Annotated in this window: 102 protein-coding genes, 4 tRNA genes and 3 pseudogenes (2 of these 109 only partly in view); 49 read left to right on the top strand and 60 right to left on the bottom strand. The window is 69.5% G+C overall.

Annotation, left to right across the window (positions count from 1 at the left end; translation table 11 throughout):
- The 5 genes in view from BLW76_RS09995 to BLW76_RS10015 are tightly spaced (each overlapping or abutting the next) and all read right to left on the bottom strand, a layout consistent with a single transcriptional unit that may run on beyond the window.
- Positions 1–841 carry the 5' portion of a cytochrome P450 family protein gene (locus BLW76_RS09995; RefSeq protein WP_091305636.1) on the bottom strand. The gene continues 395 nt to the left of window position 1, outside the view, so the window shows 841 of its 1,236 coding nt (coding positions 1–841); it begins with the start codon at positions 839–841; its stop codon lies off the left edge, out of view.
- Entirely contained in the window at positions 838–1,446 is a 609-nt protein-coding gene (locus tag BLW76_RS10000; RefSeq protein ID WP_425266000.1) for a GTP-binding protein, read from the bottom strand. Before BLW76_RS10000 ends, BLW76_RS09995 begins: the two co-directional genes overlap by 4 nt.
- On the bottom strand, positions 1,424–1,777 hold the full coding sequence (locus BLW76_RS50765; protein WP_091305639.1) for a DUF742 domain-containing protein: 354 nt from the start codon (positions 1,775–1,777) through the stop codon (positions 1,424–1,426). Before BLW76_RS50765 ends, BLW76_RS10000 begins: the two co-directional genes overlap by 23 nt.
- The gene (locus BLW76_RS10010; protein WP_091305641.1) at positions 1,777–2,163 is read right to left on the bottom strand and encodes a roadblock/LC7 domain-containing protein; all 387 of its coding nucleotides are present in this window, start codon (positions 2,161–2,163) and stop codon (positions 1,777–1,779) included. Before BLW76_RS10010 ends, BLW76_RS50765 begins: the two co-directional genes overlap by 1 nt.
- On the bottom strand, positions 2,160–3,500 hold the full coding sequence (locus BLW76_RS10015; protein ID WP_091305643.1) for an ATP-binding protein: 1,341 nt from the start codon (positions 3,498–3,500) through the stop codon (positions 2,160–2,162). Before BLW76_RS10015 ends, BLW76_RS10010 begins: the two co-directional genes overlap by 4 nt.
- Before the next feature lie 1,534 nt (positions 3,501–5,034).
- Between BLW76_RS10015 and BLW76_RS10020 the strand changes: the two genes are divergently transcribed.
- Complete coding sequence (locus BLW76_RS10020) at positions 5,035–6,528, top strand: cytochrome P450 family protein (protein ID WP_167384542.1); 1,494 nt, start codon at positions 5,035–5,037, stop codon at positions 6,526–6,528.
- 29 nt (positions 6,529–6,557) lie between these two features.
- On the opposite strand, the gene BLW76_RS10025 is transcribed toward BLW76_RS10020, so the two are convergent.
- Entirely contained in the window at positions 6,558–8,969 is a 2,412-nt protein-coding gene (locus BLW76_RS10025; protein WP_091305646.1) for a helix-turn-helix transcriptional regulator, read from the bottom strand.
- Between the two features lie 904 nt (positions 8,970–9,873).
- Between BLW76_RS10025 and BLW76_RS10030 the strand changes: the two genes are divergently transcribed.
- The 3 genes from BLW76_RS10030 (at position 9,874) to BLW76_RS10040 (ending at position 12,952) form a co-directional block, all read left to right on the top strand.
- On the top strand, positions 9,874–11,001 hold the full coding sequence (locus BLW76_RS10030; RefSeq protein WP_143060592.1) for a hypothetical protein: 1,128 nt from the start codon (positions 9,874–9,876) through the stop codon (positions 10,999–11,001).
- 4 nt (positions 11,002–11,005) lie between these two features.
- Positions 11,006–11,947, top strand: coding sequence for an inositol monophosphatase family protein (locus BLW76_RS10035; RefSeq protein ID WP_091305649.1), 942 nt, complete (start codon positions 11,006–11,008; stop codon positions 11,945–11,947).
- Between the two features lie 282 nt (positions 11,948–12,229).
- On the top strand, positions 12,230–12,952 hold the full coding sequence (locus BLW76_RS10040) for a phosphotransferase (RefSeq protein ID WP_244170111.1): 723 nt from the start codon (positions 12,230–12,232) through the stop codon (positions 12,950–12,952).
- Here BLW76_RS10040 and BLW76_RS10045 read toward each other — a convergent pair.
- From BLW76_RS10045 to BLW76_RS10050, 3 genes are all read right to left on the bottom strand, one after another.
- Complete coding sequence (locus BLW76_RS10045; protein WP_091305651.1) at positions 12,949–14,190, bottom strand: JmjC domain-containing protein; 1,242 nt, start codon at positions 14,188–14,190, stop codon at positions 12,949–12,951. The genes BLW76_RS10040 and BLW76_RS10045 overlap by 4 nt on opposite strands.
- 77 nt (positions 14,191–14,267) lie before the next feature.
- Positions 14,268–14,417, bottom strand: a complete 150-nt coding sequence (locus tag BLW76_RS48405; RefSeq protein ID WP_167384543.1) for a hypothetical protein — start codon at positions 14,415–14,417, stop codon at positions 14,268–14,270.
- Between the two features lie 758 nt (positions 14,418–15,175).
- Positions 15,176–15,796, bottom strand: coding sequence for a bifunctional DNA primase/polymerase (locus tag BLW76_RS10050; protein WP_091305653.1), 621 nt, complete (start codon positions 15,794–15,796; stop codon positions 15,176–15,178).
- Positions 15,797–16,459: 663 nt separating this feature from the next.
- Here BLW76_RS10050 and BLW76_RS10055 point away from each other — a divergent pair.
- The 13 genes and pseudogenes from BLW76_RS10055 (at position 16,460) to BLW76_RS47675 (ending at position 31,372) form a co-directional block, all read left to right on the top strand.
- The gene (locus tag BLW76_RS10055) at positions 16,460–17,779 is read left to right on the top strand and encodes an NsdA family TPR-like regulatory protein (RefSeq protein WP_091305655.1); all 1,320 of its coding nucleotides are present in this window, start codon (positions 16,460–16,462) and stop codon (positions 17,777–17,779) included.
- Positions 17,776–18,342: a GNAT family N-acetyltransferase gene (locus BLW76_RS10060; RefSeq protein WP_244170112.1), complete on the top strand. Its 567-nt coding sequence runs from the start codon at positions 17,776–17,778 to the stop codon at positions 18,340–18,342. The genes BLW76_RS10055 and BLW76_RS10060 overlap by 4 nt, the downstream gene beginning before the upstream one ends.
- Before the next feature lie 624 nt (positions 18,343–18,966).
- Positions 18,967–20,082: an archaeosine biosynthesis radical SAM protein RaSEA gene (locus tag BLW76_RS10065; RefSeq protein ID WP_091305658.1), complete on the top strand. Its 1,116-nt coding sequence runs from the start codon at positions 18,967–18,969 to the stop codon at positions 20,080–20,082.
- The gene (locus tag BLW76_RS10070) at positions 20,075–21,385 is read left to right on the top strand and encodes a cytochrome P450 (RefSeq protein WP_143060593.1); all 1,311 of its coding nucleotides are present in this window, start codon (positions 20,075–20,077) and stop codon (positions 21,383–21,385) included. Before BLW76_RS10065 ends, BLW76_RS10070 begins: the two co-directional genes overlap by 8 nt.
- Positions 21,382–22,665 (top strand): PLP-dependent aminotransferase family protein, encoded by a 1,284-nt coding sequence (locus tag BLW76_RS10075; protein ID WP_167384544.1) that lies wholly within the window; start codon positions 21,382–21,384, stop codon positions 22,663–22,665. Before BLW76_RS10070 ends, BLW76_RS10075 begins: the two co-directional genes overlap by 4 nt.
- A gap of 50 nt (positions 22,666–22,715) precedes the next feature.
- Positions 22,716–23,837 carry a glycosyltransferase family 9 protein gene (locus BLW76_RS10080; protein WP_143060594.1) on the top strand — a complete coding sequence of 374 codons (1,122 nt, stop codon included), beginning with the start codon at positions 22,716–22,718 and terminating at the stop codon, positions 23,835–23,837.
- A gap of 64 nt (positions 23,838–23,901) precedes the next feature.
- Positions 23,902–25,623 (top strand): carbamoyltransferase family protein, encoded by a 1,722-nt coding sequence (locus tag BLW76_RS10085; protein WP_244170127.1) that lies wholly within the window; start codon positions 23,902–23,904, stop codon positions 25,621–25,623.
- Between the two features lie 89 nt (positions 25,624–25,712).
- Positions 25,713–27,089, top strand: a complete 1,377-nt coding sequence (locus BLW76_RS10090; RefSeq protein ID WP_091305663.1) for a GDSL-type esterase/lipase family protein — start codon at positions 25,713–25,715, stop codon at positions 27,087–27,089.
- Between the two features lie 93 nt (positions 27,090–27,182).
- A pseudogene (locus BLW76_RS49105) lies at positions 27,183–27,743 on the top strand (D-sedoheptulose-7-phosphate isomerase); the annotation flags it as partial.
- Positions 27,744–27,782: 39 nt separating this feature from the next.
- Positions 27,783–29,135: pseudogene (rfaE2, locus tag BLW76_RS10095) on the top strand (D-glycero-beta-D-manno-heptose 1-phosphate adenylyltransferase); the annotation flags it as partial.
- Between the two features lie 14 nt (positions 29,136–29,149).
- The gene (locus BLW76_RS10100) at positions 29,150–30,109 is read left to right on the top strand and encodes an NAD-dependent epimerase/dehydratase family protein (RefSeq protein ID WP_167384546.1); all 960 of its coding nucleotides are present in this window, start codon (positions 29,150–29,152) and stop codon (positions 30,107–30,109) included.
- Complete coding sequence (locus BLW76_RS10105; protein ID WP_091305666.1) at positions 30,106–30,774, top strand: D-glycero-alpha-D-manno-heptose-1,7-bisphosphate 7-phosphatase; 669 nt, start codon at positions 30,106–30,108, stop codon at positions 30,772–30,774. The genes BLW76_RS10100 and BLW76_RS10105 overlap by 4 nt, the downstream gene beginning before the upstream one ends.
- A gap of 397 nt (positions 30,775–31,171) precedes the next feature.
- Positions 31,172–31,372, top strand: a complete 201-nt coding sequence (locus BLW76_RS47675) for a hypothetical protein (protein ID WP_143060595.1) — start codon at positions 31,172–31,174, stop codon at positions 31,370–31,372.
- A 244-nt stretch (positions 31,373–31,616) separates the two neighbouring features.
- Here BLW76_RS47675 and BLW76_RS10110 read toward each other — a convergent pair whose 3' ends face one another.
- Positions 31,617–32,465, bottom strand: coding sequence for an SAM-dependent methyltransferase (locus BLW76_RS10110; protein WP_167384547.1), 849 nt, complete (start codon positions 32,463–32,465; stop codon positions 31,617–31,619).
- Between the two features lie 192 nt (positions 32,466–32,657).
- Here BLW76_RS10110 and BLW76_RS10115 point away from each other — a divergent pair, with 192 nt between their 5' ends.
- The 3 genes from BLW76_RS10115 to BLW76_RS10125 all read left to right on the top strand — a co-directional run bounded on the left by BLW76_RS10115 (position 32,658) and on the right by BLW76_RS10125 (position 34,899).
- A complete protein-coding gene (locus BLW76_RS10115) occupies positions 32,658–33,806 on the top strand; it encodes a hypothetical protein (protein WP_091305668.1) in 1,149 nt (382 codons plus the stop codon).
- A gap of 98 nt (positions 33,807–33,904) precedes the next feature.
- Complete coding sequence (locus BLW76_RS10120; protein ID WP_091305670.1) at positions 33,905–34,591, top strand: cysteine hydrolase family protein; 687 nt, start codon at positions 33,905–33,907, stop codon at positions 34,589–34,591.
- Positions 34,592–34,806: 215 nt separating this feature from the next.
- Positions 34,807–34,899, top strand: a tRNA-Lys gene (locus tag BLW76_RS10125).
- A gap of 487 nt (positions 34,900–35,386) precedes the next feature.
- On the opposite strand, the gene BLW76_RS10130 is transcribed toward BLW76_RS10125, so the two are convergent.
- The 5 genes from BLW76_RS10130 to BLW76_RS10150 all read right to left on the bottom strand — a co-directional run bounded on the left by BLW76_RS10130 (position 35,387) and on the right by BLW76_RS10150 (position 38,575).
- Positions 35,387–35,749 (bottom strand): tyrosine-type recombinase/integrase, encoded by a 363-nt coding sequence (locus BLW76_RS10130; protein ID WP_208613262.1) that lies wholly within the window; start codon positions 35,747–35,749, stop codon positions 35,387–35,389.
- 284 nt (positions 35,750–36,033) lie between these two features.
- Complete coding sequence (locus BLW76_RS10135) at positions 36,034–36,450, bottom strand: hypothetical protein (protein ID WP_091305671.1); 417 nt, start codon at positions 36,448–36,450, stop codon at positions 36,034–36,036.
- Between the two features lie 3 nt (positions 36,451–36,453).
- Positions 36,454–37,671, bottom strand: coding sequence for a WXG100 family type VII secretion target (locus tag BLW76_RS10140; protein WP_091305673.1), 1,218 nt, complete (start codon positions 37,669–37,671; stop codon positions 36,454–36,456).
- Complete coding sequence (locus BLW76_RS10145; RefSeq protein WP_244170113.1) at positions 37,671–37,994, bottom strand: hypothetical protein; 324 nt, start codon at positions 37,992–37,994, stop codon at positions 37,671–37,673. Before BLW76_RS10145 ends, BLW76_RS10140 begins: the two co-directional genes overlap by 1 nt.
- Positions 37,991–38,575: a hypothetical protein gene (locus BLW76_RS10150; protein ID WP_143060596.1), complete on the bottom strand. Its 585-nt coding sequence runs from the start codon at positions 38,573–38,575 to the stop codon at positions 37,991–37,993. The genes BLW76_RS10145 and BLW76_RS10150 overlap by 4 nt, the downstream gene beginning before the upstream one ends.
- A gap of 444 nt (positions 38,576–39,019) precedes the next feature.
- Between BLW76_RS10150 and BLW76_RS10155 the strand changes: the two genes are divergently transcribed.
- Positions 39,020–39,952 carry a hypothetical protein gene (locus BLW76_RS10155; protein ID WP_208613252.1) on the top strand — a complete coding sequence of 311 codons (933 nt, stop codon included), beginning with the start codon at positions 39,020–39,022 and terminating at the stop codon, positions 39,950–39,952.
- A gap of 3 nt (positions 39,953–39,955) precedes the next feature.
- On the opposite strand, the gene BLW76_RS47680 is transcribed toward BLW76_RS10155, so the two are convergent.
- The 5 genes from BLW76_RS47680 to BLW76_RS10180 form a co-directional block, all read right to left on the bottom strand.
- Positions 39,956–41,410 (bottom strand): hypothetical protein, encoded by a 1,455-nt coding sequence (locus BLW76_RS47680; protein WP_143060597.1) that lies wholly within the window; start codon positions 41,408–41,410, stop codon positions 39,956–39,958.
- 76 nt (positions 41,411–41,486) lie between these two features.
- Complete coding sequence (locus tag BLW76_RS10165; RefSeq protein WP_143060598.1) at positions 41,487–42,494, bottom strand: Wadjet anti-phage system protein JetD domain-containing protein; 1,008 nt, start codon at positions 42,492–42,494, stop codon at positions 41,487–41,489.
- A 54-nt stretch (positions 42,495–42,548) separates the two neighbouring features.
- Positions 42,549–46,985, bottom strand: a complete 4,437-nt coding sequence (locus tag BLW76_RS10170) for a coiled-coil domain-containing protein (RefSeq protein WP_143060599.1) — start codon at positions 46,983–46,985, stop codon at positions 42,549–42,551.
- Positions 46,978–47,730 carry a hypothetical protein gene (locus BLW76_RS10175; RefSeq protein ID WP_091305927.1) on the bottom strand — a complete coding sequence of 251 codons (753 nt, stop codon included), beginning with the start codon at positions 47,728–47,730 and terminating at the stop codon, positions 46,978–46,980. The genes BLW76_RS10170 and BLW76_RS10175 overlap by 8 nt, the downstream gene beginning before the upstream one ends.
- Before the next feature lie 50 nt (positions 47,731–47,780).
- Positions 47,781–49,298, bottom strand: coding sequence for a hypothetical protein (locus tag BLW76_RS10180; RefSeq protein ID WP_244170114.1), 1,518 nt, complete (start codon positions 49,296–49,298; stop codon positions 47,781–47,783).
- 172 nt (positions 49,299–49,470) lie between these two features.
- Here BLW76_RS10180 and BLW76_RS10185 point away from each other — a divergent pair, with 172 nt between their 5' ends.
- A complete protein-coding gene (locus BLW76_RS10185; protein ID WP_143060600.1) occupies positions 49,471–50,979 on the top strand; it encodes a hypothetical protein in 1,509 nt (502 codons plus the stop codon).
- A 645-nt stretch (positions 50,980–51,624) separates the two neighbouring features.
- Here BLW76_RS10185 and BLW76_RS50410 read toward each other — a convergent pair.
- Both BLW76_RS50410 and BLW76_RS10195 read right to left on the bottom strand, forming a co-directional pair.
- A complete protein-coding gene (locus tag BLW76_RS50410; RefSeq protein ID WP_091305685.1) occupies positions 51,625–53,736 on the bottom strand; it encodes an ArnT family glycosyltransferase in 2,112 nt (703 codons plus the stop codon).
- Positions 53,733–54,980, bottom strand: a complete 1,248-nt coding sequence (locus BLW76_RS10195; protein ID WP_091305686.1) for a bifunctional glycosyltransferase family 2/GtrA family protein — start codon at positions 54,978–54,980, stop codon at positions 53,733–53,735. The genes BLW76_RS50410 and BLW76_RS10195 overlap by 4 nt, the downstream gene beginning before the upstream one ends.
- Positions 54,981–55,168: 188 nt before the next feature.
- On the opposite strand from BLW76_RS10195, the gene BLW76_RS10200 reads away from it, so the two are divergent.
- Positions 55,169–55,846 carry a response regulator transcription factor gene (locus BLW76_RS10200; protein WP_091305688.1) on the top strand — a complete coding sequence of 226 codons (678 nt, stop codon included), beginning with the start codon at positions 55,169–55,171 and terminating at the stop codon, positions 55,844–55,846.
- Positions 55,847–55,854: 8 nt separating this feature from the next.
- Complete coding sequence (locus BLW76_RS10205; RefSeq protein ID WP_091305690.1) at positions 55,855–57,195, top strand: sensor histidine kinase; 1,341 nt, start codon at positions 55,855–55,857, stop codon at positions 57,193–57,195.
- 15 nt (positions 57,196–57,210) lie between these two features.
- Here the strand turns inward: BLW76_RS10205 and BLW76_RS10210 are convergent, their stop codons facing one another.
- Positions 57,211–58,035 carry a serine hydrolase gene (locus tag BLW76_RS10210; RefSeq protein ID WP_244170115.1) on the bottom strand — a complete coding sequence of 275 codons (825 nt, stop codon included), beginning with the start codon at positions 58,033–58,035 and terminating at the stop codon, positions 57,211–57,213.
- A 114-nt stretch (positions 58,036–58,149) separates the two neighbouring features.
- Positions 58,150–59,517, bottom strand: a complete 1,368-nt coding sequence (locus BLW76_RS10215) for an XrtP-associated glycosyltransferase (protein ID WP_244170116.1) — start codon at positions 59,515–59,517, stop codon at positions 58,150–58,152.
- A gap of 264 nt (positions 59,518–59,781) precedes the next feature.
- Between BLW76_RS10215 and BLW76_RS10220 the strand changes: the two genes are divergently transcribed.
- The 4 genes from BLW76_RS10220 (at position 59,782) to BLW76_RS10235 (ending at position 65,509) form a co-directional block, all read left to right on the top strand.
- Positions 59,782–60,000, top strand: coding sequence for a peptidase (locus BLW76_RS10220; RefSeq protein ID WP_341866473.1), 219 nt, complete (start codon positions 59,782–59,784; stop codon positions 59,998–60,000).
- 31 nt (positions 60,001–60,031) lie between these two features.
- Complete coding sequence (locus BLW76_RS10225) at positions 60,032–63,547, top strand: beta strand repeat-containing protein (RefSeq protein WP_091305694.1); 3,516 nt, start codon at positions 60,032–60,034, stop codon at positions 63,545–63,547.
- A 69-nt stretch (positions 63,548–63,616) separates the two neighbouring features.
- Positions 63,617–64,120 (top strand): SixA phosphatase family protein, encoded by a 504-nt coding sequence (locus tag BLW76_RS10230; RefSeq protein WP_091305696.1) that lies wholly within the window; start codon positions 63,617–63,619, stop codon positions 64,118–64,120.
- A gap of 87 nt (positions 64,121–64,207) precedes the next feature.
- Positions 64,208–65,509 carry an alginate lyase family protein gene (locus BLW76_RS10235; RefSeq protein WP_091305697.1) on the top strand — a complete coding sequence of 434 codons (1,302 nt, stop codon included), beginning with the start codon at positions 64,208–64,210 and terminating at the stop codon, positions 65,507–65,509.
- 49 nt (positions 65,510–65,558) lie between these two features.
- Here BLW76_RS10235 and BLW76_RS10240 read toward each other — a convergent pair whose 3' ends face one another.
- Positions 65,559–66,275, bottom strand: coding sequence for a S1 family peptidase (locus tag BLW76_RS10240; RefSeq protein ID WP_091305698.1), 717 nt, complete (start codon positions 66,273–66,275; stop codon positions 65,559–65,561).
- 263 nt (positions 66,276–66,538) lie between these two features.
- Between BLW76_RS10240 and BLW76_RS10245 the strand changes: the two genes are divergently transcribed.
- Positions 66,539–68,434 carry an ArnT family glycosyltransferase gene (locus BLW76_RS10245; RefSeq protein WP_091305699.1) on the top strand — a complete coding sequence of 632 codons (1,896 nt, stop codon included), beginning with the start codon at positions 66,539–66,541 and terminating at the stop codon, positions 68,432–68,434.
- Here BLW76_RS10245 and BLW76_RS10250 read toward each other — a convergent pair.
- Positions 68,431–68,808: a hypothetical protein gene (locus BLW76_RS10250; RefSeq protein WP_091305700.1), complete on the bottom strand. Its 378-nt coding sequence runs from the start codon at positions 68,806–68,808 to the stop codon at positions 68,431–68,433. The two genes, BLW76_RS10245 and BLW76_RS10250, sit on opposite strands and share 4 nt — an antisense overlap.
- A gap of 22 nt (positions 68,809–68,830) precedes the next feature.
- Positions 68,831–69,196 carry a hypothetical protein gene (locus BLW76_RS10255; protein WP_091305932.1) on the bottom strand — a complete coding sequence of 122 codons (366 nt, stop codon included), beginning with the start codon at positions 69,194–69,196 and terminating at the stop codon, positions 68,831–68,833.
- Positions 69,197–69,630: 434 nt separating this feature from the next.
- Here BLW76_RS10255 and lanKC point away from each other — a divergent pair, with 434 nt between their 5' ends.
- Positions 69,631–72,195 (top strand): class III lanthionine synthetase LanKC, encoded by a 2,565-nt coding sequence (lanKC, locus tag BLW76_RS10260; protein WP_091305701.1) that lies wholly within the window; start codon positions 69,631–69,633, stop codon positions 72,193–72,195.
- Between the two features lie 624 nt (positions 72,196–72,819).
- Here lanKC and BLW76_RS10265 read toward each other — a convergent pair.
- Both BLW76_RS10265 and BLW76_RS10270 read right to left on the bottom strand, forming a co-directional pair.
- The gene (locus BLW76_RS10265; protein ID WP_091305702.1) at positions 72,820–73,233 is read right to left on the bottom strand and encodes an acyl-CoA thioesterase; all 414 of its coding nucleotides are present in this window, start codon (positions 73,231–73,233) and stop codon (positions 72,820–72,822) included.
- Complete coding sequence (locus BLW76_RS10270; RefSeq protein WP_091305703.1) at positions 73,227–74,507, bottom strand: hydroxyacid-oxoacid transhydrogenase; 1,281 nt, start codon at positions 74,505–74,507, stop codon at positions 73,227–73,229. The genes BLW76_RS10265 and BLW76_RS10270 overlap by 7 nt, the downstream gene beginning before the upstream one ends.
- A gap of 134 nt (positions 74,508–74,641) precedes the next feature.
- Here BLW76_RS10270 and BLW76_RS10275 point away from each other — a divergent pair, with 134 nt between their 5' ends.
- From BLW76_RS10275 to BLW76_RS10320, 11 genes are all read left to right on the top strand, one after another.
- Positions 74,642–76,300, top strand: a complete 1,659-nt coding sequence (locus tag BLW76_RS10275; protein ID WP_091305704.1) for a thiamine pyrophosphate-binding protein — start codon at positions 74,642–74,644, stop codon at positions 76,298–76,300.
- Between the two features lie 213 nt (positions 76,301–76,513).
- Positions 76,514–76,684: a hypothetical protein gene (locus BLW76_RS48410; protein ID WP_167384549.1), complete on the top strand. Its 171-nt coding sequence runs from the start codon at positions 76,514–76,516 to the stop codon at positions 76,682–76,684.
- Positions 76,685–76,890: 206 nt separating this feature from the next.
- Positions 76,891–77,094, top strand: coding sequence for a cold-shock protein (locus BLW76_RS10280; RefSeq protein ID WP_004563013.1), 204 nt, complete (start codon positions 76,891–76,893; stop codon positions 77,092–77,094).
- A gap of 64 nt (positions 77,095–77,158) precedes the next feature.
- Complete coding sequence (locus BLW76_RS10285; protein ID WP_091305705.1) at positions 77,159–77,383, top strand: heavy-metal-associated domain-containing protein; 225 nt, start codon at positions 77,159–77,161, stop codon at positions 77,381–77,383.
- Positions 77,384–77,583: 200 nt separating this feature from the next.
- Positions 77,584–78,618 carry an ATP-NAD kinase family protein gene (locus BLW76_RS10290; protein WP_091305706.1) on the top strand — a complete coding sequence of 345 codons (1,035 nt, stop codon included), beginning with the start codon at positions 77,584–77,586 and terminating at the stop codon, positions 78,616–78,618.
- Positions 78,615–79,349, top strand: coding sequence for a thiamine pyrophosphate-dependent enzyme (locus tag BLW76_RS10295; protein WP_091305707.1), 735 nt, complete (start codon positions 78,615–78,617; stop codon positions 79,347–79,349). The genes BLW76_RS10290 and BLW76_RS10295 overlap by 4 nt, the downstream gene beginning before the upstream one ends.
- A gap of 86 nt (positions 79,350–79,435) precedes the next feature.
- Positions 79,436–80,698: a helix-turn-helix domain-containing protein gene (locus BLW76_RS10300; protein ID WP_091305708.1), complete on the top strand. Its 1,263-nt coding sequence runs from the start codon at positions 79,436–79,438 to the stop codon at positions 80,696–80,698.
- Between the two features lie 27 nt (positions 80,699–80,725).
- Positions 80,726–81,847 (top strand): sensor histidine kinase, encoded by a 1,122-nt coding sequence (locus tag BLW76_RS10305; protein ID WP_091305709.1) that lies wholly within the window; start codon positions 80,726–80,728, stop codon positions 81,845–81,847.
- 171 nt (positions 81,848–82,018) lie between these two features.
- Positions 82,019–83,437 (top strand): type 2 periplasmic-binding domain-containing protein, encoded by a 1,419-nt coding sequence (locus tag BLW76_RS10310; RefSeq protein ID WP_091305710.1) that lies wholly within the window; start codon positions 82,019–82,021, stop codon positions 83,435–83,437.
- The gene (locus BLW76_RS10315) at positions 83,434–84,408 is read left to right on the top strand and encodes a glutamate ABC transporter substrate-binding protein (protein ID WP_244170118.1); all 975 of its coding nucleotides are present in this window, start codon (positions 83,434–83,436) and stop codon (positions 84,406–84,408) included. Before BLW76_RS10310 ends, BLW76_RS10315 begins: the two co-directional genes overlap by 4 nt.
- Positions 84,409–84,463: 55 nt before the next feature.
- Positions 84,464–87,106, top strand: a complete 2,643-nt coding sequence (locus BLW76_RS10320) for a serine/threonine-protein kinase (protein WP_091305711.1) — start codon at positions 84,464–84,466, stop codon at positions 87,104–87,106.
- Positions 87,107–87,132: 26 nt separating this feature from the next.
- Here the strand turns inward: BLW76_RS10320 and BLW76_RS10325 are convergent, their stop codons facing one another.
- Positions 87,133–87,726, bottom strand: coding sequence for a PaaI family thioesterase (locus BLW76_RS10325; protein ID WP_091305712.1), 594 nt, complete (start codon positions 87,724–87,726; stop codon positions 87,133–87,135).
- Between the two features lie 237 nt (positions 87,727–87,963).
- Here BLW76_RS10325 and BLW76_RS10330 point away from each other — a divergent pair, with 237 nt between their 5' ends.
- Positions 87,964–89,298: an MFS transporter gene (locus BLW76_RS10330; RefSeq protein WP_091305713.1), complete on the top strand. Its 1,335-nt coding sequence runs from the start codon at positions 87,964–87,966 to the stop codon at positions 89,296–89,298.
- Between the two features lie 69 nt (positions 89,299–89,367).
- Here BLW76_RS10330 and BLW76_RS10335 read toward each other — a convergent pair whose 3' ends face one another.
- The 4 genes from BLW76_RS10335 to BLW76_RS10350 form a co-directional block, all read right to left on the bottom strand.
- The gene (locus tag BLW76_RS10335) at positions 89,368–89,856 is read right to left on the bottom strand and encodes a hypothetical protein (protein ID WP_143060601.1); all 489 of its coding nucleotides are present in this window, start codon (positions 89,854–89,856) and stop codon (positions 89,368–89,370) included.
- Positions 89,857–89,861: 5 nt separating this feature from the next.
- Entirely contained in the window at positions 89,862–90,416 is a 555-nt protein-coding gene (locus BLW76_RS10340) for a SigE family RNA polymerase sigma factor (RefSeq protein ID WP_091305715.1), read from the bottom strand.
- 4 nt (positions 90,417–90,420) lie between these two features.
- A complete protein-coding gene (locus BLW76_RS10345) occupies positions 90,421–90,738 on the bottom strand; it encodes a hypothetical protein (RefSeq protein WP_091305716.1) in 318 nt (105 codons plus the stop codon).
- Positions 90,739–90,894: 156 nt separating this feature from the next.
- The gene (locus tag BLW76_RS10350; RefSeq protein ID WP_091305717.1) at positions 90,895–92,106 is read right to left on the bottom strand and encodes a L,D-transpeptidase; all 1,212 of its coding nucleotides are present in this window, start codon (positions 92,104–92,106) and stop codon (positions 90,895–90,897) included.
- A 456-nt stretch (positions 92,107–92,562) separates the two neighbouring features.
- On the opposite strand from BLW76_RS10350, the gene BLW76_RS10355 reads away from it, so the two are divergent.
- Positions 92,563–92,766, top strand: a complete 204-nt coding sequence (locus BLW76_RS10355) for a cold-shock protein (protein ID WP_003097368.1) — start codon at positions 92,563–92,565, stop codon at positions 92,764–92,766.
- 107 nt (positions 92,767–92,873) lie between these two features.
- Here the strand turns inward: BLW76_RS10355 and BLW76_RS10360 are convergent, their stop codons facing one another.
- On the bottom strand, positions 92,874–93,308 hold the full coding sequence (locus BLW76_RS10360) for a hypothetical protein (protein ID WP_167384550.1): 435 nt from the start codon (positions 93,306–93,308) through the stop codon (positions 92,874–92,876).
- 704 nt (positions 93,309–94,012) lie between these two features.
- On the opposite strand from BLW76_RS10360, the gene BLW76_RS10370 reads away from it, so the two are divergent.
- The 5 genes from BLW76_RS10370 (at position 94,013) to BLW76_RS10390 (ending at position 95,586) form a co-directional block, all read left to right on the top strand.
- Positions 94,013–94,267 carry a hypothetical protein gene (locus tag BLW76_RS10370; protein ID WP_003097372.1) on the top strand — a complete coding sequence of 85 codons (255 nt, stop codon included), beginning with the start codon at positions 94,013–94,015 and terminating at the stop codon, positions 94,265–94,267.
- Positions 94,268–94,418: 151 nt separating this feature from the next.
- Positions 94,419–95,213 carry an SCO6745 family protein gene (locus BLW76_RS10375; RefSeq protein WP_091305719.1) on the top strand — a complete coding sequence of 265 codons (795 nt, stop codon included), beginning with the start codon at positions 94,419–94,421 and terminating at the stop codon, positions 95,211–95,213.
- A 99-nt stretch (positions 95,214–95,312) separates the two neighbouring features.
- Positions 95,313–95,385: transfer RNA gene (locus BLW76_RS10380), tRNA-Glu, on the top strand.
- Between the two features lie 22 nt (positions 95,386–95,407).
- A tRNA-Asp gene (locus tag BLW76_RS10385) sits at positions 95,408–95,481 on the top strand.
- A 31-nt stretch (positions 95,482–95,512) separates the two neighbouring features.
- Positions 95,513–95,586 (top strand) — tRNA-Phe (locus tag BLW76_RS10390).
- A gap of 89 nt (positions 95,587–95,675) precedes the next feature.
- Here BLW76_RS10390 and BLW76_RS10395 read toward each other — a convergent pair.
- The 4 genes from BLW76_RS10395 to BLW76_RS10410 all read right to left on the bottom strand — a co-directional run bounded on the left by BLW76_RS10395 (position 95,676) and on the right by BLW76_RS10410 (position 100,951).
- Entirely contained in the window at positions 95,676–97,028 is a 1,353-nt protein-coding gene (locus BLW76_RS10395) for a tyrosine-type recombinase/integrase (protein ID WP_091305720.1), read from the bottom strand.
- A 14-nt stretch (positions 97,029–97,042) separates the two neighbouring features.
- Positions 97,043–97,345: an excisionase family DNA-binding protein gene (locus BLW76_RS10400; RefSeq protein WP_091305721.1), complete on the bottom strand. Its 303-nt coding sequence runs from the start codon at positions 97,343–97,345 to the stop codon at positions 97,043–97,045.
- Between the two features lie 393 nt (positions 97,346–97,738).
- Entirely contained in the window at positions 97,739–99,316 is a 1,578-nt protein-coding gene (locus BLW76_RS10405) for a hypothetical protein (protein ID WP_091305723.1), read from the bottom strand.
- A 39-nt stretch (positions 99,317–99,355) separates the two neighbouring features.
- Positions 99,356–100,951 carry a DNA cytosine methyltransferase gene (locus BLW76_RS10410; RefSeq protein ID WP_091305724.1) on the bottom strand — a complete coding sequence of 532 codons (1,596 nt, stop codon included), beginning with the start codon at positions 100,949–100,951 and terminating at the stop codon, positions 99,356–99,358.
- A gap of 17 nt (positions 100,952–100,968) precedes the next feature.
- Here BLW76_RS10410 and BLW76_RS50770 point away from each other — a divergent pair.
- Positions 100,969–101,217 (top strand): annotated as a pseudogene (locus BLW76_RS50770) (hypothetical protein); the annotation flags it as partial.
- Here BLW76_RS50770 and BLW76_RS10420 read toward each other — a convergent pair.
- The 21 genes from BLW76_RS10420 to BLW76_RS10510 form a co-directional block, all read right to left on the bottom strand.
- Positions 101,199–101,564: a hypothetical protein gene (locus BLW76_RS10420; RefSeq protein ID WP_091305728.1), complete on the bottom strand. Its 366-nt coding sequence runs from the start codon at positions 101,562–101,564 to the stop codon at positions 101,199–101,201. The pseudogene BLW76_RS50770 and the gene BLW76_RS10420 sit on opposite strands and share 19 nt — an antisense overlap.
- A gap of 81 nt (positions 101,565–101,645) precedes the next feature.
- Complete coding sequence (locus BLW76_RS10425; protein ID WP_091305729.1) at positions 101,646–102,428, bottom strand: hypothetical protein; 783 nt, start codon at positions 102,426–102,428, stop codon at positions 101,646–101,648.
- Complete coding sequence (locus tag BLW76_RS10430) at positions 102,428–102,718, bottom strand: hypothetical protein (RefSeq protein WP_091305731.1); 291 nt, start codon at positions 102,716–102,718, stop codon at positions 102,428–102,430. The genes BLW76_RS10425 and BLW76_RS10430 overlap by 1 nt, the downstream gene beginning before the upstream one ends.
- Complete coding sequence (locus BLW76_RS10435) at positions 102,718–103,251, bottom strand: AAA family ATPase (RefSeq protein WP_091305732.1); 534 nt, start codon at positions 103,249–103,251, stop codon at positions 102,718–102,720. Before BLW76_RS10435 ends, BLW76_RS10430 begins: the two co-directional genes overlap by 1 nt.
- On the bottom strand, positions 103,248–104,009 hold the full coding sequence (locus BLW76_RS10440) for a hypothetical protein (RefSeq protein ID WP_091305734.1): 762 nt from the start codon (positions 104,007–104,009) through the stop codon (positions 103,248–103,250). Before BLW76_RS10440 ends, BLW76_RS10435 begins: the two co-directional genes overlap by 4 nt.
- 40 nt (positions 104,010–104,049) lie before the next feature.
- On the bottom strand, positions 104,050–104,982 hold the full coding sequence (locus BLW76_RS10445) for a bifunctional DNA primase/polymerase (RefSeq protein ID WP_091305736.1): 933 nt from the start codon (positions 104,980–104,982) through the stop codon (positions 104,050–104,052).
- A complete protein-coding gene (locus BLW76_RS10450; RefSeq protein WP_091305737.1) occupies positions 104,979–105,278 on the bottom strand; it encodes a hypothetical protein in 300 nt (99 codons plus the stop codon). The genes BLW76_RS10445 and BLW76_RS10450 overlap by 4 nt, the downstream gene beginning before the upstream one ends.
- 16 nt (positions 105,279–105,294) lie before the next feature.
- Entirely contained in the window at positions 105,295–105,924 is a 630-nt protein-coding gene (locus BLW76_RS10455) for a hypothetical protein (protein WP_091305739.1), read from the bottom strand.
- Between the two features lie 97 nt (positions 105,925–106,021).
- Positions 106,022–106,396, bottom strand: a complete 375-nt coding sequence (locus BLW76_RS10460; protein ID WP_091305740.1) for a hypothetical protein — start codon at positions 106,394–106,396, stop codon at positions 106,022–106,024.
- Positions 106,397–106,531: 135 nt separating this feature from the next.
- Entirely contained in the window at positions 106,532–107,017 is a 486-nt protein-coding gene (locus BLW76_RS10465) for a hypothetical protein (RefSeq protein ID WP_091305742.1), read from the bottom strand.
- 242 nt (positions 107,018–107,259) lie between these two features.
- The gene (locus BLW76_RS48420; protein WP_091305743.1) at positions 107,260–109,500 is read right to left on the bottom strand and encodes an FtsK/SpoIIIE domain-containing protein; all 2,241 of its coding nucleotides are present in this window, start codon (positions 109,498–109,500) and stop codon (positions 107,260–107,262) included.
- A gap of 108 nt (positions 109,501–109,608) precedes the next feature.
- Complete coding sequence (locus BLW76_RS10475) at positions 109,609–110,805, bottom strand: conjugal transfer protein TraI (protein ID WP_244170119.1); 1,197 nt, start codon at positions 110,803–110,805, stop codon at positions 109,609–109,611.
- Positions 110,802–111,134 (bottom strand): conjugal transfer protein TraH, encoded by a 333-nt coding sequence (locus BLW76_RS10480; RefSeq protein ID WP_091305745.1) that lies wholly within the window; start codon positions 111,132–111,134, stop codon positions 110,802–110,804. Before BLW76_RS10480 ends, BLW76_RS10475 begins: the two co-directional genes overlap by 4 nt.
- Positions 111,127–111,444 carry a hypothetical protein gene (locus BLW76_RS10485; RefSeq protein WP_091305747.1) on the bottom strand — a complete coding sequence of 106 codons (318 nt, stop codon included), beginning with the start codon at positions 111,442–111,444 and terminating at the stop codon, positions 111,127–111,129. The genes BLW76_RS10480 and BLW76_RS10485 overlap by 8 nt, the downstream gene beginning before the upstream one ends.
- Positions 111,444–111,677, bottom strand: a complete 234-nt coding sequence (locus tag BLW76_RS10490) for a hypothetical protein (protein WP_091305748.1) — start codon at positions 111,675–111,677, stop codon at positions 111,444–111,446. The genes BLW76_RS10485 and BLW76_RS10490 overlap by 1 nt, the downstream gene beginning before the upstream one ends.
- Entirely contained in the window at positions 111,674–111,847 is a 174-nt protein-coding gene (locus BLW76_RS48425; RefSeq protein WP_167384551.1) for a hypothetical protein, read from the bottom strand. Before BLW76_RS48425 ends, BLW76_RS10490 begins: the two co-directional genes overlap by 4 nt.
- 2 nt (positions 111,848–111,849) lie before the next feature.
- A complete protein-coding gene (locus tag BLW76_RS10495; protein WP_143060603.1) occupies positions 111,850–112,251 on the bottom strand; it encodes a hypothetical protein in 402 nt (133 codons plus the stop codon).
- 22 nt (positions 112,252–112,273) lie between these two features.
- The gene (locus tag BLW76_RS48430) at positions 112,274–112,450 is read right to left on the bottom strand and encodes a hypothetical protein (RefSeq protein ID WP_167384552.1); all 177 of its coding nucleotides are present in this window, start codon (positions 112,448–112,450) and stop codon (positions 112,274–112,276) included.
- Between the two features lie 105 nt (positions 112,451–112,555).
- Entirely contained in the window at positions 112,556–113,464 is a 909-nt protein-coding gene (locus tag BLW76_RS10500; RefSeq protein WP_091305751.1) for a DUF4097 family beta strand repeat-containing protein, read from the bottom strand.
- A 73-nt stretch (positions 113,465–113,537) separates the two neighbouring features.
- Positions 113,538–113,933 carry an SsgA family sporulation/cell division regulator gene (locus BLW76_RS10505; protein WP_167384480.1) on the bottom strand — a complete coding sequence of 132 codons (396 nt, stop codon included), beginning with the start codon at positions 113,931–113,933 and terminating at the stop codon, positions 113,538–113,540.
- Positions 113,930–114,184, bottom strand: partial view of an NUDIX domain-containing protein gene (locus BLW76_RS10510; protein WP_091305754.1) — the final stretch only. It continues 282 nt past the right edge of the window; the window shows 255 of its 537 coding nt (coding positions 283–537); its start codon lies off the right edge, out of view; the stop codon is at positions 113,930–113,932. Before BLW76_RS10510 ends, BLW76_RS10505 begins: the two co-directional genes overlap by 4 nt.

Genomic DNA, 114,184 nt, shown 5'->3' on the forward strand with positions numbered 1-114,184 from the left:
CGATGCCGAGGTGCCCGCCGCGCACCCTTGCCTCGAAGCGCGGGTCGGTGAGCATGATCCGCAGCGTTTGCGCGATCCACACCTGCAGGGTCTCCCAGCCCGCGCCCAGCATCAGCAACATCGACGCCAGGACTTCACCGTCGTCGCGATGGCCGGGATGGTTCAGGAAGGCGGTGGTGAGGTCCTCCGCCGGTGCCGTGCGGTGCTCGCTGATGACGCCGGCGACGATGGTTTCCATCTCGCCGAAACGTTCCGCGGAGTCCTCGCCGGAGCCGAACAGGCCGATCACGCAAGCCTGGAGCCGGTCACCGAGCTCCGGAGCGATGCCGAACAGCCCGGCGACGGTCAGCATCGGAACCTGGGCCGCGTACAGCGCGACCAGGTCGATAGGCCCCTCGTCGGGCATCCGCTCGATCAGCCGGGCGCACGTCTCGCGGATGACCTGCGCCATGTGCTGCTCGCGGAGCCCGGCGAGGCCGGCGACGAGCGGAGCCCGCAGCCGGCGGTGCTTGTCGCCGTCGGAGAAGTAGGCGTTGTCGCGGGGGAACATGATCGGGGCCAGCCCCGACTCCGGGCCGATGTGGCCGTCAGCGATCAGCCGCCAGTTGCTCGAGTTGCGGGAGTAATGCAGCTCGTCGCGAACCACGGAACGGATCTCGCGGTAACCCATCACCAGCCACACCGGGATCCCGGGGCCGAGTTCCACCGGCGCGACCGGGCCCCAGGTCTCCCACAGCCGCCGGTAGGCGGCCTGCGGGTCGAGGCAGGTCGTGGTCGCCGACAGCGAGGTCAAACCGGACAGCCCTTCGAGGTAGCAGCCGGTCTTGGGCACGGGCGTCATGGTCGGGCCTCCGCGGAGTCGAGACAGGTCAGGGCATGGCTGACCAGGGTGATCAGGGCGTCGACCGAGGAACGCTTATCGCGGGCATCGCAGTGCAGCACGACCGCCTCGGGCAGGGCGAGCGCCTGGCGCACCTCGTCGTCGGCATAGCGCGGGGTACCGGGGAAGTCGTTGATGGCAACGACGAACGGAATCCGGCCGGTGCCGAGCTGGTCCAAGACAGCGAAGGCGGCATCGAGGCGGCGCAGGTCGACCAGAACCAGCGCCCCGACGGCGCCCTTTTCCAGGCCCTCCCACAAGGACCAGAACCGCTGCTGACCTGGCATGCCGAACAGGTACAGCGCGATGGTGTCGAGGCTGATCCGGCCGAAGTCCAGCGCGACGGTCGTGGTGGTTTTGCCCTCGACGCCGTCGAGGGAGTCGACGCCGACGCTGGCGACGGTCATCGGTTCTTCGGTGCGCAGCGGTTCGATCTCGCTGACCGTGCCGATCAGGGTGGTCTTGCCGACGCCGAACGGGCCGACTACCAGTATCTTCGCCGGCTCGGTTACGGCGTCGGACACCGGGCTGACGCCGGCGCTGTCATAGCCTACGGAGTCCGGCAAGGAGCTTCTCCAATGTTTCCAGTCTATTGTGGTCCGGTGTTTCGTCTCCAACCATGACGAGCAAGCCGACGTCGATCAGGTCCGACGCCAAGATCCGCACCACACTCATCGGCCACCCGAGGTGAGCGGAAGCCTCGACCAGACTGAGTCGCTGTCGGCACAGCCCGAGCAATTCCCGCTTTTGCACGGTCGTTGTGTCGGGCACGGGGCGGTGGGCCATTGTGGTCAGAAGGGTTTCCGGCCGCAGGGTGGCTTTGGGGCGCGTGCGGCCGCCGGTGAGCACCCAGGTCGGGACCGGACCGGGCCGGAACCCGTGGTCGGTCGGGGACATCAGGTGCGGGCGGACGTGCTCAACGTGGACTCGCCGACCTGTTTGATCCGCTCGGCCATGGCATGGGCGAGCAGGCCGGGGTTGACGTTCTCGTCGGTCACCACGGCCAAGCACGTCCCTTCGCCGGCGCGCCGCACGAACAGAAATCCGTCCGACCACTGGGAGAAGTTCTGCTGGAACGCGCCCTCGAAACCAGCCGGCCCTTTCACGGCACTCGCGCTGGCGAGAACGGCCGCGCACGCCGCGGCAAGCAGGTCAGCTCTGTCCTTGTCGAGCTCGTCGGGCTTCTTCAGGACGAGACCGTCGGTGGAGACCACAAGGCAGAATCGGACGCTTTCGATCCGTTGTAGTTGTCCCAGCATCCATGGGTCCTGAGTGGAGGTCATCGTGATTCCTCCCCTTCGGTCGCAGCAGCGGGCGTGTCGTTGGCCGGTGCGGGCGGTGAAACGGGGAGTGAGCCCTCCACGAACGTGGTCATGAAGTCGCGTTCCTTGTCCGGATCGGGTGCAGGTGCGGGGGGCGGGGCAGACGTCCGCCGGGGGGTGAGGGGGTCATCCTGCTTGGGGACCCGGATCGGCAGGCCGTGGGCAGTGCGTCCGCCGGGGGGTTCGGCGGGAGTGAATGCGGGCCCTGGGTCGTGGTGCTTCCCAAGCGCGGCTTGCTGTGGCGGTGTCGTGCGGGCCGGCTGTCGTGGTGCCGGCGCCACCGCGACATCCGCAGGTGGGGAAACGGGCACGAGCAGGTGCTGCGGCACCGTTGTCACCGCGCGGACACCGCCGTTGGCCGCGCGGTCGAGGTGCACCAGGAACCCGCAGTCCTGGGCGTATTTGCCCACGACGGCAAGGCCGGTCTCGGGCGATTCGCCGAGCTCGTGCAACCCCACGGGCACCCGGCCGGACACGCGGTCCTGTGCCCACTGCAGCCGGTCGTCCAGGCCGTGCCCGTCGTCGTGGACGGTGATCGCCCATCCGGGGTCGACCTTGTCGAAGGTGACGGTGACCGGTGTGCTGTCCGGCGCGGACCGGGTGGCGTTTTCCAGCAGCTCAGCAACCAAATGGATCAATTGCAAGGCGAGAGTGCTGACCACCGCGACGTCCGGATTGCTTGTCACCAGGACGCGTGGGTAGTCGACGATCTGTGAGGCGGCGTGCTGGACGACCTTGGCCAGCGGCTGCGGCTCCTGAAACTGCCGGAGAGGCTTTCGGCCGGCAAGCACGACCACCGATTGCGCTGCCCGTGCTTGCATGGCAGCGAGATGGCTGATGCCGTAGTAGTCCTGAAGCGAATCCGGGTCGTCGGGATACCGTTTCAAGGTCTGGCGGGCCCGGTATTCCATCTCGTTTGCGGTGGTCTGCCAGCGCTGCGCGAGCGATACCAGGACGCTGACGAGGGCTGCCTGGCGATCCTGCATGTCGGCAGCGAGTCGCGACACCGCAGCAACAGCAGTGTCGACGACTTCGTCGCCGGTTGCCTCTGGCCACGGGGCCGGCTGCTCGCCGCGGGTGAGCGCGCCGAGCTGGTCGACGATCGTGTTCAGCGCCAGGTTGCGGTTGTGGACCATCTGCTCGAGTTTGCGCAGCAGCGCATCCCGTTCCTGGTCGTGTGTTCCTCGCCGATCCCTCTCAGCGCTGGCCCGCCGGGCAGCGGCTGCCAGATGATCGGCCACGCTGGCCAAAGCGGTGAGGCCGGCCGTCCGGAGCCGGGTGGATGTGTGGTGAGTCATGGATGACCTAGTTCCGTGTGTCCGTGGAGAGAACGGATGGCTGGAGTACGCCTGACGACGTTGTTGGCCGAGCGGCGGGGGCGTGCCGAAGCGGCACTACTACTCGAGGACTGCCTGATCGGGCCGTACCCACCGTGAGCCAGACGGAGTCGGGTACGGAGTCGGGTATCGACGCACCGTGCCGCAGGCGGCGGCATCGCAGACCGACGTGACACCGGCGGCATGCAGCGTTGCCGCGAGCCCGCACGGGCAGGCGGGTCCGAGGATGACCGCGTAGGCGGTGCCGGGATCGTGTCGCGCCGATTGGATCGCATCGCATGCGGAGTGTCGTCGCGGAAGCCGGGTCGGTAACGCAGAGGCCGCGAGCGCCGCCTCCAGCCGCGACATCGTCGCCGTGGGCGCGGATAGCCGACCTCGGATGTGGTGCACGACGGGCTCCTGGCAGGACGGTGGAGACCGACTGGCCGGCAGAAGGTGACCGTGAGGGCCGGGCCCGATGGGCGGTCGGATCCGAGGCATCGCCGCAGAGGTGTCTGTCGACGCGGTAGCGACACGTGCTCGAACGGCGGCCACCTGAGTAGGAGAGGTGGGGCGGCACAGCCGGACGGCGATTGCCGCGGGCTGTCGGGGGATGGGGTGCCGCCCCACCTTCCAGTCCGGCTGGGGGGAAACCGGACACTGAGGAGGCCTGGCCGGTTGGACGGGTGGCCACGGCCGCCGGTCGCGTAAGCGCGGTCTCTGCGTCGGGCATCTCGAGGACCTCCGCGTCGGCGCCAGTGGGCGCGATGCCGACTTTCGGTCGGCGTCGCTGCGGTGAGCGCCGGCCCTGGCCGCCACCTGGTCGCAGCCACGCGCTGTACGTTGCGTTGGCTGCAATCGCGGGGCTGGCCGGGGTCGTGGGCGGATGTCATGACGTCCTTTGTCGAGGAAGCTGATTCCGAGGTCGGCTGGATCACGAGGTCTGGGGGCGGTGCTGGGGAACGACAGGGGTGGCTCGGTAGGCACGGCGGTGCGCAGCGCCGTCACCGCCCGATGGTCGGGCGTTGCAGTCCGCGGTCAACGTCGCCTTCGTGCAGGGGCTCGCGGTGTTTCCCGGCCCGGGTGGCTCACGGACTGTGCGCCGGGAAGATCCGTTCCGGATCTGAAACCCCCGTCATCTCAGTAATTGGGTTCGCCCCGGGTCCCATCGACGTAGACGACAATAGAGCAGGGGATTGCCTTGTCAACCCGGTGAACCCCATTTGCGGCCGCTATTTTCGCAGTTCCCGCGAACGGGCTATGCGGTTTCACATATGGCGACGCCTGGGAACCGCGTAGCCGCACGCCTGCCATCGCGTAGTTGTCGTCGTTCTCAATCTGCGGCGCCGAGCTCACCCATCCGACATCCCCGGAAGGAGACCCTCGGGCGGGGCTCCGAAGACGGGTTCTGGCCACCGCTACGTGGCCTCGTAACCACGGCTATGCGGTGCCGGGGCGACGGGTATGCGGTCTGAGCGGCCATGTTTATGCGGTTTTCCCAATGGTGTCTGCGGCCATGATCACCGATTCTGAACATGGCACGCATCGAACGGGTGCCGGCAGCGAAAGGTGCACCGTACCGGCACCGGATCCACCGTGGATCTGTCGCAACGATCGCCAAGAGGTGTACCCGCTGCCGCTATCCAACCGGGAAGTGGCCCGAGAACCTCACGTGCTGGCGATAACGGGCAACGCGCGGTCGCCAGCGGCGGGGTTTCTGGCGCTGGTTCCGACGCGCTCACGGGATGCGGCCGCAACCCGCGCCAGGGCAGGCGTCACGGACAAGAAAGGCACCGCGATGACGATGGACCTCGCAATTTTCGGCCGCGACTGGTGGAACCATGCGCACGAGATAGCGGCCGCCCGGCGGGAACAAGGTGCCGTTCATCGCGCGACTATTCCGCGGGGCGAACAGGAGATCCCGGTCTGGGTCATCGTGCGCTACGAGGAGGCCCAGGCGGCGCTGGCCGATCCTCGGTTGTCGAAGGATGTCGACGGGCTGACGAAGATCCTGGACAAGCACCTCACCGTGGACGGCGAGAAACCCAACCTCAGCAGCATGTTCTCCCCGCACATGATCTTCTCGGATCCCCCGCGGCACACCCGCCTGCGCCGCTTGCTCATGAAGCACTTCACCCGACCCCGGGTGGAGGCCCTGAAGCCGCGGATCGAGCAGATGACCGCCGAGCTGCTGAACGACCTTCCCCTGGGGCGTGAGGTCGACCTGATTGCGGAAGTGGCGTTCCCGTTGCCGCTGTACGCGATCTGCGAGCTGATCGGTGTCCCGGCGAAGAAGCGTGGGGTGTTGCGTGCGTGGACGTATGCCCTGATGGAGGACCTGCCCGAGCGGGCCGATACCGCCTCGAAGAAGATGCAGGCGTACCTTCTCGAGCTGATCGAGACGGCGCGTGCCAACCCGGGTGAGGACCTTCTCTCGGCCTTGGTCCAGGAGGCCGAGGACGAGGATCGCCTCAGCCTGCCGGAGCTGCTGGGCACCCTGTTCCTGCTGTTCGTCGCCGGGCACGAGACGACAACCGCGCTCATCGGCAACGCCGTCGCTTGCCTGCTGGCCGACGACGGGCGACTGTGGCGTGAGCTGGGGCAGCGACCGGAGTTGCTGCCCGGCGCGGTGAAGGAGATTTCGCGGTACGACGCCGCCGTCGCCACTGCGACACATCGGTTCACCGAAGACGAGGTCACCATCGACGGGACGACGATCCCCGCCGGCGAGATCGTGCTCATCTCCCTCCTGAGCGCCAACCGCGACGATCGCCAGTTCGACCGCGCTGACCAGCTGGACATCCAGCGAAAAGAGTCCAATCTGGCATTCGGCTACGGCATCCACTACTGCCTGGGCGCGCAGCTGGGACTCATGGAAACCGAGAGCCTCGTGGGCGCGTTGACCCGACGGTTCCCGGACGCTCGTTTGGTCGACGGGGCGCAGCTGCGGCGGCGGCAACCGGCGATGATCCCCAACAGCTGGCGCGACCTGCCGGTAATCCTGGGCTAGCGAGGTGTTGTCGACGGCGGGTGCGAACATCACGGCGGCTCGGGTTTCGTCTGCGCCGTATTCGGGGCGACCGTGGTGTGGTACCAGGCTGCGATCCCGGCCCGGTTTTTCGTGCCCAGCTTGTGGTTGAGCTTCGTGACGTGCACCCCCACGGTCCCCGGGGTGATCGACAGATGGCTGGCTATTGCCTTGTTCGTCCAGGCTCGGGCGATCAAGCTGGCGACCTCGAACTCGCGACGGGAAAGCCCATCCGGCGGAGTCTCCGGCTCCGGTGCCACCAGCGGGCCCAACGCCAGAGCGTGCATGTCCTTCTTGGACAGGTCCTGCCCGTCCGCGACGTGCTTGGTCCACACGTCGTCGCCGAGCGCTTGCCGTCCTGCGGCCTCAGCCAGCCGCTGCAGCCGCAGGAACGGCCCCTGCTCGAGCACGGTGGCCTGGGTCGCCTGTTGCCGTGCCTGTGCACCACCCAGTACTTGCGCGGCCGTCTTGTACTCGCCGAGCTGCGCGGCGATCAGCGCGATCAGCCACAGACCCACCACCGGCCCCCACGCGTCACCGATGTCGCGCTGGATGCGCAACGCCTGCTGGGCCAAGCCGGCGGCCTGTCGTGGGGTGCCGTCGAGCAGCTTGACCAGCGCGCGGCACCACAGGGCCCAGGAGATGGACCACGGGGCGTCGGCCGCCTCGGCGTCCGCCAGCAGGGTCACGCTTTCAGCCCTGGCGACATCGAGGCAGCGCAGCGACGCCGCCGACATCGTGAGGAACAGGCGCGCCATCCACTCATCCGGCTTCGCACCTGCAGCCTGGCATGCTTGCGCTGCCTTGCGAAACGAGGTCAGCGCCGCCCGTGCCCGTTTCGGGTCCTGCTCGACGAGCCACAACCAGGTTCCGCGGGCAGTGTCCAGCGGCCCAAAAGCGTCGGCGATGCCAAGCGCGGTGGCTGCCGCCTCGGCCTGCTGCAGCAGAGGGCGAGCACGGGCAGGGTTGCCCTGGATCAGCGCGATCCACGCTGCCAGTGACAGCGCCGCCACCCGGTTCATGCTCGGAGCGCCGGGGTGCGTGGCCAGCCCTGCGTCGAGCATGCGGAGGTTTTCGTTGAGCCGGCCGCCGAAGATGAACGCGCAGGTCTGGCTCACATGGATCGCCAGCTCCAGCCCGCGCGTTTCGGTCTGCGCGGTGGCCAGGAGCCGTTGCTGGCTGGCGATCAGGTCTGGCCGGAACTCGTTCAGCCGGAGCATCCAGTCGATCTGGTTCGGGCCGAGCCATTCTCGGCTGCCGCACGCCGCCAGCTCGTCAAAGTAGGCGGTGTGGGCCTGGCGCAGTCGGTGGCCATCGCCGGATGCCAACACCAGCTGGCCGTACTGCCGGATCGTCTCCAGCATGCGGTAGCGCGGCCGGTCCTGACGCTCTACACCCTTGAGCACGTTCTTACTCACCAAGTTGATGAGCAGAGACTGAACCTCGGCCTCAGCGATGCCATGATGGTGGCAGATCGCGTGGACGGCTTCGAGGTCGAAGCCGCCTTCGAACACGCTGGCCAGCTCCCACAGCCTCCGCTCAGGCTCGGGCAACCGTGTATAAGACCAGCTCACCATCGCCTGCAGCGTGTGGTGCTTGCCCTGACGGGATGCCGCGCGGTCCAGCAGCGACAACAGGTCAGGGTGCTTGCTGAGGGCCCAGACCGTCATGGCGTTGCCCGCCAGCGGCACCGCAGCCAGTTCGATGCCGAGAGGGATGCCGTCGAGCCGCCGGCACAGTTGCGCTGCGGCGGTATAGTCGCGTTGACGGATCGTGACACCCAGCTCGGCTGCCCGGTCGATCAGCAGCTGCAGCGCCTCGTGCACACCATCGTCGCCGTCGGCGCAGTCGCATCGGTCCTCGTCACCGACGCACAACGGCGGAACCGGCAGCAGCCGCTCACCCCGTACACCCAGCCGCTCCCGACTGGTCGCCATCACCTGGAGCCCAGGGGCGTCCCGCAGCAGCGTGTTCAGCAGCGTCGGTACCGGACCGTGTCCGGGGATGTCGCCGACCAGATGCTCACAGTTGTCCAACATCAACAGCAGCTGCCGGTCCTGAAGGTAGCTACAGAGCCTGTCCAGACCCGGCGTCGACGCGCTGTCCTGGATATTGAGCGCGTCAGCGATGGCGGCATACAGCCGGTCGCCGCCCTCGCGCAGCTCGGCCACGACGACGCCGTCCCGGTATCCGCGCGATGCAGTCAACTCGTGGGCAAGGCGGAGCAGGAGCCGGGTCTTGCCGACTCCGCCAAAGCCGGTCAACGTCACCAGCCGGGTTCCGTCGCTGTTCAGCAGTTCCCTGCAGCGGTTGAGCAACCCGCCGCGGCCGATGAAAGAATCCAGTTCCGCCGGCACCGTCGACACGGATCGATCTAGCGCGCCCCGGCTGTCGACGTGGCGATCATCGTCACCGGCAGCCATTGTGCCCCTCCCGCACGGCCTTGGTCGTCAACCGCGTTCCCCTGGGGGTAGGCCTGGGCGGTCGTCGTCCCCGCCGCCCACGCCAGGCCGGGGCGGCCGACACGATGCTGCGCCGACGCCGGCCCCGCCTCGCGCCTGTGCAGCCACGCCGATGCCGTCGGGGCTGCGTGGCGGCGGTCCGCGGTGTGATCGGCCGGACGCCGATGTTGATCATTGCGGGTCCGCCGTGTCACAGACGCGGGTCTCTTGTGGCCCGGGGGATGCAATTGCGCAGGGTACGCACGGCATTCCCGTTCCGACAGCGACGAGGTCGGATTGGCGTGGCCAGATGGTCATCCCGCACAACGTCACGAGGTGATCAGGCATCGTCCCCGTGTCAGGTACTAGGACCAGATGGACGACACGATCGGTTTCACCGGCGATCCGTCCATTCGGCAGTTCGACGCCGCGCCGTAGCCGGGCGGCGACGACACTGGGCTCCCGGTGCATCGCTGGCGAGGTGGTCTCGGTGAACCCGATCGCAGAAGCCGCGGACCGTGAACCGTGGACGAAACGTGGCGTGTTTGATGTAAGTCCGTGATCACTCGGTCCGGTTGTTCTGGGTGGACGACTTTGAGGGAAAGCCGTCATGGAGACTTCCATTGGTCGCTTGCCGCCTACGTTCAGTCGCTGAGAGCGGGCCCAAGCCCTTACATGCTCATCCATCGTTGATCATGCTGGGTAAACGGTCGCATGGGTCGGGACTTTCGCGCACCTGCGCGGCGGGCCGGTTTCCCTCGGATCCCTGCGTGGCGTTGACCTGGGGTTTCGTGGAAGTTGCCCATCGCAATGGGCACCAGTAGTGTGGACGCTGGCGGTCCGGGAGTGGCGAGCCGCAAAACGGGGCGACGGGGGGTGCGAAAACGTGGCTGGAAACCAGAGCGGATCTCCTCAAGCGCGCGGGCGCGAACTTGCGAAGCAGGGCAGGGAGCTGTTCGTCTCCTGTGGATCTGTCAAAGCCGCAGCCCGCGAACTGATGAACCGTCATCGGGATCTTCCCAGCATCCAGGCGTTCCGGTATTCGGCTGGGCTCTCGCAAGATCAAGCAGCCATCCGCTACAACGAGGTGGCCGGCAATCAGACGACGCTGGGTGGAACCACGATCAACGCGTGGGAAAGTTGGGCGCGAACGCGCGGAACCCCTGGAGCTGGCTCTCCGCCATCATTTGCGAGCTTGCTCATCCTGGCAAAAGCGTACGGACTCGGACCGCATGGCACGGCTAGCGAGTACATTTTCGCGGGCGACCTTGTTCAGGAGGCGTACGAGAAGCTGGCCCCCGAAGATCAGTTGGCACTGAAGGCCGCAGGCGACCACCCGCCCGCCGCCGCTGCTAGCGACTCGCTTCAGGTTCGCAACGCCGTGGTCGGCGGCCCCCAAGCGACCGATAATGCTGTCGGGCAAGACTTCACCCTAGTCGTGCCGACGATCGATCATGGAAACCCGGCCATCTGTGTGTTCTCGCTGCCCAACCCCAATCCAGGCCAGCTGCTCGACCTGACCTGGAACACCTTCGGGTTCGGCATCCAGCGGCTGATGCGACAGATCAAGAGCCTCGGGCGACGGCTCGACGCGGACATCTGCGTCGGAATCAACGAGGCGGGTTTGGTCATGGCGACCTTCCTGGCGTCCGCCCAATTCAATCGCTGCGCCATCGGGTACCTCAGGTGCAACCGCGTTCGGAACGAGATCACCTTTGCGGCCGAGTCCCACTACCCGGAATCGGTGGAGGCTCCGGTGATCGTGATCTGTGACTTCGAGGTCAAGCATGCTGACGTCGTTGGACTCGTGGCGCGGGAACTGCGGGAGCGATACCCGGGAGCAGAGTTGTACTTCGCGGTGTTCGGCGCCATGACCAAGGGTAATTCGTTGGAGGTCCAAAGCTTCGATGAGCTCACAGGCGCAACAATCATGCAGGCAGCCAGGTTTGAGGCGGTGTTCATCGCCGCGACGATGAGCCCACCGGGCATCGAGCCGCCTTTGGAGCTTCGCTGAGCAGATGGGAAAGACAGTGGTGGAGAAGGTCAGTGGCATCCCCGATCTTGCCGGCAGGATCGCCGAGATGGTACGCGGCGTGATGCTGGAGTTGCGTCCGAGACTAGTCGAGGCGGCGCTAACCGGCCGACGCGGCGAAAGCGAGAACCCGCGACACGAAGACAACTTCCTGTCTGAGCACGACCTGTGGATGCATCGTCGCTACCGCGAACTGCTCGCCCCGGTTCTCGGGGCATTCGTCTACGCTTCCGAAGAGGCGGAACCAGAGATCGTCGGTGATGATCCCGACCCGGACCTCTGCGTTCTGGTCGACCCCTTGGACACCAGTGAACTTGCCGTCCGCGGGTTGCTCGGCTACACGCATGTCATGGTTTACTCCCGCGCCGCTGCTCGGCCGGTTGTCGCGGTGGTCGGCGACATCTTCCATCACCTCCAGCTCTACGTCGGCGCGCGTGACGAGCACGGCATCGACCGCGCCTTCGTCGTCACAGCCGACTCTCAGACGTACGAACTGCGACAGCACACAAGCAAGCGACTCTCCGAGTCACTGGTCACCAACTTTCTGATGCGCCCCGGCGAACGGTTCCTCCCGCTCGCCCGGAAGTCGAAGCTTCTCGCAGCGCTCGACACGCCAGGCGATGACGGCAAGCGCAGGGGACGGATTGGAGTGGACTTCGGCTCCGTCAGCCTCTGCCATGTTGCGGCGGGTATGACGGAAGCGACCGCCGAGTTCGCCAAGGGTTTCGCAGTCTGGGACCTCGCCCCTGGCCATTACATCCTCCACGCGTCCGGCGGCGCCGTGCTCGACCTCGCGGGGAAGCCCGTACCGCTCGACTACCACTTCGGCTCGATTGCCGAGATCACCGAGGCCATGGGCCGTAGACAGCGTTTCGTTGCTGCCGGGACAGCCGGCCTCGCTGTCGAGATTGTTGAGAGTCTCCACTAGACACCTGCGCCACGGCATCGTTTGATAGCAGGCTTCGGCGGTGGTCGATGTCTACCAGTATCGAACCGGAGAAGTAGTGATGCTTACCTAACAAGTGCTGACCAACGCGGATCGTGGATGATGGGAAAAGATTGCCGACGTCGAAGGGGCCTCGTCGTGTCCGCTGCTCAGCCGTCCAGTGCCACTCCCGTAGCTGTACTCGACGTACGCGAGCATGACCATGAAGACGTCCTCAGCCGTGTAGAGCAGGTCTTCGGACTTCGCCTCGATAGGTCGTCAGTGGTGTTCGGTGAGTCCGGCGCAACCGAGGGCTTCCGGACGAGCAACGGGACGTGGGCCCGGATCGAGCGGCGGAACCGCTGGAAGATCAACAGTGCGGTGTGGGTCGGGCTGGAGGCGGCCGCGACCATCAAGAACGTCCGGAAGCCGGAGTGGTTTCAGGCCACAGCCTGGATCGACGAGGCCCGCGAAGTCGCCTGGCGTGCTGACGAGGTCGAGCTGATCTCTGCTCCGATCGTGGGCGATCTCGCGACGATGGCGACGCTGCCCGACGCCTGGTGGACCGCCGTGCGGGAGTCGCTGGCTGCTCTTGGTGCTCACCAGACCGAGCGCGTGGGAATGACACAGGCGCACCTGACGAAGCGAATCGGCGAGATCTTCCCGGGGGTCGACACCACCGTCGATGAGTGGCGGACGGCCCACGCTGATGTGCACCCGGGCAACCTCTCGGTCGAGGGGCACTTGATCGACTGGGAAGACTGGGGCGCAGCTCCGCGCGGACTCGACGCTGCGACGTTGTGGCAGTCAGCCCTGCCGGACCCCGCGGTGGCGGCACGCGTTCAGCGCGAGTTCGCCGCCGACCTGCAGACGCGGTCTGGCAGGCTGTCTCAGCTGCTGGTCTGCGCGAACGCGATCCGCATCGCCGCCCGTCGCGGGCAGCCGACTCCGCTATCGGAGCCTGCGAAGGCGGCGGCGGAACTGCTGCTCGCGGAACTGGGCTCTTAGAACGTGCCCAGGTAGGTCCGCAACCCGGGGGACGAGCTGGTGTCGACCAGCCCGACAAAGCCAACGGCCAGCTCTTCGGTCAGTTCTGTGCACAGGCCCTCATCCACCAACGTCTTGGCGAGCGCTTCGGCATCGACGCCGGTCACCAGGGAGACGTGCTCGATGTTCGCCGGGTTACCTGACAGCAGAAGGCGGAGGGCGGGTTCAGCTCGCGCGGCGAACGTGATCACCTTGCTCACGGCTGTGACGTCCACCGTGTCGCCGTACTCCTCGAAACGAGGAGGGAAGTCCGTCACGCACACGACGTCGGTCAGCGGACCGAAGACACCGGACGTGCTCACGTGTCTACGCGACGGCCGTTCCCGCTCACGAGCTGCGAAGTACGTCTCCGGCGGATAGTCGGCTGCGAGAGCTGACGCCGCGGCGAGCAGGTACTCGGCGTCCACGGCTTGCTCGGCCGCTGTTCCCCAGCGATCCAGGTCGATGCGGAACCTCTCCTGCTGGCGCGACCGGTCGGCAACCCAGCTGAACCAGTCGACCCCCGTTCGTTTCACGAACCCGAACGTGGCGTGGAGGCTGTAGCCGTCCCCGCTGTCGACGCGCGTGGCCTGGTGCCAGTAGCCACGGGGAATGTGCATGACGTCGCCGGCCTTCATGGTGCCGGACCACACGACGTCGGCCGGAGGCTCGTCGTTCCGCTCCGCATCGCGGTACATCGGTGCGGTGCGCGAGGTTCCGCGCACCTCCCATGACTTTTCGCCGCCGAGCTGAACGATGATGACGTCGTGGTCGTCCCAATGCAGGTTGAACCCGGCGGCGTCGTTCGTGGTCAGGTACGTGTTCACCTGGACGAGCTCCCGTGACCACCACTGCAATGCCTGGCACGTGATCTCCATGGCGGGGTCGAACGTGTCCAGCGTGTCGAGCACGATCGTGCAGCCGGACTCGATGAACTGGCCAAGGCGGTCCATTCGCGCCATCGACAGGCTCTGCCCTCGACGAGTTACGGCGTTGGCCAGGTACGCGTCCGGGTGCATCTCGTCTCCGCCTCGGAAGCACCGGAACTGCGGTGAGGAGAGTGAGCGTCGCATGATCACGTCCAGCAGGCGCGTGGGTGTCAGCAACCTGGTGCAGAGTGCTGGCATCGCCATGCTGCCCCGAGCGAATCGCTGGCCGAGGTGCTGCGGGCCATCCCATCCGAGCGCCTTCTCGATTTCTTCGACCAGATAGTGGTCCATAAGTACCCTCTCTCTTGTGAACGGTGGCGGACCAGCAGGTCAATCGCTGGTCCGCCACCGCAGTTCGCCGTGCCAGGTCACTCCGGAATGTTCAGTCCGTCGCCACCCGCATCGCCGTGGCCGTCGCCGCCGCCCGACGTCGACGGGTCGCCGTGGGAGAGATCGAGCCGGTCACGCACCCCGGACAGATCTCGGACGCCAACCACGAGTTTGTCCTTCTCGTCCAACTGTTTCTCCCTTCGTTTCCTGGATTTTCCAGGCTGTGATGGCCGGGAGCAGTGACACCCTCAGGCGCTGCTCCGGGCTCATGGCGGCTGGGGAAACCCAGTCACCGTTGGTTCTGGAGTTCCGTGAGGCCGCGGTGGGACGGGGTAGGGATTCTCTTGGCGGAGGCGAAGGGTTGAGAATTGTCGCGTATCCTGACCTGCCGGCCAAAATCGGGACCATCCTGAACACTGGAAATCGCCTGGACCTTCAGTGTAGCGAGAGCGCCAGACTTCGCGAGGCGTGAGGAAAACGATTAGCAGTTGACACAAATCTGGCTTTCTTCGTCATTAACCTGGCTGCGCCCGGCATCGGCGAATGGAGGTCACCGACCGGCTGGCGCGAGCAGCTGTATGCCGCTGGATATCGCCCTGCGCTTCGGATCGAGTTCGTTGTCCGCGTCGAACAGGCTCTACGACGTGGCAGTTAGCTGCCAAGCCAGCAGCTTGCGTGGTTCCCCTTCCGATCGACTGGTTGTGGCTTGGGTTTGGGGGCCCCTTCAGGCAGTGACGGCCGGGGAATCGGTTGCGTATCTTCATCCTTGGGCCATGCCGGGAAACACTTTGGACAACGCGAACTCTTCGACGAATATGCGTCGAGTATGCAGACTATCCCGCATTGGGAGACGCCGAACGTCAGTCCGCTTGCGCGAAGTTGCTTCGCTTCGTCGCCGAGCCGGTGTTGAATGTCGTTGTGCAGCACGGCACGCCATGTCCGAGCATCAGGCCCGTCCGACTGGTTCGCCATCTCGGCGTCCCGGATTTGTCGTGCGCGCATGCGTGCCGGCCCGCATGAACTCGATCAACGCCGCTTGAATGCGAACGGCGTCACCGAGTCGGCCCTTCGTTGCCGTTGGCGATATCCACCAAGACACGACACCTGGTTTGACCCGGCTCGGAGGCAACGGCGTCAGCCCTCCAGGCCGGAGTAGCTCGACGCCATGGACCTTGGTCAACTCTGGCGCGAGCGCCGCACCGCGCTCGATGAAGAACCGGACACCGTCAGCAGCAAGAGCAACGGGGCCGACGGGAAGCGACATCAATCCGGTGATCTGTGATGCCGCAGGGGTCGGAACGCGGAGGACGTCAAACAGCTCGCCGACGGCCGTCAAGATGATGCGGGGGTACAGTGCCCACCACTCGGCGATCACGGTTAGGTCCGTCGTGGCCTGCTCGTCGTCAGCGGTCGGCTCGCAACACCCCAGCGGCTCGACGGTGACGGGGTGCCAGCTTGCCAGCCCGTCGCACACTGGGCCAGGCAGCACCGGCCAGCCGAGCTCGGCGTAGGCGACGGCGGCGTCGAGGAGCGACTCCGTTCGATGTCGTGAAGCAGCGATCGGCATGGCGAGATTCCCTCTCGATGGTTTGAGTGCTGGTCCGCGCAGCCCGAGGGGTGGCGTCGCCGCGCGACCGCGCGGACCAGCAGCGCAGGCGTACCGGGTAGTTCAGCCCGGTTCGCGCGACCTGCGCTTCTTTCTGTGTCCTGCGATGTCCGGCGCAGGACGCCCAGATGACCGTCGTGTCGATCGCACGAGCTAGCCGGTTGGGCACCTGGTGGCAGGGGCGACGTCGGGCGAACTACCCCGACCACCAGGTTGACCGGGTGCTGAGGCCGCGAGCCAACGCCCACGCCTGGCGCGGCCCCGTACCAGGGATAGGGCCACCGCTCGCATCGCCCGGGCTCGTCTCGCAGCGCCTCGGCGGGCCGACCACCTGGCTGCCGCTGACAAGGAGGCGATGGCGACGAGCAACAACACCAAGGCGGCCGCTACCGAGAGTGGAATCGCGATCAGCACCATCACCATGACCTGGCCCGCTTCCTGGGTTCGCCTGTTCGTGCTCGTCACACAGCGTGCTGGACAACTTTAGGTTCGCGTGGCCTCCGCTGACATCGGAACGTCGTGGCCGCTGACTTCCTCTGCCTTCTTCTGCCATCTGGCGATCAAGCTCGCCGACGCGGTGGTAGCGCCCTAACCTGGGACTTGTCCATGGTGACGGGAGAGACGATGGTCGAGGACGAGCTGCCGCGTACGCGGCTTGCGCAGCTGATGAAGCAGCAGCACATGACCGTCCAAGACCTGCGTGACCGCTATCGGGAGATCACTGGCACCGAGCTATCGGAACGGCAGGCGTACCGCTGGCTCGGCGGCGACATGAAGGGGCAGCCGTACCCGCATTCGCAGGCCGCTCTTGAACAGATGTTCTGCGAGTCGGCGGCTCGTTTGCTGGGCCCGCCGCATGGAAGCGGGCTTGTGCTTCAGGCACACCCGAACGACGTAATCGCCCCGCCGCACGATCCCGCGCGGCAGGACTGGCAACGGCAGGTCCTCGCCACGAGCGCCCAGCGGGCGCGCGAGTTCCTGAGCAGGACGGAGGTCCCCAACGTGGGTGCAGAAACACTCGACCAACTGACCGACGACGTTCGCGGGCTGACCGTCGACTACCAGCAGAAGCCGCTGGAAACCCTGCTCGGGAAGATGAGCGCGACACAGAGTGAGATCTTCAGTCTCCTCGACGGTCGCCAGCGTCCAAGCCAGACCCTGGACCTGTTCCTGCTGGCAGGGGTGGCGTCTGGGCTCATGGCTCGCGCCGCCCACGACCTCAACTCGCCGCAAGAAGCGATGACCCACGCCCGCGCGGCATTTACCGCCGCCGACAACGCCGGCCATGACGGCCTGAAGGCCTGGGCGAAGGGACTGCAGTCGCTGATCGCGTACTGGGCAGGCCGCTACGACGACTCCGTTCGATACGCCGGCGAGGGCTCGCAGTTCGCGCAACGCAGCCGCAACACCTCAGCGGTCTGGCTGGCAGCCGGCGAGGCGCGAACCCTAGCGGCGCTCGGCCGCTACGAAGAGGCTCGGGACGCCGTCAATCGAGCGACCGAAGCCCGGGACCAGGTCCGGCGCGACGATCTTGACGAGCTCGGCGGCTTCTGCACCTTCAACCGGCCACGTCAGCTGTACTACGCCGCGGAGGCACTGGCATGGGCCGGGCCCGACTACGCCGACCAGACCGAACAGTTCGCCCTGGAAGCCACTGCGGCGTACGAGGCCGCTCCTGCCTCGGAGCGGGCGTTTGGCGACGAAGCAGGTACGCGGTGCGCGCTGGCCATAGCGCGTATCACCAGTGGCGAGTTCGAAGGTGCAGCGGACGCGATGGCCGGCGTTCTCGCGCTGCCCGTAGCCCAGCGCACACACGGCGTCGTCACAGCCGTCGAGCACGTCGAGAACCGACTCGCCACCCTCGACGCGGACGGGCGCGCGATCGACGAACTCGGCGACTCGATGCGTTCATTCGCGTCTCAGCGACTGGCGCTGCCGCAGTGACAACCACCGAGCCGACAGCACCCGATGGCGACGTCCTCCTGATGGGGCGACGGACGCGACTACGCGAATTCCGCCATACGGACGGCGCCGCAGCGTTTTCGATCGTCGGAGACGACCGGGTCACCAAGTTCCTGTCGTTCGACAGTCGCAGCCCAGCCGCTGCACAAGAGATGATCGACGGGGCCCTTCAACGAGCCAAGTCTCAGCCTCGCAACGAGTTTTACCTGGCAATCACCCAGATGGATGACGACGCCTTGATCGGGACCTGTCGCCTGGCGCTGACCGGGGTGAAAGCCGCAAAGCTCGGCTACGCGGTAGCTGCAGACCACTGGGGCCATGGCTTCGCCACTGACGCGGTCAGCACCATGATGGACTTCGCGTTCGGCTCACTCGATCTCCACCGTGTTACCGCGGCGATCGGCCCGGACAACCTCGCCTCGCAAGCCGTAGTCGAGCACTTGGGTTTCACGCGCGAGGGCGTCCTGCGCGATCACGTATTCACCAACGGCGCATGGCGCGATTCGGTGCTCTACTCGGTGCTCCGCGACGAGTGGCCAGCATGACTACGAGTAGCTCAGCCCGCACGGGTAGACCGGCAGGTGAGCAGGTTGCCGGGGCCCCGGAATATCACCGGATCAAGGAACGGCGCCGGGATCATGTGATGGCCATTGATTCAGCGAGGCGGTTGTTCGCGCTGTTTCTCGGCCAGATCGGCTACAACGAGTGCAGGCGCTCTCAGCCCGCGGTTAGGCCGACGGTGTGGTTGGCTGCAGCAATGGTTGGATCTTGTTGACAGGCGAGGTTTCCGCAGGACAGGGTTACTGGGTGAGACTGAACGGTATCGAATTCCTGCGGTCTGACGTGGAGCAATTCTGTTGGAAGTTGACAGACCAACCGCCGACGGTGTCGGCGGTGACCCTAGACCGCCCAGATCCGACGATCGTGGCGTTGCGCGAAAATGGCCACGATCGTCGTAATTTGGCGAGCGTATTCTTCCAGCGAGATTCGACCCGACAGTGGTGTTGCTCCGTACGTGAGGACCGGCCGCGCGGATGACGGCAAATGCGTGCCCGGTGATCGCTGTATCGGCATTGGCGATCTATCTCCTGCAAGAAGATCAAGTGCGGTCTACACCGGAGGCGCGATCAACGCCCTAGCCGAACGGGACAACGATAGAGGGGGCTTTCATGACTGAGCACGCGTCCGACTCTTCGATGTCGGCGAAGGATCTGCGGCGCCGCATCGGTGAGCTGTCGCTGCGGCTGCGCACCCCAGACACGCAGGCGAAGCCCGCAGAGCCGCGATTCATCGATTTCGATGTGATTCGGCTGCCAAGCGGGACCCTGGCGGGTCGCAAGAAGGTGATCATCATGTCCGGTGGATGCTCCGTGCCGACGTGCACGATGTGCCCCTTCACCAACGAGAACAACTACGGCATCGATGGTGGGACGTCGCGGGAGAGCCTGCTGGAGCAGGTACGGCGAACGCTCGTACGAACAGCGGACGAGCCCGAATATGAGGTGCTGTCCCTCTACAACGACGGCAGTTTCTTCGCGCCGCGCGAGATACCCCGGGACGTGCAGGTAGAGATCGCCCGGGTGGTCGCCGCGGCCGGAGTCCGGCGTCTGGTCGTGGAATCGCTGCCGCAGTTCGTGACCGAGCCGGTGCTGCGCCCCTTCGTGGAGGCGCTGGGCACGGTGCAGCTTGAGATAGGTATCGGGTTGCAGTCCGCGGACGTGCTGGTGCGGGAGACGCTGGTGAACACGCGGATCTCCCAGGTCTCGTTCGAGCGTGCGCTGAAGGTGATGGCTGACTTGGAAGTAGATGCGAAGATCTATCTGATGGTCAAGCCGCCGTTTCTGACCGACGGTGAGGCGGTAGCCGATGTCGTGCGGTCGGTCGACTACCTGACCGGGCTCGGCGTGCAGGGAATGACGCTGTGTCCGACACGGGTGTCCCGGAACACGGTGGCGTGGGAACTGTGGCAGGCCGGCCAGTACACACCCCCGAACCTGTGGACGGTGGTGGAGGCTATCCGCCGCGTCCATGAGCGACTCGCGGTGCGGGTGGCGTGCGTGAATCTGCGGGGGACCGATTTCGAGTCGATATTCCCGGACGCGTGCCCGAAGTGTGCAGACCGGGTGGTGGACGCGCTGATGCGGTTCGGGGAGACCGGTAATCCGGGAGACCTACCCAGGGATTGTGCTTGCCGGCCGCCGCTTCAGGTGGCGGAGCTCAATCATGCGGTCATCACCGCGCGCGCGGCGCAGCAACTGAACATCCTGGAGCGGGCGGGTGTCTGAACGGATCGTGGCACCTGCGATGGGCGGGCCACCGCCGCGGTACCCGTCGCGGGGCTTCGACAAGGACCCGTTGGGCGTCATCGACCAGGGGCTCCGTCTGTGCGGGCCGATATTCCGGATGACGGTCGACGGAGCCGAGACAGTGCTCGTGGGCACCTCGGCCGGACTGGGAGAGCTGTTCGCGGCCGAACGTGGCCGCTTGGCGGTGCTGAACACCGCACTCGTTCATGACCTGTTTGGCCGGGCGGTGTTCAACCTCGCCGATGACGGCCACGCCGAAGCTCGGCGCCGGCTGCGTACTGCCCTCTCCGGCCGGGCCTTGTCCGGCTACGTTGTGCCTTTGCTGGAGGTCAGCGCACCGGTGTCGATCCGGTGGGCGGAGCAGGGCGTCGTGGATCTGTGCGCGGCGGCGCGTGAAATCACCCTCGCCATGAGCACCCGAGTACTCCTGGGCATACGTCCCGATGAGGTCGACGCGGATGAGTTCGCCACGGACTTCGGGCGGTTCGTCGCGGCCACCGAGGTGCGGCCTGGACGGTGCCGGTTCGCGGCGGCCCGATACTGGGCTGGGCGCAGGGCTCGGCGGCGGCTGCATGCTCTGTTCGCCCGCCGCCCGGTCTCCGCCTTGGCGGGCGTGGACCCGGGCTCGGCGCTGCCGCGTTTGTCTTCCGCGTTCGAGAACGCGCCGACGGAGGCAGGTTTGCTGACCGACCATCTGCTGGCGCTGCTGATCGCGGCACGGGAGACGACGGCGAGCCTGATCACCTGGTGCCTGATCGAACTAGCTCGTCACAGTGAGCACGCCGAGCGTGCGGTCCCGGAGGCGCACGCCGCAGTGACGGAGCCGAGGTTGCTGGTGCGGCGAGACGCCCTGCCAACCCTGCGGGCTGTGCTCGCCGAGACCCAGCGCCTGCATTCGCCGAACCTGCTGTCGATGCGGGAGGCAGTGTGCCCGATCGAGTTGGGCGGCTATCACGTCCCGACCGGGATGCGGGTGGCCTACACCCCGTCGGCAGGGCACTTCGATCCCGAGGTGTTCCCTCAACCGCACGCGTTCCGGCCCGACCGGTTCCTGGCCGGGCCAGTTCCTGCGGTGCGGCTGTGGGCGTTCGGCGGCGGGGCGCACGCCTGCCTGGGCCGGCCGCTCGCCGAACTCATGACCGTGACCGCGCTGGCATGCGCCCTGCACCAGGGCTTCCCGCGGCTGCCTGGAGGTCCTCCCGGCCAGCTGCGCTACCGGCCCGCCAAGATCCCCTTCGCCCCCGTGCCGTTCGTCCTCGAGCGTCAGGAATCCGCTCTATGACCCGCATACCGCCCGATGTGCTCGCCATTCTGCGGCAGGTGGCCGCCCACCATGAGACCGGTCGGCAGCGACTGCACCTGGTGCCGAGTGAGAACAGGCTGTCGCTCGCCGCCCGCGTGCCACACCTGATGGAGGCTGCCATCCGGTACGCCTTTCCCGGCCCCGAGGGCGGCGGGGAGAACTGGGCGTGGCCGGGTCGGCAGGACCTGGTCGATATCGAGCGGGCTGTGGCCGTCCGGCTCGGCGCCCAGGTGGGTGCTCGGCACGTGAACCTTAAGCCCGTGTCCGGGGTGTCGGCGCTGACGGTGGCGCTCTCAGCCTTGGCTCACCCCGGGGATGCGGCGTTCAATCTGGCGGAGCGGGACGGCGGACACGGCTCGACTCGCTCCATCGGCACCCGCCTGGGGCTCGTGATGAAGGACCTGCCGGTCGCCCCGGCCACCTGCATGCTCGACCTCGATGCCCTCGCGCAGCAGCTCGGCGGCGGCCCCGGACCACCGCTGGTGTACCTCGACGCGTTCATGTGCCTGTTCCCCCTGGACCTTGCCGGCCTGCGGGACGTGGTCGGCCCCGACACGGTGATCCACTACGACGCCTCCCACACCCTGGGCCTCATCGCGGGCGGCGCCTGGCAGAACCCGCTCGCCGAGGGCGCCGACAGCCTTGGCGGTTCCACCCACAAGACCTACCCCGGCCCGCACAAGGGGATCTTGGCCACCAACGACGCGGAACTGGCTGCCCGATTGAATGAGCACGCGTCCCACTTCGTCTCTCATCACCATCCCGCGGACGTTGTCGCCCTGGCTGTGGCCGCCACTGAGATGGACGCGCGTGGCGCCCGGTACGCGCACACCACGGTCGCCAACGCGCGCTGCCTCGGCACGGCTCTGGCCGAGCGCGGGTTCACGGTGTGCGGCGAGAAGGCCGGATTCACAGACTGCCATCAACTGTGGATCGACATCGCGCCGCTGATGGACGCCGAGCAGGCGTCCCAGCGACTGGTCCACGCTGGCATTGTGGTCAACGCGATCCCCCTGCCGCACGTCGCTGCGCCCGCGGGGCTGCGCTTGGGCCTGCAGGAGGTGTCCTGGGCGGGGATGGGCGCAGCCGAGATGGACGAGTTGGCCGACATTTTCACCGCGGTGCTGCGCGACGGCCAGGACTCGCACGCCGTCGCGGCACGGACCCAGGCGCTGGTGGAGGCGTACCGCCCAGTCGATGAGGAGGAGCAGGTCCTGCGTGTGGCGCTGGCCGCCGCCGGAGTAGGGGGCGTGGTGTGATCCCGAAGCGAATACCGGCAAGGGGCCTCTTTCTCGGCCCCGTGCACACGATGAACACGTTCGTGATCCGCCCGGACTGCCGGGACTTCGTGGGCGGGATGCCCTGTCGGCACTCGCGGCCGTGCCACGGCTGCCCGCACCACGACCCCGTGAACTACCGGGTGCTGATCGTGATGCTCGGCCTGCTCGGGGACATGCTCATCGCCTCCCCACTGCCCGCCCGGATTCGTGCCGAGCGACCCGGAGCACACATCACCTGGCTCGTAGACGAGGCGTGTGCCCCGATCCTGCGGATGAACCCCTACGTCGACGAGGTTCTCATCCACGACTGGGAGGCCGCCGCCCAGCTGCCGTCCCGCCGCTTCGACGCCGTCTACTCCTTCGAACGGACCCCGTCCGCCGCAGCGCTGGTCGACCGCATCGACGCCGGGCACAAGGCCGGGCTCGCCTTCGGCGGCCCCCAGCATTCCCTCTATCCGATGGGAGAAGCCGCCGTCCAGTTCTTCCGGCAAAACACCTGGAACGACTACCGCACCATTACCAATACCCAGACGTGGACAGAGCTGTACTTCGCCGTCGCCGGATACGAGTACGCGGGCGAGCCGTACGTCCTGCACGTGCCGGAAGCCGCCCAGCGGCGCGCGGAAGGGCTGCTCGGGGAGCGGACCGGCCCGCGGATCTGCCTGAACCTCGGCGGGTCGCTGCCCACGAAGCTGTGGCCCGAGCGGTACTGGGCCGAACTCGCCAACGCCCTGCTCGACCAGGACGCGCAATTGGCCCTCCTCGGAGGTCCCACCGACCGGGACGCGTGCGAGGCTCTGGTGCGGCACCTGCGGATGCGGGGCGCCGACGAGACGCGTGTGGCGTACGCCCCGCTCAGCCTGGAGGAATCCGCGGCGCTGCCGGGCCTTGTCGACACGGTGGTGACCGGCGACTCCTTCGGCTTCCACCTCGCCCTCGCACACGAGAAGCCGACCGTGTTGCTGCTCGGGCCGAGCAACGGCGCCGAGGTGATCCCCAAGCATGTCGAGCACGTGACCGCGTTGCGGTCCACGTTGCCGTGCTCGCCATGCGCCCACCAGGTCGCCTGCGGCGGAGTCGGCGGCTGCATGGACACCATCGACCCCTCGGCCGTCATCAAGGCGACCCTCGACCACCTGACCACAGCCTGAATCCCGCCACCACCCCGCGCGGCGGTGGCCATCGCGAGAAGGACGGAGCACACCGTTGGGAATCGTGCTGGGCTTGGGCGGCCCCTACTATCACGATGCTTCCGCCTGCGTGGTCATCGACGGCCGTATCGTCGCCTTCGCCGAGGAGGAACGATTCTCCCGCCGCAAGCACCACAAGGACTCCCGGTCCTGTGCGGTCGCCACGGCGTACTGCCTCGCAGAAGCCGGCATCAGCCTGGCCGACGTGGACGAGATTGCCATCGCCTTCAACCCCGCCTGGCCCGAGCCCAGCGACACCTGCACGGACGCCGAACTCATCGCCGAGCTCCTCGACCCCACCCTGTTCGACCACCACCTGCCCAAACAACTGACCGTCATCGAGCACCACCTCGCGCACGCCGCCTCCGCGTTCCACCCCTCCGGATTCGACGAGGCCGCCGTGCTGGTCGTCGACGGCTCCGGCGACGGCATCTCCACCACCCTCGCCCACGGCACCACCAGCGGCCTCAAGATCCTGCGGCAGCGGCCGTTCTCCCAGAGCCTCGGCTGGTTCTACGAGACCGTTGCCGAGCACCTCGGGCTCGGCAACTGGACCAGCTCCGGCAAGCTGATGGGACTGGCCGGATACGGCAACCCCGACCGGTACACGCTGGACTTCCTCACCCCCAGCCCCGGCGGCTACCACCTCGACCTGTCTCGCTGGGGCATCCGCCCCGACGAGCAGGTCGACGACCAATACACGGATCTGCGCTACTACCGACGCCTGAAGGCCGCCTACACCGCCGCCTACACCGACCTCGGCATCGCGCCCCACCGCCGCGCCCGCACCTACAACCCGACCAGCGGTCGTGCCGTGCCCGACACTAGTTTCCATCCCGAGCACGCCGATCTCGCCGCCGCCGCGCAGCACCTGCTGGAACAGTGTCTGATCGAACTGGCTCGCGAAGCCCTCGCTACGACCGGTGCCACCCGCCTGTGCGTGGCCGGCGGTGTCGGTCTGAACTGCTCGGCCAACGGCCGCCTCGCCGCCCTCCGTGGTGTGGACGAGCTGTTCGTCCAGCCCGCCGCCGGGGACGCCGGCTGCGCCATCGGCGCGGCACTCGAGGTCGCGCTGCGCCGCGGCGACCTGGCGCTGCCCGGCCACGTAATGACCACCGCCGCCCTCGGCCCCGCCTTCAAAGAGGCTGCCATCCAGGCGGCACTGACCGACTTCGGCATGGCCTTCCACGACCACGGCGACGACCTGCCCGCCGTGGTCGCCGAGCACCTGGCGCTCGGCCACACCGTCGCCTGGTTTCAGGGCCGTATGGAAGCTGGCCCCCGCGCCCTCGGACAACGCAGCATCCTCGCCGACGCTCACCGCACCTCGGCTCGTGACCACATCAACCGCCACGTCAAACACCGCGAGGAGTGGCGACCACTAGCCCCCGTCCTGCTGGAGGAAGCCGCACCCACTCTGATCGGCACCAGCACGCCGCATCCGTTCATGATCGTCGCCCGTCCGGCCACCGATGCCGCCCGGGAACTGATCCCCGCCACTGTGCACACCGACGGCACACTGCGCCCGCAGACCGTCACTCGCGACGGCACCGACCCCTACGCACGAATGCTGGCGTCCTTCGCCGAGCAGACCGGCCGCCCGCCCGCGTTACTGAACACTTCCTTCAACCACGAGGCCGAGCCCATCGTATGCACGCCGCGCGATGCAGTCGCCACTTTCGCCGCGACACGCCTGGACGCGCTTGCCATCGGGTCGTTTCTCGTCCGCAAGGACCGGGGGAGCTGACCGTCCGAACCTGCCCGCTCACGACCGGTACCGTTATGGGCCAGCCCAGACCGTCATCCGCATCCACCGAACAAGGACCTCAACTCACGATGACCAGCACCGAACCCGACCTGTCCGTCGCCCACCGGCTACGCGCCGAACATGGTCCTGCGCTCACCCTCGGGTCCGACTGCGACCTGCCCGACGACCTCGTCGTTGAGATCGACGCCGGCGCCCACCTGACGATCGGCAACCAGGTCTCCATCCGTCGTGGGTGCACCATCCAGGTCCATCGCGGCGCCACGGTCGCCATCGGAAACGACGTCGCCATCGGAGAGAACAGCTTCATCTCCGCCATGGCCGGCATCCGACTGGGCGACGGGGCTGCCCTGTCGAACATGGTCGACTTGCACGACCACAACCACCGCGTGCGATCCGCAGACAACGTGCCTACTGGGCAGCTCGTGCCGTGGGCATCGGGGTTCGAGGCCGCGCCGATCATCATCGAGCCCGGCGCGATCCTCTCCAACAAGGTCACGGTCACCGGCGGCATACGGATCGGGGCGAACGCCCTGGTCGGAGCGAACGCGGTTGTCACTCGCAGCATCCCCCCCAACACCGTCGCCGCTGGCGTCCCAGCCGGCGTCCGCCGCAGCTTCGACGGCGCTCCCGTGGCGGGCGAAGACCGCCGCACGCTGACCGTCGGGTTCTTCGGCACGAGCATCATGGAGCACCTCGAAGCGTTCAACGCGCAGATGACCACCCAGGCCGATCTGCCCGAGATCGGCTCCAAGGTCACCATCGAGGGCTGGCACCAGCGTGGGTGGGTACACCGGCTAGCGCTGTCGCTGCGCGCCGCCCGACCGCACATGAGCTTCGACATCCGCAACCACGGCGAAGGCGGCGCCACCAGCCGGGACGTTGCCTCCCTAGTGGAAGCCGACCGGGCGACCAACGGCCTCGACTACGATCTAGTGTTTCTCGGCTGCGGCATCAACGACGTCTGGCGACGCTTCCAGAACCGAATGTCCGAAGCGGTCGACCTCGACGAATACACCCGGCACCTGAACACCATGCTGGAGCAGCTTCGCGACTACTCCCGCCAGGTCGTCGTCGTCAACGAGACTCCCTTTGGACCCATCGACGCCCCCGAGATCGTGGCGGCGATGAACGCCGAGCTTGCCCGCTACAACACGGCCGCTCAGCGGGCCGCCGCCGCGCACGGCGCGCTGTTCCTGGACGTGTGGACTCCGTTCACCGCGGCCGCGCGCCAGCTGCCAGCCGGTAACGAGGCCGGCGCGGTGTGGAGCGACGGCGTTCACCTTTCGGAGCTCGGCGACACCGTCCTGCTCCAGCAGGCCGAGCATCTCCTCACTGAACACCGGGTCATCGACAACCTCCAGGATTACCCTCTCCTGGAGCGTGACCGCGCCCTCACCGCATACGGTCCGCTGTTCGCACGGTTCCGGCCCGCGAACGACGCCTGACATCGCAGGGTGCCGGCGTTGGTCGGCCATCGTCGGCACCCGGCCATCGTGACGACCAAGTCTGCCCTGCTGCTTCGAGGGGAGTCGACCATGATGACGTCGGGCCGCGCGCATGTACAAGCGCTCGCCGCTGCGTTACCCCTGCTCGACACCGACCGTCTTCAGTCATGGGGACGCGTCCTCGCTGACCGGCTGCCCGCGGGCGGGCGGCTGCTGGTCGCGGGCAACGGCGGCAGCGCAGCCGAGGCCCAGCACCTCACCTCCGAACTGGTGGGCCGCTTTCGTACCGAGCGGGCGCCCCTGTCCGCCATAGCGCTGCACGCGGACTCCTCCTCGGTGACCGCCATCGCCAACGACTACGGCGCCCAGGAAGTCTTCGCCCGGCAGGTGAGCGCGCACGGCCGGCCCGGTGACGTCCTGCTACTCCTGTCGGCCTCCGGCTCCAGTCCCAATGTGCTCGCCGCCGCCCGCACCGGCCGGGAACGCGCCCTGGACGTCTGGGCTCTGACAGGCCCTGCGCCCAACCCGCTGGCCGAGGCCAGCGACCAGGCGGTGTGTGTGGACGCCGAGCAGGTCGCGACAATCCAGGAATGCCACCTGGTCGCCGTGCACGTACTCTGCGCGGCCCTCGACACCTCCCTCGCCACGCCGTCCGAGGAGAGGGAGGCGGAGGGCGGGCGGCGGCTGGTGGTGGTCGGGGACGTGCTGCTGGACCGCGACATCCTCGGCACCGTCGACCGACTTTCCCCCGAGGCCCCGGTGCCGGTTGTCAGTGACACCCACGCTGTCGACCGGCCGGGCGGCGCCGGACTTGCTGCCGTCCTGGCCGCCCGCGAACCAGGTTGGCGGATCACCCTGGTGAGCGGTATCGGCCAGGACGCTCCCGGTCGGCGGGTCCGCGAACTGCTTTACCAGGCCGGAGTCGAGGTCATCGACCTCGCCACCGACGGCCCCACCCCGGTCAAGACCCGCGTCCGAACCGCCGACAGTACCCTGCTCCGCTACGACACCGCGCAAGCCCCGCTGCGCCTCGGCCCGCTCCCGGACGAAGCCCGCTCCCGGCTGGCCGAAGCTGCGGCCGTGGTGGTGTGCGACTACGGCCGCGGCATCACCGCCCACGACGAACTAAGGCGGGCGCTGACCGACGCGGCCCGCCATCGCCCGCTGGTGTGGGATCCACACCCCAAGGGCACCGCGCCGGTACCGGGGACAGCCCTGGCCGTCCCGAACGCGGATGAGACCCTGGCGCTGACCGGCATCGCCGAGCCCCGAGACCTGGCCGGAGATACAGCCCGCGCCACACGGCTGCTCGCCGAGTGGCCGGTCAAGCAGGTCGCCATCACTCGAGGCCGCGTCGGTGCGGTCCTGGTCGCCGACCCCAATGCCCATCCTCTGGTCATCCCTGCCCGGCCGGCCGCTGGAGACAGCTGCGGGGCCGGTGACCAGTTCGCCGTCACAGCAGCCGTAATGCTCGGTGCCGGACGGTTGCCGTCCCACGCCGCCGCAGCAGCCGTCGAAGCCGCGACCGGTTACGTCCACGCGGGCGGCCCCGCCAGCCTCCACGCCCCGCGGGCCGCCGAGATATCCGGCCCACTGGAACTGGCTGCGCGGGTACGGGCTCGCGGCGGAAAGGTCGTCGGCGCCGGCGGCTGTTTCGACCTCCTCCACGCCGGACACCTCGCCCTCCTCGCCCAGGCGCGCCGCCTCGGTGACGTCCTCGTGGTGTGCATCAACAGCGACGCCTCAGTCCGTCGACTCAAAGGAACCGACCGACCGGTCGTCGGGGAACGCGAGCGCGCTGCGCTCTTGGAGGCGCTGGAGTGCGTGGATGGTGTGCTCGTCTTCGACGAGGACACCCCTGAGCGGGCGCTGTCCGAGCTCCGCCCCGATATCTGGGTCAAAGGCGGGGACTACGGAGGTCAGCGGATCCCGGAAGCTGACTTGATCGAAAGCTGGGGCGGCAAGGTCGTCATCGTGCCCTACCTTGACGGCCACTCCACCACCTCCCGCATCTCGAGGCTTGCCCAGGCGACAGGCGCGCGATGAGCCCACACGGCGAGGTGCTGATCACCGGCGCGGCCGGGTTCATCGGCCGGCACACCACCAAGTCGTTCCACCGCGCCGGATACCGGGTCACCGCCAACGACCTGCGCCCGGCACCCGATCACCTCGCCCACGCTGCCCGCTGGCAGCGCGGCAACTTCGCCGCTTCAACCCTCCTAGCCGAGATCGCGGCGGGCCGCTACCAGACCGTCGTCCACCAGGCCGGCATCAGCAACACCCGAGCCCCGGCAGGACCCGAGCTCGAGGAGACCAACACAATCGGCGTGCTCCGGCTGGCCGACGCTTGCCGAACCGGCGGCACCCGGCTGATTTATGCCTCCTCACACGCCGTCTACGGCACCCTTCACGATCGCGAGCCGATCGCCGAAGACGCGGACACCGACTCCGTCCGCTGCTCCGGCCCGCTGAACCCGTACGCAGCCTCCAAGCTTGCCCTCGACGAAGAAATGCGTGCTCGCCACGACACAGGGTTCGACTGGGTGGGGCTGCGCTACACCAACGTCTTCGGCCCTGATGAGACCGACAAGGGCCCGATGGCCTCGATCATCTCCCAGCTCCTGCGCTCGGCCGCTCGCACAGGTCAAGTTCGTCTCTTCGACGACTCCTTGACCGCCGCCCGCGACTACATTCCCGTCGAAACTGTCACCGCCACGATCGTCCAGCTCGCTGAGCAGCCGGTGCCCGCCGCCGTCTACAACCTCGGCTCCGGCTTTGCCGTGTCCTTCGCGGACGTCGCGTCATGGTGTGCCCGCTTGTACCGCCAGGCGACCGGGACGCTATCGCTACAGGTGCAACTGGTGCCGAACGCGGTCACAACCGCCTACCAGTACTTCACTTGTGCGGACATGACCGCACTCGACAAGGCTTTGCCTGACCGGCCGACCGTCTCAGCCCTGTCCATCGAAGCTCGTGCGGCCGAACTGTTTGAGACTTTTCTCAGCTGCGAGTCGGGATGACCGCAGCCGCAGCCGACGCCGGCCCGCTGCGGCGGGCATTGTTCCTCGACCGCGATGGCACGCTTACTGAGCCCCGTCACTACCCAACCCGACCTGATGAGCTGGTCCTTCAGCCGGGAATCGCACCGCCGCTGCGCGCGCTTCGAGAGGCGGGCTTCGCCCTGGTTGTCGTCACCAACCAAAGTGGACTGGCTCGAGGGCTGTTCCAACAGGCCGACTTGAACCTGATGCATCAGGAGCTCCGACGGCTCCTCGCTGACCATGGGGTTCAACTCGACGGAGTCTACGTTTGCCCCCATCACCCGGACGGCACCATGCCACCCTTCGGCGTGATCTGCAAATGCCGCAAGCCCGCGCCCGGGATGCTCCGCCAGGCCGCGCAGGACCTCGATCTTGACCTCTCCGAGTCATGGACGATCGGCGACTCCGCGTGTGACATCGGCGCCGGCCGCCGAGCCGGAACCCAGACTGTGCTCGTCAGCCCACAGCCGTTGGCCGCTGTAGCACCGGACGTGCATCGGGTGACTACCGCCGACGCGCTGTATTACGTCCTAGCCACCTCCGGCCCGGTTCGGAGCCGGTCATGTGTCGGGCACTCAATGGTCACCGGTAGGTCCACGGCGACCAAGCCCCTCGATACGTTTCTCATCATGCGCAGGCCATAGGCGTCACGGATAGAACGCTTGAGGCCCAAGTCGCGATGTCGGAAGAGACGGGCAGGGTTACAGCTGGGCAGCTGGCCACCGCTGCCGCGGTCGGCATCATGCTCGGCCAGCGAGGCCGTGGCGCTCCCGTCGCCGTCCTGCGCGGCGTCTCCTACGGTGCCGGGCGACGAGGGCGTAGCCGCAGTGCTTCACCACCGGCCGTGACAACGGCCCGCCGACGCCGCCCAGCATGCCGATCTGAGGGCTGCGCGTGACCGCGCAGACCTGGCGCGGGGTCGGCGCGCGTGCGCACCACGGCAGGTGGCGATTAAGATCGGCATGCCAGGGAGGGCCTGCACGCATACTGACGACTCAGTTCTGTGCTGGCACGAACACGACTGTCGCACGGGGAGTCGCGATGGGCACGGTCCTGCATGTCATGCGGTATTCCGACCGGATCGGTCAGCGCAGCGTGCCCTCAGCACCAGCTGGTTTCGCGCGCCGCCGGCGGCGTGGCGTCGTTCGTGTTGCCCAGGTGCGGTACTGGATGCGACTGAGGTTGCCGCTGGTGTTCGGGGCCAGGCCGGCGACGAGCGAGGCCAGCCGCGGCGACGGCTGAACCGGTCAGGCTGGCTCACGCCGAGCGTCGGGCTGCAGTGCACCGGATAACCCGCCGCGTCCCGGCGCCGGAGATTCACGACGACGAAGGTCCTGGCCGAAGAATCCCCTGCGGTACAAGGGAACCCAGCATTCTTCCCTGGCTTCTTGCGACGGTAGGCAGTCGGGGTCGTTCGCGCGGCGACGCGTCCGTGGTCAGTATGTCGTCGGCGACCACCGGTGCGGTGGCTGGCGCCGTGTTTCGGTCAGGGTTTCCGCCCGACTCCGGCCAGCATCACGGCCTCGCTGGGGTCCGCGAAATTGATGACGGGTGTGTCGGGGCCGCTGTCCTCGGGGTGCCAGGACGCCGTCCACGTGACGCCGGGCTCCAGTAGCGCGAAGTCGCCGAACAGCGCGCCGAACTCCGCTTTCGATCGCAGCACGTGTTTGCTGACGTCGTTGTCGTACATCTGGATGATCGCGTGCAGTTGGGCGGCGATGTCCTCGGGCAGTCCCTCGTGGGTGATCTGGGACAGCACCAGATACGAGCGTGCCGGCAGCAGGTTCCGGTATTGCGCGATGGCTTCCGGGCCCGCGTCCCGGCCGTCGGGGCCGGTCTGCTGGATGTGCGGCACCGCGGTGACCAGCAGGGCCAGCGGTTCGTCGAGGTTGACCACGCCGGTCTCCGCGACAGCGGCCCAGAGTCCGTCGGGATCACGGAGATCACCGTGGATCACCGCGTGGCGGGTGGGATCGCCGTGCTGTTCGAGCAGGATCCGGGAGTGCGCGACCGCGACGGGTTCGTGGTCGATGTAGACAACGCGGGAGTCAGGGGCGACCTCGTCGGCGATCTGGTGCACGTTGCCCATCGTGGGAACCCCGGAGCCGATGTCGACGAACTGTCGCACGCCGCGGGCCACCAGGTGCCGCACAGCGCGATGCAGGAAGGCGCGGTTGGCTCTGGCGCAGTACATTCCGGCGGGAAACGTTGTGAGGACCTTCTTGCCGAACTCGCGATCGATGGCCCAGTTGGCTGTTCCGCCGAGGTACCAGTCGTAGACCCGAGCCACGCTGGGATGCTCCAGGTCCACCCCCGGCAAGGCTTCTTCCGCCATGCTTCCTCCCGACCGAATCGACCCGATCATATCCATGTCGGCGATCGCGCCGAATTGCCGCGGCGCTGACGTGCACGTCGGGCTCGACTGGCTTGGCGCCCCTGGGAATTGCACGTCCGTGGCGGGTAGTCCGGCCGATTCGGAACGGCGACGGCGGTACGGTGGCCGCTGGCACAAGGCGGGAGAAGCTGGATGACCCACTACGCCGTCGAACTCGACCGGGGCGCGCTGCTGGCCGCATGGCCCACTGGCCGCGGGGAACTCGCCACCACGGTGGCCGAACTGCCCACCCGCGATCCGGATGCGACCGGTGATCTGCTGGACCTGGCATCAGCATTGACGTGGCTGTCGGATGTGCTGTGGCGCTGCTACACCCATCCAGCCAGCTCGGCCCTCAGCGTCGAACCCAACTCCGAGGGCTGGCGCCGGCAGCAGAACCGCGATGCCTTCCCGGAGGTCGTGCCCGCAGTCGTCGATCCCGAGCTGCCGGATGAGCAGGGCCTGCTGGTCGAGTCGTACAACCCGGTAGTTGAAGCCGCGCACCAGGTCGGCCGCGCCCTACACGCCGTGGGCGATCCCGGCCTGACTGAGCGCGTGGCCAGTGACGTCGGGATCGAGCTGGCCGCGGTCGAGGACGCCGAACGGGGCGAACTGACCGCACGGGCAAGGCAAGCCGTCGCGCTCAGCCGCGACGACGTATCCCCGGTCCAAGTCGAGGCGGCCAACCAGCTGCTGCACGACACGCTGCTCGAGCCAAGCGAGGAGCTGATCGACTCCATCGAACCGACAGCCGCGGCCGTGGCAGCAGCGCACTGGCTGCATGCCGCCGCCACCGTCGCCGCCGAAGCCGCCGACATCGAGATCACGCAGGTCGTCCAGTACGCCGACGACATCGAAGCCCTCAACTTCCTGGTTCCTACCCTCGTCCTCACCCACCTGCAGACCGGCACACCACCGCGAGCGGTAGTCATCAGCATGGTTCGCGAGGCTGCCCTGGTCGCCGATGGCCGCATCCCCGACGTCGAGGCCCTGGCCGCCCGGGTCACCGCAGCCCGGGAACTCGTCGCCCGGCACGAGGCCACCGATCCCGAACTGCACGCCAGGCTCGCGATGCTCGGCCTGTGCGACCTGAACCCCGCCAGCCCCGCACCAGACCTTCTCGAGGACCTACTCGACGCGATCCGCGGCTGCTACCTCGTCTACGCCGAATGCGCCGACCTGGACGACGATGTCGCGCCCGAAGACGAAGCCGCAAGCGACGCGGTCACCGAACGGGTCACTGCCGGATTCCTCACGACCGTGCGCGCAGAAGCCGCCCAGCGTCGCGACCGCCTGATTTGACCCTCGTTCCCGGGTTCGTCGGTCTGGTGTACACCGCCGTACCGGAGCGGACGCCGCCCGCCGTGACACCGTGGGAAGCAACAGAGAAGAGGCTGTGGATGAGCGACACGGCGTTGCTGATGATCGATATGCAGAACTCCTACCTCGCCGACGACGGGGTTCGAGACGCGCTCGGCTGGCCGCCGATCTGGCGGCTGGCCGAGACCATCACTGCCTGCGCCGAACTGCTGGCCGCTGCGCGGGAGCGGCAGGCGCCGGTGATCTACTCCCGGTCGGTGGGCAGCGCCGCCGGACCGCTCGGGGACAACCCGCGCTTCGCCCGGCTCATGCAACACCGAGCCGGCCGCCTTCCCCAGGTCTCGGCAGAACAGCAGGAGTGGAAACGGCAGATCATCGACGCCGTCGCTCCGGAGCCCGGGGACGTGGTGCTGGACAAGACCCAGGCCAGCTTCTTCGACTACACCGAACTCGAACCACTGTTGCGCAACCTGGCCGTGTCGCGGTTGATCGTGGCGGGCCTGCAAACCAACGTGTGCGTCGAAGCCACCGTCCGTGCCGGGCTCGCCCACAACTTCGAGGTCGCCGTCCCCGACGACGCCGTCTCCACCGACGGACCCGACCTCCACCACGCCGCCCTCGACTCCATGCGCGTGCTCTACACCGAAATCGCACCCTGGCGAGAACTCCTCGCCCCCGACGCACCCTGGGACCGTGCGTTCACCACGCCCGACTACGGCCGCAACCCCCACTACTGGACCGAAACCCCCTCGAACACCGAGCGATGAGCTTCCACTGTCGGTGGACCATCTCGCGACCAGCACATCCCCACGGCCGTACGGCCTTCCGGCCCGCAGCGGAGCGGTGGCCGAGTGGTCCACACTGGACCCGGATTGCGGTCCACTGCGTCTCCGATGGGGCTCCGTTGCTGGCGTAGTGCCCGACACTGTGCGACACTTGATGACACCGAAACTTGGTGAAGATGTCGGCTGACCTGCATCTACTGGCAGAGAGTGGCACTCGGTGACACTCGCCGACATTATTGGGCGGCGGACTTTTAATCCGTAGGTTCTGGGTTCGAGCCCCAGGCGGCCCACTACGATCATGCGTCTGACCTGCAGAAACGTTCGATTTGGCGATCTTTCTGCAGGTCGTGGCGATCTGTGTGGCCCGTCGTGTGTCCACGGCCGTACGCTCCGGCGAACGGGTTGGCCTGTGCGTGCACGTCGGCACCGGATGTTCGATCTGGCGGCGGCGGTCGTTTTTGTTGCTGCTGCGGGGAAATCGTCTTTGTGGCGATGGGCGGTCGGCGCCCCTCTGGGTGTGGTTCCGCGTCTGTGTTCGTCAGGCGTGGTGTGTCCGTGGGTGTGGCCGGCGGTGCCGGAGCGGTTCGGCGTAGCGCGCGTAACGGAGACGCATCGGAGCCCTCTGTTGCCGGGTCGTCACCATTGTGCGGCCGTGTTTCCCCAGGTCAGGGCCGATATTTGGTGCTCAGCGAAGGCGGCGAACCTGCGGATTTGACGTCCGAGGGTCAGGTTCTATGGCAGTTGTCGACATGTGACGGCACTGTGCGGCACCGCCCGCTATGCGTCGGCAGTGGAGCGGGAGCCGGGCCCGGTGCGTACGGCCGGGCGGTGCGGCGAACAGGGAGGCGCTGATCTTCTCGGCGGCCTGGTGGCGGGTGCCGGGTAGAGGGAGATGTAGTAGTCGGCGGTGAAGGACATGGAGGCGTGTCCGAGCATGTCCTGGACGCTTTTGAGGTCGTTGCCGGCGGCCAGGGGCAGTGAGGCTGCGCCGTGTCGGAGGTCGTGTAGCCGGATCGTGGCAGGGTCGTGCGTTCGACCAGCAGGTTCTCGAACTCGTGGGTGAACGAGGCGAGGCTGTTCGCGGCGTGAGTGCCGAGGTCGGCGAGGAAGTTGCCGGCGGCAGGAAGCGCTGGCCCCCAGTCACCGAGCGTTTCCGGCAGAGCGCTGACCTTTCGGCGGTGCGCAGGGTCTTGAGCGCGATCTCCACCATGTCACTCAGCCGGACCACGATCTCGGTGCGGTGGCGTTCGATGTGCCAGATCGTCGGTGAGGCTGCGCAGCCGCGGCTTGAGCGCGCGCTCCCATCCCTGCGCGTCCCTGGGGCGGACCTGGAGCCGTGCGTTGGCACTGCGTGCCATGTTCGCTCGGTGCCGGTCGCACTGCAAAGCGAACACGCGAAACAGCTGGAGAGCCGATGGGCTCGATCAGGCGGTCGTGTTGCCGTGCGGGTCCGATGGGTTCGTGGCTTCGGAGGTAAGGGTGAAGTTCGGCGCCGCGCTCGAGTAGATCCGGACGTGGCCCCAGTCGCCGGCGATTTCGTAGTGGTTGTCGTGACGCTGGAGGCTGTCGATGTTGCCGAGGTCTTCTTCGCCGGTGGCGTCACGGGAGGTTGGGGACGACCGCGTGACCCATTCGATCTTCGTCGCCTCGGCGATAGTCAGCACGGCGTCCGCGTAGCAATGTGCTTCATCCGGTCGTGGCGCGTGGTAGCGCGGGTGTGACGAGGTCAGTACGGCCTCGAGCCGGAAGGTCAGCGAGGTGGGTGTCTCGTCGATGGCGAGGACGAAGCTGTCTTCGAGGTAGACGTTGGCGAGGTCGGGGAAGTCGGTGTAGTTCGTCATGTGCTAGTGGTCCCAGGTGATCGGTGTGTGGTTTCCCAGGCTTTTCCTGGTGACCGGGTTGCCCTGCGGGTCGATGCGGACCCCGTCTTCGTTGCGCAGTTCGACGTGCGGGTTTTCGCTGCCTGGGGCGCGGCCGCTGCCTTCCTTGAGGGTCATTCGGATGATGCCGTTGTCGTCGACGTACTTCGGCGGGCCGTTCGGGGTCTGCTGTTTCGTCCATCCCTTGGACTCGGCGTAGCGGGCCAGATCGGATGCCTTCGGCGGTGTGCCCTGGTCGAAGTACTCGTGCAGGGCCGCCTTCACGGGCGGTAGTTTCGGCGCGGCCGGGTCGGGTTTCTCTCCTGCGCGGGTGCCTTTGAGCAGCTTGCCGGCTGCGCCGCCGATGAGCAGGCCGCCCACGATTTGGCCGGTGGCTCGGCCCGGGTGATCTGCCCAGTCGTCCCAGGCGATGAGGTTCTTGCCGAAGTCCACGGGGTGGGTGATGTTGTGCCACGCGGCCGAGGCGATGTCGGTCAGTCCCTCGTGGTCGGGGTTGCCTGGGTCGCCGATGGCGTAGACGAGGTTCCACATGCCTTCGCCGAACCCCTTGAATGCGTTCCAGGCGCCTTCGCCGAAGTCGGCGAAGAAGCCGCCGACGTCGTCGAGCCAGTCTGAGACTGTGGGGGCGCCGCCGGCCTCGTCGGAGATGGTTTCGGTGGTCCGGTCCCCGGCTTCGGTGAGTTGCTGGCGGGCGCGGTTGAGTGTGTCGCGCGCCGCTTGCCGGTCGGCCTCGCCGGGATCGGTGAACGGCGCGACCGTCACCCGGGTGGGGTCACCGTTGGCGGCGTGCTGCTGGTTCTGGGTGTCGGCGTTGGTGACGTCGCGGTCATAGCGGGCCTTCGCGTCCGCTGTTGCGGCTTGGCCTCGGTTCCACAGCCGGATGGCGTCGCCGGCCTGGCCTTGTGCCCAGCGCAGTGTCTGCGCATATCCGTCGAGTGCTTCGGCGACCGCGTCGAACGAGTCGGAGGCGGCCAGCCACTTGGCGGGTTCGTCGCTGAACTTGTCATGGAACCTGGCCGCGGCCGGACCGGCCCATGAGCCGGTGTCGATTCGGCGGAGGCTTTCCCCGGCCTGTCCGGTTCCCCGGGACCGGGCGTGCAGTACCCGGGCGTTCTCCTCGATCGCGGCCGGGTCACCGGGAATGAGGGCGCGTGGGTCGGCGGTCTCACCTAGTTCGGCCATCAGTCGCCGATCGCCGAGGTGCCGGGATCCGCGGGCAGCTGTCGTGCGGCTGCCTCGTCGATTCCCCGGTAGGCGTCAGCGGCGTGGGTGAGGCAATCGCCGATCACGCCGGCGTCCTCGGTCAGCGTGTCCAGTCCCGCGCTCCACCGCGCGCAGTAGTCCGCCAGCGCGTTGTGGACCCCGGCATGGCCGTAGAGTTCGGCGTCGCCGCAGAGGCCGCGCAGCTCGAATGTCTCCTGGTCATGGATGCTCTGGGCGATTCCCTTGCCTGCGTTGTCCAGAACGTCTACGTCGACGTGGAACCCTGGCCCGTCCACACTCACTCGGCGCCCTCCTCGCGCTTGACGTTGACCTCGGTGGCGGGCCTGGCCTGCCCGGTGCGTTTCTGCTCGGCTCGTCGCCGTATCGCGGTGAGCGCTTGCGGCGGCACCATCCGGTTCAGGATCGGGAGCCGATGCTCGTCGTCCGGATCGAGCATCACGCCGATACCGATCGGAAGCTGTCCGAGAAGATCGGTGCCAGTGGTCGCATAGACGTCGCAATCTCCGAAGTGCGCGGCGAGCCGCTGCGGCGTGGAGAACACGAACGTCCACCGGCCACGGCCGACGACGTCGACTGTCTCGACCCCGGGGCGAGCAGGTCGTCGCCCGTAGACCGTCGCCCGAGCGAACACCGGATCGAACTCGTGAAGACCGCGCCGACCAGCCACCACGTCCTGCGCGCACAGGGCCACAACAGGGTCACTTTCTGCTTCCGCACCTCCCCCTTTCATGGCTATGAGTGTACTTCCTGCTGCAAACAGTGACATCGTGGTGAGCGGTGAGTCGGCGCCGCCGCGACCGCGATCTGCACGAGTCTGTCCTGTGCCGTCGCCATCGATCAACAGCTCCTCGGCGATGCGCACCCAGCGGGCTTTGGAGACCACCAACACCCGGCACACCGACCGGCTTCAGCTGCGAGTCCACGTCGTCAACGGCGGCGGCCGGGCTTTCTCCGGCCAGTTGGTCATCAACCAGCTGCGCCTGATCGAAAGCGACCCAGTCCGCAACATCACCAACGCCATCGGCGGCACGCTAGCCATGTTCACATCGCCCGGGTGTACGGGCTCACCGTCTGTGCCCCGGGGGGCACGTGCTTCCCGAGAACGTGCGTGGCGTCGCCTAATGCCGATTGTGCAGGTGGAAACGAGAGTGGTTCGTTTTCGAGTACTGTTGAGTGTCACCCAATGCTGGGCAATATTTCGGCACCGGAGCACTCCCTGGGGTGCTGCCGCAACGAATCCGCCGGCGGGGCCCGATTGGCCGGCTAATGTGGCGATGCTGTCGTTGTCCCTCGGGGAGGAATACGGATGATCCAGGTCGGTGACGAGCAGATTTATCGCGTGCGGGACTTCGACTCCTCACAACGTGTTCGTGTCGTCGCGATCGAGATGGGAAAGAAGAGCGCGAAGTACGAGATCGAGTTCCTGGCGGGAGGCAGCGCCGGCAAGCGGGAGAAAGTTCCCGGGAAGCGGCTCCGCGGAGCGTGGTCGGGAGTACGTGAGTACGACGAGCTGATGGCGAACTGGGAACGGCTTGCTGCGTTCGAGCTGACCGATCCGGAGGAAGCAGCCGTCGAGACCGTTTTCTTGGAGTTGATCCCGGACGAGGTCGCGACCTGGGAGTGGTCGGCCCTGGTGCGATGGGTCACCACGATCCACGACCCGGTAGCGCTCGAGCCGCTCATCGGGATCCCGATCGGTGAACTCACCGACCAGGTCGATTCGTTCGCGATCGGTGAGAGCACAGTGGTTTCCCCCGAAGGCACTCTAATGATCGCCGAGTACGCCTGCCGGGTGAACCCGATGCCGATCCTGGACGGCGTGATCGACGAGGAACGACAGTGCCGGGAGAAGACCAAACGCGGCGTGACCCACACGAGCAGCGGCGGACGTGAGTGGACAACGGATCCAGACTGGGAATACCGGTCGTACCTCGAGCGCTACCGGCCCCGGCACGAGCTGCTGCGTGGCTGGTGCGGACATCGCGCAGTCACCATGCAGGAGCGCTTGGCCGCGGCCGAGGCGGAGGTACAGCGCCTGGACGTGCTCATCACCAGGCTCATCGACCAGATGAAGGAGCACGAGCACGGCCATTTCGCCGAGGTGATGGAACGAGTACATGAGGAGGAGCGGATCACCGCCGCCAACTACCGCCCCGTCGTCGACCGTCCGCTGAAGCCCTCGGAGATCCCTGTCCGGTACGAGCGCGCGCCACGACGCTGGGGGTACCGCCACTGGTGAGCGTCACCGGTTCCTGAAGGACCGCAACTCGCTTGCGGTCGGCATGCCGAGGAGAAGGTGAGGGCGGACCGCGCGGTCGGGGAACGGATCCAAGGCGTCAGCGACCTTCGTGATCCGGTCCGCCCAGGACAGTGCATCCGCGCAATGCTCGTCAGTCAGCAATGACGCGTTCCGGCGCACCTCCGCCGCATAGGCCCGGAGCTGGCCTGCTTCGGACCAGCGTCTCGCCTGGTCTCGTGCCTCCTCATCGATCAGGTGCTCCCGCTGTGCGATCGCGGCGCGTTCCGCGGCCGCGGCCTGACGCTTCGCCTGTTCGGCTCTCTCCAGCTCCGCTTGGCGCTGCCGCTCCTCGGCCGCTGCGCGTTGCACCGCCAGGTGTCCGAGCCGAAGCCGGACCTCCTCCAGAACCTCAACGAGATCATCTTCCAGGCGATGCTCGTCCGTGTCCTTCCAGCTGTCGGCCCAGAAACGCCCGGCACCGGCCACGAGGATCCCCAGGTGCTCGTCCGGGACCGCATCGAAGTCCGGGAACATGTAGCCCTGTCGCGCGCGCTGGAGCTCCCGTTCCGTGGGCTCGTGGGGACGCTGCAGCGTGGCCTGGGTGAATCGGAGCCAGACCTCATCCCGGTCGAGGGCGAACCGGATCTCGTGCCGATGGTCACCCCGTGTCGCGTAGCCACGTGTGTGCCGCTCCGTCTGGAGCGACACGGTCATCCCGATCTCGCGTGCGCCCCTTACCAGGGCGTCGAGCAGGCGAAAGGCCCGATCGCGCTGTGATCCCTGGACGGGGAATGCCTCCAGCTCCATGCACGCCTGCACGACATCGGTCGGGTCCGTCGGTGTCGTAGACACTGCTTGAGCCAACAGTCTGGTCTGCCACTCGGGTGGCGATTCCAGCGTGATCGCCAGCCGGTATCCTGTGTCTTGTCGACAGTATTCGAACGACAGCCTCATTCCCTCCGGGATTCGCCCGAACCGCCGTGCTAAAGCCGCGAGCTGGCGTTGTTTCGGTGCGTGGTCAGGCGATACCAGGACGCGATGATCGACTGCATCCTGGAGTTTCTGCATGAGCTGGTCGACTGGCCCCCGTTTCTGCGTAACCGGCTTCGTAGGCGGCGTGACAGTAGGTCCGGTCGTGCTTGGCTCGGGCTGCTTCCGCGTGCCCGGCGCTGGAGCTTTGGGGCGTTGTTCAGGTTTCTTGGTGTCGGAAGGCGAACGATGGTGGTCATCGTCCCGGTGCAGGTATGCGTCGTTCTCGAGGTAATAGACGCCTTCCTCAGTGATCGAGGCAACCCATGATGGGCCGTGGCCCTTCACGAGGAGCAAGCCTCGGTTGTGCAGCGCGCGAGCCACTAAACGGTGCGACCAATCTTCGTAGACTCCCGCCGCGCAACCGTTGCGCACCCACGCGAGGACTTCTCGCTGAGCCGCATTGAGCGGCATTTTGCGACTGGTCATCGATACGTTCTCCTCGAAGGAACCGCTCCAGGCCGTCGCTATTGTCAACCCTGTCCGAGCGCGACTGCGTCAGGGCTCAGTCGAGATCGCAGCGCCACCCGTGGTCAGCGATCAGCTCGGTGATCCCGACCTCTTCCTGGGCAAGACGCGTGCCGCGTATCAGGTGCTCGGCCGCCCGATTCTGCAAATCCAGAGGCAGCCAGGCGGCAATGGCCTGCGCGGTGGCCGTGGCGAGGCGTGCTTGGCCTGGTTGGGGTCGCGCATAGCGGAACATCGCCGCGTAGAGGCCGACTGCGGGCTTGACGGCCGGGAGCTGATCGCGCGCTGCGACGGCTGCGGCGTTGGCCGGGATCTGCAGTCCCTTGGCGTCGAGATCGCCGAAGTACCGCACCTCCCGAACGGTGGGGGTCAGCCGGCCGATCGACAGCACCGACTGTTCGAAGGCTCCACCTGCTCCCCAGCCGATCATGCCGACGTTCCCCGGCTTCCGCCGGAGCGCGGTCACGAGGGAGTCGAACGTGTCGCTGTTCTCGACCATCAGCAGTATCGGTCCATCACCGACGGACTCGATGATGAAGCCTGGTGCGACCCGCCGGGCCCGCAGGAGGTCCAAGCTGAGCCGGCCGTCACCGAACAACGCCGTCCCCATCAGTTTGTCCAGGACCTTCTCGTTGCTGAAGATCTTGACGGACCGCTCCCGGTGCGGGATGACGGGCAGGTCTTCGTGGTCATGTTCGTACAACCAGGTGTTGAGGGACTCCAGGTGCGCCCGCTGGGCTCGGCTGGGCCGTGCTTCGTCGACCCAGGCCAGCCGGTGATGCCACACCATCCGGGCGCCCGGTTTCGGTGGCTTGGATGTCAGCCGGCCGACGAAGCGTGGCAAGTGGGGTTTCTGACTGCGATCCCAGGACTGTGCCCCGGCGGGTCGCACCAACCCGGCGTGATCAAGCTCGGCGATCACGTCGGCGAGCACCGACCGCCTGCCGGGGGTCGAGCGGCCGGCCGGGTCCGCTGTGTCGAGCAGTTGCCACAACTCCTTGAGCTGAACTCGTTGTCGTGGCCACTCGGCGAGCAGGTCCGCCATTCGGCGGGCCCGGAGGCTGAGGGTGGGACCGGATGCGTCGTGGTCTTCTGCCACTCAGCCTGCCTCCTCGATGTTCGCCGGCCTGCGGAAGAACCGTGCTGCGGTGATCTGCCCGTGCTCGGGGTCCCCGTCGGTCGGCAGTCCGGACCGGATCTCGTCTTCGACGGTCAGGTAGGCCATGCCGCTGCGCAGATCGCGGTCGTTGCGCAGCCTGACGATCAGCGGAAACAGCGACAGTGCGTTGATGTCGAAAAGCCCGGTCGTGTAGATCAGCTGGACACCGAGCGCATCGGCCACGCCGAGCTGAAGGTCCAGCAGGTAACCCGCCGAGGCGCGGCCGATCGGATTGTCCAGGAAGAGGACACCCGCGTGTGGTCGTCGAAGCTGGCCTCGCTCGTTGGACCGCAACGCAGCCATCGTGCAGTACAGGATGATCGCCGCGGTCAGCAGCTGGCCACCCGAGAAGATCTCCGCGACCGACGACACCCGGACCCGCTCGGCGCGCAGCGCGGCATCGGGTTTGAGAATGTCGACCCGCACACCTTTCGGCATCGCGGCTCGGACACCTTTGAGCAGGAGCGACAGGCCGTCGCGTTTCCCGCCCGTCGTCTTCGCGGTGCCCGTGGCGGCCTCGTCCACCACCTCACCGAGCCGTGCATCGAGTACTGGCGGTTCGAGTTCGGTGAACCGGATGTGAAGGAAGCGCAGGCCCGCCCAGTCGCCTAGGGCTTCCGGCAGCGCGCTGACCTTTTCCGCGGTGCGCAAGGTCTTGAGCGCGATCTCCACCATGCCGCGCAGCCGGACCACGATCTCGGTGCGGTGGCGGTCGATGTGGGCCAGATCGTCGGTAAGACTGCGCAATCGCGGCTTGAGCGCGTGCTCCCAGTCCGCGGCATGCTCGGCGAGGCGGTCTCGATCGACCGCGATCATCTGCTGCCTGACCGGGCTGTCGACCTTCTCAAAGGCTTGGCCGACGGCGTACTGGCCGAGCGATGAGGAGAGGCGGCGAACCTCTCCCTGGGCGTTGGCCAGCATGTCCTCGGCTTCGGACACCGACGTCCGGATCCTGGCCCGCCGGTCGCGCGCGGCGGTGACGTCGCCGGTGAACGGCGGCTCGTCGTCGCTGGCGGCGGTCAATGCGCTGACCGAGTCGTAGAGCGACTCGAAGTCAGCGGCTGTCTTCTTCGTCGCCTCGATCGTCTTGTCGAGATCCCCGAGGTGCCGCTGCGCCTCGTCGTCGGCCTGGCGGGCTCGCTCGTAGTCGCTGGAGGCAACGCCGAGCAACTCGTCCGCGTGCGCGAGGTCGCGCGGGTGACCGTAAGGCTCCATCGAGACTTCCTGCGCTTGAAAGGCTTCGTAGGCCTCTTGGCGCCTTCCGGCTTGTCCTCGGGCGGCGCCGGCCTGGCTCGTCAGGCTTTCGACCGCTCGTTCGGTCCGGGCTGTGGCGGCGGATCTGGACGCCGCGTCCGCTCCGTCCGGGCCGCTCAAAAGTTCGGTCGCGCGAACCCGGACGATCTCCGGCACCTTTTCCAGCCCGGCGCGCGCCTGCGCTTCGGCGTTGAGCTTTGCTGCCAGCTCGGCCCGCAGATCAGCGCCGACCTCGACTTGTTCGTAGGCTTCCTTCGCTGCCTGATAGGTCGCGCGCAAGGTCTCGACGGAGTCGTTCGGTGGCGTCGCCGTCCGATCCGCCGACCCGCCTCCGGGGATCCGGCCGATCTCTTCGCGAGTGGTGGCGATGGTCCGTTTTTGGTCGTCGATCTCGCGGTGGAGCTCGGACTTGTCCTCGCGCCGCGCTTCGGCCCGGTTGCGGGCGTCGTCGGCCGCGAGTTGGGCGGCGGCTGCCGCTTCCTGCGCTTCCTTCAGCGCGTGGGACCAAGCCGGCTCCTGGGCGGTGAGCTGGGCAAGTGCGGCAAGCTCGCTCGAACGATTTCGCGCTTTTTTGGCCACTGCGCGCAGATCGGGCAGGGAGGTGGTGATGGCTTCTTCGGCCTTGTTGATCCTGGCGATTCGGGCAAGTAAGTCTGCAGCCTGGTTCTCAGCCTTCTCCAGCTCGTCCTGGGCGACGTCGCGTTCCGTGGTGAGCTGCTCGATAGTGCCGGGTGGCCACGACCTTTCCCAGTCCTGCAGACGCCTGACCAATGCCTGGTCGTGTTGGATCTGCGCAGTCAGCGTATCAATCTGTGTCCGTCGTTCTCGCGTCGTTTCCAGCAGCCGTTGTCGTTCGGCCGCGGCCAGATCGACGTCGTACATCGCCGGATTCGGCGGAACCACGTACTCCGTTCCCGATGCCTCGGCGCGCGCGGTGCCGCCGAGGGTCTCGGTGGTGCCGACCACGACGATCGATCGAGGCAGCAAACGTGCGGCTGCCAGGACTTCTTCCGCGCGATCGAGATGCTGCGGATTGTTGAGGACGACGCCGTCGACCAGCTGGGGGTGAGCTGCCATGAGGTGCTCACGGCGGTCTTCCGGCACTTTGGCGAGGTAGTCCCACCCGGCGTAGGCCCGGATACCGGCTTCGTCGAGGGCCTGAAGGGCGGTGGTGATCTCCGAACGCGGGGGAAAGAGTTCACCGGTCTGCAGCGCGTCCAGCACCCGTCGATCGGCGGCGTCGGCGAGTTGCCGGGCGACCAGTTCCTCGCCGTTCTCGGCGATGATCTCGCCCAACCGGGTCAGCAAGGATGGGTGGTCGTCCTCCAGCGTGATCGACGCAACCCCGAGCACGGCGGCCAGCCGTTCCTCCGCGGCCAGCGCGGTTGTCGCGGTCACTGCAGCTTCCAGGACGCGGGTCTTGCCGGCCAGGTCCGCTCGGCGGCCCTCCGCTTTCCGTTCCGCGGCGCGCGCCGCGGAATCGAGCAGCCTGCGCTGGTCGCCGAGCCGACCGTGCTCGGTCTCGGCTGCGGAGACGGCGGTCTCGGCCTCGCCGGCGGTCGCCTCGGCTTCCTCAGCCGCCTCGGTCGGCGCGCGCCCCTCGCCCAAGAGACCGCTGGCCACCGCGCGTGCTACCTCGTCCCGAGCTGAGGATATCTTCTCCCGAGCCGCCTGGGCGCGGCCTTTTTCCTGCCCGATCGCCTCCCGCTGCGCGTTTTCTTCCTCGGCCAGCTCGGCTATCTCCTGGTCGAGGACCCGTGCCCGAGCTGTCAGGCGCTCGACCTCCGCCTCGGCCCGGTCGATCAGGGCGAGCAAACCTTGAACGAGCCGTCGCGCGGCGGCATCCCGGGCCCGCATCGGTCCTGCGGCCTCCGCCTCCTTGGCCGCCACCAGATCACCGATGGCTTTCGCGGCTCCCTGTGCACGCTGGAAGGCGAGGAGGGTGTCTGTCGCCTTCCAGGCGGCCAGGTCCGCCTGCTGTGCGGTCAGCCGATCTGTCAGCTCCTTGAGTGATGCTTCGGCGAGCTGCCACTCGATGCGGGCTCGGTCCCGGCGCAGCTCCAGCACGATGCGGTTCATCCGGCGGTTCTGCTGCGCGGTGACCTCGGCCTGTTCGGCAGCGGTGTCCCGGCGAACACCCAGCACCCCGAACCGGCCGGTCTCTTCGGCCCACCGAGCCTTGATGGCGCCGATGAACTGCGCCGCTTCCCGTGCGACGTCGGCGGAGACTTCGGCAGCTGCATCCGCTTCCTTCGCCGCGGCCGCGAGCGGGCCGAGCAGCCCGAGGGCGCCGTCGACGAAGTCCCGCTCGGCGACCATCGAGGCGCGATCCGCGAGCTGCCCGGCGTAGCCGTCGATGAGTTCGGCCAGCAGCCGCGGCTCCTCTTCGTCGGTCACGGCACGAAGCAGCCAGTCGACGAACGCCTCATCGCTCTTGAACGAAAAGGCGTCGGCGGCCTCCCCCTCACCCGCGTTCATCCTCCGCTGGTACCCGAAGAGCTTCGAATCGAGATCCAGTGTCCCCAGGTGCTCGGTCCAAGCCCCCGGTGACGTCAGCCATTCGAACTGCAGATGCGGCTCCTGCCGATGGGCTTCGGTGAGCCGGTCCTTGAACCCACTCAGCTCGACCTGCCGGCCTTGCTGCGTCAGCGGCAAGTTGTCCAGATCCAGCTGGTCGGTGGGCCGGAGGGACCACCATCCTTCGAGCAGTTTGTTCGGGTCGCTGGACACCACGTGACCACGCCAGGCCGACGTCTTGCCCGTGATCACCCGTTGCCCGGTTCGGGTGTGCTGCCATTCCAGGATCACGTGGGCGACGTCATCGGCGAGCACGAAGTCGTCCAGTGCTCTCGTGCTCGTGGTGCCGACGATCTGCCGGCGTCCGGGGAGCATCACCGAGAAGATCAGCTTGATCAGGACGGACTTGCCGTTGCCGTTCTCCGCGAACAGGACCGACGCCGGCGACGGCCGCCGCAACACGCCTGCGGGTCCGGTTGCGAACAGTGCCCGCTGCACCGGGGCGGGAACCGGCGGTCCGACATGGCGCAGGTCGAGAGCGACGTCCTGGTAACGGGCACCCTTGGGCCCGACCGAGTGCAGCCGGACCCGGGACAGTTCATACATCGGCGCCGCCTGACTGCGGGTCGTTTGTCACGGCAATGCTGCCGGACGGGTCCGTGATGGAGATGACGCCGAGATCCAGCAGTTCCCGGAAGGCCGCGCTCGCGGCTACTTCGCGGACCTGCTCCTGGTAACGCGGAGTCGTGCGGTAGGAGCCGCCGTCGTCGGTATTGCGGAGGACCAGGAAGCCCTGGTCGGCCAGAAACCGGACGGCTTTGGTGATGATCGCGCGGGTGGTGTCCGGTGCCAGCCGGCCGTCCTTGGTCGCCGCCGCGGCGGGACGGCGCGTGTACGCGCGCCACGCCCGCTCCAGGTCGGGGGCCGTGTCGAGCGGATCCTCGTTCTCTTCCGCCTCGACGGCGCGCTGCTCCAGCACCCGGCAGGCGTCTCGCACCACCGCGTCGACCTCGGCCACGTTCACGTATCCCACGTAGGCCGGGTTCCCGAGATCATCCGGACGCGGGAAGGCGAGCGCGGCGACCGCGAGGTGCGCCAGACCGTGCAGCATCTTGTCGACTCCGCGGTTGCCCAGCGCTGTGCGCTTGGCGTATTCGTCGATCTTCAGCTCGAAGGGTGATTCTTCCCGCGGGACTGGGACGGCACCGGACTGTTGGGTCACCGCCAGCATGGTCATCCCGAGGCCTTCGGCGAACGCCTTGACGAGCTCGGCGAACTCATCGTCCTCGTGGTAACGCCGCACCAGGTCCGCGTACACGGCGTCCCGCGCGGGAAGATGCTTGGGCCGCATTCCGAGCGCGAGCAGCCGCCCGGCGTCCGTGGCATCATCGGTCGGCGAGCTCACGCGACCACCTCTCCCCGGTTCCCGCCGGATGCAACCCGATCAGCGGAATGACGCCCGATCTCCAGCGAGACCAGGCCGACCAGGAGGTCGGCGCCGCCGAACTCGTCGTCGGCCAGCTCGGTTCCGTCGTCGATCGCCAGCAGGATCGATTCGTCACCTTGGCGCAGTGCTGTGGTCACTCCCGGATCCAGCAGGTGAAAGACCCGGAGCCCGATGAGGTGTGGCAGGTCGGGGTCGAGGGCGCGGGCTTCGGCCAGCAGGCCCGACAACCGGCGTGGGACGGATCCGAGCGCGAGCAGCCGATCGGCTGCCGCCCACTGCTCGTCGTCGAACACCGCCGGGTCAGTTGCGGGTACGAGATCCGGTTCCGGAATCGGATCGCCGAGATCGCCTCGGTCCGCGGGAGGTGCGAGCAGCTTGTACACGACGTCGACCAGCCTGGGGACGCCCTTCACCGACAGGCCCGTGCTCTTGGCGAAGAACGCCGTTGTCACCCTGGTCGCCTCGGCGATGCTCAGGCCGAGCGTTGGCGTCAATAGCTGCCCGAACAAATCGATGGTCGGCCGCCTCGTGGGCGCTGAAAATTCCTGCCGATCCTGCTCCGAGCGGAACGTCTTTCCGGCAAGAATCAGCCTGGCCTGGAGTTGCCCGTGCCGCTGCATGCAGTCGCGGACGATCGTGATCAGTGTCGCCGCCTGCCGTTTGCGGGCCGGAGACTCCGATTCGTCCCGCGCCTGCGTGATGTTCGTGAGGATCGCGGTTTCGGCGCGGTGCCGGGCCGCGATGTGGTCCAACGCCTCCTTGATCAGGCTCGGTACCTCGTCCAGCCAGTCGACGGCGCGGACGTCACGGCGGGTCGCATCGAGCAGCCTGCGGAGCTGGTCGGCGTACTGGACCGTGCGCCAACGCGCTGCTTCGGCCGCCAACTGCGCGTCGGAGAGCCGGCCGCGCCGGACCAGGTTGGCTAGTTTCGTCTCCGCCGCCTCCTGAGCGGACTCGACATCGGTGTCAAGCGCGCCGACCAGGACGTTGATCGATTCGTCCGTCGAACGGAGGTAGACCTCACCGTCCGCCGAGAACGACTCGACCAGCAGCTTGAAAGGCCAGGTACGCCGCTGGTACTGGCCCTGCGCGTCGAAGGTGCCGTAAGTGGCGGAAAAACCGCGGTCCTGGCTGCCGACGTTGATCAGGTTGTCCAGGACCCATCGGGCGACCTTCCGGTGCTCGTCCCCGGGCCGATCCGGCGCCTGAGCGGCCACGAAGGGCAGGGTCCGGCGCAGGACCTCTTCGTGATCGGCCCCGCGGTCGAAGTCCATCCGGATGGTGACCTGGTCGATGATCGTCAGCGCGATTTCCGACATCTGGTAGACATCGGCTTCGGCCCAGTCGAGCCGCCCTTTGCGCGCATCCAGGTCGTGCACCGGGGCGGTACAAGCCAGCGCCTTCAGCCGCCGTGCCAATGCCGCGTCCACCACCGGCCGGTCCGGATCGGCTGGCTCTGTCTCCTCCACCATTCTCCGACCATAACCACGAGGTACGACAGTTTCGATCGATCAAGCGAGTGCCGTTCCTCGTTGACTGGCTCCGGCATTCCCACGTCGGACCTGTCGAGTTGGGAGTCGCTCGTGTTACGGCCAGCCCGGTGTGCCCTCCATCCGTAAGAGGAGTTCGTGCCAGTCTGGAGTGGTGAAGACTCCGGCGATCGCGGCCCTCGCTGATGCGACACGACTGTCGTGTGCGCAAGTCCACGGCGTGATCGAGGTCCTGGCGCAGCTCGAGCCTCAGCGCCTGACCGATTTCGCCGAGCGCGACGAGCTTGACGACGCCGCTCGAATGTTGATAATGCAACGGGCACCGCGGTATCTCGTCGTCCGAATTCTGGAGCGATGGCACCCTGACCTCGCACTGGTCGAGGCGGCGAGGGCGGCCCAAGGCGCCTTTGTCGAACTGGTTCTGTATTGCGAAGGACAGGGCTGGCGAGACCGTGCCATCGACCTCGCATCGCAACTCGAAGCGAGCGAGGTCGACTACCTCACGGAACAGTGGGCGCGTGATCATGGCGCTGTCCCGGAGAGCCTCCGGATCGCCCTCGTGCATGCGGCCTTGGCCGACCGGGCGCCACGACCCAACGTGACCGAGTTGTCGAATTGGGAGCGACAGGAGCTGCTCAACCAGCTCGCGGCCGAAGAACGCAGGCGCGCGCGGGCAGCGTGGCGTATTCTCGAACCAGCGCCCGAGCTTTGGGAACCGCTCGCCCGAAACGGAGACGACGCGCCGCAGGTCCGCCGGATCCTGCTCGATTCGGCGGAGCAACTCAAAGACGCGGTCCTCATGGCGTGCCTGCCCACAGTGACCGGCGACAACCTCCGCGACGGCGACGATCTGATGGCGGGGGTGCGTCTCACACTCGCGGCAGACCTGGTGCGACGCTGGCCACGCCTGCGGCAGATCGCCCGAGAGGACCTCAGCCGAGTCGTCCGGGAAGCCAGGGAAGACGGCTGGAAGCCCGCCGGACGGTTCCACACCAGCTGGGATGAAATCGCCGCGCTTGCGGAACTCAGTGACGACACGAACTTGCTGGTTGACGCCGCCGCCGCAGCAGCAGCAGACAAGCCCGGATACTCCTCGCGATCCGGTGGAACCGAGCCCACTTGGGAGGACAAGCGCGCTCGAGCCATCGGCGCGCTCGCTGCTAACCCGGCCACGCCTCGCAGCGACCTGGCACGCCTGGTTCCCGCCCTGGAAGAACAGGCGTTGCTGGCGATGCTGCCACACAGTGACGGTGACTTGGAGACCGCGGTGCGCGGCAGGCTGGACGAAATCAGGCGCGCTGTGGCAGCGAGCCGTCCGATACTCATCGAGGTGCCGTCGGACGACGAACTCGCCCGCTCGGCGAACCCCGAGGACGAGCTGCGCCGTCATCTCAAGCACTTGAAAGCACGCGCTGAGCAACGTGACCTGACCTGCGACGGGCTGCTCGGTTCACGCTTCACCACCGCTGACATCCTGCGCATGCTGCCCGCCCACCGGGTCCTCGAGAGCGAAAACCAAGCCAGCCTGGTGGCCGGGTTGATCGCGGAAGCATGCGGCGGCGACCCGAACCGCTGGGCCGCGCTCCCGGGGCAGCTCGATCCGCCACCCCGGAAGTCGGTCAAGTTCGACACGTGGTTGCGGCAGCTCGCACAGGACGGTTAGAGATTGCCGGTTTGGATCGCGGCCTACTCAGTCGATTGAGCTCTGCTGCTTCGTGCTTACCGCTGTCATCGAAGTCAACGGCATCGACGATCAGATCGATGTAGCTTACATGGGTCCAGAATGGGCCCATGTAAGCCGTGACTGCGTCTCCGATGGGGCTCCGTTGCCGAAGTAGTGCCTGATACCTGGCGACACTTCGCGACACTGAAAAGTGGCGAAGATGTCGGCTGACCTGCATTTATTGGCACAGGACGGCCCACCAAGATCGATTCAGCTTTGACCTGCAGTCCTCTGTCTGTGGTGCTGTCAGGCTCGCGGTCCGTCGTGGCGGCGCAGGTTGACTCCCGCGCCTGGCCTGCAGGCAGCGAGATCGGGGATGCCGGCTGGACCGCCGTGCCCGGGCTGGTGCCTTCGACGTCCCGGGACAGGCGACCCCTGGCCGGTGTCGGCAACCGGCGCACGGTGGCTGCCGTGCTGCCTCGCCGCGGACGACGTGCTGACCAGCCGCATCGATGGCCTGGGTGAGCTGTGCACCGGATTCCGGGCGGCGCGGAAGCTGTAGCCGGCGGCCGGAGCGTGCCTGGCCAGGGCGGCGACGAACGCCGTTGCCGTCCCGGACCTGGACGGCCGGGACGGCAACGGCGCTCATGCGTGGCACTCGTAGAGCGTTTGTGCTCCCGTCGGTCCCGTCTGCTGTTGGGCTTGCCCGCCATAGGCGGCCGGATCGACCTCGGTGCAGTGCTGCGCGATCCATTGCCGGCGCTGCTGTCCGGCTCCGCCGTTCATGCCGGGCATGCCGCCGCCGGACCCGTTGCCGAGAACGAACTTCAGCTTGCCTTCGGCGGTCCACTGCTGGAGCTGGTCGACCGAGGGAGAGTCGTCGCTGCCCATGAACCCGCCCATGCCGATGACCGTCTCGTCGGAGCCGATGATGAAGCCCGCGGTCATGGTCGCCGAGCCGTCGACGGCCAGGGTGATCTCCGCGTTTCCCTTGTGCTGCCGGGCGTAGTCGAGGACTCGGCGCTGCTCTTCGGTGAGCTTGCCGTCCATACCGCCGAAGCCGCCGCCCGCCCGGCCGGTGCCGCCGGGGAACCCGCTGGTGCCGCCGGGGAAGCCGCCGGTGCCGCCGGGTACCTGCGGCATGCCGCCGGCGAACCCGCCCGGCCGCATGCCGCCGAACCCGCCGCCGAACCCGCCGCCGAACCCGCCGCCGGCCGGTCCCGCGGCGGGCATCACGCCGAGGTTGCCGCCGGTCGCCGCGGTCGCGGTGGCCGTGGACCACACCGCGGGCACGAGCAGCACCGTCACCACCCCGAACACCAACGCCACCCGGGAAACCACCAGCCGGCGCGTCTCGGCGAGCCGGGCGCCGAGCAACGCGGCCACGGTGACCACGCCCGCGACGAGGACCGCCCAGCGGGTCCAGCCGTGCCACGACGGATCGCGGCCCGCCAGCACGAACGCCCACACCGCGGTGAGCGCGACCGCGGCGGGCAGCAGCAGCCACGAGACCGCCCCGTCGCCTCGGTACGCGCGCCAGAACCGTGCGAGCCCGGCCGCGGAAATCGCCGCGATCGCCGGGGCGAGCATCGTCGTGTAGTACGGGTGCCAGATGCCTTGCGCGTAGCTGAACACCAGCCCCGTCACCAGCAGCCAGCCGCCCCAGGCGAACCAGCCGGCCCGCGACGCCGGGTCGCCCGGTCCCTTCGTCCGCACGCACTGGACGGCGACGACCACCAGCACGAACAGCGACAGCGGCAGCAGCCACGAAATCTGCCCACCGACCGACTGGCCGAACATCCGGCCGAGCCCGGTGTCACCGCCGCCGAACATGCCGCCGCCCGTCCCGGACGGCAGGCTCATCCCTTCGGGAAGATCCGGCCGCGCGCCGCCACCACCGGCGCCGAAGCCGCCTTCGCCGCCGAAGATCCGGCCGAACCCGTTGTAGCCGAAGATGAGGTTCCACGCGGTTCCGTCGGTGCTGCCGCCCATGTACGGCTTCGACCCGGGCCACCAGTCGTGCAGTGCCGCCCACCAGAACGACGACACGAACAACACGACAGCCGCCCCGAGCAGGTCGAAGATCCGCCGCTTGACCGGCGCGCGCGTGCCGGCCAGGTACGCCAGCGCGAACCCGGGCACGATGATCCACGCCTGCATCATCTTCGTGACGAACCCGCAGCCGACGAAGAACGCGCACCACAGCAGCCAGCGCGTCCGGGCGCGGCTCGTGTCCGTCTTCACGGAGCGGGTGAACGCGTACGCCGCGGCGATGAGCAGCAGCACCAGCAGCGTGTCCGGGTTGTTGTCCCGGTTGATCGCGACGGTGATCGGGGTGAGCGTCAGGATCAGCGCGGCCAGCAGGGCGACGTTCTCACCCGCCCAGTGCCGGACCGTGCGGTGCAGCAGGAACACCGCCACGACGCCCTCGATGACCTGGGGCAGCAGCAGCGCCCAGCCGTGGAACCCGAACACCAGCACCGAAAGCGCCTGCGGCCACAGCGACATCGGTGGTTTGTCCACGGTGAACACGCCGTAGGGGTCGAACGAGCCGAACAGGAAGTTCGTGAAGCTGTCCGTCATGGACTTCACGGCGGCCGAGTAGTACGTGTTGCCCAGCTGGCCCGCGCCGATCCGCCACGCGTAGAGCACGGCGGCGGCGACGCAGATCCCGGCGAGCGCCCAGGCCTGCCACCGCGTGCGGGCGGGGGCGGCGACGGAACCGGCCGGTGCCGCTTGGTCGGCGGCGAGTGTCATTCTTCGTCCTTTCCTGGGGAACTGCGGAAGACCCAGCTGCGCAGCAGCACGAACCGGCCCGCGGTGCCGAGCACCGAGGCGGCGAACAGCACCGTCAGCTCCAGCGCCCGGCCCGGTTCGGGGTCGAACCCGTGCAGCGCCAGCAGCGCGGCGGAGGTGAAGGCGTAGTAGAGCCCGAAGACGACGAGCCCCTGCAGGTGTGCCTTGCCCCGTGGCGTGCTCGCGCCGGCGAAGGTGAAGCGGCGGTTGGCTTCGGTGTTGAAGAGCGTGGTGAGCACGAGCGCGACGAGGTTGGCCACCAGCACCGGCCACCAGAGCCGGAACACCGCGTACAGCACCAGGTTCGCGACCGTGGAGACGACCCCGATCACGGCGAAGGACAGGACTTCCCAGAGCCGGCCGCCGCTCGGCGCGCCCAGGACGGCGTCCGGGTGGGCGGCGCGCGGCGCGGGACGGCGGGGGAGATCCGGCACGCGGGCGGTACCGGCCGCCTTCGCGCGCGCGACGCGGATCAGCCCGCGGATGTCGTCGAGCGCGGTCTTGGTGACGTCGACGCGGCTGTCGGTGTCTTCGACCCAGTCGACCGGGACCTCGTGCACGCGCAGCCCGTTGTGCTCGGCCAGGAGCAGCAGCTCGGTGTCGAAGAACCAGGCATCGTCCTCGACGTGGTCCAGCAGCGGCCGGACGACGTCGGTGCGGGCGGCCTTGAAGCCGCACTGCGCGTCGGAGAAGCGAGCGCCGTGGCTCAGCCGGATCAGCCCGTTGTAGCAGCGGGAGACGAACTCGCGTTTCGGCCCGCGGACCGTGCGCGCCCCCGGGGCCAGCCGCGAGCCGATGGCGACATCGGAGTGGCCGTTGACCAGCGGGGCGACCAGCGGCAGCAGCGCGTCGAGCCCGGTGGAGAGGTCGACGTCCATGTAGACGACGACGTCGGCGGTGCTGGCCCGCCAGGTTTCCCGCAGGGCCAGGCCGCGGCCCTTGCGGTCGAGGTGGCGCACGCGGACGGACTCGTCGTCGCGGGCCAGAGCCTCCGCCACTTCGAGGGTCCGATCGGTACTGGCGTTGTCCGCGACCACGATGGTCCAGTCGAAGGGGAACTGGTCGCGGAGGAACTCGCGCAGCACGTGGATGCACCCCGGCAGCGCGCGTTCCTCGTTGTACACCGGGACGACGATGTCCACCGTGGCTGTCGCAGCACGCTGTTCGGGGGAGGTCCTGAGGCCTCCGGTCGCGCCGACCGACATGCTTCCTCCGTTCTGGGTCTCCTGCGGTCGAGCACGACGCTGTGTGACCGGTTACGTGGCTCTCACGGTGGGCTACCGATCGTGAGAATGGCCTGGAATTAACCTGAGAGAATCGTTAGAGGTGGATCTCTCACCTCGCTGGTGAGATCAACAGCTGACGCACAGAATCGCCGCGTAACCTCTGGCCGGTGCGGATCCTGGTGGTGGACGACGATCCTGACGTGCGGGAAAGCCTGCAGCGCAGCCTGGAGTTCGAGGGCTACGACGTCGGCACGGCCACCTGCGGCACCACGGCGCTGGCGGCCGTCGCCGGCGACGCGAAGCCCGACCTGGTCGTCCTCGACGTCATGATGCCCGAGGTCGACGGCCTGGAGACCTGCCGCCGGATGCGGGCGGCCGGGGAGCGGCTGCCGGTGCTGATGCTCACCGCACGCGACGCGCTCGGCGACCGGGTCACCGGCCTCGACTCCGGGGCCGACGACTACCTCGTCAAGCCGTTCGCGCTGGAGGAGCTGCTCGCCCGGGTCCGTGCGCTGCTCAAGCAGAATCGCGGCCGCCGGCACGTGCCGGCGGTCCGGCGCTTCGAAGACCTCGAGCTCGACCCCGGCTCCCGCGAGGTCACCCGCGGCGGGCGGCGGGTGGACCTCACGCCGACCGAGTTCGACCTGCTCACCGTGTTCCTCGACGCGCCGGGCAAGGTACTCACCAAGCATCAGCTGCGGCAGGCGGTGTGGAGCCGGGAACCGAGCCGTACCAACAACCTCGACGTCTATGTCAGTTACCTGCGGCGCAAGACGGAAGCGGGCGGGGCGAGCCGGCTGCTGCACACCGTCCGCGGTGTCGGATTCGTGCTGCGGGCACCGTGAGGCCCCGGATGCTGCTGCGCAGCCGCGTCGCGCTGATCACCGCGGTCATCGTCGCGTTCGCGATCGCGTCGATCAGCACCGTCACCTACGTGTCCACCCAGCACAACCTGCGTGCCCAGCTGGACGAGACGCTGCTCGGCGGCTGGCCGCCTCCCGGGGCGCGGGACCCGGCCGTGCCGAAGCCGGACTTGGCCGACCTGTGCCGGGCGGTCAACGGCAGCCGTCCGCTCCAGCGGTTCCTCGAAGGCGTCCAGCTGATCAAGGCCGACGGCACGGCCTGCACGCCGCCGGGTGTCGACGCCGTCGTCCTCGATCCGGCGGACCGCGCGACCCGCTCGGTGGCGCTGCGGGACGGCCACACGGAGTCCGGCGCGCCGGTGCGGGTCCTGCTCGGCCCGGCCGGCGACGGGAACGTCCTGGTCATCTCGCGCAGCCTCGCCGACGTCGAAAGCACGCTGAGCGGGTTGCGCAACGTCCTGGTCGTGGTGTCCGTGCTGGGAGCGGCGCTCGCGGCCGCGGCCGGTCTGGTGCTGACCCGCCGGACGCTCGAGCCGATGGCGCGGCTGACCGGCGCCGCCGAGGAGATCGCCCGGACCCAGGACCTCGACATCCCGGTCGCGGTGTCGGGTCGCGACGAAGTGGGGCGCATGGGGCGGGCGTTCGCGGCCATGACCGGTGCGCTCGCCGAATCGCGCCGCCGCCAGCGAGCGCTGGTGAGCGACGCGGCCCACGAGCTGCGCACGCCGTTGACCAGTCTCCGGACCAACATCGACCTGCTGGCCCGCAGCGAGCGCACCGGCCGCCCGCTGGCCGTCGCGCAGCGCGCCCGGACGCTGGACCGGCTGCAGGTGCAGGCGGAGGAGCTCGGCGACCTCGTCACCGAGCTGGTGGTGCTCGCCCGCGACGAGCACGAGCTGGAGCACGCCGACGTCGCGATGCCGGCCGTGGTCCGGCAGGCGGTCCGGCGGGCGTCGAGTCGTGCCCGGGACCACGAGTTCGACGTCGAAAACGCCGAGTGGCGGGTGCGCGGCGACGCGGGCGCGCTCGAGCGGATGGTGCTCAACCTGCTCGACAACGCGATCAAGTTCTCGCCCGCGGGGTCTGTGATCACGGTGCGTTCGGTCCCCGGCCGGATCGCCGTCGCCGACCTGGGCCCCGGCATCTCCCCGGATCACCGGGAGGCCGCGTTCGAGCGGTTCTGGCGGGCGCCCGAGGCCCGGTCGCTGCCGGGTTCGGGACTCGGCCTGGCGATCGTCGCGGACATCGCGGCCGCACACGGCGGGCGTGCACGATTCGACGAACCCGAGGACGGGCAGGGTGCGCTGGTCGTGGTCGAGTTGCCGGATTGACCGGCGCCGGCCTGCTCAGAGTGCGGACCGCAGGTAGACGTCCCGGGTGAGCGTGGTGATCCGGTCAGCGGATTCCTGCCACGACAGCGTCGTCGGCTCGAGGGTCAGCACCACCACGATCTTGCCGCTCACCGTGCCGCTCGTGTGCATGGCGCGGCTCGTCACGTCGATGTCCTGGGTGCCGGCCGGGCCCTCGCCGCTCGATGCGATTGCCGTGGCCGCCTTGACCTCGGGGGAACGCAGCACCCTCGTGTCCGGCTCCTTGCACTCCTCGCCCGGTGCGGGCGCGGCGCCGTAACCCGACCAGCCCTGCTTGACCGCCTTCGGGCCCGGTATCGCGCTCGGCAGGCCGAACGACTGGTCGAAGCCGTCCGAACCGCACTTCGTCGACTGCTCCAGGTTGCTCATGATGAAGTCGCGGTACTTCGGGTTCGCCTCGTGCTGGATGTACTGGTAGGTCCTGGCGATGTCCGCGGCGCTGATCGCCGTGTAACCCCACTTGCCACGAGAAGCCGGCGGTGCCGTGTCCGTGAGGCCGATCTTGACGACCATGCGCTTGACGATCTCGTCCCAGCCGTCGCGGACCCACAGCGTGCTGGCTGCGTCGTCGTTGCTGGACCGCAGCATCGGCTCGAGCAGCGCCAGGTCGTCGGCCGGGATCTCGTAGTCCGGGCCGTGGGATTCGAGGTAGTCGAGGGCGATGAACAGCTTGACCAGCGAGGCCGAGCGGTACTGCTTGTGCTCGTCGGCGCCGAAGATCGTGCCGGTCTCCTGGTCGACGACGACGTAGCTGGCGGTCATTCCCTCGGGCAGGGCCGCCGAAGCCGGCGCTGCTGTCATCGCCACCCCTGCCACGACACCCGTCGCGATCGTTGCCAGACGGCGGATTTTCCCCATGATGACCACCCAGAGTTGTAGATCAACTGCGTCGAGGGGTCACCCTACCGGGTTAATTCACCGGTCCAGCGCCACCACCTTGGTGTTCGCCTGCTCGGTGTTGCGTCGCGTCTTCGCCCAGCCGTTCCGCCCGCGAACCAGCCGGAACACCGCCCGCCACACCGTGATGTAGAACGTGTAGATGTAGCACGCGTAGCCCAGCCCGTACGCGATTCCGCGCAGCGGCCCGGACTTCGGCTCGCAGTGCTTGCGGTACACCGGCCCCCAGATCAGGAACGGCAGCAGGCCCGCGATCCCGTACAGCAACAGTGACTTCCAGGCGCCGCCGGTGAACCACTCCCACACCGCCGCCGGCTCGGCCACCGCTTGGATCGTCAGCAGTACCAACGGGATCGGGTAGACCACGCTGCCCAGCAGCTGCATCCATGGCTGGGCCAGGTAGTAGAGCATCTCCGCCGCGCCGAACGTCGTCAGGTGCGGCGACTTCCAGATCCTGCGGGCGTACCGCGCGCACTGCATCGTGCCCTGGCTCCAACGGGTTCGCTGCGCCAGGAACCGCCGCATGCTGTACAGCCCCTCCTGGTCGACGTGCGTGTCCACGCTGAAGCCCGTCTTCCAGCCCGCCGTCAGCAAGTGGACACCGAGCTCGAAGTCCTCGAGCAGCGAGCCGCGCCAGGGACGGCGCTGCGGGCCGGCGATCGAATCGAGCGCCGACAGCCTCGTGAACTGGCCGTTGCCGCCCATGGCGATCGTTCCCGTGTGGCCGCGGGACATCTGGATCGCCGCGATCGCCGTGCGGAACTCGAGGTCCTGCATGCGCACGAGCGCCCGGCCGAACCTGCGGCGGACCCGGCCACCCGCCCGGGGCGCCGTGCCGCGGTTGCCCATCCGGACGTCGATCTGCACCGCGCCGACCGACGGGTCGCCGAAGAGGTGGGGAGCCGTGCAGACGTACAGGCAGTTCCACGCCGGCCTGCCGTCCGCGTCGACCACCACGACGATCGTGTTCGCGCCGTCGTCCTCGGGGCCGATCCACGCGCGCAGGGCGCGGTAGGCGGCGTTGAGCGCGTCGCTCTTGCCCGTGCGGGCGTGCGGACGGCGGCGGGCGACGACGTGCAGCCGCGGGTCACGCCGGCCCTGCAGCCGCCGCACGACCTCGAGGGTGCGGTCGTCGGAATGGTCGTCGATCACCCAGACGTGCGCGGCACGGAATCGCGTCCGCAGGTAACGGACGGTGTCCCCGATGACGAGTTCCTCGTCGCGGCACGGCACGAAGAAATGCCACCGGAACAGCGTCGGATCGCCGGGCCATGTGGGTTGGTGCCGCAGGTACGGCACGATGATCCCGCAGACGTAGAGGACGAACGCCGCGCTCATGACAATCGCGAACGCCTGCGCACAGCTCAGCAATAACGACAGGCTCATTGCGTTGCTCCGTGGAGGAGGAAACAGGGCGTTGGCCGCACGATAACGGGGTTGCTGTGCGCGCATCCGCGCGGGGTTGATCACTCGTTCGGACGTCAGTTGTTCGGGTAGTTCCTGGTCGAATCCGTGATCGACCTGAGTTTGTAACCACAGCTGAGCAGTTCAAACCCCACTATCAGGTGTAGTGTGGTCGTCCCGTTTGCGCCCTTTGTTGCGCCGCGGATACTGTCTCGATCAATTCATTCGCGGTTCCTGCGGTGCGGCGTGCGTCGGCAAGCCGTCGCGCGCGACGCGGTCATGTGGAAAATCGGAGAAAAAATCGTGTATCGACCTGGAATCGGCGGTGTCGTCGGGGGTGGCGGGCTGCTGGCGACGACCGGCGCGAATCTGACGTGGTGGATTGTCTTCGGTGTCGTCAGCCTCGTTTTGGGTGTCGTCCTCGTCCGGTCCGCGCGGCGTCGCGCGCAGGAAACCAGCAACTGAGACCGCGAAAACACGAACAGGAGAACAGGTAATGCACCCTTGGGCCAGGCGCGGGCTGCAGTCCGCGATGTTGGCCGGCGGCCTGATGATGCTGGGCACCGGCATCGCGTCCGCCGAAGAGCAGGTCAACCCCGACCTCGCTCCGTCGCCGCTGGACGGTGGCGCGTCCGTGCCGATCCAGATCCGCAAGATCAACCTCGGCACGCCCGCCGGCGAGACGCCGCTGCCGCTCGACACCGACGCCGACATCAACACCGGCACGGTGCTGCACGACTCGAGCGCGCCGCTCGCGGGTGCCCTGCTCGGCAACGTCGTCAAGCCCGACGTGTCGGTTCCGGTCCAGGTCACGGGCTGGGCGGTCGGCGCGGCCGGCGACTCCCACGTCGTCAACGACTCGCAGCAGATCCACCAGCAGGGCGGCCCGATCACCACCACCGGCGAGGGCAAGCCCGCCGGCGGCAACGTCGTCACCGCGCCGGTGACGGCGCCGGTCGGCGTCAACAACCTCGCGTTCGGCACGCTGTCCAACGCGACGGTCGACGGCTTCGCCACCCAGGACAGCACGGTCGGCGGCCCGGTCACCACCAACGGCGACAACGGTGTCGTGTCCGGCACGATCGCCGCGGTCCAGGGCGGGCTGCCGATCGGTGTCAACAACACCGCCGCCGGCTGGGGCGGCACCGGCACGGTCAACACCACCACGACGCAGGGCGCGCACTCGCCCGGTCAGCTGACCACCAGCGGCAACGACGGCGTCGCCTCGGGCACCATCGGCGGCGTCCCGGTCGCGGTCGCGCCGCAGGTCGACGGCACCGCCGCCGGCTGGGGCGGCAAGGGCACCGCGAACACGGTCAACACCGTGCTCGCCGAGGCCGGCACCGCCGCCGGATCCGCCGCGCGTGAAGGCGAAAACAGCGGCTCGTACGCCACGACGGGCGGCCAGGGTTCGCTGGCCGGCGGCACCGCGCTCGCCCCCGAGGTCGCGGGCCCGGTCGCGGTCAACGGCACCTCGGGTGCCTGGGGCGGCCTCACCAACACCGACTCCGTGAACAACCTGAACGCGAACACCGGGGGCGGCATCGTCACCGACGGCGTCAAGTCCGTCGCCGGCGGCACGGGCGCCGAGGCCCCGGTGGCCCTGCCGGTCACCGTGCTCGGCACCGCGGGCGCGTGGGGCGGCCAGGCCTTCGCCGACTCCGAGAACAACGTCGGTTCGGTCGCGGGCGGCGAAGTCCTCACCGCCGGCACCGAGGCGCTGGCCGCCGGCAGCGTCGTCCACCCGCAGGTGGCCGGCCCCGCCGAGGTCAACTGCACGACCGGCCCGTGGGGCGGGATCACCGGCACGACCTGCACCAACGACTACAGCGCGCAGGCCGGCGGCGGCGACGTCACCGACGGCACGAAGTCGGTCGCGAGCGGCACGGTCGCCGACGCGCCGGTCGCGCTGCCAGTGACCGGCAACCACAACTCCGCCGCGTGGGGTGGCCTGGCCGACGCGATGGGCGCCAGCTTCGTCGACTCGACGGCCGGCGGTGACGTCTACACCGGCGGCGCCGGCTCGCTCGCCGGCGGGACGGTCGCGCACCCGCAGGTGGCGGAGCCCGTCGTGGCTTCCTGCAACACCGGCGCGTGGGGCGGCATCACTTCCACCCACTGCACGCACGAGAACACCGCGCACGCCGGTGGCGGCCAGGTGACCAACGGCGACAGCTCGCTCGTCGGCGGCACCGTCGCCGACGCGCCGGCGACGCTCCCGGCCCAGGTCTGCGGCACGGCGGGCGACTGGGGCGGCATCTCCACCGCCGAGTGCTACACCACCGTCGACTCCGTGGTCGGCGGCAACACCTACGACCACGGTGACAACTCGGTGGGCGGCGGCAACATCGTCGGCCCGTCGCTGGCCGGCGACGCCGACGTCATCTGCAACGCCGGCGCGTGGGGCGGCATCCCGACTTCGTCGTGCTCCAACGCCGAAAACGTGGTCGCGGGCGGCTTCCAGGGCACGTCGGGCAACAACTCCGTGGCGGCGGGCAACCTCGTCGACGCGCCGCTGGCGACGCCGGTCGAGGTGCTCAACGGCGCCTACGCGTGGGGCGGCATCCCGACCTCGACGATGACCGAGCACAAGTGCCTCACCTCGGGCGGGGACAACAACACCGACGACGACGGCGGTGTGGTCTCCAGCAACATCGTCACCGCGCCGGAAGCCGTCGGCGCCCAGGTGATGAACATCGCCGGTGCGTGGGGCGGCAACCCGACCAGCCACGGCGACTTCATCACCCACGTCCACACCGGCGGCGCCGACTCGGCGACCGGCAAGGGCGGCGCCGTCGCCGGCAACATCGTCGACCAGGCGAGCTCGCTTCCGGTGCAGGTCAACACGATCGGTGCCACCTGGGGCGGCAACGCCGAGGCGATCGGCACCAACGTCACGGAGTTCAATTCCGGCGGCCCGAACTACGCCAGCGGTGACAACGGCGCCGTGGCCGGCAACGTCGTCGAGGCGCCGATCGGCGGGGCCGGCCAGGTCAGCAGCTGGGCGGTGTCCTGGATCGGTGGCGCGGTCACCGACGCGGACAACGACGTCAGCTCGCACGCCGGCGGCACGACGTACACGTCCGGTGTGGACGGTGCGATCGCCGGGGACGCCGTCGCGGCCCCGATCCAGCCGCTGGTCCAGGCGACCGGCCAGTCGATCTCGCTGATGGCCAACACGGCCAACCACACCGAGAACGCCTACGACCTCGTCTCCGGCGGCCCGATCGTCACCGACGGCACGGGCGGCGCGCTCTCCGGCGACATCGTCTCGGCCGACCCGCAGGCGATGCCGCAGGTCTACGGCCTGGGCATCTCGGCCATCGGGTCGGCGACGAACGACGTCCAGAACGACCTGACGGCGACCGACGGCGGCGACGAGACCACGGCCGGCAGCGGTGCGCTCAGCGGCGCCCTGCTCGACGTGCCGGTCGCGGCCGACCCCGCGGTGTTCCGCTGGGGCGTCGGTGCGCTGTCGACGGTGAACAACCACGTCGACAGCACGGTGGACAGCCAGGTCAGCGGCACGCCGACGGCCAAGCCGGCGGTGCAGATCCCGGTGGGCCTGGTGCCGCAGGTGAAGAACGTGACGATCCCGGTGCTGGCGGAGGTGCTCAACACGGGCACCGACACGACCCAGGTCGTGGTCGGCCGGACCGAGGCCGCGCAGATCCCGGTCGAGCTCGACCTGACCGGTGCGCTCGGCGGGGTGTCGCCGCTGGCCCGCGACGACGTGTCGGCCCGGACCGACGCGCCCGGCCTCGGTGCCGACGGCGTCGAAAACGCGCTGGGCCTGCTCGGCGGCGGTTCGGCCGACGCCATCGGCAAGGCCACCGGCGCGCTGGGCGAGATGTCGGGTAAGACGCTCGGTGGTCTGCCGGCCGCCGTCGCCGGGGCGACCGGGCACGAGTCGCGCAGCGACAGCCCGGTGCCTTCCGTGCCCGTCGTGTCCGGGCTGGACGGCAGCAAGCTGCTGTGGATGAACCTGCCGGGTGTGTCGACCCGGCCGTGATCGGCCGAGCCGGAACCGGGGCCCTGGAGCGAACCGCTCCAGGGCCCCTTCGCCGTTAGGGTGGCGGCCATGGACGAGACGAGGTGGCTCATCGTGCTCCGGCACGCGAAGTCGGACTGGTCGGCGGGCCTGCCCGACCACGAGCGACCCCTCGCGCCGCGCGGCATCCGTGACGCGCCGAAGCTCGGCCGGTGGCTCACCGGGGAGGGGCACGTCCCCGAGCTCGTCGTCTGCTCCACCGCTCGCCGCACGCGGGAAACCTGGCAGCGCGTGAGCGACGAGCTGCCCGCGCCGCCGCCCGTCGAATACGACGACGACCTCTACGGCGCCGACGTCCCCGAGCTGCTGAACGCCGCTCGCCGGACGCCGTCCGACGTCACCACGCTGGCGCTCGTCGGGCACGAGCCCGGGGTCAGCGACGTGACCCTGCACCTCGCCGGCTTCGGGGACGACACCCGGCAGGTTCAGACCAAGTTCCCGACCGGCGCCGCGGCCCTGCTCGCCACGGCGGATCCGTGGGACGACCTCCGCACGGCGCGGCTCGTGGCCTTCTTCCGGCCCCGCGACTTCTGATTGTGCGGCCATTGCGCCGTTAACGTTCACATGCGTACTCTCCATTCACTCACAGGTCTGATGTTCATATTTGTGAATGGAGCGGACATGGTTCTCCGCCACACCGTCGTGGCTGCGCTCACCGCAGTCGGCCTCGTTGCCACTTTTGCGGCGCCGGCCGAAGCCGCGTCGAGACCCACCGGCTGCACCGTCCCGGTCATCGGGGCAGTGTGCGCGCCACCCACGGCCGTCCTCGACGGAAAACAGTTGCTGCGCACGAAGTTCGCCGCCCTGGCCGGCGAAAAGACGTCCCGGACGGCGTTGAACAACCTCCTCGCCGCCGCGAGAACCGACCTGACGGCGGGGCCGTGGAGCGTCACGGCGAAGAAACAGGTCCCGCCCAGCGGGGACAAGCACGACTACCTCAGCCTGGCGCCCTACTGGTGGCCGACCACGCCACCGACCGCGGAGAACCCGTGGGGCTGCCCGTTCGTCCAGCGCGACGGCCAGCGCAACCCGATCGTCGACGAGATCACCGACCACGCCTACCGCGGCCGCGCGTTCGCCGCGATCTACCGGCTCGCGCTCGCCTGGTACTACACCGGCGACGCGCGGTACGCCGAGCGTGCGGCGCTCGACCTGCGCACGTGGTTCCTCGACGCGGCCACGAAGATGAACCCGAACATGAACTTCGCGCAGGGCATCCCGTGCAAGGTGGACGGCCGTGGCATCGGCATCATCGAGTTCGCCTACACGCTGAGCCAGGTCGTCGACGCCACCGCGATCCTGGCCACCGGCGCACCCGGCTGGACGAAGACCGACCAGGCCGGCATGGCCGGCTGGTACACGCAGTTCCTGGACTGGTTGCGCACCAGCAAGAACGGCACCGACGAAGCCAAGGCCCAGAACAACCACGGCAGCTTCTACGACATGCTCACCGCCGCGCTCGCGCTCGGCACCGGGCAGCGCGACCTGGCGGCGGCCATCGTGCGCGACGCCGGGCCCCAGCGGATCGCGCCGCAGATCCAGGCCGGCGGCCTGCAGCCGCAGGAGACGAGCCGGACGCGCAGCTGGCACTACTCGACGTTCAACCTGGTCGCGCTGACCCGGCTCGCGCAGATCGGCAAGCACGTCGGCGTCGACCTGTGGCACTACACGGCACCGAGCGGCGCGACGCTGTTCGCCGCGGTCGACTTCCTGATCCCGGCCGCCACGCAGGGGCCGTCGGTGTGGCCGTACCCCGAGCTGGACTTCCGGCCCTACGCGGCGCTGGACGTCCTGCACGCGGCGGCCGACGCGGGTGACCGCGCCGCGTGGGCAGCCTTGCCGCGGGTGCCGGTGCAGCCGGGCGGCGACCTCTACCCGGTGCGGCCCGCCGCCGAACAGCTCGACGACATTTCGACGTCCTGATCGAGAAAAGGACCCGGCCTTGCGGGGCCGGGTCCTTTTCTCGGCTGTATCAGACGCCCGCCACCTGCGAAATCCAGCTGCGATAACGCGTGATGTTGGTGTACGCCGTGTTGTTCACCCGGTCGCTGGTCGACGCGACGCCGACCTGGCGGCCGGAGGCGAACATCGGGCCACCGGAGTCGCCGCCGGCGGTGATGCCGTTGACGCGGTTCGCGCACACCGCGACGCCTCCGGTGTAGTCGCTGCAGCCGATCGAGTTCACCCGCACGGTCGCGACCTTCAGGTACCGCGACTGGCAGTTGATCTCGGAGCCGCACTGGCTGGTCGCGCCCCAGCCGTAGACCGAGACGTTCTGGCCGACCGAGACGTCACCGACGCTGCCGAGCGGCGAGTAGGTGGCGTTCACCGAGGTGGTGAGCCGGACGATCGCCAGGTCGGCGGAGCCCGGGTAGCGCGTGATGGTGGAGCCGGTGGCCATCGTCCCGCCGCTGGTCTGGTCCAGGCTGCCGATGCGGAATGTGTAGGTGCCGGAGCTGCTGACGCAGTGCTTGGCGGTGAGGATGTACTGCGGGGCGATGATCGTCGCGGTGCAGTTCTGCCGGCCGTTGACGAACAGCCGGGCCGCCCAGGGGCCGCTGGTGGCGTTGCTGCCGCCGATGATCGACGGCTGGGCCTGCGGGGTGCTGTCGGCGGCCGCCGGACCGCCGAGGCCGACGACGGCCAGAGCGGTGCTCGCGGCCAGCAGGACGAACTTGCCGAATTTCACGCTGACTCCTTTTCGCGCGGGGGAGAACCGTGCGGGGGAAAGCCGGTGGGGACCGAACCCGGAGATTGTCCGAGTTGCCGGCGAATGTCCGGAACCGACGAAAGTCGCCGGTCGAATCCGTATTTATTGCCGGGAGTGGGGTACGTGCAGTTCCCGTACTGTTCCGGCTCAACCTCCGGGTTGACGGAGATCGACCCGCGGCTTGAGGACTCCGGCGTCGCGCCGCCCTAGCGTTTCCGGGGCGGGAAACCGGAGGGGGAGTCATGACGCTGACAGCCGAGGTGCGGACGGGGCGTGGCGAGCGGATCGCGGTGGGGGCGGTCCTGGTCGTCGCGGCGGTGGCGTGGTCGTGGGCACTGGGTGACCGGACGCTGCAGCCGTACTACGCGGCGGCCGTGCATTCGATGTCCCAGAGCGTCTCGGCGTTCTTCTTCGCGGGCTTCGACCCGGCCGGCGTCGTCACGGTCGACAAACCGCCGCTCGCGTTCTGGACCCAGACGCTCGGCGTGGCCGTGTTCGGCTTCCACCCGTGGGCGATCGCGCTGGTCCAGGCGGTCGAAGGCGTCGCCGCGGTGTTCGTCCTGCACCGGGTGGTGCGCCGCTGGGCCGGGCCGTCGACGGCGTTGCTCGCCGCGGGGTTGTTCGCGCTGACACCGGTCACCGCGGCGGTCAACCGCGACAACCTGCCGGACACCCTGCTGGTGCTCCTGCTGCTGCTCGCCGCGTACTGCGTCACCCGGGCGGTGGCGGCCCCGCGGTGGCTGCTCTGGGCCGGGGTGTTCGTCGGCCTGGGCTTCCTGACGAAGATGCTCGCCGCGTGGATCGTCTTGCCCGGCCTGGCGCTGGCGTATTTCGTGGCGGCGCCCGGCTCGCGTGGGGGTCGCCTGGCCCGGCTCGCGGCGGCCGGAGCGGTGACGCTGGTGGTGTCGCTGTCCTGGCCGGTCGTGGTGAGCCTGTGGCCGGGGGTGCGCCCGTTCGTCGGCAGCACCACGGACGGTTCGGTCTGGCAGCTGGCTTTCGGCTACAACGGCCTGACGCGCCTGGTCGGCGGCGGCTTCGGAGCCACGGTCGGCACGGCCCTCGGCGGCGGCCCGGGACCGCTGCGGCTGTTCGACAGCGAGGTCGGTGGGCAGATCGCGTGGCTGCTGCCGCTCGCGCTGGGCTCGTTGGCCGTCGCCGCATGCCGGGCCCGCGGCGCTGTCCCCTCCGCGAAAGTGGGCTGGGCACTGTGGGGCGGCTGGCTGGTCGTGGGCGTCGCGGTCTTCTCGTTCACCGGCGGAATCTTCCACCCGTACTACACGGCCGAGCTGGCGCCGGCCATCGCGGCACTGGCGGCAGCGGGGCTGGTCACGGCGTGGCGGTGGCACCGCTCGGCGGCCGCCGGCCGGTTCGCGCTGCCGGCCGCGGTGGCGGGGACGGCAGCACTCGCGTACGTGCTCCTCTCCCGGACACCGGATTGGCTCCCGTGGCTGCGCTTCACGGTCCTCGCGCTGGGGTTGCTCGCCGTCGTCGCGGCGCTCATGCGGGCTTCGCGCGTCGCCGTCGTGACGGGGCTGGCCGCCATCGTGGCCGGGCCCGCGGCCTTCGTCGTCGAGACGGCGTCGCGGCCGGTCAGCGTGCTGGAGTCGGCCGACCCGGGTGCCGGACCGTCCTCGGCGGCCGCGTTGAGCACGGTCGTCGCGGTGAACACGGGAGCGGCGGCCGAGGCCGGGTACATCCGGTTCATGGACAGCGCGTACCGGCTCGGCACCGGCCAGCGCGAGGTGCTCGCGTACGCGGTGGCACAGGCGCCGTCGACGGCGATCACGCTGGCCGTCGAGGGCGGGACGTATGGCGCGGACCCGTTCCTGCTGAACACCGAGGCCCGCGTGGCACCGCTCGGCGGTTACCTCGGCTTCGACCCGGCACCGTCCGCGGCCGAGCTCCAGACGTGGGTGTCGGCCGGAAAGCTGCGGTTCGTGCTCCTGCCACGGGTGTTCGTGGAGATGGGCCACGCCGGCGCGGCGTCCGGCGCGGCTTCCGGCGCCCCGGGCGACGCCGTCGAGCTCACCCGCCGGATCGGCTGGGAGGCGAAGCACTGCCGTCCGGTGCCGCCCACCCGGATCGGCCCGGACGCCGCGACGGCCGGGCTGCTGTTCGACTGCGCGGGCCTCGCCTAGGCGGCGACGTCCGCCTTGGCCGGCGCCGACTTCCGCAGCCAGTAAAGGCCGATGACCGGCAGCACCAGCGGGATGAACAGGTAGCCCTCGCCGTAGACCGACCAGACGGTCGGGTGCCGGAAGGCGGCTTCGTCGACGAGGCTCAGCGTGCCGATCGTCAGCACGCCCAGCAGTTCGATCGAGCAGGCCACGAGGGCCACGCGCCACCAGCCGTCACCACGCCGGGCGAGCGCGACCGTGGCGACGATGTAGACGGCCGCGGCGAACGCCGAGAGCAGGTAGGCGAGCGGGGCTTCGTGGAACTTCGTGCCGATCTGGACACCGGCCCGCGACGTCGCGGCCAGCGCGAAGATCGCGTACACGGCGACGAGCACCCGGCCGGGGCCGCTGGCCGTCCTACGCTGTTGCTCCACTCCACACCTCGTTCAGTCGCAGCACCATCACCGGGATGGCCAGGCAGGCGATGCCGAGCACCGCGGTACTCGACCGGCTCCGTTCGGCCAGCGCCCAGGCGGCGCCGACGGGCAGCACGACCAGCGAGCCGATCAGGTAGGCCAGGTAGGTGGCCAGGCTGCCGGGCCGGTCACCGCCGGCGAGCAGCACGATCCCGATCACCAGCTGCGCGACCAGCAGCAGTTCGAGGACCGCGAGCGCGATCAGCAGCGGGTTGTCCGGAAGCCGGTTCCGAGCCGACTGGACGAAGCTCCAGAGCGCGACGACCGTGGCAGCCACGGCGACCGTCACGGCGAATCCGAAGATCACCCGTTCCTCCTTCCGGTCCGCCGCCGTCAACTTACTCCGTGGTACCGCCGGGTCCGTTGGCCGAGGTGCCGCGAGCGTGGTGCGGACCACCCGCGTGCCTCGGCAGCTCACGAGAATAATGTTCATCGTGAAAATTGATCACCGCTTGGTGGTTGATGGCATCCCGCCAATTTCATGGAGGCTCCTGCTGATCCTTGGACGGACCTGCAGAAATGCCAGAAAAGACTTCATGTTACGCCACTATGGTGTGGTGCTCGACTTCGGGAAAATCACCCTGGGTTCGACTACTGACAGGTAAGTGTCCTTTTGCCTACCTCGGATAGCCCAGTTGAACCGCCGGGTTGGCGGATTGGCCCGAGACCGTTCGGCGTGGGGGAATATTCCTCGTCCCGGGACCCGTGTGTCCGGGGGGCTCGCACGGAGGGGTATCTCGGATGGACCTGCGCTACGAAGCTTTTTGCTTCGCCGACCCGTTGTTCTATGACGAGCAGCAGGAAAACGACGCGCCGGCCGACGACTTCGCCACACCGCTCACCCAGGCGGCCGCCGGCTGGGCTGCCACCGACCGAGGCGTCTGGCGCTCGATGCATCCGGACAAGAGTGTTCTGCCTGCGCAGGGCTGGCAGATCCACGTTTCCGCTGGTCTGGACAACGCGACCCGGGTGCTGGCGCAGGTGTACGAGTGCTGCATCGCGCACGGGATCGCCTACAAGCACCTCCGCTCGAAGGTGACGCTGCTGGCACGAAATTCGAAATACGCGACCGACGTCGGAGGCGTCGAGCTGGCGACCATTTATCCGGTCGACAACAACGAGCTGGATCGGGTACTGACAGACCTCTCGTCGAGGCTCGCCGACGAGCACGGCCCGGCGATTTCCAGCGGCTTGCGCTACGGCGACGGTCCCCTCTACGTGCGTTACGGCGCATTCGCGCAGCAGTGGGTCGAACACGAGGGCACCCGAGTCCCGGCGATCCGCAAGCCGGACGGCCGGCTGGTGCCCGACAACCGCAAGCCGACGTTCTCGTTGCCCGACTGGGTGAAGCTCCCGGCCTGTTTGCAAAGCAGCATCGTCTCGCGCAAAGGCGATCCTCAGACCCGGTTCCCGTACCGAGTGGGAAGCCCCCTGCACATCTCGAACGGCGGCGGCAGCTACCTCGCCAACCCCAAAGCGGGCGGCGACCAGGTCGTCCTGAAGGAGGCTCGCCCGCACGCCGGTCTCGACGAGGCGCACGTCGACGCCATCGAGCGGCTCCACCGCGAGCAGGAGCTCCTCGACCGGCTCGCCGGCGTCCCAGGCGTGCCACGAGTCGTCGAGCGGTTCACCGTCTCGGAGCGCCACTACCTAGCCGTCGAGCACCTGCCGGGAACCTCACTGGCCGACTGGCTGCCCCGGCACCACCCGCTGACCAGGCGAAGCCCGACGGCCGCCGCCCTCGCCACCTACACCCGCCGCGCCCTGGACATCGTCGCGGCAGTGGAGAAGACGATCGAGGCGGTCCATGCTCGCGGCATCGTCCTGGGCGAGCTACATCCGCTGAACGTTGTGATCGACGAGGACGACCACGACCGAATCTCTCTGTCCAGTTTCGGGACGGCGTTCGACGCCGAGACCGGCGACCGCCCGGCACCGGGTGCGCCCGGCTTCCGCGTTCCGGCCGACCGCGTCGGCGTCGAGATCGACGAGTGCGCCATCGCAGCGCTGCGGCTCTGGTTGTTCTTGCCGCTTTGGCCGCTGACGGAGATTGCTCCGGCGAAGCTGCGCCGTATCGCCGACTTCGTCGAACGCCGGTTCGCGCTGCCTGCGGGGTACGCCGACAACGCAGTCACGGTGCTGGCCCCGCGTGAAAGCTCCGCGGAGCCGGCACCGCTCCATACCGAGCTCGACCACGAGAAACCGGACTGGTCGCTGGTCCGCAAGCAGATCGCCGAAGCAATCCTGGCCAGCGCGACTCCCGCACGCCAAGACAGGCTGTTCCCCGGTGACATCGAACAGGCCGGCGTCGGCGGCGCCTGTTTCGGCGTCGGTGCCGCGGGCGTGCTGCACGCCCTCGACGTCACCGGTGCCGGTCGCTTCCCCGAGCACGAACGCTGGCTGATCGACGCGGTCCGTCGCGACCCACCGACCCGGCCCGGCTTCTACGACGGCAGCGCGGGCATCGCCTACGTGCTGGAGAACTTCGGGCACCACGACGAGGCGGGCAAGCTGCTCACGTCGTCCGCGCGGCTCGTCGAGCAGACGACCGACCACTCCCTGGAGAGTGGTCTGGCCGGTATCGGGTTGACGCTGCTGCACTTCGCGACCGCCCGCCAGGACAACGAGTTCGGCCGCCAAGCCCTGACCACGGCCGTGCGGCTGGCCGAAGGGCTGGAGACTGCGGCGCCGCCGGGGAACTCCGCTCGAGCCGGCCTGCTGTCCGGCTGGTCCGGACCCGCGCTGCTGTTCATCCGGCTCTTCGAGCGCACCGGCGAGCCGGCTTGGCTGTCCTTCGCCGACCAGGCACTGTGCCGCGACCTCGAAGAATGCATCGAATTCGACGACGGCTCGTTGCACGTCCGCGACGGCGTGGCACGCACGTTGCCCTACGCCGGTGTCGGTAGTGCCGGGATTCTCCTGGCCGCCGAGCAGCTGGCTCGGCACTGTCCGGCTGCGGAGGCCGCTGTGAGTCTTCCCGCCCTGCGCGAAGCGTGCCGGGGCGAGTTCGTCGATCATCCAGGGTTGCTGAACGGCCGGTGCGGGCTGGCGGTGGCGCTGTCCGCGAATCGGGACGCGGAGCAGCCGATCCGCGCGACGGTCGATCAGCACCTGGCGTGGCTGGCCATGTACGCGGTGCCGTTCAAGGGTGGCCTCGCCTTCCCTGGCCACCGTCTCCTGCGTCTCTCGATGGACGTCAAGACCGGCGGGGCGGGGGTCCTCCTCTCGCTCGCTGCTCTCCTCGATGGGACAGAGGTACTGCCTTTCCTGGGCGGCACGCCCTCTTCTTCGGCTTCCGGCCGCTGACCGGTATCGCCTCGACTGCCGTGCAGGCAGCCGACCGCCCCGCATCAGGGGGCGGCTGCCTGCGGTAGAGACGCGGCCCCGCCGCCGGACGCCTGCCGGCGCCGGGTCCGCTATCTCTACCAAGCCCTGACGGTGGTGGTGCGGTCGTCGCCGGGGCGCCTTCCGGCGACGAATCCGCGACCTTCGCCAGGCCACATGGGTGTGGTGGCGCGTCCGCCCGCGGGGCGCCCGCCGGGAGCGGACGCGCGACCACTGGGTCCACTTCCGTGTGTGGGTTTCGTGGCCGCCGGGGCGCCTTCCGGCGACGGGGCGAAACCACTCTCGAGCCGTCCGCCCACCACACTTCCGCCGCAACCGGATCGACGCCTAGGTCGCCATCCGTGTTACCAACGCTCCGGTGAGGGAACTGCCCATCCACTGTGGACCGATCTCATGGGCTTTCCAGCTTATCGCCGTCGAGGGGGTGGGGAACCCCTCGACGGAAATCTGTGGACAACTCGGCGATTTTGCGCGGCCTGTGGACAACTCGGGCCGATCGGCCGTTCTTGTCGGTGAGGTGATGCATCATCGGAAGTACTGGAACGCAGCCGGCCCGGCGTCGCCGGAGAGGAGGTGAATACGACGTCAGGCGGGTTGCAGTGCTTCCAAGGCCTCGCGCAGCTTGCCGGAGACCGGTGTCGGCCGGCGGGACTCGCGGTCGACGAAGACGTGCACGAAGTGCCCTTCGGCGACCAGGGACTCGTCGGCGGCGTACATCCCGATCTCGTAGCGGACGCTGGACTTCCCGAGGTGCGCCACCCGCAAACCGACCTTCATCGACCCAGGAAAGGACACCGATGAGTGATACGCACAGTGCGACTCGACGCACAGCCCGATCACCGCCCCGGTCTCGATGTCGAGGCTGCCCTGCTCGATGAGCCACGTGTTGATCACCGTGTCCATCAATGAGTAGTGGACGACGTTGTTGACGTGTCCGTAGACGTCGTTGTCCTTCCAGCGCAACGGCACCGTCTGCCAGTGCGGATACCCGTTCACCACAGCGACACCGATCCGCGGAGGATCTCGGACAGGTCGTCCGCGGATGCCTCGCGTGGTGCGGTGGCCAGCAGCCGCTGCTGCTTGAGGGTTCCCTCCACGAGGGAGTCCACATCGGACTCCGTGTAACCGACGGCGCCGATGCCGTCCGGGATGCCGATTTGCCGCACCAGGTCGATCAGCACCGCGGGCAGGTGGTCGGCGAAGTCGCCGGGCCACTCGAAGTCGGGTGCCAGGAGGCGGGCGACGCGCAGGTGGCGGTCCGGTGCCGCGTCGAAGGTGAAGCGGAACGCGGCGGGCGCTGTCAGGGAGACGGCCATGCCGTGCGGCACCATGGGTTCTTCGCCCGGGTAGCCGTCCGGGTGGAAATCCCTCACCTGGCCGGCGATCGGATAGGCGTTCGCGTGCGGGATGTGCACGCCGGCGTTGCCGAACCCGAGCCCGGCGAACGTCGCGGCTAGGGCCATGGCCTCGCGGGCCTTGACGTCGGAACCGTCGCGCACGGCGGCCGGGAGGGCCCACGACAGCAACCGGAGTGACTGCTCGGCGAACATGTCGGCCAGCGGGTTCGCGCCGCAGTACGGCACGCGCAGTTCCGGGCGCTTGCGCTCGAACTCGGTGTACGGCTTGGCGGTGTAGCTCTCGGCCGCGTGGCAAAGGATGTCCATGCCGCTGGCGGCCGTCACCGCGGGTGGCTGGCTGACGGTGAGCCGGGGGTCGACAACCGCCAGGGTCGGGCGCAGCCGGAGGTGGCTGATTCCGCTCTTGACGCGCAGGGACAGCACGTCCAGGACGCAGACCGTGGTGCTCTCCGAGCCCGTGCCGGTGGTGGTGGGCACCGCGACCAGCGGCTTCAACGGCCTGGCTGGGGCGCGGCCGCCGCCGACGGGGGCGTTGACGTAGTCCATCAGGTCGCCGTCGTTGCTCGTCAAGAGGTTCGCGGCCTTGGCTGTGTCGATCGCTGAGCCGCCGCCGACGGCGACGAAGGCGTCGTACGGGCCGGTTCCGCGGGCGAAGTCAACCGCCTTCTGCATGCTGACATCGGTGGGCTCGACGTGTACGCCGTCGAAGATCTCGGCCTGGATGCCGTAGCCCGCTATGCCGTCGGCTATGCGCTGGGGCCAGCCCGTCGCGGCGACCTGGGGGTCCGTCACCACGAGCACGCGGTGGGCGCCGTACTGGGTGAGGTCGTAGCCGATCTCGTCGCTGGCTCCGGTGCCGTACTTCAACGCCGGTGCGCCATAAGTAAAAACAGTTTCATGTTCGGTGGCGGTCAAGCGGTGGTCCTCGCTCCCTTGATCGGCTGACAGTCGGTCAAAGCGGACATTCGGCCTATCCTTGTCCGGTTTCGGTGAAGATCACTTGACTGCACTGAACGGTGCCCGCCTAAGCTCTCCTCATTAGATACCAACTGGGAGCGACCGTCGCCCAGACGGCCGTGCGGATCCTGACCGAGGCGCGTGTCCGCCGTGTGTACGCGGTGGTCGGTGAGTCCTTCCTGGAGCTGCTCGACGCCCTGCAGCGGGAGCGGGAGATCACGCTGGTCTCGGCGCGCCACGATGCGGGCGCGGCGTTCATGGCGGAGGCCGAAGGGAAGCTCACCGAACGTCCCGCCGTGCTGCTCGCCAGCCGGGGGCCGAGCGCGGCGAGCCTCGCCATCGGCGTCCAAACGGCGTACCAGGACGAGACACCGATGGTCGTGCTGCTGGAGACGCCGGCGATCGAACCCGTGCCGTCTTCGTCCGGGGAGCTGCCGACTTCCGACCTGACAGCCATGTTCGAGTCGATCGCCAAGTCGACATTGCGGGTGACCGACCCGGACGGGCTGCCGGGGCTGCTCGCGCACGCGCTGACGACGTCGCAGGAAGGGCGGCCCGGACCGGTCGTGCTCGGCGTGCCCTGTGACATCTGGGGGATGCCCTACGACGCGGCGAAGCCGATGGCGCGGGTGCGGCCGCCGGCGTCCGGGACGCTGGGCCGTTCGGCGGACGCCGTGGCGCAGCTGGTGGACGAGGCCAAGTACCCCGTCGTCATCGTCGGGGGGCGGGCGCGGTCGGCTCGGGACGAGCTGATCGCCGTTGCCGACGAGCTCGCGCTGCCCGTCTACAACGCCTTCCGGCGGCAGGACGCCTTCCCGGAAAACCATGCCCGCTACGCCGGTCACCTCGGGCTCGGCATCCCGGCCCGGCAGCTGGACGCGCTCGAGCGCGCCGACCTGGTGCTCGCGCTCGGCACCCAGCTCGACGAGGTGACGACGCAGGCCTACCGGTACCCGACCGCGCAGCAGACGCTGGTCATGGTCGGCACCGGCATCGATGTCAGCCCGAAACGGCGGGGGCTGACCTTCCGCGTCGACTCCGAGGTCGAGCCGTTCCTGCGGGAGCTGCGGGAGGTGGCGTCGCCGCGGACGAGGCGGGCTTCGGCGGCGAACGCGGCCGTCCACACCTTCATGACCCCGCCCGACACCAGCGGGAACACGCGGGTGCACCCCGTCGACGTCGTCCGCGCGCTGCGGAAGCTGGCGCCCGAGGACACCATCGTGACCAGCGACGCGGGGAACTTCGCGCAGTTCATGCACCGCTACTGGTGCTTCACGGCACCGCGCAGCCAGCTCGGTCCGAGCAACGCCGCGATGGGGTACGCCGTGCCGGCGGCCGTTGCCGCGAAACTCGCCGAGCCGCGGCGGACCGTCGTGGCCATGGTCGGGGACGCCGGGACGCTGATGACCGGGCAGGAGATCGAAACGGCCGTCCGGTACCGGGCGCCGGTGATGGTGGTCGTCTTCCAGAACGGCGTGCACGGCGCCCTCGCGATGCACCAGGCCCGCACGTACGGCCGGCTCACCGGGGTCTCCATCCCGCTGACCGACTTCGCGTCCTGGGCGCGTGGACTGGGCGCGGCCGGGTACACCGTGGACGATCGAGAAGAACTCGAGCCCATCATCGCCAGCGCGCTCGTGCGGCAGCGGCCGTGCGTCATCGACGTGCGGACGGACCCCGACGTCGTTACTCCGGACGTGCGGATCTCGGCCCTGCTCGCGCAGGCACGTCCGCAACCTCCCGTCCAGTAACGGTTTTGCTCTGTTTCGTTCCGGAAAAGCTGGGAATGTCGTGTGGTAGCAGGGCGTTGGCTCGGGTAGCCTGACGGTGTTCCGGTGGTGGTTCGCCGCTGAACCTTCCCGGCCGGGTCCCGGCGGGAGACAACCGGTTTCTGTCGGTGCCGCATGGCACCATCACGGTCATGACCCGCGCCGAAGCGGGCAGGGAACGAGGGGAGTTTCGACGTGACCGATCACCAGCACGCATCCGAACCGCGGAAGTCCTCCGGCGTCGTGCCGGTGCTGTTCAGCGCCAGCTCAGAGGCCCACGACGACGCCGTGGTCGCCGCCGATCGGGACGCCACCTGGCGCTCGCCGTTCGCCACCGAGGGGCTGCGCCCGGCGAGTGGCGAATAGCTCACCTCGCCCGGGTGAAGATGGCTTGTCCGCCCTGGTCAAGTTGTGCTTTACTGCCTAAGGTCTCGATTTTTGTGTTCGTGATGCTTCACGCTCGCAGAACTCAGCGGGCGTAGTGTCTCCTCACCGAGGAAGCAAACCGTCCGGGTGCTGACCCGGGTCGCCGAAGTGGCTTCCTGTTTTGGTGTTACACATGGAGATTTTTGATGACTCAGGGCACTGTGAAGTGGTTCAACTCCGAGAAGGGGTTCGGCTTCATCACCCCCGACAACGGTGGCGGCGACGTCTTCGTTCACTACAGCGAGATCCAGGGTAACGGCTTCCGTACCCTCGAGGAGAACGCTCGCGTCGAGTTCGAGATCGGCCAGGGCCAGAAGGGCCCGCAGGCCACGTCGGTCACCGTGATCTGACTTTGATCTTGGGAAAGGGCCGTCACCCGTTCGGGGTGGCGGCCCTTTTCGTAGGCTGCGCACCATGATCGAGCACGTTTACACCGTTTCCGGGATGAGCTGCGGGCACTGCGCCCAGTCGGTGACCGAGGAAATCACCGCACTGCCCGGAGTGGCCGAAGTGGACGTCGACGTCCCGGCCGGCCGGGTCACCGTGCGCGCCGAGGCCGCTCTCGTCGAAGACGACGTCCGGGCCGCGGTCGCGGGAGCCGGTTTCACTTTCGAAGGCGCCGTCGACCTGGTTCCGTAGCGCCGGGAACTCGCCCCGGTTGGTTCTTCACCGCCCGCGACTCCAGGTTGGACTGTCCACTGGAGATCACCAGGTGAGACGCGCGGATGTGATCTGCGTCGCTTCCCGAGGGCTACGACAGACACTGCAACGCCCTGCAACCCTTCCGCTCCGCCCGATCGCGGAGTCTCCTGTTCTCCGGTGAAAGAATGGGAGGTCAGGTGGGTGAAACGGTGGCGGGGATCGTCGCGAACCCCGCTTCGGGGCGGGACATCCGCCGGCTGGTCGCGCAGGCGTCGGTGTTCCCCACCGCGGAAAAGGCGAACATGGTTCAGCGGCTGCTGGCGGCGTTCGCCGTCACCGGGCTCGATCGCGCCCTCGTCTCGACCGACCTCGGCGGCATCTCCGCCGCTGTCCTGCGCGCCCTCGGCCGCGGTGGCAGCTGGCCGAAGGTCGACTTCTGCGAGGACGACCCGATCACCGGCACCGCGGCCGACACCACGAACGCCGTGCGCCGGATGGTCGAGGCCGGCGCCGGGGTCATCGTCGTCCTCGGTGGGGACGGGACCGCCCGCGTGGCCGCCGCGGCCTGCGAAGACGTCCCGCTCCTCGCCCTCTCCACCGGGACCAACAACGCCTTCCCGCAGATGCGGGAGGCGACCGTCGCCGGGCTGGCCGCCGGGTTGATCGCCACCGGGCAGGTCGACCCCGACCTCGTCACCCACCGCGTCAGCGTGCTGGAAGTCGTCACCAAGGCGCGGCGGGAGATCGCCCTCGTCGACGTCTGCGTGTCGCTGAGCAGGCACATCGGGGCGCGGGCGCTGTGGGACCCGTCGTCGCTCACCGAGCTGTACTGCACCTTCGCCGAGCCGGACGGCATCGGCCTCTCGAGCGTTCCAGGCCAACTCTGTCCGAGCCCCCGGTCGAGCCCCGACGGCGTTGCGCTGCAGCTCGGGCGGGCCGAGGAGACGCCGTACGTCGTGCACGCGCCGATCGCGCCCGGGCTCGTGCGGCCGGTCGGGGTGCGCGGCTGGGGAATCCTGCAGCCGGGCGTGCGCGTCGAGCTCGCGGCCGCGGGCGGGGTCATCGCGCTCGACGGCGAACGCGAACTCGAGCTGAAGACCGGAGAGAGCGCTTTCGTCGAGCTCAAGCCGGACGGGCCGTGGGTCGTCGACGTCCGGGCGGCGATGGCGGAAGCCGCCCGGAAAGGGCTGCTGCGCGCGGATACCGATCCGGGGAAGGAGCGCCGAAGATGACAGACGCCCTGCGGGGTGCGTACCGCGTGATGCGGACCATCCGGGCCGTCGCGGACCGGGTCGGCACCGGGGACCCCGGCGAGGAGGCCTTGGCCGTCGGTGTCTGCCTCCACCTCGACGAGCGGGACGCCATCGCCGGCACCCACCGGCAGCACAGCCGGCGCATCGCCAAGGGCGTCGACGTCCGGGCCGTGGTGGCCGAGGTGCGCAAACACCGCCGGCCGGTCGCGGCGGACGCGCTCGGCGGCGTCCCGCTGCTGATCTGTGGCGCCGCGATCGCCGCCCAGCAGCGCGACACGGGCGGCGTCGGCGTGGCCTTCCTCGGCGACTGCCCCACGACGACGCTGGAGGCGCTGAACCTCGCGTCGGCCTGGCACCTCCCCGCCATCTTCGTCACCGAGGACCCCGGTTACGCCGATCGGGTGGCCGGGCTCGGCGTGCCGGGGGTCGTCGTCGACGGATCCGACTTTTTCGCCGTCCACGAAGCGGCGGGGGAGGCGGTCGGTCGCGCCCGCGACGGCGGTGGTCCGACCCTGATCGAAGCCGGCTTTCCGCGGCACGTCGAGGACTGCCTCCAGCGGTTCCGCACCCGCGTCACCGACAGCGGTGAGCTGCGCGAACAGGTCCTCGACGCCATCGACGCCGAAGTCGCCCGGCTCGTCGAAGACTCGGTCGCCGCGCCCGAGCCGGCTCCGCCAGACCTGGAGACCGGCGTCTACGTCACCTACTGACCGGCGTCCGAGCGCGACGCGCGCCACCTACCGATCATCCGGCCGAAACGGCAGACTCCGAGGAGGTACAGCACAAGGAGCGGCGGTTGGGGCAGCGAGACCTCGAGGCGGCGTTGCCGGCCGGGGCGGATCCACGGCGGCACGCCCGTGTCCTCGCGCAGGTGCACGAAGCGGCCCTGAGCGGCCGGAAGCTGCCGAGCCGGCCGCGGCCGGTCATCGACGCCTCCTGGCAGCGGATGCGCCGGCTGGGCCTGGACCCGGACGGCAGGGCCGCCGCGCCCGTCCTGACCTTCGAACAGCTGGAAGCGCGCCGTCGCGCGAGCGGCCTGGCCAAGGCGCTGCCGGTCCTGCGCGGCGGGCTCATCAGCCTCGCCGAGCAGGCCGCGCACATCATGGTGATCGCCGACGCGGGCGGCGCCGTCCTGTGGCGGGACGGCAGCGCCGCGGTCCGCCGCCGGGCCGACGGGCTCGGCTTCGTCGAAGGCGTCGACTGGCAGGAGGAAGCCGTCGGCACGAACGCGATCGGCACCGCGCTGGTCGCGCGCAGCCCGCTGCAGGTGTACTCGGCCGAACATTACGTCCGGGCCCAGCACTCCTGGACGTGCGCGGCCGCACCGCTGCACGACCCGCGCGACGGCAGGCTGCTCGGCGTCGTCGACCTCTCCGGGCCTGCCTCGACCGTCCACGCGACGACGTTGGCGCTGGTCGACGCCGTCACGCGGCTGGCGGAAGCCCAGCTGCGCACCAGCCACCTCACCGAGCTCGAACGGCTTCGCGGCTTCGCCGTCCCGCTCCTCGCCAAGGTCGGCGGACGGGCGGTCGTGGCCGACGAACACGGCTGGGTCGCCGCGGCCGCTGGTCTCGCGCCGGTCGACCGGGTCGCGCTGCCCACCGGCCTCGGGCCCGGCCGGGTCTGGCTGCCCGCGTACGGCGGCTGCTCGGTCGAGCCGGTGCCCGGCGGCTGGCTGATCCGGCTGACCGACAACGAGGCCGCGCCGCCCACCCGCGTCGTGCTCGACGTCCGGTCGCCGCGCGAGCCCGAGCTCACCGTGGCCGGCGCCGCCGGGACCTGGACGCACCGGCTCAGCCCGCGTCACGCCGAAGTGCTGTACGTGCTGGCCAGCCACCGCGACGGCCGCTCGGCGTCCGAGCTTTCGGCCGACCTGTTCGGCGACGCCGGCCGCACGGTGACCGTCCGCGCCGAGATGTCCCGGCTGCGGCGGCACTTCGGCGGCATCCTCGGCGCGAAGCCGTACCGCTTCGCCGACGACGTCGAGGTGGTGGTCCGGCGGCCGCCGGACCCCGAGGCCGTGCTCCCGCACTCGCTCGCCCCGGCCATCCGCGGCTGAACCGCCCGAGCACGGGATCATGGACGCGTGCCGAAACGCCTGCCCGACACCATCGCGCCGAGCTGGCTCGTGGTGCAGCTGCTCGGCACGCTCTTCTTCGCCGCGACGCTGCTCACCGCCCGCGAAGCGAACCCGTGGGTCTGGACCGCGTACGGCGTCGCCACCGCCTGCTGGCTCGGCTTCGTCCTGCAGACACAGCGCCGGCCGAAGACGGCGGCCGCGCTGCTCGCCGCCGCGAGCGCACTGCCGGCGGTGATCGTCGGCTGGGCCGGGGACTCGTCGGCGATCCTGCTGTCCGTCATCGCCCTCGGCCGGCTCGCGACGCTCACGACGGTCAGCGTCGGGGCGATCGTTGCCACCAGCCTCCTGGACGGCGCACTGGCGGTGACCTCGCACGCGCTCGCCGACCGGTCCCTCGGCGAGTCGCTCGCCGACGCCGGCGTGATGCTGCTGCTGGTGCTGCTCGGGCTCAACCGCCGCCAGTACGAAGTGCAGGCGACGCAGTCCAAGGCCCTGTTGGCGCAGACGCGGTTCGCGCAGGCCGAACACGCCCGTGCCGCCGCGCTCGACGAACGCACCCGGATCGCCCGCGAGCTCCACGACGTCCTGGCGCATTCGCTGGGCGCGCTGCGTGTCCAGCTCGAACTCGCCGAGGCGCTGCTGGCCGAACGGTCCGATGTGGACGGTGCGCTGCGCTCGGTCCGGCGCTCGCGGAAGCTCGCCGCGGACGGGCTGGCCGAAGCGCGCGACGCCGTCGCCGCCCTCCGCCGGGACGTCCTGCCGCTCACCGAAACCCTCGCCGCGGTCGCCGCCGCGCACGCCCGTGACCACGGCGTCGACGTCGCCTTCGACGCCGACGGCGAGACCCGGGCGCTGCCGTCCGCGGCGGTCGTCGCCCTGGCCGGTGTCGCACGGGAAGCCCTGACCAACGCCGGCAAGCACGCGCCGGGCGAGGACATCCGGATGCGGCTCGGCTACGCACCCGGCGTCGTCCGGCTCGACGTGCGCAACAACCTCGGGGCGTTCACTCGGACAGGTGAAGGATTCGGCCTGGCCGGCATGCGTGAGCGGCTCGCACTGGCCGGCGGCACGCTGACCGCGGGCCCCGAAGACGCTGACTGGCGCGTGCTGGCGGAGGTGCGGACCTGATCGCCGGTGTGCGCGGGAACACGTCGTCCCAGATCACGTGCTGATGACAGCGGGCGGTGCCGGTGGCTGCGCGCGCGGCGACTCGGCTACCTTCTGCGGGTACGGCTCGCAGCGAGTCTTTCGGGGGGATCCGGGTGGTGAGACCCCGGATGGCACGGGGAGGAATCGGGGATGACCAGCACTGCGACGGCCCCGGGGCCGACGGCGCCCGCGCCGGGACCCCCACCGTCGCCGCCGGGCGGCCAGGACCGCGCCGGGGGCCGCAGCGGCCTGCTGGGGCTGCTCGACCTGCCGGGCCAGGGGGTCCGCGCGATCGTCCGGTCCGCCGCGACCACGCCCGGCAGGCTGACCGTGATCGCCGTCGGGCTGGTGCTGCTCTCGCTCGTGGCCGGCCTGGTCGCGACGCTGTCGGTGCAGGACCGCGACGACACGATCAGCGGCGTCATCGACCACCGCGAGCCCCTCGCCGCCGCCGCGCAGCAGGTCTACCGCTCGCTCTCGGACGCCGACGCGACCGCCGCGAGCGCGTTCCTCTCCATCGGCACCGAGCCCCCGGAACTCCGCCAGCGCTACGAACGTGACATCGCCGAAGCCGGCGCCGCGCTCGCCAAGGCCGCCTCCGACGCCACGGACGTCGCCGACGCGGCCGCCCCGGTCGACGTCCTCAACCAGTCGCTGCCCGTCTACACCGGGCTCGTCGAGACGGCGCGGACGAACAACCGGCTCGGCTACCCGGTCGGCGCGTCCTACCTCCGCGAGGCCTCCGAGCTGATGCGGGCGAAGATCCTGCCTGCCGCGCAGGACCTCTACCGCGCCGACACCGAGCGGCTGATCGACGAGCAGGACAGCGCCACCGGGTTCCCGTGGCTCGCCACGATCCTGGTGATCGCGCTGCTGGCCGCGCTCATCGCCGCGCAGGTCTACCTGACCCGGCGCACCAACCGGCTGCTCAACGTCGGGCTCGTCGTCGCGACGGCTGCCGTCGTGGTTTCGCTGCTGTGGGGCGCGGTCGCGCTGGTCGTGCAGGGCAGCCTGGTCGGCAGCGGCCAGGACGACGGCTCGCACCGCGTCGACGTGCTGGTCCGCGCGCGCATCGCCGCGCTGCAGGCCCGCGCGGACGAAACGCTGACGCTGGTCGCCCGCGGCGACGGCGCGGCGTACGAGAAGGACTTCGACGACAACGCGGCCCAGCTCGTCGGTCCCGACGGCCAGGGCGGCCTGCTCGGCGAAGCCCGCGGTCTCATCAAGGACGGCGAAGGCGTCGCGAAGGTCGCCGACGCGACGAAGGCCGCGAACGACTGGCTCAAGGCGCACAAGGAAGTCCGCGCGCAGGACGACGCCGGCCAGTACCAGGAAGCCGTCGACTTCGCCGTGCTGGAGGACAAGACCGACGGCTCGGCGCCGGCGTTCCGGCGGCTCGACGACAGCCTCCAGGCGGCCATCGACGTCGGCAGGCAGGAATTCCTCGACGACACCCACCAGGGCGACCGCGCGCTGACGCTCCTCGCGCCCGGTCTCGCCGTACTGGCGATCGTGGCCGCCGCGGGTGTCACCATGGGGATCCGGGAGCGACTGAGGGAGTACCGGTGAACAGGCGGCGCATCACGGTCCGGGCGGGCGTGCTGGCGGTCGTCGCACTGCTGGCGGCGTCCTGCGGCAGCCCCGGGAAACCGGTCGACCCGGCCCCGGTCGGCGACGCCGGCTGGCCGCAGCCCGCGCACGTCGGCGGCCCGGACGCGTCGGCGGGCGGCGGCAGCGACACCAGCTGCAACCCGCTGGCCAGCCTGGCGCCGGACAAGGGCATTTCGATCCCCGACGGCTCGACCATGGCGAGGATCAAGAAAAGCGGCAAGCTCATCGCCGGCGTCGACCAGACGACCTACCTGTTCGGCTTCCGCAACCCCACCTCGGGCAACCTCGAGGGCTTCGACATCGACCTGGTCAACGAGATCGCCCGCCAGATCTTCGGCGCGCCCGAGGGCCACGTCCAGTTCCGCGCGATCACGTCGGGGCAGCGAGCGGACGTGCTGAAGAAGCAGCAGGTCGACATCGTGGTCCGGACCTACAGCATCACCTGCGCGCGCAAGAAGGACGTCCAGTTCTCGTCGGTGTACTACGTCGCCGGCCAGCGGCTGCTGGTCACGAAGGAGTCGAAGGCGACCAAGCTGGCCGACCTGAGCGGCAAGAAGGTGTGCGCGGCGAAGATGTCGACGTCGGCGGCGAAGATCGCGACGGACCCGGCGAAGCTGGTGGCGATCACGGTGGACAACTGGTCGGACTGCCTGGTGATGCTGCAGCAGGGCCAGGTCGACGCGATCTCGACCGACGACACGATCCTCGCCGGGATGGCCGCGCAGGACCCGACGCTGCAGGTCGTCGGCGACCGGTTCTCGCAGGAGAACTACGGCATCGGCGTGCCCAAGGAAAACACGGACATGGTCAAGTTCGTCAACGCCGTGCTCGAGAACATCCGCAACAGCGGCGCCTGGCAGAACAGCTACCGCCGCTGGGTGGAGCCTTCGCTGGGGCCCGCTTCGCCGCCGCAGCCCCAGTACCAGTGACCCGGACGCGACTAGGATCTGTTCCCGCACGTCGTCGGGGATACGGGAGGTAGCAGTGTCGGAGGAGCCGCGCCGTCCTCGGCACGCCGCGCCGGACGACGAGCAGCAGCCGCCGGCCAAGCCGAGCTGGCAGCCGCCACCACCGGTGCGGTGGGAGACGCCGGAGCCGTCGATCTCGGGCCGCCTCGACGAGGGCGAGCCGTCCGGTGGGCAGGAGACCGTGTTCCACGCGCCCGTGCGCCGTCCGCCGACGCCGCCGCGTGGCGCGCCGATCCCGGGCGCGGACGACCCGACCAAGCCGCCCGGCAGCATGAACCCCGTCCTCCCGCCGGTCCAGCCGGCGCCGACGCAGGCCGTCACCCCGCCGCAGCCCGACGAGCCGCAGCTCACGAGCGTGCTCGCGTCGCCGGCGCCGGAGACGCAGAGCATCATGCCGCCGGTACCGCGGCCGGACACCGGTCCCGGCACCCCGCTGCCGGACCCGGGCACCGAAAGCGTTCTGCCCGAGCGCACCAGCGAAGGCCGGCACACCGGCACCGGCACCGGAACGGGGACCGGCAGCGGTTCGGGCTCCACCCCCGGCGCCTTCCCCGGCACCTCGCGGCGGACGTCGTCGCGGACGTCGCGTTCGCGGCGCGGCCGGCTCGGCGCCGGGCTGGTCGAGGTGCCGCCGGTCCCCGCGCGCGACCCCGCGTCCGCGGTGCTGTCGAACCCGGTGGTGTCGGAGGAAAAGCGGTTCTGCGGCAGCTGCAACGCGAAGGTCGGCCGCGGCAAGGACGGCGAACCCGGTTCGCCGGAAGGGAAGTGCGAGAACTGCGGTGCGCCGTTCTCGTTCGTCCCGAAGCTGCAGCCGCACGAGCTCGTCGGCGGCCAGTACGAGGTCCTCGGCGCGATCGCCTACGGCGGCCTGGGCTGGATCTACCTGGCGCAGGACCACAACGTCAGCGACCGCTGGGTCGTCCTCAAAGGACTGATCGACACCGGTGACGCGACGGCGATGGCGGCCGCGGCCAACGAGCAGCGGTTCCTCGCCGAGGTCGAGCACCCGAACATCGTCAAGATCCACAACTTCGTGCAGCACCCGGACGCCCACAGCGGGACGACCGTCGGCTACATCGTCATGGAGTACGTCGGCGGTCAGTCACTGCGGCAGCTCGCGCTGGCGCACCACCGGGAAAGCCGCCGTCCGGAGCCCCTGCCGATCGGCCAGGTCATCGCCTACGGGCTGGAGATCCTGCCCGCGCTGGGGTACCTCCACAGCCAGGGCCTGCTCTACTGCGACCTCAAGCCCGACAACGTCATCCAGACCAACGAACAGCTGAAACTCATCGACCTCGGCGCGGTCCGCCGCACCGACGACTACGAGAGCCCGCTGTTCTTCACCACCGGCTACAGCGCGCCGGAACTGCCGACGCAGGGCGCGTCGATCGCGTCGGACCTGTTCACCGTCGGGCGCACGCTCGCCGTGCTGAGCTTCGAGTTCACCGGCTACACCACCAAGTACAAGACGACGCTGCCCGGCCCGGACACGGTCCCGCTGTTCGCGCTCTTCGGTTCCTACTACCGGTTCCTGCGGCGCGCGACGCACGCCGACCCGGACCGGCGGTTCCTCTCCGCCGAGGAGATGTCCGACCAGCTCACCGGGGTGCTGCGCGAGATCATGGCGCTCGGCACCGGCAAGCCGCGGCCCGGCGTCTCCACGGTCTTCGGCCCGGAGAGCCGCACGTTCGGCGTGCAGCTGGTCGTGCCTGAAGCCGGCGCCAGCGTGCCGCTGCCCGGCGCGGACGAGGTCGTCGCCGGCCTGCCGATCCCGCAGGTCGACACCGACGACCCGGCGGCGGGCGTGCTCGCCACCACGACTGCGCTCGACCCGCGCGCGGCCATCGAGGCGCTGGCCGGCGCGCCGCGGGAGTCGATCGAGGTGCGGCTGCGGATCGTCCGCGCCCGGATCGAGCTGGGCGAGTTCGCCGAGGCGCAGCGGCAGCTGCAGGCCGCGCAGTACCTGGCGATCAAGAACGGCTTCCCGCACGACTGGCGGATCGACTGGTACCGCGGCCTGATCGAGCTCGCGGGCGGCCGTTCGCGGGTTGCGCACGTCGCGTTCGAAGCGGTGTACGACGACCTGCCCGGCGAAATCGCCCCGAAGCTCGCCCTGGGCATCAGCGCCGAAGGCGTCGGCGACTACTTCGCCGCCGCGCGGTTCTACGAACTCGTCTGGCGCACCGACCGCACCTACGTCAGCGCCGCCTTCGGCCTGGCCCGCGTGTACCTGGCGCAGGGCGCCCGGGCGAGCGCGGTCGAGGTGCTCGAAACCGTGCCGCCGTCCTCGACCCACTACGTCGACGCGCAGGTCGCGGCCATCAAGATCAAGACGACGGCGACCAAGGCCAACGGCCGCGAGACCCCGGTCACCGAGCACGACCTGCTCGACGCGTCGGCCCGGCTCGAGCGGCTCCGGCTGGACGTCGAACGCCAGACCCGCCTGTCCGCCGGCGTGCTCGAAGCCGCGCACGAGTGGCTCAAGCAGGGCAAGCCGACGCCGGGCGCGCGCGTGCTCGGGTGTCAGCTCGAGGAACGCGAGCTGCGCTTCGGCCTCGAGCGGTGCTACCGGGCGCTGGCGCGGCTGGCGGGCACGCTCGACCAGCGCATCGAGCTGGTCGACCGGGCCAACGCCATCCGCCCCCGGACTCTCACCTGAAGGGCACTTTCACGTGAAAGTGCCCTTCAGGGGTTGATCTCCCAGTCGCGTTCGCCGCGCGCACGCTGGTTCTTCTCGTGCTGCGCGGCGAGCTTCTCCAGCGCCTGCGGGTCGCCGTGGGTGTTGAAGTGCTCGAAGCCGACGACGACGAACAACGCCCGCGCGCTGACGGCGATCGGGCCGTCCTCGGCGTCGAGGCGGCCGTTCGCGCTGACGTAGATCTTGCGGCCCGCGATGCCGTCCAGCCGGGCCTCGATGAACAGCGTCGAACCGACCGGGACCGGCCGCCGGAAGTCCGTCTCGAGCTTGCCGGTGACCGCCGGGCGGCGCATCAGGTTGCCGACCGTCGAGCCGAGCGCCTCGTCGAACGCGCACGCCAGCAGGCCACCGTGGGCCAGCCCGGGCGCGCCCTGGTGGGCCGCGGTGACGGTGAACCGCGAGTGCACGACCTGGCCCTCGCCGACGGTCGAACGCAGGTGCAGCCCGGCGTCGGCCTCGTCGCCGCACCCGAAGCACTCCGCGAAGTGCACGCCGAGCTCGGTACCCGGCTCCGGCGCCTTCGGGTGCGGGACCGCGGGCTCCACCTCGACTGGCGGCCAGGGTTGAGAAACACGACTCATGCGCTGACGTTAACTCGCCGGTAGACACCGCTCGCGCCCGACCCGCGCGGTATGTCCGCAACACACATCGCTCAGTAGCCGGAAAGTTCCCGACTGTAGACAATTCGCGGCTCAGACTGCCGAGGCGGGAGAGCCGGTCAAGACTGGGCTGATGAGCTCGAACGGCCCAGTGGGCACTGCACGGGAGGAGTCGTCGCCGGCATGAGCGAACCAGCAGCAACGACGGGCAAACCGTCAGTGGACGAGAGAACCGTCAAGCGCGCCGTCTGGGCGTCGGCCATGGGCAACGCCACCGAGTGGTACGACTACGGCGTCTTCACCTCGGGCGCGATCGCGGTGGCCATCGGCTCGCAGTTCTTCCCCGGCGAGGGCAACGCGGTCCTGAAATCGCTCGCCCTGCTGGCGGTCGGGTTCATCGTCCGGCCGTTCGGCGGGGCGTTCTTCGGGCCGCTCGGCGACAAGCTCGGCCGCAAACGTGTGCTCGCCATCACCATCCTGCTGATGTCCGGCTGCACGTTCCTGGTCGGCATCCTGCCGACCTACGCCGGCAGCTACAGCATGGGCATCGCGGCGCCGATCGCGATCCTGCTGCTGCGGATCATCCAGGGCTTCTCCACCGGCGGCGAGTACGGCGGCGCGGCGACGTTCATCGCCGAGTACTCCCCGACGAAACGCCGCGGCTTCTTCGGCAGCTTCCTCGAGCTCGGCACCCTCGCCGGCTACGTGCTCGGCAACCTCGTGGTGCTGTCGGTGACGCTCTCCATGTCGGCCGAGCAGGTCGAGGCCTGGGGCTGGCGGATCCCGTTCTTCGTCGCGCTGCCGCTCGGCCTGATCGGGCTCTACCTGCGGAACAAGCTCGAGGACACCCCCGAGTTCCGCCGGCTGGAAGCGAAGGGCGAGGCGCCGAAGAAGGCGCCGCTGAAGGAGATCTTCGTCCGCAACTGGCGGATGATCCTCAACCTGATCGGCATCGTCCTGCTGCTGAACGTCGCGGACTACCTGCTGCTGACGACGATGCCGACGTACTTCACGGACACGTTGAAGATCAACGACAACACGGCGACACTGATCATCATCGCGGTCGAAGTGATCCAGATGGCGATCATCATCCCGCTCGGGGCGCTGTCCGACCGGATCGGCCGGAAACCGCTGCTGCTCACCGCGGCCATCGGGTTCCTGGTGCTGAGCTGGCCCTGCCTCAAGCTGATGCAGTCCGGCAGCATCCTGTGGCTGTTCGTCGGGTTCCTGATCGTGGCGCTCCTGCTGGTGCTGATCCTCGCGGTGATCGGCTCGACGTTCCCGGCGATGTTCCCGACGCGGGTGCGCTACGGCTCGTTCGCGATCGGCTACAACATCTCGACGTCGCTGTTCGGCGGCACTGCCGGGGTCATCGTGACCGCGCTGATCAAGAGCACCGGCAACGAGGACTGGCCGGCGTACTACCTGATGGCGGCGGCGCTGATCGCGATCATCCCGATCATCAAGATCCCGGAGACGGCGCAGGTGCCGATGGACGAGATCGAAACCGAGGGCAACAGCGGGAAGCTGGCCTCCGCGGCCGCTCAGCGCTGAGCGGTCACCGGAAAGCCGTGTGCCCCGTCCGGATCACCGGGCGGGGCACACGTGCGCCAGGAGTGGTCTTCACGGCTGGCCGGTGGTCGTCAGCGTGGGGTCGCCCGGCCGGCGCGTGACGGCACCCGGGGTCGACGAGGGGCTCACCACCGTCGACCGGGACGTCTCCCGCGGGCCCGCGGACGGAGCTTGGGGGAGCGACGTCCGCCCCGGGCGGGGCCGGGTCTGGTCCGGCTGGGCGGTCGGCGGCGCGATCGACGTCGCCGGGACCGGGAGCTCCGTGGGCTGCGGGCTGGGGGACGTGGTGCCGACCGTGGACAGCCCGGGGCCGGCAGGCTCCACCGGTTGCGGCGGCCCGGCGCGGTGGCCGGCCAGGAAACCGGCCACCGCCAGGACGACCGCCGTCGCGGCCGACGTGCCCGCCACGGCGAAGCGCTTGCGTCGTCGCCGGACCCGGCCGCCGCGCTCGATCACGTCGGCGGCTTCGAGGCGCATCGGCGGCTGTGCGCCGCCGGCCGCGCCGGTCAGGATCGCGCGGACGTCGTCTTCGGGGTCCATGTTCGTCACCTCCCCTCCGTGGGTGCGCTGAACGTCAGCGCACCGTAGTGCGGGCCGAGCCGGTTGCGCAGCGTGGCCAGGCCACGGGAGGCCTGGCTCTTCACCGTGCCGGTGCTGCAGCCGAGCGCCTTCGCCGTCTCCTCGACGCTCAGGTCCTCGAAATACCGCAGCACCAGCACGGCGCGCTGCTTCGGAGCCAGTACGGCCAGAGCCTGCCGGACGAGTTCGTCCCGCTCGCTCGCGGCCGGGGCCGCCGGGAGTTCCGGCGGGCTGTCGGTGAGCCGCTCCCGTTTCCACCTGCTGCGCCGGTGCTCGGCGAGGAACGTGCGCAGGACGACCTTGCGCGCGTAGGCGTCCAGCGCGTCGTGCCGCGACAGCCTCGGCCAGGCGAGGTAGAGCTTGAGCAACGCGGCCTGCGTGAGGTCTTCGGCCTGGTGCCAGTCCCCGCAGAGCAGGAAGGCGGTCGACCGCAGGCTGTGCGCGCGCTCGCCGAAGTACCGGGCGAACTCGCCGTCCCACGGCGAGCCCGGCCCGGCCGACGGGCGGGAGCGGGAAATCACCTGGTTACCGGGTCTCCCACACGGCCGGCAGGTTCAGGTCACCGGTGGGGCCGGCCGGGACGGCGCGGGGGACGCGCGGCGCCTGCGGCCGCGCCTCGCGCGGCGCGGGAACGGCGGTCGGCGCCTTGGTGGTCGTCCGGACGTTGCCCGGCGCCACGGTCGGCTCGCCCGGGCGGGGGGCCACGGTCGGCTCGCCCGGCCGGGGCAGCTGGGTCTGGGTGGGGTTCGGCGCCTGCGCCTCCGAGGCCAGGGCGATGCCACCGGTCAGGGCGCCACCGGCGAGCACGAGCGCGCCGAGGGTCAGGGCGATGCGGATACGCAAGACAGCTCCTCATTCTCGCGGGCGCGGCAGGGGATCGCCGCGCCTCTGCCCTTAGTCATGCGGCGGGTGATCACCGGGGTTGCATCGGATTCCGGGAAAAGGAAAACGGCCGGGAAGCCCGCGCAGGACTTCCCGGCCGTCCGGTGTTCGGGTGGTTCAGCGGGCCAGCGCCGACAGCTTCTGCCAGCTGGCCCAGTCGTAGGTCCAGTCGCTGTAGTCGCCGTCCTTCGCGCTCAGCGTCTGCGTGCTGCCGGTGATCTCCACCGGGTCGCCGGTCAGCGCGCCGTCGAAGTACTCCTTGGCCCGCGCGGGCGACAGGTTCAGGCAGCCGTGGGAGATGTTCTTCTTGCCCTGGGCCCAGACCGACGCCGCGAGACCGTGGATGAACTCGCCGTTGTTGGAGATCCGCACCGCCCACGGCACGTTGACGTCCGTGTAGTTGTAGCGCGGGTTGCTCATCGAGTAGGTCGCGTGCTTCGACATGACGACGTGGACGCCGCTGTGGGTGACGCGGCCCGGGTCGGAGTCGAGGCCGTAGCTCACGGGGTAGTCGGCGATCTGCTGGCCGTCGCGGATCACCTGCATCGTGTGCTGCGTGGTGTTGCCCTTGACGATCTGCGAGCGCCCGATGGCGAAGCTGGCCGACACGTCCTGCTTGCCGTACACGCCGTCACCGAGCTTGACGCCGTAGATCTTGGCGTTGACCTTCACCTGCGTGTTGGGCTTGTAGTACTCCTTCGGCCGCCAGTGCACGGAGGTGTCGCCGGGCATCCAGGCCCACGAGCCCTCGGTCTTCGGCGTGGTCTCGACCGACAGCGCCTTCTCGACGGAAGCCTTGTCCGTGACGCGGTTCGGGAAGGTCAGCGCGATCGGCATCGCGATGCCGTACGTCTGGCCGTCACCGACGTTCAGGCTGCCCGCCATCTGGCGCTTCGGCTTGACCGTGGTGAACGCGCCGGAGATGGGGACGTTCTTGCCGTCGGCGCCCTGCGCCTGGCCGGACCAGGTGTAGGTCTTGCCGTAGCCGAGCTGCTCGGTGGTGTTCCAGCTCTTCTTGTCCGCCGACGTCTGCCCCTGGACCTGCTTGCCGTCCGGGTTGGTCAGCGTGACCGACATGATCGTGCCGTCGGCGACCTGGACGCCGACCGGTTCGCCGGGTGCGACGTCCTGGGCGCCGCCCGCGGGCGTCACCGTCAGCTTCGCCGGCTGGGCGCTCGGGGCGGGCGAGCTGGTCGGCCCACCGCCCGACGAACCGCTCGCCGAGACGGTCGGTTCGCTGCTGCACGCCCCCAGCGTGAGCACGGCGACCAAGCCCAGTGCCACGGCAGCGCCCCGGCGCCGCGTGGAGATCCTCACCGTCACACCCATTCCCCTTTGCCCCTTTGGTGCTTTCCCCCTTCGAGACGCCCCGTGGACCGTGTGCGTTGAGCAACGCAGGCGTGACGAGCGTCACAACGGCCGGTGGGGGCTTTCACTGAGGGGGCACGGCCGACTCCGAGCCGTATCCGGTGATCACGGTGTCGCTGTGCGGCGCCAGACTAGCCGGTGGGTACGACAGAACGGGGTGGGAGCCCTACGACGTTCCGGTGACCTTGGTGCGCAGAGCCGGTTTTCGCCTCGATCACGGGGTTCAACTTTGGCCAGATCCCGGTAGTCTGCTCTCAGGCCGTCGTTTTGCGTGTTAGTGGCTTCACACTCGCGGAACTTCTGACGCGAGCCATGGAGCCGACACGCTCTTGACTCGACTCGTTGGAACCGCCCGGGACGGTCGGGGTGCCGCTTCGGTGGCATTCGAAGCGGATCTGTGTAACGAGGAGTACAGCGGTGGCGCAAGGCACTGTGAAGTGGTTCAACGCGGAGAAGGGCTTCGGCTTCATCGCGCAGGACGGCGGCGAAGGCGACGTGTTCGTTCACTACTCGGAGATCGAGGGTCGCGGCTTCCGCACGCTCGAGGAGAACCAGCGAGTGGAGTTCGAGGTCGGCCAGGGTCAGAAGGGTCCGCAGGCCCAGAAGGTCCGCGCGATCTGAAACTGAGGCTGAAGAAGCCTCAAAGCAGGCCCTCTGCGCGTTTCAAGGCCTGAGCGAAGGGCCCCCGGCGAATCTCGCCGGGGGCCCTTTCTCGTGGGTCTGGGTGGTCAGCGGTGCGCGACGGCCGGCGCGTCGAAGGCGTCGGCGGGGAAGTGGAACTCGTCGGTGAGGTCGCTGACGCCGGCCTGCTGCCGCTGGTCCTGGGCGGAGGAGGCCTGCCCCTCCCAGTTGAGCCGCTCGAGGATCCATTCCTGCGCGAGCGCCTGCGGCGAGATCTGCCGCTCGGCGGCGATGTCCTTGAGCTGCTGGTTGGCGACCAGGCTCAGCCGCAGCTGGATGACCTGGGCTTCACCGAACCGCTTGCCGGATCCGGTGCTCTCGAGGTCGTTGTCGGGGGCCAGCGCCGCCAGGTACGAGGTGAGTTCAGTGTCCTCGACAACACCGTCGTCCACGGGCTTCGCGGCACCACGATGACGCCCGGAAGACGCGGCGGCTTTCAGGTTCGTGCGGCTGCTCAAGCGGCCAAGGGAGGGGAGAGGCACGAAAGCCACGATAACGTTTGGATCTCGCCACACAAACCACTGTGAGCTACAACACGCCGTCGAAATTCCCCATTCAGCCGAGCGGCCACCCATTCAGCCCAAAGCACAACAACGGAAAGCAACCCCCGGATAACCGAGCGGGTCGATCAAGCGGGGCGGGCTGGGAGCGGGGGCCCCGGACAACGCCAGCAAGGGGCGGGTCACCCAGCAGGGGGCCAGGACATGGACAGCGCACGGGGGTCCGCCAGGGCGCGCAGCGCCCGAGGCGAAGAGGGACCACGCTGGAAGCCGAGCGCAAGGCACCGTGGGGGTCCGGGGGGCTCGGCCCCCCGGGTCAGCACACCGAAATGATTGGGCCAGGCGAAGGGCGAAGCCCGAGCGGCCCAAGAAATGGAGGACCCCCGCGCCAGGGGGAGGAACGCGGGGGTCGGAGGGGATCTCCACAGGCGCTGACCGGGGGTGTGTCAGCACCTCGATTGTTGCACGAGTTGGGTGGTTGGGCGAGTGGAGAGCGGGAAATTTCCCCGTGTGGTGTCACTTTGCCCTGGGGGTGACGTTCGTTCGGGGTGAGTTCTTCTTCGGTGTTGCCGATTGCGCTGCGTTGAGCGGAGCGTGGCCTCAGGTTCACTCTCCGGGGGGCTGTGTGTGGTGGCCGGTGCTGGTTAGCCTCGCGGCCAAGTTGTTGTGAGCCGTGTGGAGGGGCTATGAGCGGGTCTGTTGAAGTGCGGCAGTTCCTCCTTCGGTACGAAGGTGCCGATGGGGGGAGCGCTCCGTTTGCGGGGGCGTTGCCGGCGCAGCGAAGTGGTGCCGCGGATGCGCAGCGGGTGTCGGATGATCAGGTTCGGCGGGCTCGGCTGGCGGTGGCGCATGGGGCGCTGGGGGTCGAGGACTGTGTTCAGTTGCTGGAGATGCTGGGGCTGAACCTGGATGAGGACGGGCAGGCGCCCGTTCAGCGTTGAACGGGTGGGTCCGGCGTGGGTGCGCCGGACCCGTCCGGTGATATTTCCGCAGGTTATGCCTCTTTTCGGGAAGTAATTGGCGGGTCTCCGCCTGCTGTTTGACGCAGGTTTAGTAACACTGTTACGGTTGTCGTGTCGAAAGGGGGCCGGCATGACGACGATCGAGGGTGCGGCGGGTCTGGCGAGCCGGATCAGGCCGGTGGTGCAGGTGCTGGGCGGGAAGTTCATGACGTCGCCGGAGCTGGCCGCCGTCGAGGCGGAGGTCGGGTTGCCGCCGCGTTCGCTGTACGTGCGGGGACGGTCGGCCGTGCTCGGGGACGTCCCGCCGAAGGTGGCCGCGGAGCTGTTCGGCATCTTCCCGCACTGGCTGTTCGACTTCGTCCTGCCGCCGGCGACGGCCGCTCTCGACGCGTCCGCCGCCGTCCGCGCCTACGCGGAGTCATCGGCTCGGTGGTCGCGTGTCAGCCTTTCGGCCGTACCGGAGCCCGGCCGCTTGGCCGAGCTGCTGTTCCACGTCGTGGACGCCGCCGACGCGAGCGGGCTGGCGCTGTTCGCGGGATGGAAGAACGCCGCGCGTCCCGAGGGGGACGTCGAGCGCCTCGGCTTCGCGCTGATGGTCTTCCGCGAGCTGCGCGGCGGCCTTCACTTCGCGGCCCTGCGGGCGCTGGGGCTGTCGGTGCCGGAGGCGGTGATCGCGGACCCGGAGGGCGGCCGCGCGCGCCTGCTGCGCACGGCGTGGCCCGAGGACGCGGCCGACGAGCTGGTGGCGGCGGCGGCGCGCAAACCGGACCTGCGCGAACGGTGGCAGCGCGCCGAAGCGCTCACCGACGACCGCATCGGCGAACTGCTGGCTTCGGCTCTGACGGAGGCGGAGCGAGCCGAGCTTGATCGCCGGCTGGCGGAACTGGCGACGTTTGCGCAGGTCCCAGCCTTGCCGACGGCTTAAGTCACCCCCTGTGCAAACGGGTGGCGGCGTGCCCTATGCTTGTAATCGCTCCCAGGGGAACCTGAGAGCGCGGTCGGTCGGTCACCCGAAACCGGCCGGGCTCCCATCGTTCAGCGGCCTAGGACTCCGCCCTTTCAAGGCGGCAACGCGGGTTCGAATCCCGTTGGGAGTACGCAGTACTGTAGTAGATGCAAGGCCCTGTGGCGCAGTTGGTTAGCGCGTCGCCCTGTCACGGCGAAGGTCGCGGGTTCGAGTCCCGTCAGGGTCGCAAGATCGTTCGGCTCCTTGCCGGCGTTCCCGGCCAGGTAGCTCAGTTGGTACGAGCGTCCGCCTGAAAAGCGGAAGGTCGCCGGTTCGACCCCGGCCCTGGCCACACTATCTACCTGCGAAGACAGGCCCCCAACCTATCGGGTTGGGGGCCTGTCTCGTATCCAGGGTCTCAACAAAGGGTCTCAACGGGTCTCAGGCGCCGTCCTTCCAGAAGTACGTGTTGATCTGGCCTGCCACCTCCTCCCGGATACCGTCGGTCACATGTTGGTACCGCCGTCGCATCGCCTCGGTCGACCAGCCCATGAGCTTCATCACCACTCGGGGGTCCACTCCGAGCAGCAGCAGGACCGTGGCGGCGGTGTGTCGGGCGTCGTGAAGGCGGGCCTCCCGGACGCCGGCCTCCGCCAGCAGCTCGCGCCAGGTCTCGTAGTCGGCGCGCGGGTCGATCGGCCGGCCGTTCTCCTGCGTGAAGATCCAGCCACCCTCTTCCCAGAGGTCCGCAGCCCGGTCTCGTTCGCGTGCCTGGCGCTGCTCGTGCCGCATCAGTAGCTCGAAGATCTGGTCAGGCAGCGGCCACGTGCGGCGCCCGGCCCGTGACTTGACGTCCACCTCGACCAGGCCGCCGCCGTGGCGTTGCGGGCACTTGCGTGCGTGCTCGACACAGGTCGGCGGGCAAGGCGGCGGACACGGGCGCGTGTGCCGCTTGCACGGCTGCTTACACGGCGCCGTCTTGTGGTAGGCCGCGCCGCACTCATGCGGGTCATCGCAGCCGTGCAGCCACTTCTGCCGCTGCAGAGCCTTGCGGATGCGCAGCGTTCGGCGCTCCCGGTTGAGTGCTGGCCACTTGAAGCCCAGCGTCTCGCCCTGGCGGACCCCCAGGGCGAGGGCGATCACGAACCGCACGCCGTTGCGGCGCTTGAGCGCGGCCTCGATGATCGCCTGCGCGTCTTCGGGCTCGAAAGGCTCTACCTCCTCTTCCTCGACCTTCGGGGCCCTGGCAATCGCCACCACATTGCGGAAGATCTTCTTGCGGTCGAAGGCGACCTGGAAGGCGGTGCGGGCCGTGCGGTGAACCTGGTGCACGGTGGCCGGCTTGAGCCCGGCCGCCAGCATCTTGCGGTATAGCTGCTCGAAGTGCTCCGGCTCGATGGGCTTTCCCCTGCGCTTGCCCAGGCCTGGGGTCAGCTTGTACCGGCCCACGCCCGGGATCAGGTGACGGTAGACGGCCGTCTTGTAGCCGACGACTGTCTTGTACCGGGCGGTCATCGGGGCGATGTTCTCGACCCAGTGGATCAGCCACGCCTCGACTGTCCAAGACTCGCCAGGCTTGAGCACTTCTCCCTTCTCGACCTGATTCAGCAGTTCTCGGTAGGCGTCGCGCGCCTCGTCCTCGTCACGCCGTTTGATGTGCCGTCGGTCGGGATCGCCGTTGTCCTTGACGCCCACGGTCACCCGGGCGTGCCAGTAGCCGTCGTATTCGCTGTAGTAGAAACTTCCTTGCCCATCGGGGTTTTTGGTGCCCTTGGGACGTTGGCTGCGTGCCACAGGTGGGCCCTTTCTCAGGCGGCGTCAGGTTTCTTGGCGTTGGCGACCAGCCGGGCGGCGTAGTCGCGGATGGCATCGATGTGCACCCTTCGAAGCCGTCCGATTTGGACAGATTCGAGTTCGCCGGATGCGACTAGCGCGAAAGCGGTGGTGCGGCCCACACCCAGCTGTGCACCGGCTTCCGCCACGGTGAACAGGACGCGAGGGGGCATCGGTCGCGAGTGCAGTTGCGCGTCTGCCTCCTTGGCTGCCGCAAGTCGTTCGGCGAGTTGGGCGAGGGTGGTCACGAGTGCGGCGATGTCGTTGGCGGGAGCCATGGCGTGATGACCTCCAAACGCCCGCGGTCGGGCCTGGTGAAGCGCCGCCGGACACGGGTCGGGCGGCGTGATTCGGTTACGGTGGGTGCTTGCCGGGCTGGGCAGGCTGGCAGAGAGGTAGGGGCGGGTAGCAGCGCTGGGGCGGCGGGGGCTGGAAGAAACCCGCAAAACCCGCAAACCCGCAAAGTGGCCTCTGACCAGCGGGTTTGCTGGCGGGTTTTGGTGCGGGTTTCTCCCGGCAACCCGAGAAACCCGCGGGTTTTGCGGGTTTCTCCACCGACCCCGGACGAAAAACCCGCCTCCCTCTGCCAGCCTCTTTTCCCTGGTCACAGCCCTACGGAGTGATCGTTTGCGGGTTTGCGGGTTTTGCGGGTTTTTTCGCCGCCTGTGCTCCTAGGACGCTTGCCGCTCGACCCACCACAGCTTGCTGTTGAGGTGCTTGTCGGTTGCGCTGCGTAGCACGACGTCGCCGTGCCAGCGGTCGATCTGGCCACGCAGCCGCCACCCCAGGCTCTTCACCGACAGCGGCTTTCCGGCCCGGTCGGTCGGGAACGTCCCGGCCCACGGGTCGGTCCCGGTGGTCGGCTCGCCGGACTGGCGCAGCTGCTGGGAGGTCAGCCGGACGTCGCCGTGGATGTCGTCCCAGGCCATCAGGAACGCCCGCCACTCCCCGTCTTCCTCATCCAGCTCGCGGACGGAGTCGGCGTTGGCGAGGAACCCGCCGACCTGGTGGTGTTCCAGGAAGCCCCCGAGGTGGCGGGCCCACGGGGTGAACTGCCGCATCTGCGGTACCGCGCTGGCGGTCGGTGCGCCGTTGTTCGTCCAATCCAGAATGAGGATCAGCACGTGCCGCAGCACGGTGGCCCGGTTGCCCGGGTCGAGGATCCACGAGTCGAGGTTCGGGATCGTGAACCCCGTGCGGGCCTCCGGGCGCGGGCAGTTCGGGTCGAGGCGCACCCACACCGAGCGGGAGGCCATGTCCCCGCCGGTGCGCAGGTTGTTGCCGGTGGCCAGCCACAACCGGTCATTGATGAAGTTCGCCGCGGAGTTCGTGCCCAGCCGCCGATCCGACCAGTTCCGTTCGGTGACCAGCCGGGCCAGCACGGCGGAGTTCACCATGGCGCCCTCGGCCAGGTTGTCGAACACGATCACCCCCACGCTGTCGGCCAGCACCGTGGTGATGGCCTTGCGCAGCTCTTCCTCCGAGTCGGTCCAGGTCAGCACCCGCTGCCCGACCAGCAGCCCGACGCAGCCGGCCAGGATCGTCTTGCCCGAGCCGGGCATGGACGCCTCGATCATCCCGAACGGCGACAACGCGCGGGTGTAGGGGCGGATCAGCGGGGTGACCAGCAGCGCCAGGTAGTTGGCGCGGTCGGCGTCGCTGCGCCACGGGAAGTCCCGCAGGAACCGGTCGAGCAGGAACTCCCGCGACTCGGCCACCTCGCCCGGCGTGGGCTGTTCCGGGATCCGGCCGAGGTGCTGGTTGCCGGCCAGGTAGAACCCGGTCGCCGGGTCGTAGCCGGGGTCCTGCAACAGGGTTCCGTCCCGGCGCAGCACCGGGGTGGAGATGATCCGGTGCAGCACCGGCAGTTTCGGCCATGACCGCCGGGCCAACACAGCGTTGAGCACGGTGGCGTTCGGGGTGGTTTCCACTTCTTTCCCTTCGCGTTTGACGTCGATCACCTCGGCGTGCTCGGCCAGCAGCGAGGCGAGCAGCGGCGGCTTGAGGACCGAGGCGGTGATGGGCAACGCCACGTCGGCATCCCCGGCCTCGGTGTCCTCGGTGGCGCCGGAGATCTCCTCCACCACCACCGGGGCGCCCTCGGACACGTAGGTGTCCGGGATGATCCGGTCGTCCAGCGCGCCGGTGAGGATGCGGATGGCGTCCGGGTCCTCACCGATGCGCAGCCGCGGGCGACCCGTGTTGCCCAGCGGCCACAGCGACCGGGCTTGTGCGGGTGTGCTGGCCATGGCGTTCCCTCTCCGTCGTGCGGGTGATGCATGCCGCGCTTACGCGGCGGGTTCCAGCGGTTCGCCGGTGATGGCCTCGATCACGGCCGAGCCGAGGACTTCGGCCATGCCGGGCGGGACGGCGTTGCCCCAGCCGCGGACGCACTTGCGCTTGGACTTCGCGACCTTCGGCGGCACCTTGTAGCCGGCAGGGAAACCCATTCCGGCGGCGATCTCGTGCGGTTCGAGCATCCGGAACGTGCACGCCTCGACCGGCGCGGTGCCGCCCACCAGGGCGTAGCGGTCGCGGGTGGTCAGCGTGCCGATCGGGTCGTCCGTGAGCTGGGTGCCGCCGTTGCCGTAGTAGGCCATCAGCAACGCCTGCCCCGCCTCGCCGGTCGGCGGGCCCACGAGGCCGTGGTGGTTGCCCCCGGCCGAGACGGTCGGGATCGGCCCGTCCAGCGGGTAGGCGGCGTTGAACGAGCCGCCGTTGCGCTGGATCGAGATGAACGGCGGCACCACCACCGCGGTCTCCCGGCGGCAGGTCTGCGTCCGCATCGGTTCGAGGATCGTGCTGGCGGTGTCGACCCCGGCCCGCGCGGCGCACGACACGAGCAGAGGCGGGCACACCAGCCCGTCGGTCTCCCGGGTGGTGCGCGTCGGCAGGGGCTCGCCGACGCTGGTGGCGTGCTGGCGCCACGTCCCGCCGGCCGGGGTGAGCAGCGCCCCGATGTGGCGGGCCAGCCCGGCCTTGATCCGGTTCATGGTGTTCTCGGTGAGCGGGTCCGGTCGGCCGTGGTCGTCGACCCGTTCCCCGATGCGCTGCCCGGGGTCGAGCGACCAGTCGATGATCGTGCTGGCCGGGAGCACGGCGGGTTCGACGATCTGGTGTCGGCAGGTGCGGTGCGGGCAGCGGTAGACGTACTGGCCGTGGCGGATGCCGTAGATCCCCATGGTGTTGCGGGGGTTCTTGAACACCTGCACCGCACTGACGACCTGGTCGCAGACCGGGCAGTACGCCTTGGGGCGCAGCCACTTGTCCCAGTCCGGGTCCCGGCCGAGGCTCACGTGCCAGTAGGCCAGGAAGAACCGGTTGCGGGACTGCGCGATCTTCCCGAGGGTGGGGCCGGTGACGTGCATGGCGTTGAGCGCGATCACCTTGGTGCGGTAGCCGTAGAAGGCGATCTCGCGCCGCCACCGGGCGAACTGGTCCCACTTCACGACCTGGACCACGTTCTCCACCACGCCCCCGAGCACCGGCGCACGCCGGATGGCCATGGCTTTGAGGTAGCGCGGGATCTCCTCCATCAGCGCCCGCGCCCGCGCGGTCTCCGGGTTGAGCGCCCGCGGCCCGGTCACCGGATCGAACAGCACCCCTTGCGTGCTCTGGTCGAAGTCGCGTTTCTCGCCGCGGGCGTCCGTCCACGGCGGACACGACGGCGAGGCCCAGAAGAAGTCCACCCGCGGGAACTTGCCGATGTCGGCCTTGGCGATGTCGCCCTCGTAGTGATCCATGCCGGGGTGGTTGTAGGCGTGGGTGGCGATGGCGTCGGGGTTGTGGTTGGCGGCCAGGACGCCCTCGGTGCCGGGCACGGCCAGGACGCCGGTGGTGTCGCCGCCGAACCCGGCGAACTCGTGGTAGGTGGTGACGGTCATCAGCGGATCTCCTTCCGGTGCCGGGTCGGGACGCGGCTGTTGCTCTGGGGTCGGTCGGCGCGTTCGGCGGTGGCCTGCACCGGCCCGGCAGGCGAGGCCGGTGCCACGACGGTCAGGTAAACGCGGCCGAGCTTCGACGCGCCTCGGTTGCGGTAGAAGCCGCTGGCTTCCTGGACGTCGAGCACGGTGGTGATGACCGCGACTGCTGCGGCGATCTCGGCCTCGGTGCCCTCGACACGGATGCGCATCAGGCGGTCACCTTTCCGGCGCGGCGGTCGATGGCCTCGATCCAGCAGACCGCGGTGGCGGCGATCTGCACCAGCTCGGCCCGCAGCGCGGCGGGGTCGTCATCGGCCAGCCCCTCGTAGACCTCCTCGCGCAGGATGTGCAGCCAGGTGAGGCGCCCTTCGGCGCGAGCCAGCTCGGTGGCGAACCGGGCGGTGTGGGCGGCGTCGGCGGCGCGGCGCGACAGGCCGGTCAGCGCGACGTCGGGGCCGGTGCCGTCGGGGTGGTTCTGCTCGCCCCACTGGGTGTCCTGCCGGGTGCGTTCGGCGGCGACCTCGGCCAGCACGGTGAACGTGGGGTGCGCGGCGACGGGGTGGGTGGTAGTCATGGCGCGGGCTCGCTTTCGGGAGGCGGGCACGGGAAGGGCCGGGCACGCGCGGTGCCCGGCCCTCTCTGGTGTCCTTAGTGGTCAGTGGTGCTGGTCGGTGCAGGTGGAGCAGACCCAGTGCTGGGGGTCGTGTTCGCGCCAGCCGACGGCGCGGGCGTCGCGCTCGATCGCGTTCCGCCCGGCGACGTGCGGCGTGGTGTAGGCGTCCCAGCCGTCGAAGAACCAGGCGTGCCTGTCGCGGCACGACGGGGCCGCGCACCGCAGGGCCCAGCCCGGCGAGGTGGTGTCCCGGCGGATCTGCGCGTCCCCGTCGCCGGGCCCGGCGCACTCGGCCATGGCGGCGGCATCGGCGTAGGTGTCGAACCCGCCGGGGTCGGGCTTGCCGTCCTGCCAGATTCGCCACTGGGGTGGCCAGGGCACCCACGAGGTGCGGGCGTACACCAGCGGCCGGTGTTCGTGGCGCGCGTCCTGCAGGTCGGTGATCAGCGCGAGGTACGTCCGCTGCGTGGCCGGGTCGTCGGCGATGACCGCGCCGGGGCGGTCCCAGTCGATCCCGGCCTGCTCGTACCACTGCGCCACCTCGCGGGCGTAGGCGATCGGCGCGGCCGGGCAGACGCACAGCCCGGACGCGGCGTGCACGAGACGCCAGTTCCCGGTGTAGCGCAACGGCTCGCCGGTCACGTGCGGAACCAGCAGCACCCCGGGGATCGCGGTGGTTTCCCCGGCGACCGGCTGCGTGCCCACGGTCATGGCGAGGCTCACGGTGGTGAGGGTGGTCTGCTCGGGCGGGACCGGGGTGCGCGGGTACCTGCGCCACCGCTCGGGGATCTGCTGGTCCTCGGGCGGGGTGAGGGTGCGGGTCATCACGCGGCCTCGCTTCCGGCTTCGTAGAGGTTCCAGCAGTCCGCGCAGTCGCACAGCCGTCCCAGCCCGGGGCCGTCGACGGTGCCGGGCTCGATCACGACCGGGTCGGGCTCGGCCTGCGCGGTCGGGCTGGCGGCGTGCCAGGTCGGGATGACCTCCGGTGCCTGCAGGTCTGCGTCCGCGCAGTCGCAGCCGGAGGCGAGGCAGGGGCGGGTGTCGTCGGTGAGCGGGTGTTCGCGGTGGTGGCTGTCGAGGTGGGTGCAGGCGCAGCGGTGGACGATGGCGGCCATCAGGGTGTCCTTCCGTGGTGTCGACGGTGCAGGTACGGCGGCAGGGACAGGAAGTGCAGGGTGTGCCAGCCCTCGCGGTGCAAGCCCGGCAGCGCGTCGGTGATCGCGGCGTGCATGGCCCACACGACCGGGTCCGGGACCCGCCGGGCCATGCCGCACACGGCGCAGATCCGGCCGTCGCGGCCGCCGTTGCGGGCCAGCACGGTCAGCAGCGGCGGCAGCACCACCAGCCCGACCGTGGCCGCGTCGAACTCGGCCGCGAGGTCGAGCAGGTGCGCACGGAACCGGGGCAGGTAGTTGGTGACGTCCCACACGACCGTCCCGCCCGCGGCGAGCACCGCCCGGGTGTCGGCGGTGCCGTCGGCGACGGCGGCGGCGTTCACCGACGGGTCGGCCGAGCACCCGCACGGCGAAAGCGCGGAGCGGCGTTCGTCGAGGGAGATCACCGTGGCTCCGGGCGGGGCGTGCTGGTGGCGCCAGGTGGTTTTCCCGGCGCCGGCCGGGCCGATGGTGGCGTACAGGGTGGGCCTCACGCGGCCTGCCTGCGCGGCAGGGCGATCACGGCCGCGGTCGCGTTATCCGAGGCCGGGTTGTGCTTGCCGGCCTCGTACAACACGGCGACCTCCACCAGGACGTCGGCGAGTCTCTGCGGGTCGTCGTGGAACACCCGCACCAGCTCCTCGATCTGTCCGGTCGCGAGTGGCTTGTGGACGCCGTCGCTGGTCACGATGATCAGCTCGACGTCCGCGTCCTCGCCGCGCAGCGGGGTCCACGACATCGTCGACACGGTCGCGAACTTCAGCCCGTTGAGCACGTAGTCGGCCAGGACTTCCGTTGCAGCCCCGACCCGTTCCAGCGCCTCGCGGTCGGCGTCGGTGAGGCCGGGGTTGTCGAGCATGTGCCGGATGTGCTCCCCGGCGGTCTGGTCGACCGTCCAGCGGCGCAGCCCGGCGGTGGCCGAGTAGGTCCAGACCGCGGCGTCGCCGACGTGGGCGATCTCGATCTGCCCGTTCACGACCGAGGCGACCGCGGCGACCGCGTTGGGGCCGCCGGGGTAGTCGGGCATCGTGTCCGCGGCCGCCATCAGCCCGGCCTGTGCTCCACGGTGGGCCGCCACGGTCGCGGCTGTTCCGGCGGCCAGCTGCGCCGCGGCGCACGTGCGCAGTTCGGACCCGATGCCGTCGACGACCGCGGCGGCGGTGCCGAGCGAGGTGGTGACGACGGTTGCGGCGTCGGCGTTGGCGGGGCGGCCACCGACGTGGGTGGCCGTGGCGACGGTGAGCATGGTCATGAGATGGCTCGCTTTCCGTTGGTGTGCAGACGGTTGGTCCTCAGGCGGCGCGGCGGGTGCCCTGCCGCGGGGTGATCCGCCGGGGGTTGCCCTCCCCAGCCGCGAGTGCCGTCTCGATCACCCCGTCGTCCTTGACGGCGGAGTCGGGGGTGTTCCAGGCCGCGACCGCGGCCCGTAGCTCGGCCCGCGCGTAGTCCTTGTCCAGCAGCCGCGCCCCGACCAGCTGACCGAGGGCATAGGCAGCGGTCGAGAGGGCTTTGTTCCGCTGCCCTGACGGGGCCGCCGCGACCCGGTCGCACTCGGCCCGCACCGCTTTCGCTGCGTACGCACTCGGGGCGGCTACGGCCTTCTCGGTTCGCCCCGAGTTGCCCGCAGGCGGGAGTTTGACGCTGGCCTGGATCAGCCACCCCGGCAGCGGCGGGCCGTCGGTGTCGTCGAGCAGCTCGTAGGCCCCGTCCTCGCGGACACTGCCGGGGGCGAGGGCGTAGCCGCCCCAGCCGCGGGTGTCCACATGCCCCGCGATCCACTTGACGGTCGAGCCGAGCCGCACCCCGGGCGGCACCGGGTACCACAGCTGGCGCCCGCCGCTGGGGGTCGAGGTGGTCCACGTGTACGGCAGCGGCCCGCCCCGCACCGCGGCGAGGGCTTGCAGCTCTTCCCAGCCGTCGGGGCCGGCCGGTTCGTCGGGCTTGCGGACGTCGCAGTCGATGACGTGCCAGCCGGACTTGCCCGGGAACACCGCGACGTTGTACGGGGCCGTCGCCCACACCCGCGTGATCGTCTCCGGGTCGGTGGTGGCCAGCGACTCCGGCGTCACGTGCTCCGCCGCGCACGGGCCCCGGCCGGGGCAGGTGTCCTTGCGGTGCCAGGCGGGCGGCCACTTGCGGTTCGGCATGATCGGGAACACCGCCCACCCTCTGCCAGCCATGGCCAGCGCGACCCGTTCCAGTGCGGCGCGTTGGGCATCGCTCATGCGTCGATCTCCTTTCGCCAGTCGGGCCGGGGGTCCCAGGCCGCGACGTCGTGCAGGTGCACCCGAAACGCCCGCGCCAGCGCCTCGGCCAGCCGGTCCACATCGGACGGCGGCTCTTTCGCGGCGCGCAGCAGCCGCACCAGGGCGGGGCAGGTGGCCGAGGCGTAGAACTCGCGGGCGTTCCACGCCCCGGCCACCGTCCGCCCGGCGCGGCGGGCGGTGGTGGTGTCGGCGCCGGTGTGCTCGGTCAGCCACGCGGCGACCTCGGCCGCGCTGTACTTCTCCTTGCCCGCCACCGCCGATCACCCCGGCCTACGTGCCGTGCGGACCGGCGGGGCGGCGAAAGGCGGTGGTCCAGCCGGTGAGCCAGTTGTGGATGACGAACCGGTCCTGGCGCAGGTCGTGGGCGATCGCGGCGAGGGTGGGCATCTGGTCGAAGTCGGTGAAGGCCAGCACGCCCGGTTCGTGGTAGACCTGCGCGGGGCCGTCGGGCTGCGGCCGGGCGGAGATCAGCTCGGCCGGCCAGCCGCACCACACCTGACCCTTGCTCAGCACCCGGTTGATGACCTCATCCGGCGAGTGCACCCGGGCGGCAGGGTCGTAGCCCTCGCGCAGCCCGAGCGCCAGCAGCATGCACGAGCGGGCGTCCTGGCCCCGGCTGAGCCAGGTGCCGCGGGCGGCGAGTGCGGCGGCGGCGCGTTCGCAGTCGGCGATGCCCGGGGTGCCGTGGGTGCGGCTGGGGTCGCGCACCAGCAGCAGCGACGAGGTGATCCCGTTGGTGCTGCGGGCGTAGGCGGTCAGCGGGACGCCGGTGTCCTGCGACACCGCCGCGATCTCCTCGACCACGTCGGCGATCGGGAAGAACGGCTCTGCGCTGAGCAGCTCGTGCACCCACACCCCGGGTGCGTTGACGGCTACGACGTAGGGGCTGGCGAACGTCACTTGTTCTCCCCTTTCTGCGCGGCTTCCCGCTGCTGGCGTTCGATCTCTTCCTGCTGACGCTGCAGCTCGCGGTGCCAGGCACCCGAGTCGTTGGTGGTCATGCCGCCACCGCCAGCACAGGCAGCAGCGCGGCGTGGGTGCCGGCCGCGGATCGCGCGGCGGCCTGGTCGACGGCGCGCCAGATGACAACCGGGAACGCGCCGTCCTCGCCGGGGGCGGCCAGGCGCGTGGGTGCGCCGTCGCGGCCGGGGTGGGTGTAGGCGAACCAGCGCAGCCGGAACACCGCCGCGTCGGCCCGGTCCGGGACCAGCCCGCCGGGCGCGGCGGCGCGGATCAGGCCGAGCGCGGCCGCGGGGCGGGTGACCCCGACGGCGAGCACGGCACCGTCCGGCGCGGTGAGCACGGCCGGGGCGCGCACCCCGAGGCAGGCGTAGGCGTCGGTGCCCGACAGGTCGGGCGGAGGCAGGAACATGGCGAAGCTCCTTTGCAGTCAACGAAGTGGGGCCGCCGGGCCGCGCGGGGCAATCAGGTGGCCGGCCGCGCAGCCCGGCGAAGACAGCGGCAGCGCCGGGCCCTGCCGGGCCGACACCCCGGCAGGGCCCGGCGGCTAGTTGAAGTGGCTGCCCGGGAGACGGCCGGTGCGCACCAGCTCGCGGGTGTAGCGCTGGATCCGGGACCAGTTGGCGCGCATCAGCTTCTGCGCTTCCCGCTCGTACCAGCCATCGGAGTGGGAGCCGTAGCGCTTCATCCGGCGGAACTCGGCCCAGTCCGCGCGGGATCCGTCCTTGGCCCAGGAGAGCGCGGTGGAGCGGGGCATGCCGTGGTGGCGGCGCACCCATTCCGCGGCCGCCGCCCAGCCGGCCAGCGTCATCACCAGGGCGCCGTCGACCTTGTGCAGGTCGGCGAGGTCGATGTCGGCGTGGGAGCACTCCCCGCGGCCGCCGGCCAGCCGCACGTGCTGGACCTCGATTCCGGCGGCGGCGCAGCCGATCGCGTGACCGACCTCGTGCGCGGCGAGGGTGAGCGTGGCTTCCTGCTCGCGCTGCTGGCGTTCGGCCCGCTGTTCGCGGGTGGCCGAGCTGAACAAGCCCATGACAACCTCCAAAATATGACTCACAGTGACGATCGGTGGGTGCGGCGGACCGCGGGATCGGAAGGGAACGGGCGAGGGAATCCGAGGTTGGGAAGGGAAAATTCCCTGTCCGGCACCCGCTGGGCGTTCCCTATGGCTGATCAGCGCGGATGCGCTCGAAGGGAACGAGGGAAGCGAGGGAATTCGCCCGCCCGGCACCCCCGCTGGGAGCGGGGTGCCGGGAGTGCGGGGCGATTCCCTCCCTAGGCGTCGGCGGCCCGGTCAGCGAGCGCCTTTCGGACACGCTCCGTGAACACGGTGAGGACGCCGACCTTGGTGACCTTGACCCCCAGCTCACCGAGCTGGGAGGCCAGCTTGTCCGCGTTCAGGCCCTGGTAGGGCCGGTGGTTCGGGGCGAGCTGGCGCAGCCGGGCCACGACGTCGGTGGCCTTGGCCTTCTCGTCGTCACCGAGGGCTTCGGCGACGTCTTCGAGCAGGTCACGGGCGGTTTCCAGGGCCGGGGCGGGGCGGGCGCCGGCCACCGGGGTGCCCGGCTTGAGCTGGGCCATGGCGCGGGCGATGACGTCGGCGGCGGCGTCCCAGCCGCGGTCGTCGTCGACCTCGACGAAGAACGTCCGCACGATCTCGAACAGCTCGTCGGTCATGCCGGTGGCGACCATGGTTCCGCGGTCGACGTTGAACCGCAGCTCCGTGGCCCGGATCCCGGCCGCGAACGACCCGTCCCCGAGGAACCCGTCGTTCGAGCGCCACGTCTTGACCGCGAAGCAGCCGTTGGCGCCGACGTTCTCCACCAGCTGCGACGGGATCGCGTCCGCCCGCGAGGACTGGGTGTCGTACACGGTCGAGACGCCGGTCTTGCGGCCGCGCTTGACGATGTTGACCGCCAGGTCCGCGGCCTGCTTGCCGTAGTCGGCGTGGCCGAACAGCTCGTGGCACTCGGAGAAGGCGACCAGCAGCGGACGCATGTCCTCGTGCTGCTGCGAGATCGCCCGGGTCAGTTTCTTGGCCCCGAGTTCAGCCAGCCGCCCCTCCCGGCGTCCGACTTCGGCGTAGAGGGCTTCGAGGTGGGCCAGCGCGGACTCGACGTGCTCGGTGGTCGCCCCCTTCTCGTACTGCGACAGGCGGGGTTCGTAGGCGTCGAAGTCGCCGTTCATGGCGAACACGTGGACCCGGATTTCGGCCAGCGGGTCCAGCGCCACCCCGAGGACCATGACCCGGACCGCGTTGGACTTTCCCTGGCCAGGCTGCCCGCCGAACACCGCGTTGGATCCGGCGATGGGGATGGACACGACGTCCCCGCGCTGGGTGATCCCGATCGGGACTCCGGCGAAGACGTCCGTGGACCCTTCGTGCAGCAGCGGGTAGGGCGGGGTCGGCTTGTCCATCACCCCGGAGTCCGCGACGTAGAGGTTCAGGTACCCGGCCTTGCCGCCCTTCTCGCGTCCATAGTCCGAGGCCCACACCTCCACCGCGTTGCGGTTGAGGTTCTTCGCCAGCACCTCCCGGCGGTCGGCGACCATCGTGGGCGCGACGCCCATCGGCAGGTCCACGATCGCCCGGTACCCCTTGAACGGCGCCGTGCCCTCGCGGGTCGGGTTCAGCTCGAACCGCGGAGTCCACCCCTCCTTGATCGCCTTGTTCATCGCGGGGATGCCGAGGTGGCGCAGCGCGGCGATGATCCCGTCCGCGGTGAGCAGCGTGGACGCGTCCATCCCGCCGCCGTCGGCGCGCGCCAGCCAGCCCGGGGTGGCCTCGGCGCGGCGGCCGATGTGGTGCAAGGCGGCGAGCCCGATCCACGGGGCGGCGAGCAGCAGCGGGCCCCACGCCACCGAGATCGCGATCGTGATCCAGCGGACCACGTCCACCACGGCACCGAACGGGGCACCGATCATCGAGACGTCCTTGAACGACAGGGCCAGCAGGCAGCCGATGCCGAACAGCACCACGATCGCCACCAGCGCGCTCAGCAGCAGCGTCTTCGCGATCTGGGCCGGGGCGTCCAGCCAGTCCATCGCGCGGCGGTGCCGCTTCTCCTTGGCCAGCTCGGCCCGCTCCTCCCAGTGCTTGAGCTCCTCGGCATCGCCGCGGGCCTCGGCCGCGCGGATCAGCCGCTCGTAGCGGGAGTTCGTCTTGGCCTCCCACACCCGCTTGGCCACGATCCCGGCCCCGCCGAAGACGTAGGCGGTGTGGCGGCCGGCGAACTTCGCCGCCGCGACCGTGCGGTCGTGGGTGACCGCGGTGCGGGTGTAGCGGGCGACCGCGGCGCCCTGGCGGCGGTACTCGGCATACCGCCACGCCCGCTGGGCCTGCTGGTCGGTGTAGAGCGCCCACTCCTCCTCGGAGACGATCTCGCCCTCGATCGCCGGGCCGCCGTCCTCGCGGGCGGGCAGGTGGTGGACGGTGGCCAGCTCCCCGGCCGGCCCCACGGCGGGCGTGGTGCCGGTGGTGGTGTTCTCGTCGTCGTGGTGGTCGGTCGGGTTCATCGCGGGAGCCTTCCTGCCGTGGGTGGTGCGCACCCCGCCGGGCAGGGCCGAACCACACGTCCCCGGGCGGGGTTGCGGTTGGCCCTGCCCAGCGAGTGCGGGGAGGGGTCAGCCGATGCGGCCTGCGCGGTAGTCGTCGCGCAGCTGCACCGAGAACTTCTTGCCGCACCGCAAGGTGCGGCGGATCGCTTCGCCGTTGTCCGGATCGAACCCGGCCGGCCGGGCCGCGAGGGCCGTCTTGAACTCCTCGCGCAGCTGATCGAGCGTGCGGCGCTTGGGCTCCGGCAACCGCGTCGACCGCCGCGCGGGCGGCGTGCGCCGCGCGGGGACCGCGCGGACCGGGCGGGTGCCGCCGCGCTCAGCGACCGGCGAGCCGGGTGGCGGTTGCGTAGGGTCGAGCGCGGCGATCCCGCCTGGTCCCTCCCCCTCGCCAGGTGGGGTCGCCGCCTGCTCCGGGCCCTCGCCGGGCCCAGCGGGTACCGCGTCGTCGGGCAGCTCCAGCCCGGCGAACGCGGCCAGCAGCCGGGGCAGGCACCGCACGACCGCGACGGCGACGACCGGGCCGAGCAGGTGCAGCACCAGCCCCGAGACGGTGAAGGCGTCGGCGACGCCGGGCAGGTGCGGCCAGGCGTTCATCCCGAGCGTCAGCCCGAGGAACACCCACTCCGTACGGTCGACCGCCTTGTCCTGCAGCGGCTGGCCGCGGGTGGTGAGGTAGGCGCGGCCGGCGACCACCATCAGCAGCGCCAGCGAGCAGAACGGCTCCGCCAGCCACGCGAACCACCACCGCGGGCTCCCGGCCGGGGCGCCTTCGGCGGCGAACGCCTGCACCCCGGCCGTCGACCAGGCCAGCGCCAGGGTCAGCGACACCAGCGCCACGGCGAGCACCAGCCGCCGCACCCGGGCGTCGCGGTAGGCCAGCACCCGCGGGTCGCGGTCCAGCCGCCACAGCGCGGCGGCCTGCTCGACCGCCTTGCGTCGCGCCCGCACCTTCTCGGTGGTGACCGCGAACGGCGCGGTGTCGGACTCCAGCGCGAGAAGCTGGTGCGCTTCGGCGTGCTCGGCAGCCCGCCGCCGTACCCGGCGGGTGATCCCGGACCGCCGCGCCCGGCCGGCGACCCCAGGGTGCAGGTCCGGCGCGGGCTCGTTCTCCCCATCGGCCGTGTCCGGGGCGGGCTCCGGCTCGGCCGGGTCCGGTTCCACCGGTGCGGGCAGGTCGTTGGCGGCCAGCTGGCGTTCGATCTCGGTCAGGGTCCGGGCGAGATCGGCGTGGCCGTCGGCCGGGGTGGTGGTCGTGGAGCTCATGCCTTGGCCTCCTTCCGGTCGGTGTCCTCGGTCGCGCGCCCGGCGGGCGCGGCGCTGGCGGTCAGGGCGGACTGGGCCGGACGGGTAGCCACCGCGAACTGGCGTGCGGTGGATGTGGTGCGGCGCAGCCGGATCTCGTTGACCGCCCACACCGCCGCCCACACCACCGACACCAGGTCAAGCCACGGCGTGAACAGCACCCCGCCGATCAGCGGGACGGCCACGCCGGCCAGCTCGGCCGCGTGGCCGGTCGTCCACGCCACCGCCGCGTCCGTGCGGGTCCTGCACCGCGGCACGGCGGCCGGGGCCGGGTCGTTGCGTTCAGGCATGAGCGACCTCCCAGTGCATCCGGCCCGGCGGCGGGCCGGGACTCGGGTGGGTGTTGTGCGGGTCGAAGAACTGGTTGATCGGGCCGCGCGGCGGCGTCGACACCCGGCGGGTGGCGTAGGCGTCCAGCCGGGCCATCACCCCGGCCAGAATCCGCGCCGCCACCACCAGCGGAATCCGGATCAGGTGCAGCGCCAGGAACAGCGCCAGCGCCGCGAACACCCGCAGCAGCGCCCACGTCCCGTTGCGCTCCAAAAGCGTCCCCAGCAACGCCGCATCCGGGTTCGGCGGCATACCGTCCGGTGTGTACATCACGCCTCCCAGGCCGTGGCGAACGAAGCGCGGTCGATGTCCGCCCGCCCGGCCAGCTCGTCTCCGGTGATCGAAGCCGCCAGCAGATTCACCAGCGCCAGCCGGGCGTGCAGCGAACCGGCCGCGTCGAAGCGGGCGATGTCGCTGGCGGTGAGAAGGGCGTTGTTGTGCTTGCCGCTGGTCAGGATCTCCGCGATCAGCTCGGCCTCGCGGTAGTGCTCGGGTCCGGTCATGACGGGCTCTCTTCGGTCTCGGATGCGTTGGCGGCCTTGGCTTCCCGGTGATCGGCGATGACGCCGCGGATCGCGGCGGCCAGATCACGGCCGATGCTGCGCAGGACCGCGACGTCGTCGGCCAACATGTCCATCTCGTCGGGCAGGAACGGTTCCTTGCGGCGGCGCATGGTCAGCTCTCCTGTTCGGTGTCGTCGGCGGGCCGCAGGTCGGCGGAGATCACGACCGGGTGGCCGAGCCGGCCGGTGCGGTCGGGGATGTCGCCGATCGCGGACAGGTGGACGGTGCCGTGGTCGCCGGGGGCAGTGCGGCGGGTCGCCAGGTCCAGGAAGCCAGCCCACGCGACGTAGATTGCGGTCACGTCTTCGGCCGTGTGGTCGAGGACGGGTACCGTGCCGCGCAAGTGGCCGGTGTCGCTCAGGGTCCAGTGCAGCGGCGTGAGCCCGGCTGCGCTGGCGCGCTGCAATACCGTCGCCAGCGCGGCGTGCCCTTGGATCTGCCAGCGGCGGCGTTCGTTGTCGGTGACCGGGCCGAACAGGCCCGATCCACTCTGGTCGGTCATTGCGGCAGTCATCTCCGGTGTCTATTGTGGAGGGTCAGCGGGTGTGCGGGCCGGGGCCGTAGAGGCGGAAGCAGGGCCGTTCGTCCAGCTCCTGACGGGACGCGGCGTGGGGCGCGCACATCGGGTCACCCGCGTAGACCGTGGTGGCCGGCGACGAACAGACCGTGCAGGTCTGCGGGGCGTTGGTGTTGTTGTTCTTGTTGCGGGCCATGACGAAGCTCCTTCGAGAGTGCGGGGTTTGGTGGTGTTCAGGGCTGTTTGCGGTGGTCGACGTAGATTCCGGCCGCCGCGACGATCAGCAGTGCGATGGTCAGCGTCAGGCGCGGTCCCGGCGGGTGACGGTGCCGGACACGGTGCGGGTGGTCGCGTCGATGCCGACGCCGGCTGGGGCGGTCAGGGCGATGTCGCCGGAGACGGAGCGGGCGCGCACGGTCGAGTCGGTGGCGGCGTCGACGGTGATGTCGCCGGAGACCGTTTTGATCTGCGCCGACCCGGCCAGTTCCCGGCAGATCACGTACCCGGACACCGTGCGGACCGACACCTCCGCGGCGCGGGCGGTGTGCACGTCCCCGGACATCGTCTTCACCCGCACCGTGGTGGCATCGACGCACGCGAGGTTCCCCGCCGTGGTCTCGACGTCGACGAACCCGAGCGGGCCGGTCGCCGTGAGGTGCGGCGTGACCCCGGACAGGATCACCGATGACCCCGGGGCCACCCGGGCGGTAATCCGGACCGGCCCGCCCCGGCGGGCCGCCCCGGCGCCGGTGACGGTGTAGCGGCCGGAACCGGCGATGACGGTGCCGTTGACGATGGTGACGCCGTCGCCGACGACCATGTCGCCGTCGATGGTGCCCAACTGGATTCCGACGACCGACCCGGTCACGATCCCGGCCTGGATGCTCACGTGGCCGTCGGAGCGGACTACCGTCGCGCCGCCTCCGGCGCCCTCGGGCTGGGGCATGCGCAGGGTGAAGCGGCGGCCTTCGGCTTCGATCGTGGCCGCCGAGATCAAGGCGGCGGTTTCGCGGCTGGTGTCCCCGGCCGCGGGGGCGAGCGTGATTTCCCCGTATTCGAGAGAGTCGTCGGCGATCACCTCGATCACGTCGTCGTGGGAGTAGATCGCCAGCTCGATCGGGCCGGACTGCCCGCACACCAGCGTGCGCGGTGTCGGCGGGTTCGGGGTCGTCGAACCGTCGTCGTTGTGGTCGGGGGTGTTGGCGGGCATGGCGAAGACACCTGTCCTTTCCGGACATTCGATGAGGGGCAGGATGTGCGGTGGTGCGCGAGAGCGGGCCGGGTCACGCGGCGGTGGCGGGGCCGTCGGCCAGGCGCGCCCATTCGGCCGGCCAGTCGACAGCGCCCGCCTCGCATCCGGCGGGCACCAGGGCGTAGGCGGCGTCCAGCAGGCTGGTGACGGTGCCGCGGGCGGCCGAGAGCTTCACCGCCGGGTTGGTCAGGCACAGCCACACCAGCACCCGATCGCGGTCGCCGCCGACGTCCGGGGTGACCTGCACATCGCCCGTCCCCGCCGGAGCGGCGAGGCCGTCGCGCAGCAGATCCCGGGCGAACAGCCACGACACCGGGCCGAGGTGCAGGGTGACCGCCCACGGGTCGGTGGTCGTGTACTCCCAGACCCCTTCGACCTCGCCGCGGTCGTCGACGATGACGGTGGCGGGGAACAGCAGCTGTGTCACGGCTCCTCCCGCAGGTCCAGTTCCGTGCGCAGCGTCCGCGGCAGGTTGCACGCGACGATCGCCGCGGAGAGCATGCGGTCGTGGTCGAACGCGAACCCGCCCGCCCGCGCCACCTTGACCGCCACCCGAACCGGCATCCATTCCGCCGCCGCCGCGTCGTCGGCCGCGACCGGGTCGGGTGCCTCCTCCGGCAGCACCACGGCGTAGGCGACCGACACGTAGCGGCCCCGGGCGTCGCGGCCGGGAGCGTC

This window comes from Amycolatopsis tolypomycina (genome assembly GCF_900105945.1).
Lineage (GTDB): Bacteria > Actinomycetota > Actinomycetes > Mycobacteriales > Pseudonocardiaceae > Amycolatopsis > Amycolatopsis tolypomycina.

Bases quoted from the DNA above. Each gene is read 5' to 3' on its own strand.
- BLW76_RS10245 (WP_091305699.1), top strand. From the start codon at position 66,539: ATGACGCTGACAGCCGAGGTGCGGACGGGGCGTGGCGAGCGGATCGCG.
- BLW76_RS10475 (WP_244170119.1), bottom strand. From the start codon at position 110,805: ATGAGCTCCACGACCACCACCCCGGCCGACGGCCACGCCGATCTCGCC.
- BLW76_RS10195 (WP_091305686.1), bottom strand. From the start codon at position 54,980: ATGTCGGTCGGCGCGACCGGAGGCCTCAGGACCTCCCCCGAACAGCGT.
- BLW76_RS10175 (WP_091305927.1), bottom strand. From the start codon at position 47,730: ATGCGGCCCAAGCATCTTCCCGCGCGGGACGCCGTGTACGCGGACCTG.
- BLW76_RS10110 (WP_167384547.1), bottom strand. From the start codon at position 32,465: ATGGCGGAAGAAGCCTTGCCGGGGGTGGACCTGGAGCATCCCAGCGTG.
- BLW76_RS10310 (WP_091305710.1), top strand. From the start codon at position 82,019: ATGACCAGCACTGCGACGGCCCCGGGGCCGACGGCGCCCGCGCCGGGA.
- BLW76_RS10180 (WP_244170114.1), bottom strand. From the start codon at position 49,298: ATGGTGGAGGAGACAGAGCCAGCCGATCCGGACCGGCCGGTGGTGGAC.
- BLW76_RS10465 (WP_091305742.1), bottom strand. From the start codon at position 107,017: ATGGGCTTGTTCAGCTCGGCCACCCGCGAACAGCGGGCCGAACGCCAG.
- BLW76_RS10370 (WP_003097372.1), top strand. From the start codon at position 94,013: ATGAGCGGGTCTGTTGAAGTGCGGCAGTTCCTCCTTCGGTACGAAGGT.
- BLW76_RS48425 (WP_167384551.1), bottom strand. From the start codon at position 111,847: ATGCGCCGCCGCAAGGAACCGTTCCTGCCCGACGAGATGGACATGTTG.
- BLW76_RS10440 (WP_091305734.1), bottom strand. From the start codon at position 104,009: ATGACCATGCTCACCGTCGCCACGGCCACCCACGTCGGTGGCCGCCCC.
- BLW76_RS10090 (WP_091305663.1), top strand. From the start codon at position 25,713: ATGACCAGCACCGAACCCGACCTGTCCGTCGCCCACCGGCTACGCGCC.
- BLW76_RS10155 (WP_208613252.1), top strand. From the start codon at position 39,020: ATGATCCAGGTCGGTGACGAGCAGATTTATCGCGTGCGGGACTTCGAC.
- BLW76_RS47675 (WP_143060595.1), top strand. From the start codon at position 31,172: ATGGGCACGGTCCTGCATGTCATGCGGTATTCCGACCGGATCGGTCAG.
- BLW76_RS10075 (WP_167384544.1), top strand. From the start codon at position 21,382: ATGACCCGCATACCGCCCGATGTGCTCGCCATTCTGCGGCAGGTGGCC.
- BLW76_RS10375 (WP_091305719.1), top strand. From the start codon at position 94,419: ATGACGACGATCGAGGGTGCGGCGGGTCTGGCGAGCCGGATCAGGCCG.
- BLW76_RS10425 (WP_091305729.1), bottom strand. From the start codon at position 102,428: ATGACCCGCACCCTCACCCCGCCCGAGGACCAGCAGATCCCCGAGCGG.
- BLW76_RS10065 (WP_091305658.1), top strand. From the start codon at position 18,967: ATGACTGAGCACGCGTCCGACTCTTCGATGTCGGCGAAGGATCTGCGG.
- BLW76_RS10235 (WP_091305697.1), top strand. From the start codon at position 64,208: ATGGTTCTCCGCCACACCGTCGTGGCTGCGCTCACCGCAGTCGGCCTC.
- BLW76_RS10115 (WP_091305668.1), top strand. From the start codon at position 32,658: ATGACCCACTACGCCGTCGAACTCGACCGGGGCGCGCTGCTGGCCGCA.
- BLW76_RS10430 (WP_091305731.1), bottom strand. From the start codon at position 102,718: ATGGCCGCCATCGTCCACCGCTGCGCCTGCACCCACCTCGACAGCCAC.
- BLW76_RS10445 (WP_091305736.1), bottom strand. From the start codon at position 104,982: ATGAGCGATGCCCAACGCGCCGCACTGGAACGGGTCGCGCTGGCCATG.
- BLW76_RS10480 (WP_091305745.1), bottom strand. From the start codon at position 111,134: ATGCCTGAACGCAACGACCCGGCCCCGGCCGCCGTGCCGCGGTGCAGG.
- BLW76_RS10215 (WP_244170116.1), bottom strand. From the start codon at position 59,517: ATGAGCCTGTCGTTATTGCTGAGCTGTGCGCAGGCGTTCGCGATTGTC.
- lanKC (WP_091305701.1), top strand. From the start codon at position 69,631: ATGGACCTGCGCTACGAAGCTTTTTGCTTCGCCGACCCGTTGTTCTAT.
- BLW76_RS10010 (WP_091305641.1), bottom strand. From the start codon at position 2,163: ATGACCTCCACTCAGGACCCATGGATGCTGGGACAACTACAACGGATC.
- BLW76_RS10020 (WP_167384542.1), top strand. From the start codon at position 5,035: ATGATCACCGATTCTGAACATGGCACGCATCGAACGGGTGCCGGCAGC.
- BLW76_RS10120 (WP_091305670.1), top strand. From the start codon at position 33,905: ATGAGCGACACGGCGTTGCTGATGATCGATATGCAGAACTCCTACCTC.
- BLW76_RS50765 (WP_091305639.1), bottom strand. From the start codon at position 1,777: ATGTCCCCGACCGACCACGGGTTCCGGCCCGGTCCGGTCCCGACCTGG.
- BLW76_RS10080 (WP_143060594.1), top strand. From the start codon at position 22,716: ATGAACACGTTCGTGATCCGCCCGGACTGCCGGGACTTCGTGGGCGGG.
- BLW76_RS10405 (WP_091305723.1), bottom strand. From the start codon at position 99,316: ATGGCCAGCACACCCGCACAAGCCCGGTCGCTGTGGCCGCTGGGCAAC.
- BLW76_RS10495 (WP_143060603.1), bottom strand. From the start codon at position 112,251: ATGACTGCCGCAATGACCGACCAGAGTGGATCGGGCCTGTTCGGCCCG.
- BLW76_RS10500 (WP_091305751.1), bottom strand. From the start codon at position 113,464: ATGCCCGCCAACACCCCCGACCACAACGACGACGGTTCGACGACCCCG.
- BLW76_RS10165 (WP_143060598.1), bottom strand. From the start codon at position 42,494: ATGGCGGACCTGCTCGCCGAGTGGCCACGACAACGAGTTCAGCTCAAG.
- BLW76_RS48430 (WP_167384552.1), bottom strand. From the start codon at position 112,450: ATGGCCCGCAACAAGAACAACAACACCAACGCCCCGCAGACCTGCACG.
- BLW76_RS10490 (WP_091305748.1), bottom strand. From the start codon at position 111,677: ATGACCGGACCCGAGCACTACCGCGAGGCCGAGCTGATCGCGGAGATC.
- BLW76_RS10285 (WP_091305705.1), top strand. From the start codon at position 77,159: ATGATCGAGCACGTTTACACCGTTTCCGGGATGAGCTGCGGGCACTGC.
- BLW76_RS10170 (WP_143060599.1), bottom strand. From the start codon at position 46,985: ATGTATGAACTGTCCCGGGTCCGGCTGCACTCGGTCGGGCCCAAGGGT.
- BLW76_RS10230 (WP_091305696.1), top strand. From the start codon at position 63,617: ATGGACGAGACGAGGTGGCTCATCGTGCTCCGGCACGCGAAGTCGGAC.
- BLW76_RS10485 (WP_091305747.1), bottom strand. From the start codon at position 111,444: ATGTACACACCGGACGGTATGCCGCCGAACCCGGATGCGGCGTTGCTG.
- BLW76_RS48420 (WP_091305743.1), bottom strand. From the start codon at position 109,500: ATGAACCCGACCGACCACCACGACGACGAGAACACCACCACCGGCACC.
- BLW76_RS10050 (WP_091305653.1), bottom strand. From the start codon at position 15,796: ATGCCGATCGCTGCTTCACGACATCGAACGGAGTCGCTCCTCGACGCC.
- BLW76_RS10325 (WP_091305712.1), bottom strand. From the start codon at position 87,726: ATGAGTCGTGTTTCTCAACCCTGGCCGCCAGTCGAGGTGGAGCCCGCG.
- BLW76_RS47680 (WP_143060597.1), bottom strand. From the start codon at position 41,410: ATGACCAGTCGCAAAATGCCGCTCAATGCGGCTCAGCGAGAAGTCCTC.
- BLW76_RS10295 (WP_091305707.1), top strand. From the start codon at position 78,615: ATGACAGACGCCCTGCGGGGTGCGTACCGCGTGATGCGGACCATCCGG.
- BLW76_RS10460 (WP_091305740.1), bottom strand. From the start codon at position 106,396: ATGTTCCTGCCTCCGCCCGACCTGTCGGGCACCGACGCCTACGCCTGC.
- BLW76_RS10420 (WP_091305728.1), bottom strand. From the start codon at position 101,564: ATGACTACCACCCACCCCGTCGCCGCGCACCCCACGTTCACCGTGCTG.
- BLW76_RS10280 (WP_004563013.1), top strand. From the start codon at position 76,891: ATGACTCAGGGCACTGTGAAGTGGTTCAACTCCGAGAAGGGGTTCGGC.
- BLW76_RS10205 (WP_091305690.1), top strand. From the start codon at position 55,855: ATGCTGCTGCGCAGCCGCGTCGCGCTGATCACCGCGGTCATCGTCGCG.
- BLW76_RS10210 (WP_244170115.1), bottom strand. From the start codon at position 58,035: ATGACAGCAGCGCCGGCTTCGGCGGCCCTGCCCGAGGGAATGACCGCC.
- BLW76_RS50410 (WP_091305685.1), bottom strand. From the start codon at position 53,736: ATGACACTCGCCGCCGACCAAGCGGCACCGGCCGGTTCCGTCGCCGCC.
- BLW76_RS10055 (WP_091305655.1), top strand. From the start codon at position 16,460: ATGGTCGAGGACGAGCTGCCGCGTACGCGGCTTGCGCAGCTGATGAAG.
- BLW76_RS10035 (WP_091305649.1), top strand. From the start codon at position 11,006: ATGGGAAAGACAGTGGTGGAGAAGGTCAGTGGCATCCCCGATCTTGCC.
- BLW76_RS10015 (WP_091305643.1), bottom strand. From the start codon at position 3,500: ATGACTCACCACACATCCACCCGGCTCCGGACGGCCGGCCTCACCGCT.
- BLW76_RS10105 (WP_091305666.1), top strand. From the start codon at position 30,106: ATGACCGCAGCCGCAGCCGACGCCGGCCCGCTGCGGCGGGCATTGTTC.
- BLW76_RS10350 (WP_091305717.1), bottom strand. From the start codon at position 92,106: ATGGGTGTGACGGTGAGGATCTCCACGCGGCGCCGGGGCGCTGCCGTG.
- BLW76_RS10410 (WP_091305724.1), bottom strand. From the start codon at position 100,951: ATGACCGTCACCACCTACCACGAGTTCGCCGGGTTCGGCGGCGACACC.
- BLW76_RS10140 (WP_091305673.1), bottom strand. From the start codon at position 37,671: ATGGCCGAACTAGGTGAGACCGCCGACCCACGCGCCCTCATTCCCGGT.
- BLW76_RS10025 (WP_091305646.1), bottom strand. From the start codon at position 8,969: ATGGCTGCCGGTGACGATGATCGCCACGTCGACAGCCGGGGCGCGCTA.
- BLW76_RS10225 (WP_091305694.1), top strand. From the start codon at position 60,032: ATGCACCCTTGGGCCAGGCGCGGGCTGCAGTCCGCGATGTTGGCCGGC.
- BLW76_RS10400 (WP_091305721.1), bottom strand. From the start codon at position 97,345: ATGGCTCCCGCCAACGACATCGCCGCACTCGTGACCACCCTCGCCCAA.
- BLW76_RS10335 (WP_143060601.1), bottom strand. From the start codon at position 89,856: ATGGACCCCGAAGACGACGTCCGCGCGATCCTGACCGGCGCGGCCGGC.
- BLW76_RS10045 (WP_091305651.1), bottom strand. From the start codon at position 14,190: ATGGACCACTATCTGGTCGAAGAAATCGAGAAGGCGCTCGGATGGGAT.
- BLW76_RS10135 (WP_091305671.1), bottom strand. From the start codon at position 36,450: ATGACGAACTACACCGACTTCCCCGACCTCGCCAACGTCTACCTCGAA.